Raw genomic sequence first — 114,489 nt, forward strand, 5'->3', positions numbered from 1 at the left:
GGGACGTGGTGGAGCCGCTGGACCAAGTCTGTACTAGGTGAGCGATGGGGTGACGCAGGAAGGTAGTCCAGCCCGGGCGGTGGTTGTCCCGGGGTAAGGGTGTAGGGCGTTGTGTAGGCAAATCCGCACAACACGTAGCCTGAGACCTGATGCCGAGCCGATTGTGGTGAAGTGGATGATCCTATGCTGTCGAGAAAAGCCTCTAGCGAGTTTCATGGCGGCCCGTACCCCAAACCGACTCAGGTGGTCAGGTAGAGAATACCGAGGCGTTCGGGTGAACTATGGTTAAGGAACTCGGCAAAATGCCCCCGTAACTTCGGGAGAAGGGGGGCCATTCCTGGTGACGGTACTTGCTGCCAGAGCTGGGGGTGGCCGCAGAGACCAGCGAGAAGCGACTGTTTACTAAAAACACAGGTCCGTGCGAAGCCGTAAGGCGATGTATACGGACTGACGCCTGCCCGGTGCTGGAACGTTAAGGGGACCGGTTAGCTCTGATTCGTCGGGGCGAAGCTGAGAACTTAAGCGCCAGTAAACGGCGGTGGTAACTATAACCATCCTAAGGTAGCGAAATTCCTTGTCGGGTAAGTTCCGACCTGCACGAATGGCGTAACGACTTCTCGACTGTCTCAACCATAGGCCCGGTGAAATTGCATTACGAGTAAAGATGCTCGTTTCGCGCAGCAGGACGGAAAGACCCCGGGACCTTTACTATAGCTTGATATTGGTGTTCGGTTCGGCTTGTGTAGGATAGGTGGGAGACTTTGAAGCCGTGACGCCAGTCATGGTGGAGTCGTCGTTGAAATACCACTCTGGTCGTGCTGGATGTCTAACCTGGGTCCGTGATCCGGATCAGGGACAGTGTCTGGTGGGTAGTTTAACTGGGGCGGTTGCCTCCTAAAGAGTAACGGAGGCGCCCAAAGGTTCCCTCAGCCTGGTTGGCAATCAGGTGTTGAGTGTAAGTGCACAAGGGAGCTTGACTGTGAGACTGACGGGTCGAGCAGGGACGAAAGTCGGGACTAGTGATCCGGCGGTGGCTTGTGGAAGCGCCGTCGCTCAACGGATAAAAGGTACCCCGGGGATAACAGGCTGATCTTCCCCAAGAGTCCATATCGACGGGATGGTTTGGCACCTCGATGTCGGCTCGTCGCATCCTGGGGCTGGAGTAGGTCCCAAGGGTTGGGCTGTTCGCCCATTAAAGCGGTACGCGAGCTGGGTTTAGAACGTCGTGAGACAGTTCGGTCCCTATCCGCTGTGCGCGTAGGAGTGTTGAGAAGGGCTGTCCCTAGTACGAGAGGACCGGGACGGACGAACCTCTGGTGTGCCAGTTGTCCTGCCAAGGGCATGGCTGGTTGGCTACGTTCGGGAGGGATAACCGCTGAAAGCATCTAAGCGGGAAGCCTGCTTCGAGATGAGCACTCCCACCTCCTTGAGAGGGTAAGGCTCCCAGTAGACGACTGGGTTGATAGGCCGGATATGGAAGCCCTGTGAGGGGTGGAGTTGACCGGTACTAATAGGCCGAGGGCTTGTCCTCAGTTGCTCGCGTCCACTGTGTTGTTCTGAAACAACGACCCCCATACCTGGTCACGGTGTGGGTGCGGTTGACAGTTTCATAGTGTTTCGGTGGTCATAGCGTGAGGGAAACGCCCGGTTACATTCCGAACCCGGAAGCTAAGCCTCACAGCGCCGATGGTACTGCAGGGGGGACCCTGTGGGAGAGTAGGACGCCGCCGAACAATCATTGTGAAGAACCCCCGTCGGGAAACCGACGGGGGTTCTTTGCGTTGTGCATGAATTACCGCGGAGAAGAACTGTGCCGAGAACTCAGCCCTGCGGCTGCGGTTGGGCGGTGCCCCAGCTGGGGCGGCTCTCCCCGTGGCCCTGGGGGTCGGTGAGCCGGGTGACGGTCGAGCCGTCGGCGCGCATCGTGTACAGCTCGGAGGCTCCGCCGGCGGGGGCCTGGTCGAAGGCGATCGCGGTGCCGTCGGGTGAATAGGAGGCGGCTCCGTAGGTGACGTCGGACGGGCCGGGGGTGAGCGCCTCGACCGCCGTGCCGTCGGGGTGGACGGTGTAGATGCCGCCGCCGGGGGCGTTGTCGGGGCCGGCCGGGTAGGTGGTGAAGACGATCCGGCTGCCGTCGGGGGACCAGTCGGCGCGTTCGCCGGCCCGCAGTTCCCACGGGGTGAGTCGGCGCAGGCCGGTGCCGTCGGCGTTGACGATGTAGAGGGAACGGCCGTTGGCGGGCTGGCCGGTGGCGCTGGTCCGGTAGGAGAAGACGAGCTGTTTGCCGTCGGGGGACCAGGAGGGGTCGGTGACGGCGCCGGAGTACGGGGTGTCGTTGGTGAGGAAGGTGAGCCGCTGGGCACTGGTGCCGTCGGGGGCGATGACGAAGAGGTCGCTGTACTGGATCTGTTCCGAGCCCGGATCGGAGCGGCCCCAGCTGCGGGTGAAGGCGATCAGTTTGCCGTCGGGGGACCAGGCGGGCGCGGTCTCCGTCTCGTTGACGCAGTCCGGGGCGCCGGCCTCGCAGAGCGGGCCGAGCTGACGGGCGTTCCGGCCGTCGGAGCCGGTGGTCCAGATGCGGCCGGGGGAGTCGCCGCCGGTGCGGTCGAAGGCGAGCGCGGTGCCGTCGGGGGACCAGCTGGGGTGGTCGTCCCGGGTCAGGTCGGCGGGCTGGGTCAGTTGCTGCCGGGTCCGGCCGTCGGCCGTGACGGCGAAGATCGCGCTGGTGAGGCGGTCCTGGTCGAGGAAGGCCCGGCCGGCGATGAGGCCGTTGTGGGCCGGCGGGGCGGTCGGGGCGGCCGCGGCCGCGTCGACGACGGCGGCGGTGCCGTTGGCGACGGCCGCTTCGACGGTGGGGGTCGGGCTGGGCGACTCGGCGCGGATCTCGCTGAGCGGGATCTCGCCGGGCTGGGCGCCGCAGCCGGTGAGCAGGGCCCCGGCGAGCAGGAGGCCCGCACCGGCATGAGGGCGGGTGCGGGCCTTGGCGGGGGTGGTTCGTGAGAGCCGTTTGCGCGTCATCCGCGTGTCATCTCCGTCTCCGATCCGCCCGGCGAGTCCGGACGTGATGCCCCCCGAAGGAGCTGTCACTTTGTCAGATCGGGGGGTGCGGAGCGGGGCGACACGCGACGGTCCGCGTCCGCCCGGCGGCGGAGAGTCGCCCGTTCGCGCGGAAGTACGGCGGCTCGGCCGAACGGTGACGCGGCGGGACGGTGACGCGGGGTCAGCCGCGGGCGGCCCGGCGTTCGGCCTTGGCGAGGGCCTCCGCCTCGTCCTCGGCCTCGGCCACCTCCAGGGTGGGCGCGGTGCCGCCGAGGTGGACGGGCAGCCACCAGTTGTCCTCGGGGCCGGAGGGCTTGCCGGGGTACTCGCGCTGGGCGCGGTCGAGCATCTCGGTCATCGCGGCGCGCAGGCGCCGGGTGACCATGACGGGCTTGTCCTCCGGCGTCAGCACGATCGGCTCGCCGATCATGATGGTGACCGGGACGTGCCGCTTGGTGAGCGTCTTCGGGCGGCCCTTGGTCCACAGCTGCTGGGTGCCCCAGAGGATCACCGGGAGCAGCGGGGCGCCGGAGTCGGCGGCCATCCGGGCGGCGCCGGTCTTGAACTTCTTCAGCATGAAGGAGCGGCTGATGGTGGCCTCGGGGAAGACGCCGACGACCTCGCCGGCCCGGAGGGCGCGGACGGCTGCCTCGTAGGCGGGCTGGCCGTCGGTCCGGTCGACCGGGATGTGCTTCATGCCGCGCATCAGGGGCCCGGAGACGCCGTGCTTGAACACGTCGTCCTTGGCCATGAAGCGGGTCTTGCGCTTGCCGCCGCGGTAGGCGCCCAGGCCCGCGAAGAGGAAGTCGAGGTAGCTGATGTGGTTGCTCACGAGCACCGCGCCGCCCTCGGCGGGGATGTTTTCGGCGCCGACGATCTTGATGCGCACGTCGAGTGCGCGGAAGACGGTCAGTGCGGCGCCGATCACCGGCGGGTAGACGAGCTCTGCCACGGTCAGTCCTGACTTCGACGGGCCTGGCGGCCCGGTACGGCGGGGCCCCGGGGCGGTGCGTGGGGGCCGACCGGGAGCACGGCACACCGCGGCGGCCACGGGCGATACACGGAGATGATCCCCCGAAGGAGTGCCTGCTGTCACCTGAGGGGTGCTGCCTGGCGGAATGTGAAGGTGTGACGTACGTGATGGGCCCGGCCGGGAACTTTTCCGCTCCGGCCGGGCCCCGCTCCGGGGCGGTGGCGCGGCGCGGTCAGGCGGTGAGGTCCACCCGGCCCTGTGCGCGGCGGACCAGCAGGTACATCTCGCAGCCCAGGCAGTAGCCGAAGGCGGCGTTCAGGAAGGCGGCGGCCAGCGCGAACCCGGTGGCGAGCAGGCCGAGCCAGGCGGCGCCGGTGAGGAAGCCGAGCACGCCGACGAGGGCGAAGACCAGGCCGACAGCCTGGGCGAACCGGGGCGGGCGTTCGTCCTCGGTCTCGGCCGGCGGCGCCAGGCGGGGCCGGACCAGCGTGCGGTAGAGCCATCCGTAGGGGGAGCGGCGCAGCCCGCCGAGGGCTCCGAGGGCGAAGACGAGGGCCTGGGCGGCGAGCAGGGCTCCGCTGCCGGTGAGCAGGACGGCTATCAGGACGACGGTGGTGAGCGCGGCGGCGAAGCGCGGGCCGCGGGGATCGATCTGCACGGGGACTCCGGGAGGGGACGGCGGTGGGCTGACGGCTGGGGAGCGTCAGCGACAGCGCGAGGCCGTGGCCCGGCACAGGTCGACCACCCGGCGGGCGGTCAGCAGCGGCTGTGCGGGGCGGTCGGAGTCCACCCGGTGATCGTACGCGGGCCTCGGGCCGGTGGTCGACCGTTTTGCCGGGGCCGTTCCCGGAGCCCCGGGGGCCTGCCGCAGACTGGGGGCATGACCGGGTTGGTGGTGTGCGTTGTCGTGCTCGCGCTGGCGAGTGCGTTCGGGCTGCTGCGGGCCAAGCGCGACGGGAGGCTGAGGGTGCGGGCGAAGGACGGGGCGGTGGGGCTGTCGGCGGCCGAGCTGGGGGTGCCGCTCGGCGAGCGGGCGACCCTGGTGCAGTTCTCCACGGCTTTCTGCCAGCCCTGCCGGGCCACCCGCCGGGTGCTCGCGGAGGTGGCCGGGATGGTCGACGGGGTGGCGCACGTGGAGCTGGACGCCGAGGAGCGGCTGGAGCTGGTCCGGCGGCTGGACATCCTGCGGACGCCGACGGTGCTGGTGCTGGACGCGGGTGGCCGGGTGGTCCGCCGGGCGGCCGGGCAGCCGAGGCGGGCGGATGTGATCGCGGCGCTGGGCGAGGCGGTCTGAGCGGTCCGGCGCCCCGGCGCGGAACGGCGCGTTCCGCGGTCGCGGTGGGTCCCGAGGGGGAAGGAGCGCCCCCGCGGGGTGGAGCAGGGGCCGGGCTGGGGCAGGATGGCCCTGACGGCAGTGCGTCCGTCCCGCGGTCCACCTGGGCCGACGGCCTGCTCGGGGCTGCCGGGAGGGCCCGAGGGACGTTCGGTCGGGACCGCGCGGCGTAAGCTACTGGCGAGTAGTGACCGTCGTACTACTGGCGAGTATGCTGCCAGGAAGTTCCGGACCGGCACGGGAGCACGCTGCCGGGAGCAGGTGCGTACCGTGTTCCGCGCCCGCTTGCACAGCCGCAGCCGCCGGACGAGACCAGTACAGGAGACAGGCCGTGAGCTTGAGGATCGTTGTCTGTGTGAAGTACGTGCCGGACGCGACGGGTGACCGTCGTTTCGCGGACGACCACACCACCGACCGGGAGGGCGTGGACGGCCTTCTGTCGGAGCTGGACGAGTACGGGGTGGAGCAGGCGCTGCGGATCGCGGAGGCGAACGAGGGTGCCGAGGTGACCGTGCTGACGGTGGGTCCGGACGACGCGAAGGACGCGCTGCGCAAGGCGTTGTCGATGGGTGCGGACAGGGCCGTGCACGTCAATGACGAGGACATCCACGGTTCCGATGTGATCGGGACGTCGGCGGTGCTGGCGAAGGCGCTGGAGCGGACCGGGTTCGACCTGGTGATCGGTGGTATGGCGTCGACGGACGGCACGATGGGTGTGCTGCCGGCGCTGCTGGCGGAGCGGCTGGGTGTGCCGCAGGTGACGCTGCTGTCGGAGGTGTCGGTCGAGGGCGGTGCGGTGAAGGGCCGTCGGGACGGCGACTCGGCGACGGAGCTGGTGGAGGCGGCGCTGCCGGCGGTGGTGTCGGTGACGGACCAGTCGGGCGAGGCGCGCTACCCGTCGTTCAAGGGGATCATGGCGGCGAAGAAGAAGCCGGTGGAGTCCCTGGACCTGGACGACCTGGGCATCGAGGCCGGTGAGGTCGGTCTGGCGGGCTCGTGGACGGCGGTGGAGTCGGTGACGGCGCGTCCGGCGCGCACCGCGGGCACGGTCGTCAAGGACGAGGGCGAGGGCGGCAAGGCGCTCGCGGGCTTCCTCGCCGACCAGAAGTTCATCTAGTCCCACCCGTTCGCGCATCCAACGATCGATCAGGAGCAATGAATCATGGCTGAGATCCTGGTTCTCGTGGACCACGCCGACGGCGTGGTCCGCAAGCCGGCCCTGGAGCTGCTGACCCTGGCCCGCCGCATCGGCGAGCCGTCGGCGGTCGTCCTCGGCGCCGGCGACAAGGCGGCCGAGCTGGCCGCCAAGGCCGCCGAGTACGGCGCCGCCAAGGTGTACGTCGCCGACGGCGCCGAGTTCGCCGACCAGCTGGTCGTCCCGAAGGTGGACGCGCTGGCCCAGATCGCCAAGGCCGCCGACGCGGCCGCGGTGCTGGTCACCTCCTCCGGCGAGGGCAAGGAGGTCGCCGCCCGCGTCGCCCTGCGGATCGGCTCCGGCCTCATCACCGACGCCGTCGACCTGGAGGCCGGCGACAACGGCCCGGTCGCCACCCAGTCGGTGTTCGCCGCCTCCTTCCAGGTGAAGTCCACGGTGACGCACGGCGCCCCGGTCATCACCGTCAAGCCGAACGCCGTCGCTCCGGAGGCCGCCCCGGCCGCGGGCGCGGTGGAGGACGTCACCGTCGCGTTCACCGGCAACGCCGCCAAGGTCGTCTCGCGCACCCCGCGCGTGTCCTCCGGCCGCCCGGAGCTGACCGAGGCCGCGATCGTGGTCTCCGGCGGCCGCGGCGTCGGTGCCGCCGAGGGCTTCGGCGTGGTCGAGGAGCTCGCCGACGCCCTGGGCGCGGCCGTCGGTGCCTCGCGCGCCGCCGTCGACGCCGGCTGGTACCCGCACAGCAGCCAGGTCGGCCAGACCGGCAAGCAGGTCTCCCCGCAGCTCTACATCGCGGCGGGCATCTCCGGCGCGATCCAGCACCGGGCCGGCATGCAGACCTCGAAGACCATCGTGGCCGTCAACAAGGACCCCGAGGCCCCGATCTTCGAGCTCGTCGACTACGGCGTGGTCGGCGACCTGTTCGAGGTCCTGCCGCAGCTCACCGGCGAGGTGAAGGCCCGCAAGGCCTGACACCCGATCCGGTTCCGCCCTGACGGCGGGTGACGGCGCGGGGGCGCGCCCGGGAACTCCCGGGGGCGCCCCCGCGCCGTCGTTCGCCCTGGCCCGCGGGTGACGGGCCCGGGCCCGTAGAGTCGGTCGGCGGCGCCGGTCGCGGATCCCCGCGGGCTCCGTGGGACCCGCGAACCCCGCGGGTCCTGCGGACCCTGTGTGCACTCCGTGGCCCGGCGCTCAGCGGACCGTGGGCATCCGGCCCACCGTGGACAGGGGCGAGGGCAGACGCATGACACTCTTGACGGCGCTTCAAGGCGGTTCCGGCGACTCCGCCGACGCACTGCGGATCTCCGACGGGCCGGGGCTCTCCCGCGAGCGGCTGCTCGGCGCGGCCACGGCCGTCGCCGACCGGGTGGCCGGCGCCCCCGCCCTCGCGGTGCTCGCCCGGTCCACCGCCGAGACGGTGGTCGCGGTCGTCGGCGGCCTGCTCGCCGGGGTCCCGGTCGTCCCGCTGCCGCCCGACTCCGGGCCCAAGGAGCGCGCGCACATCCTGCGCGACTCCGGTGCCGCCCTGCTGGCGCACGCCGTCGGCGACGCCCTGCCGGAGGACGCCGGCGTCGCCGGGCTGCCGGTCGACCTGCGCGAGCGCTCCGCCACCACGTACGCCGAGCCGGACCCGTCGGCGACCGCCTTCGTGCTCTACACCTCCGGCACCACCGGCCCGCCCAAGGGGGCGGTGATCGACCGCGCCGCCGTCGCCGCCGACCTCGACGCGCTCGCCGACGCCTGGCAGTGGACCGCCGAGGACACCCTGGTGCACGGCCTGCCGCTGTTCCACGTGCACGGGCTGGTGCTGGGCGTGCTCGGCGCGCTGCGGACCGGCAGCCGGCTGGTGCACACCGGCCGGCCGACCCCCGCCGGGTACGCGGCCGCGGGCGGCAGCCTCTACTTCGGGGTGCCGACCGTCTGGTCCCGGCTGGCGGCGGACCAGGAGGCGGCCGCCCGGCTCGCCTCCGCCCGGCTGCTGGTCTCCGGCAGCGCTCCGCTGCCCGTCCCGGTGTTCGAACGGCTCGCCGCGCTGACCGGCCACGCCCCGATCGAGCGCTACGGCATGACCGAGTCGCTGATCACCGTCTCCACCCGCGCCGACGGGGAGCGCCGTCCGGGCAGCGTGGGCCTGCCGGTGGCCGGGGTGCGCACCCGGCTGGTCGGCGAGGACGGCGGGCCCGTCCCGCACGACGGCGAGAGCGTCGGCGAACTCCAGGTCGCCGGGCCCACCCTGTTCCGGGGGTACCTCAACCGGCCGGACGCCGACGCCGAGGCGTGGACCGCCGACGGCTGGTTCCGGACCGGGGACGTCGCGGTGATCGGCGCCGACGGCTTCCACCGGATCGTGGGGCGGGCCTCCGTCGACCTGATCAAGAGCGGCGGGTACCGGATCGGCGCCGGTGAGGTGGAGGCGGCCCTGCGCGACCACCCGGCGGTGGCCGACGCCGCCGTGGTCGGCGCGCCGGACGCCGACCTCGGCCAGGCGATCGTGGCGTACGTCGTGCCGGACGGTCCCGTGACGGGTGAACAGCTGACGGACTTCGTGGCGTCGCGGCTCTCGGTCCACAAGCGGCCGCGGCGGGTGGTGCTGGTGTCCGAACTCCCCAGGAACGCCCTGGGGAAGGTGCTGAAGAAGCAGCTGCTGGAGAACTCGGCACACGGGTGACGGGCGGTCACCCGGCGCCGGGTCGGGTGACGGTCGCTCACCTTCCGTGAGCCTTCCTTTGGCGCACTCCACTGCGCGCCGTGACCGGACGCGTGCCTACCGTGACAAGCGGCGCGGACCGGGGCCCCAGGGTCCCGCGCACCGCGTCCAGCGATTGGCGACCAGCGTTCGGCGCGACCGAGGCGATCGGCGCGACCGGCGCGATCAGTGAAGGAAGACAGCAGCATGACGACCGTCAACACCGGCGCACCGGGTGCCGCCGACGACGCGACCGGGCAGCCCACTGCCACCACCTCCCCCCGGCCGGCGCGTGGCGCCCGCCCCTCCCGGGCCGCGCGGGTCCGCCGGGGGATAGGCATGGTGGCCGTGATCGCTGCCGGTGCCGGCGTGATCGGCCTCGGCACCGGTGTGGGGACGGCGGCGGCCGAGCCGGCGCCGGCCCACGCCGGGTGGGACGGTTCGCGGTACTGGTTCAAGAACAGTGCGGGCCAGTGGCGCTGGACGACCCACTACGACGTCTACCTGGCGCGGACCGGCGGCTCGGCCCCGAGCACCGCCGCGGCCGCCCCGGCGTCGCCGACGGCCGTCCCGTCGGGGGGCATCACCCAGGGGTGGGACGGTTCGCGGTACTGGTTCAAGAACAGCGCGGGCCAATGGCGCTGGACGACCCACTACGACATCTACCTCGCGCGGACCGGGGACACGTCCTCGGCCCCGAGTTCCGGATCCTCGGCCGACGCGGCGGCTCCGGCGGCCCCGGCGGCGGACGGTGACGTCGAGGCGGCGGTGCAGTTCGCGCTGGCGCAGCTGGGCAAGCCGTTCCGGACGGCCGGCAACGGTCCGGACGGCTACGACTGCTCGGGTCTCGTCCAGCAGTCCTTCCGGCGCGGCGACATCGAGCTGCCCCGGGTCGCCAACGACCAGTACGCGGCCACCACGCCGGTGACGGCCTCCCAGCTGCGGCGCGGGGACCTGCTGTTCTGGTCGGACGACGGCTCCGCGCGGGGCATCCACCACGTGGCGATCTACCTGGGCAACAACCAGTACGTGGAGGCCGCCCGGCCCGGGACGCTGATCCGGATCTCGGGGATCAGCAGCGGCTACTACCCGACCCACATGGGGCGGCCCTGACGCCTGCTCGGTCGGCCCGGACCGGCGCCCGGACCGCGGTGGTCCGGGCGCCGGTCTGTGGGTGCGGGCCGGTGGCGCCGGTCCGTGGGCGCTTCGGGAGCGGGTGGTCAGGAGGGCCGGGCGGCCGGGTGGGTGAGGTCGGTCGGGCCGGTGAGGTCGGCCGGGCGGGGGAGGGCGCCGCGGGCGCCCAGGGCGGTGACGGCGAAGGCGCCGGCCGCGACGGCGGTGGCGGCGGCCTCGCGGAGGGACGCGCCCTGGGCCAGCCGGGCGGCGAGCGCACCGCAGAACACGTCGCCGGCGCCGGTGCTGTCGACGACGGCGACCTCGGGGGCGGGGAGGCGGTGGAGCGCGCCGCCCGTCGCGACCAGGGCGCCCGCCGCGCCGAGGGTGACCACCGCGCCGTCGCCGAGCGCCGCCAGCGCGGTGGCCGTCGTGGCGGTGCCGTCCGGGCTGTCGTCGGTGGTCCCGGTGGAGTCGGCGGTCCCGGTGGAGTCGGCGGACCGGCCGGTGAGCTGGGCGGCCTCGACGGCGTTGGCGACCAGGAGCGGGCGGCGCAGACCCGGGCCGGACCAGTCCGGGAGGACGCCCGCGGGCGCCGCGTTGTGGATCCAGCGCGGCCCGGCGGGCAGCGCGGAGGCCGTCGCGCGGATGCACTCCTCGGGCACCTCACCACTGGTCAGGACGGTGTCGGCGGAGGTCAGGGCGAGTTCGGCGAGGGCCCGGGCGACCTCGGCGCCGGTCAGCCGGGCATTGGCGCCGGGGACGACCACGATGCTGTTCTCCCCGGCCGGGTCGACCAGGACGACGGCCAGCCCGGTGGGCGCGTCCGGGTCGGTGCGCACGGCGTCGGTCGCCACTCCGGCCGCCCGGAGGTCGGCCAGTGCGGCCCGGCCCTCGGCGTCGGCGCCGACCCGGGCCACCAGGCGGGTCGGCGCGCCCATGGCGGCCGCCGCCACGGCCTGGTTGGCGCCCTTGCCGCCGAAGCCCTGGGTGGAGCCGGCCGCGAGCACGGTCTCCCCGGGGGCGGGGAGCACGGGGCAGCGCAGGATGCGGTCGATGTTCACGGAGCCGATGGCCACGACGCGGCCGGGGGTGCTGGGTGCGGTCATCGTTCCTCTCTAGGCGTTCGGCCGCCGATGGGCAAGCACGGGCCCGGCCCGGCGGCGCGCGTTCGGGGTGGCGTGCAGGGCTCCCGTGCGGTGGGGTGTACGGCTCCCGCGCCGCAGGGTGTACGGACGGTGGGGCGTGCGAGGTGCGGAGGGGGCGCGCGCCCTGGGGTCGGACTCCGGTGTCCAAGGGTGCGCGCTCCGGCGCGGCGGGGGTTGTACCGGCCCTGTGGTAAGCCCTCTGACCTGGGCACATGCCGCTGTCAAACGGAACCGGGAACCGCCATGAGCCGGGCAGACGTGGAGGTATGGGGAACGGCGCGGCGCGGGTACCACCTCGGGTGGCGCTGGTTCGGCTGACGGGGGCGCCGCCCGGTGCGAACGGCACCGGGGGAGGTCGAGAAACAGGGGACGTTAGTGATCGTCTGGGTCAATGGCACGTTCGGGGCGGGCAAGACGAGCGCCTGTCGCGAGTTGGTGGAGCTGCTGCCCGGCAGCATGCTGTTCGATCCCGAGCTGGTCGGCTTCGGGCTGCGGGCGATGCTGCCGGCGGACCGGATGGCGGCGGTGTCGGACTTCCAGGAGCTGCCGGCCTGGCGGCGGCTCGTCCCCGAGACGGCGGCGGCGCTGCTCGGCGAGGTGCCCGGGCCGCTGGTGGTCCCGATGACGCTGCTGCGGGAGGACTACCGGGACGAGATATTCGGTTCACTGGCCTCCCACGGCATCGCGGTGCACCACCTCGTCCTGGACCCTGAAGAAACGATCCTGCGTGCGCGCATTGCGCAGCGGGAGGAGGTGCCCGACGACCCCGCGCGCAGCGAACGGATCCGGCAGTGGTGCCTGGAGCACGTGCCCCGCTACCTCGCCGCCCGCCGCTGGCTGCGCCGGGACGCCCGGCTCGTCGACACCTCCGGACTCACCCCGGGCGAGACCGCCGCCAGACTCGCCCAACTGGTGGGCGACGGGTCGGCCCGCTGTCCGATCGTGCAGAGCCCCGACCCCACCGGGGACACCGTGGCCGCCGCCGTCCTGTTCTTCGACGAGCAGGACCGGGTGCTGCTGGTCGACCCGGTCTACAAGCCGGACTGGGAGTTCCCCGGCGGGGTGGTCGAACGCGGCGAGGCACCGACCGACGCCGCGCTGCGGGAGACCGCCGAGGAACTCGGCCTGCGGCTGGACCCGGCCGCGCTGCGGCTGCTCGCCGTCGACTGGGAGCCGCGCACCGGCCCGCGCCGGGGCGGGCTGCGCCTGGTCTACGACGGCGGCCTGCTGGACGCGACCGCCCGGCAGGGACTGCTGCTCCAGCAGGACGAGCTGCGGAGCTGGCGCTTCGTCAGCCTGGAGGAGGCGTCCGGGCTGCTGCCGCCCGGGCGGTACCGGCGGCTCGCGGCGGCGCTGGACGCCCGCCGCTGCGGGGAGCTGCGCTACCTGGAGGCCGGGCGGCGGGCGGGGGTGGGGCTGGCGTCGACGGCGGACGCGGCCTGAGCGGACCTGCCGATCGGGTTCGGGTTCGGAACCCGGGTTCGGAACCCGGGGTCGGGGCCCGGGGCCGGAGCCCGGGGTCGGGCGGCCGGCGGTCGGGGCGGTGGAGCGGTCGGTCCGGCGTCCTCGGCCGGGCCGGCCGTTCCGGCGTTCCGGGAGTAGTGGGCGGTGAGGGGCCGGGCGGGCCGTGCGGGGCGGGTGCGGCGGCCGTGGCCGGGGGCGGCAGGATGGGGCCATGCCGTTCACCCTGAGCCACCCGGCCGCCGTCCTGCCCCTGCTGCGCCTGGCGGGGGAGCGCGGGCCGCTGGTCGCGTCCGCGCTGGTCGCCGGCTCGATGGCGCCGGACGTGCCGTTCTTCGCGGAGTCGCTGCTGCCCGGGGTCTACCGGTTCGGCGGCGCGACCCACCGCTGGTGGGGGGTGCCGACGGTGGACGTGGCGCTCGCGGCCGGGCTGGTGGCGGGCTGGCACGGGTTGGTGCGCGGGCCGCTGGTCGCGCTGCTGCCGCCGCCGTGGTCCGGCGCGGCCGAGGCGCTGACGGTGCGCCGGGCCGGTCGGGGGCGGCCGTCCGGGGCGGACCTCGCCTGGTTCGCGGCCTCGGCGGCGGTCGGCGCGGCGAGCCACGTCGGCTGGGACGCCTTCACCCACCACGACCGGGCCGGGGTCCGGCTGTTCCCGGTGCTGGGGCGGCCGGTCGCGGGCGGGCCGCAGCTGTGCGAGGTGCTGCAGTACGGCACCTCGGCGCCCGCGCTGGCCGCTGTGGCGGGGTACGCGGTGCGGGCGGCCCGGGCGGTGGAGCCGGTCCGGCCGGCCGTCGAACTGTCCGGCCGGGCCCGGCAGGCGGGCGCGGCGGTACTGGGCGCGGCCACCGCGGCGGGGGTGGTGCACCGGCTCGTTCCGCTGCGGCGCGGGCTGGTGGGGGAGCTGTGCTTCGGCGCCGGGGCCGGGCTCGCGGTCGGCGCGGTCGGGTGGGCGCTGGCCCGGGGCGCGGTGACGGGGGCCCGGGGTGGTACGGACCGGGCGGCCGGTGCGGCCGGGGTACGGGCGGCGCGGGGGTGGCGGCCGACGGCGCACAGGTGGAACGGGGTGGTGCGGGGAGTGTGAGCGGGGCGCGGCGACCCCGGGACGCGCGGGCGTGCGGCAGCGCGGAGCAGGCGTGCGGGGAGGACCTGCCGGGTGCGACCCGGGACCGTGCCGCGTACCGCTGAGGTGGCGCGGGCCGCGCCGTCGTGGTGGACGGCGCGGCCCGCGCGGCCGGGGGCGGACCTCAGCCAGATCTGAGTCGGACCTGAGTCGGACCTGAGTCGGACCTGAGTCGGACCTGACCCGGACCTGACCCGGACCTGCGTCAGACCGAACGCAGCTCGGCGTAGCGGCGCAGGAAGAGCGCCTCGGTGAGGGCCATCCGCTCCAGCTCCAGCGGGTCGACGCTCTCGTTGACCGCGTGGATCTGGGTGGTCGGCTCCTCGACGCCGATCAGCACGATCTCGGCCTCCGGGTAGAGCGTGCGCAGCGTGTTGCAGAGCGGGATCGAGCCGCCCTCGCCGGAGGCGACCATCGGGGTGCCGAAGGCCTCGGCCATCGCCTCGCCCATCGCCTCGTAGGCCGGACCGGAGGTGTCGGCGAGGAACGGGGAGCCGTTGCCCTGGCGCTCGACGGTGACCTGCGCGCCGAACGGCACCTGGGCCTCCAGGTGGGCGACCAGGGCCTCCTGGGCGGCGCCGGTGTCGGTGCCCGGCGGGACGCGCAGGCTGACCGAGGCCTTGGCGAAGGACTGGACGGAGGAGGTGGCGCCGACCACCGGCGGGGCGTCGATGCCGAGGACGGTGACCGAGGGGCGGGCCCACAGCCGGTCGGCGACGGTGCCGGTGCCGGTGAGCGCGACCCCGTCCAGCACCTTGGCGTCGGCGCGGAACTGCTCGTCCGGGTACTGCACGCCGGTCCAGGTCTGATCGGTGGTCAGGCCGGCCACGGCGACGTCGCCGTGCTCGTCGTGCAGCGAGGCGAGCACCTTGACCAGGGCCTGGAGGGCGTCCGGCGCGGCGCCGCCGAACGCGCCGGAGTGCAGGTTGCCCGCGAGGGTGCGGACCGACACGTCGACCACGGTCATGCCGCGCAGCGAGGCGGTGACGGTGGGCAGGCCGGCGGCGAAGTTGCCGGTGTCGCCGATCACGATGGCGTCGGCGGTGAGCAGCTCGGGGTGGGCCTCGGCGTACCGCTCCAGGCCGCCGGTGCCCTGCTCCTCCGATCCCTCGACGATGATCTTCAGCCCGACCGGGTAACCGCCGTCCGCCCGGCGCAGCGCCCGAAGGGCCGTCAGGTGCATCAGGATGTTGCCCTTGCAGTCGGCGGCGCCGCGTCCGTACCAGCGGCCGTCGCGCTCGGTCAGCTCGAAGGCGGGGCTCAGCCACTCGTCCTCGGCCAGGGGCGGCTGGACGTCGTAGTGCGAGTAGAGCAGGACGGTCGGGGCGCCGGCCGGGCCGGGCAGCTCGGCGTAGACGGACTGGGTGCCGTCGGGGGTGTCGAGCAGCCGGACACCGGTCAGGCCCTCGGCGGCGAAGGCCTCGGCGACCCAGTGGGCGGCCTTCTCGCACTCGTCGACCGGGAACTGACGCGGATCGGCGACCGAGCGGAAGGCGACCAGTTCGGCGAGGTCGGTGCGGGCGCGGTCCATCAGGGACCGGACGGCGTCGGCCAGGGGCTGCTGCGGCATCGGGTGTGCTCCGGGTAGGGGTGGTCCGTCCGGGGGGTGCTTCGGGCGAACGGCGTTGACGTGGGGTAACGCCGATCATAGGCGGACACGAACGGACGGCCCCGGGGGGAGCGGTGTCAGGAACCGTCCGCGCGGCCGGTGCGGGCCGGTGCGGGTCCGTCCGGGCCGGTGCGACCGTGATTCGTTCGCGCGTTCGGTGCGGTGCGGCCGACGTCGGCGGGGACGGACGCATAGGATTGTTGCCCGTGACTGACTCCGGAAGCCCCGATTCTCGTAGCCCGATCGACGCCGAGGCCGCCGGGCCGGACCGGCCGGACCCGTTGGAGCCGTTGGACCCGTTGGACGGCGTCTGGGACGTCGTCGTGGTCGGTGCCGGACCGGCCGGTTCCTCCGCCGCGCACGCCGCCGCCGCCCAGGGGCGGCGCGTGCTGCTGCTCGACAAGGCCGAGCACCCCCGGTACAAGACCTGCGGCGGCGGCATCATCGGCCCGTCCCGGGACAGCCTGCCGCCGGACTTCAAGCTGCCGCTCCAGGACCGGGTGCACGCCGTCACCTTCGCGTACGGCGGCCGGTTCACCCGCACCCGGCGTTCCAAGCGGATGCTGTTCGGCCTGGTCAACCGGGACGAGTTCGACCTGCGCCTGGTGCAGGCGGCCAAGCAGGCGGGCGCGGTGCTGGTCACCGGAGTGACCGTCACCGGGGTCGAGCAGCGCGGCGGCGAGCACCGTACGGCGCTGGTCACGGCCGCCGACGGGCGCAGCTTCGAGGCCCGTGCGGTGGTCGGCGCGGACGGCAGCGCGAGCCGGATCGGCCGGCACGTGGGCGTCTCCTTCGACCAGATCGACCTCGGCCTGGAGGCGGAGATCCCCGTCCCGGCCGAGGTGGCCGCGGCCTGGGCCGGCCGGATCCACCTCGACTGGGGCCCGCTGCCCGGCAGTTACGGCTGGGTGTTCCCGAAGACCGAGTCCGGCAGCCTGACCGTCGGGGTGATCTCGGCCCGCGGCGACGGCGAGCGGACCAAGCAGTACCTGGCCGACTACATCCAGCAGCTGGGCCTCGCGGGGTTCCGGCCGAGCGTGGAGTCCGGGCACCTGACCCGCTGCCGGGCCGAGGACTCGCCGCTGTCGCGCGGCCGGGTGCTGGTGGCCGGGGACGCGGCCGGGCTGCTGGAGCCGTGGACCCGGGAGGGCATCTCGTACGCGCTGCGCTCGGGCCGGCTGGCCGGGGAGTGGGCGGTCAAGGTCGCCGAGTCGGCGACGGCGGCGGAGGTGCGCCGGGAGGCGCTGAACTACGCCTTCGCGATCAAGGCCGGTCTCGGGGTGGAGATGCGGGCCGGCAAGCAGATGCTGACGGCCTTCGAGCGCCGGCCGTACCTGTTCCACGCGGCGGTCTGCCTGATCGACCCGGCCTGGCGGGCCTTCGCCCGCACCACCCAGGGGCACACCACCTTCGCCCAGGTGATCCGCCAGTACCGCTCGGCCCGCCGCCTCGCGGCCCTGGCCTCGCGCTGACGTGACGCCGGGTCCGGCGGGTGGGTACCCGCCGGACCCGGCGTGTGCTGACTCGACGTGCTGTTGAGCCCGTGCGCCCGGACCCGGCGTGCGCCGGGCCGATGTGCCGGGGGTGCTACTTGAGGCCGTTGTCGATCGCCGTGATCAGGGTGCCGCCGGGGGTGTCGCCGGTCATTTCCCAGATCATCGCGCCGAGCAGGCCCTTCGATTTCAGGTAGGCCGTCTTCTTGCCGATCGACCAGGCGTCGTCGAAGGTCCACCACTGGCCGCCGGCGCCGGTGTAGCCGTAGGTCGCGACCGACTGTTCGTCGTGGTAGACGGCGAGGTTGGGGAAGGTGGTGATCAGGCTGTTGTACCCGCGGGTGCCGGCCTCCTCGGCGAACTGGCCGGGGGCGGCGCCGGTCGCGCTCTGCCACTCGCCCTTGACGCCGCCGTCGGCGACGCCCTGCCAGCCCCGGCCGTAGAACGCCAGGCCGATGGTGAGCTTGCGCGGGTTGACCCCGGCGTCGAGGTAGGGCTTGACCGCCGTGTCGACGCTGAAGTGGTTGGTGTACGGGTCCTGGGCGTCCGGGTAGAGGTTGCCCTGGTGGCCGGTGCGGTTGGGCTCCCAGGAGTTGTCGCTGCCCGCGCCGTGGAAGTCGTAACCCTGGACGTTGGCGATGTCGAGGTAGTTGAAGATCTTCGAGAGGTCCCAGCCCTGGTTGATCTTCACCGGGTCGGCCGGGGTGAAGGCGGTCAGCAGCTTGTGCGAGCCGCCGAGGGCGTCCAGCTGCTTGCGGAACTCGGCCAGCAGCAGGGTCAGGTTGGTCTTGTCGTTGGCGCTGTAGTGGTTGCCGGCGTGGCCGTCGGGCGAGCCGGGCCACTCCCAGTCGAGGTCGATGCCGTCGAAGATGCCGGCCGCGACGCCGTCGCCGCCCGCGCCGTTGTAGACCGGCAGGTTGCCCTTGATCCACACGTCGAGGCAGGACTTGACGAGCTTCTGCCGGGAGGCGTCGGTGGCCGCCGCGTCGGAGAAGTACTTGGAGTACGTCCAGCCGCCCAGCGAGACGACGATCTTCAGGTTCGGGTACTTCGCCTTCAGCTTCTTCAACTGGTTGAAGTTGCCGCGCAGTTTGCCCCAGCCGTCGTCCGCCACGCCGTCGATCGACTGGGCGGCGCTCATCGGGCGGGCGTAGTCGGCGTCGGCGTCGCCCGCGCCGGTGCCCTGGTCCGGGTCCTGCGGATCGGCGGTGGTGCCCTTGGTGACGCCCGCCATGCAGGTCAGGTTGACCGGGTCGATGTTCTCGAAGGCGTAGTTGATGACGTCGAGCTTGGCCGCGCTGCCCGAGGTGTCGAGGTTCTTGACGAAGTACTGGCGGCCGTAGATGCCCCACTGGGTGAAGTAGCCGACCCGGGCGTACTTCCCGGCGCCGACCAGGTCGGAGGTGGTGACCTTCAGCGGCGCCGAGGCGGGCGAGGCGTTGTCCGCGCCGTCCCTGGCCTTGACGGTGAAGGTGTAGGAGGTGGACGGGGAGAGGCTGCCGACGGTGGTGGTCAGGGTGGAGCCGGTGACCGAGCGGACCAGGGCGCCGTCCTGGTAGACGTCGTACGCGGCGACCTTCAGGTTGTCGGTGGCGGCGTTCCAGGCGAGCGTCACGTCGCTCGAACCCACCGCGGTGGTGCGGAGGTTGGTGGGCGCGGTGGGCGGCGTCGGGTCGGTCGCCGGGTCGAAGGTGGAGGCGGTGACCGGCGCGCTCGCCGGGCCGAGGTTGCCGCGGGTGTCCTTGGCGCGGACGGTCAGCGTGTAGCTGGTCGCCGGGGTGAGGTTGCCGACCACGGCGTCGGTGGTGGTGCTGCCGCCGACCACGGTGCTGCCGTTCAGTACGTCGTAGGAGGCCACCGGGAAGTCGCCGCCGGTCGCGGCGGGCCACTTCAGCGCGAGGCTGTGCGCGGTGGAGTCGGTCACCGCGGGGGTGCCGGGTGCGGAGGGCAGGACGTCCGAACTGCCGTCGCACTTGTCGCCGTTGATCCGGCAGCCGGTGGGCGTGCCGACCGGGCCGTTGGCGACGAACCAGAAGCTGTACGGCTCGGTGGTCTTCCCCGCGGGGACGTTGGCGTTGTAGAACGCGGCGACGGCGGTGACGTGGCGGCCGCTGACCGTCGCGGTGCCGTTGTAGCTGTTCTGGATCGTGACGCCGGCCGGGAGGTCGAACTCCAGGGTCCAGCCGTTGACGGCGGTGGTGTTGTCGTTCCTGACGATGTAGGTGCCCTTCCACCAGGAGCCGTTGTTCTCGGTGGTGAAGGCGGCGGTGAGCTTGCCGGCCGCGTTGGCCGGGGTGGCCAGTGCGGTGATCGCGGCCAGCGGGAGGAGCAGGACGGAGAGCAGCGCGATCAGCCGGTGGCGGCCTCTGCGCGTGCGGGATCGAACGGACATGGTTCTCCCTGCGACTGTGGGGGTTGGACAGGGTGACGCCGAACCGAACGGGGTGGTGCCGGGGTGGTGCGGGGGGTGGTGCCGGGGTGGTGCGGGGTTCGTGACATGCCCACCGCCGTGGGGAGACGGGGGCATGGGCACTGTAGGAGGTACAGACCAATGCGTCAACAGGTCTGTACCACTGGTGAGTTGATCGAATGCGGCGGACCGGGGCCGTCAGCCGCGGCGCGGGTGGCCGGACAGCTCGTCGCCGAGCGGGCTGCGGCTGTACAGCACCGAACGGCCGTGCCGCGCCCGGTTCACCAGCCCGGTCCGGTGCAGCACCGCCAGGTGCTGGCTGACCGCGGCCGGCGTCACCCCCAGCCGGTAGGCGAGGTCGGTGGTGCTGGCCGGCTCGGCCAGCAGCGCCAGCAGCCGGGTCTTCGGCGCGCCGAGCAGCTGCTCCAGTGCGCGCGGGGTCGTCGGCGACGCCGGGGCGGTCATCCCCGCCTGCCCCCGGGCCGGGTAACTGATCTGCGGTGCCCGGTCGTTGCTGATCATCGTGATCGCGCCCCGGGCGAAGAAGGTCGGCACCAGGACCAGCCCGCGCCCGTCCACCGTGATCTCCCCGTCCCACTGCTTCCAACGGCGGTCGACCGACAGCAGCCCGTCCGACCAGCGCAGCCGGTGGTCCAGGTCGGCGAACAGCGCGGCCGCGCCCTGCTGCGCCAGCACCCGGGAGCGGTAGACCAGGTCCGCCTCCAGCACCGCCCGGGCCTGCGGCCACCAGCCCGGCGCGAGGCAGCACTCCCAGTACTCCTCCAGGGCGTCGGCGATCCGCGCCAGCAGCCGGGCCGGGTCGGCCAGGCCCGCCGCGAGCAGCGGGGGCAGCGACCGGTGGTGGGGCAGGAAGGTCTGCTCCAGCTCGGGCCGCAACCGCTCGGGCGGCAGCGCCCGGACGGCGGCCAGCTCGGTGCGGAAGTCCGGCCACGGGGTGGCCGGGCGGGGCGTCAGGAAGTCCGGGATCCAGCGGTGCACGGAGACCAGCGAGAGCAGCAGCGCGGAGTCCAGCCGCTGGAAGGCGGGGCGCAGCCGCTCGAAGGCGGCGGACTGGAGGGGGAAGTACCCGGGGTGGGTCCACATCCGTAGGCTGAGCGCGGCCTCCTGGACGGGGGAGCAGGCGAACCAGGTGGTGGCGAGGTCGGCCAGGCCGAGCTTGAACCGGTGCACGCGACCGCCCGCCCCCTCTTCCCGTCCGCCCGCCGCGCGTCCCCGCGGCCGGTCCGTGCCGCCGGTGCGCTGCTGGTTTAAGCCCGAGCCTAAATGATTACTGCCGAGCGGCGACGCCGGGGTGTGATCGTGACCATGACCACCCCACCGGCGGCGACCGCCGCGCCGAGCTCCGATCTGCCCACCTCCGGGGCGTCACGCCTGCTGCACCCCGATCCGACGGTGCGCCGGCTCGCCCGGATCACCCTGCTCAACACGGTCGGCAGCGGCCTCTCGCTCTCCGTCGGCGTGCTGTTCTTCACCCGCTTCCTCGGCCTGAGCGCCGGTCGGCTCGGTTTCGCGCTCACCGCCGCAGGGCTCTGCGGGGTGCTCGCCAGCGTCCCCGCCGGGCGTGCGGCCGACCGCTGGGGGGCCAGGCCGGTCCTGGTCGCGCTGGTCGCCCTCACCGGCCTCGGCACCGCCGGGTACACCCTGGTGGACGGCTACCCGGCGTTCGTCGCGCTCGCCTGCCTGGTCGCCGCGGCCGACCGGGGCTCGGCCGCCGTCCGCAACGCCCTGTACGCGGAGGTGCTGCCCGCGGACAAGCGGGTGGCGGGCCGGGCCTACCTGCGGGTGGTGACCAACGTCGGGCTCTGCCTCGGCACCGGGGTCGGCGCGATCGCGCTCCAGGTGGACTCGCGGGCCGGCTATCTGACGGCGATCCTGGCGGACGCGGTCTCGTACCTGGCCGTCGCGGTGATGTTCCAGCGGCTGCGGGTGCCGGGGTGGTCGGGTGCGGCGTCCGCCGAGGGTGCCGACAAGGCCGTGGCGGAGGCCGTAGAGCGGGGCCCGGCCGGGGCGAGGGAGCGCAATCCGGCGCTGCGGGACGGGCCGTTCCTGGTGGTGACCGCGCTCGGCTCGGTGCTCGCCCTGCAGTTCGCGATGCTGGAGGTCGGGGTGCCGCTGTGGATCGTCCAGCAGACCGACGCGCCCCGGATCACCGTGGCCGGCACCCTGATCGTCAACACCGTGCTGGTGATCGCGCTCCAGGTCCCCGCCACCCGGGGCACCGAGCACCCGGTCGCCGCCGCCCGGGCCTGCGGGCGCGCCGGGCTGGTCCTGGCCGCCTCCTGCCTGGTCCTCGGCCTCGCCCACGGCATACCCGCCGCGCTCGCCGCGCCGGTGGTCCTGGCCGGCGTGGCCCTCCAGGCGGTCGGCGAGGTCCTGAGCCAGGCCGGCACCTGGGCGCTCAGCTACGACCTGGCCGGCGAGCGCGCGCACGGCGCCTACCAGGGGGTCTTCAACGCGGGCATGTCCGCCGCGCTGATGATCGGCCCGGCCGTCGTCTCGACCGCGGTCATCGGCCACGGCCTGCTGGGCTGGGCCGTGCTCGGCGCACTGCTCGCCGGCGCCGGCCTCGCGATGGGCCCCGCCGTCCGGTGGGCCCGGCGGCGGGGCGAGGTTCCGGCCTGACGCGCCGGGGCCGGGGCGGGCGGCCCGCCGGCTACTCCGGGAGCACCGCGAAGGCCTCGATCTCGATCAGCACCTCCGGCAGGAACAGCGCCGCCACCTGCATCGCCGAACTGGCGGGCAGCGGCAGGTCGCCGAACGCCTCGTTCCGCGCCTCGCGGACGGCCGGCATGTCCGCGATGTCGGTCAGGAAGTACGTCAGCTTCACGACGTGCGAGAAGTCCGCGCCCGCCGCGGCCAGGCAGCGTCGCAGGTTCTCGAAGATCTGGCGAGCCTGCGCCGCCGGGTCGCCCTCGCCGACCAGCCGCCGCTCCTCGTCGAACGCGACCTGCCCCGAGATCGCGACCAGCCGCCCGGTCGCCGTGACCACCTGGGTGTACCCGGTCCCGGGAGCGACCCCGGGCGGCTCGGTGATGTGGGTGGGGCCGCTGCTGGTGGGCTGTGATTCCGTGGTCATGCGCCCATCGTGGCCGACAGCCGATCACCGCACCACGGAATTCCGAGGACGGCCACGGAGCGTCTGGACGGTCCGGCTCCGACCTGGACACTTCCCGCGTGGAGGGTGGGCATGTCAGAGTCGTCCGGGCGCCGCCGTCCACCCGTGGTGGCGGCCCCGTTCCGACCCACCCTCAGCCGGAAAGCAGGACCGCACCGATGAGCAGTGAAGCGCCCTTCGTCCGTGTCGCCACCGAGGACGCCGTCACCACGCTGACCCTCGACTCGCCGCACAACCGCAACGCGCTGTCCCGCCGGCTGATGGCCGAGCTGACCGCCGGGCTGGCCGGGGCGGCCGCCGATCCGGAGGTGCGGGCGGTGGTGCTGACGCACGCGGGCAAGGTGTTCTGCGCCGGGGCGGACCTCTCGGAGGCGACCGGGGCGGACCCGACGGTCGGGCCGCGCGGGCTGGTCGACCTCCAGCGGGCGATCGTGGACTGCGCCAAGCCGGTGATCGCCGTCATCGACGGGCACGTCCGGGCCGGCGGGCTGGGGCTGGTGGGAGCGGCCGATCTGGCGATCGCCGGCCCGGCCGCCACCTTCGCGTTCACCGAGGTCAGGCTCGGTCTCGCGCCGGCCGTGATCTCGCTGCCGCTGCGCCCCAAGCTGGACCCGCGCGCGGCCTCCCGGTACTACCTGACCGGCGAGGTGTTCGACGCCGCCGAGGCCGCCCGGATCGGTCTGATCACCCGGGCGGCCGACGCGCCGGAGGCGGCCGAGGTCGCGCTCAAGGAGCTGCTGGACGCCCTGCGGCTGGGTTCGCCGCAGGGCCTCGCGCACTCCAAGCGGCTCGCCAACGCCGAGGTGGTGCGCTCCTTCGAGCGGGACGCCGACGAGCTGGTCGAGCTGTCGGCGCGGCTGTTCGGCTCGGAGGAGGCCCAGGAGGGCATGCGGTCGTTCCTGGAGAAGCGGCCCGCCCGCTGGGTGCGGTAGGGCCGGACCTCGGACCCGCGACCGGGCTCAGCCGATCGTGGCGGTCTCGCGCCAGAGGGCGAGCAGTGCCTCGTCGCCGGAGTGCTCCACCCGACCGGTCCCGGCGGGCAGCCGGTTCCAGAGCAGCAGGTAGAGGTCCCGGGCCGGGCCGGTGAGGGTCAGGTCGGCCGGGGCCTCGGTGAGCTCGACGGACAGCGGTTCCTCGCTGACCGTCGCCAGCCAGCGGCCGGGCCCGTCGGTCGTGCTGATCTGGACGGTGCGCGGCCGCTCGCTTCGGAGCGTGGAGCGGCCGCGGGACAGGAAGCCGCGCAGCAGTTCGTCGATGCCGTCGAGCGCGAGCTCCGGCGCGGTCGCGGGGCCCTCGGCGCCGGTGGCCGCGTCGGCGTCGATCCGGTGCACGGCCGTCTCGTGCGCCTGTCGGCGGGCCCAGAACGCGAGCGGGCCCGTGGCCGTCGGCAGGAAGGTCCAGCAGTCCAGGTCGGCCGGGGCGGCGAGGAGGGTGTCGACCAGCGCGCCGTGGCCCGCGCGGAACCAGTCGACCAGGACGGCGTCGTCCGGCGTCTCCGCCCAGATCGCCTGCTGGCTCGCCTCGTCCATCGGCGTCGGCCGACCGTCCCGGAGGTGGGTGGTGGCCCAGCGGTGCACATGGCCGGTGTGCAGGACGAGGTCCCGCAGCCGCCACTCCGGGCAGGTCGGGACGGGGGCGTCGAGCTCGGTGCGGGCGGCGGCGTCGGCGAGCAGACCGCCCTCGTGGCGCAGGGCGTCGATGTGTGCGGTGATCTCCATGATCGGGATTCTGGCAGCATCGGCGGTATTCGGACACGCGTTCCCATGGATGGGTGGCGAAAATGTCGCACGGGCGTGTCGACGCGGCCCGTGTGACCTTGGCCGCCTCCGCGCCGGGCGGACCGTACGGACCGGTAACGTGAGCGCATGTCGATCACGCGTTCCCTGTTCAGCGCCGCCAGGGCCGGCGGTCGGCGCGCTGCGGGGCGGCTCGTCCACCGGGGCTGGCAGTGGGTGCAGCGGGCCGGCGCGGTCTCCAGCGAGAACCCCGGGCCGTACCGGTTCGGCGAGCTCGGCGCGGGGACGAAGCTGAGCTTCCCGCTCGGCGCGGTCTTCAACGAGCAGTGGATCACCATCGGGCCGTTCTCGATCATCGGCGAACGGGTGACCATCAGCGCGGGCTTCCTCCCCGGCCTGGACCTCGGGCCCGAGCCGATCGTGCGGATCGGCGGCGGCTGCGTGATCGGCCGCGACAGCCACATCGTCGGCCACCAGTCGATCGTGCTGGGCGACGACGTGTGGACCGGCCCCGGCGTCTACATATCCGACCAGGCGCACGAGTACCGGGAGACGGACCTCCCGATCGGCAAGCAGTGGCCGCGCAACGAGCCGGTGGAGATCGGCTCCGGCAGTTGGATCGGCACCGGGGCGGTGATCCTCCCCGGTGCCCGGCTGGGCCGCAACGTGGTCGTCGCGGCCGGCTCGGTGGTGCGCGGCGAGGTGCCGGACCACACGGTCGTGGCGGGCGCGCCGGCCAAGGCGGTCCGCCGCTGGACGCAGGAGGAGGGCTGGCAGCCGCCGTTCCGCAACGAGCCGCCGAGGCCGCTGCCGGACGACCTGACCGCCGCGCAGCTGCGCGCGCTGGCGGGCTGGGACCTGCGGCTGCCGGGCGAGTCCGAGGTCTGAGGCCGGGCGGCCGGGAGCCGAGCGGCAGGCCCTAATTCGGTTGCCGCCGCTCCGCGGGGTCGGATAGGAAGCTCGCATGCTTCGAGGAGAGAAGATCGGGCTGCGGGCCCGGCACGAGGACGACATCCCGGTCCTGCTGACCGAGCTCCACGACGACGTGGCCAACTCCTCGCGGGCCGAGAGCGCGCCGTGGCGCCCGATCCCGCCCGGCTCGAAGGAGTCCCGGGTCTCGCTGGACCGCACGGACGACGCGGTCGTGCCGTTCTCCGTGGTGGAGCTCGACAGCGGCGCGCTCCTCGGCAGCGCGAGCCTGTGGGGCATCGACAACCACAACCGCACCGCGCACCTCGGCCTCGGGCTGCGCCCCTCCGCCCGGGGGCGGGGCCACGGCAGCGAGGTGGTCGCGGTGCTGTGCCACTACGGCTTCGTCGTGCGCGGCCTGCGGCGGCTGCAGGTCGAGACCCTCGCGGACAACGCCGCGATGCTCCGCGCCGCCGAGGGCAACGGCTTCGTCCGGGAGGGCGTGCTGCGCTCCTCCGCCTGGGTGATGGGCGAGTTCCTGGACGAGGTGCTGCTCGGCCTGCTGGCGCAGGACTGGAAGGCCCGGGGCTGAGGAACGGCCCGGGGTCAAGGGGCGGCCCGGGGCCGAGGAACGGTGCGCGGCTAGGGAACGGTCGGGGTGCCCGGGGTGTGCCCCGCGGCGGCGCGTTCGGCGTCGCGGGCGGCCAGGGCGGCCGTGATCCGGGGCAGGTCGGCGGGCCGGGTGGGGTCCAGGTCGGTCCGGACGGCGATCCGGCGGAGCCGGTAGTCCACGGTGTTGGGGTGCAGGTGGAGCACCTGGGCCGTGTGGCGTCTGCTGAGGCCGCCGGCGAGGTGCACCCGCAGGGTGGTGAGCAGTTCGCTCGCCTCGTCCAGCGGCGCGAGCAGTGCGGCGAGCCGTGACCGGGCCCGGCTGGGCCGGCTGAGCTGGTACTCGACCAGCAGGTCGTCCAGCCGGTGCAGTCCGGGCGGCCGTCCGACCGCCAGGGCGACCTCCAGGACCTCCGCCGCGAGCGCGGACGCCGCCGGGACCTCGGCGGGCACCGAGGCCGACCCGCCCGCCCGGACGGTGACGCCGGCCGCGCGGGCGACGCGTCGCAGGGTCTCGGCCAGCCGCTCCCAGACCTGTTCGGGCACGGCCTCCGGGTCGTGCTCCAGCGGGACCAGCACCACGCCGCCGGCGGCGGTGAGCGCGGACAGCGCCGACTGCCGGGTGGCGTGGTCGAGTTCGGTGCGCAGCCGGCGCAGCTTGCGGTGCCCCGCCACCGCCCGGTCGACGTCGGGGGAGCGCTCGTCGGGGTGCTCGGCGACGGCGAGGCGCAGCACCGCGTAGGCGGGCGGCAGGCCGATCCCGGCCCGGGCGGCCGCCGACTCGGCCCCGGCGGGCGCGCCGTCCAGCAGCGCGGCGACCAGGGCGCCCCGGGCGGCCCGCCGTTCGTCGGCGTCGCCGCGGCCCTCCGCCAGGTATCCGGCGCAGGTCGCGGCGGCGGCCCGGCGCAGGTGGTCGAGCATCAGCCGGTTGAGCAGCAGCAGGGCGGCGGCGTCACCGTGGTCGGCGTTCCGGGTGATCAGCTCCCAGCAGACCTCCATGCCGAGGTGGTGGGCGAACAGGACGGCGTCCAGCGGCACGCCCTCCTCGGCGCGCCGGGCGGCGGCCTCCCGGACGGCGGCGAACTCGCCCTCGGGGGCGGGCAGTCCGGTGCGGACGGCGTGGGCGAGGGCGCGGATCCGGCGTGCGGCGACCGGGACCAGTTCGCCGGTGGCCAGTTCGCGGGGGAAGCGGCGGTAGGCCGGCACCCGGTCCAGCAGTGCGGCGACCACGGCCTCGGCCAACTCCGGTACGGCGCTCAGCAGACGCTGGTCGGCGGCGGTGCCGCCGATCACCGGGATCCGCCAACCGGCGGCGGTGGGGGGTGAACTGTGACCGGTCACAGAGAACTCCGTCGAGGTCTGGAAGCCGCCCGAGACCCAGGTCGGAGGGGCGACCGCAGGATGGAGGCACTCGGGTTACCTGTTGGTAACAAACTTCCGCTCCGGAGGCAACCGTTGAGAACCCCACTTCTCCGCTCCGCCGCAAGGCTGGTGCGCCGCAGGCTCCTTGGGGCCACTGGTGCGGCGCTCCTGGCCGGCGCGCTGCTCGTCGGCACCCCCGCCGGCGCGGCCCGGGCGGCGGACGCGACCCCCACCGCGCCCGCCGCCGCTGTCGCCGCCCCGGCTGCCGCAGGTGAACTCCCGCCCGACGGCGACACGGTGGCCTCGCCGCCCGGCGCCAACGACTGGACCTGCCGACCGACCGCCGCCCACCCGAACCCGGTGGTCCTGGTGCACGGCACCTTCGCCAACCGGTACGAGAACTGGCTGGTGCTCTCGCCGCTGCTGAAGAGCCTGGGCTACTGCGTCTTCGCCCTGGACTACGGCACGGTCCCGGGCATCACCTCCTCCGGCAGCGGACTGCTGCTGCCGATCGGCGGTCTCGCCCCGGTCGCCGACTCGGCGGCCCAACTCGGGCGATTCGTCGACCTGGTGCGCGGCGCGACCGGCGCGGCCGAGGTCGACCTCGTCGGCCACTCGCAGGGCGGCATGCTGCCGAACTACTACCTGAAGTTCCTCGGCGGCGCGGCCAAGGTCGGCAAGCTGGTCGCCCTCGCGCCGTCCAACCACGGGACGACGCTGGACGGCATCACCAACCTCGCCCCGTACTTCCCGCGCGTCGCCGAACTGATCTACACGGCCTGCGCGGCCTGCCGGGACCAGGCGGTCGGCTCCGACTTCAACCGGCGGATGGCCTCCCGGCCGGACACCGTCCCCGGTGTGCGCTACACCGTGATCTCCACGGTCTACGACGAGGTCGTCACGCCGTACCGGAGCCAGTTCCTGGACGGCGCGGGCGGCGCCGGCGCGGCGGCCGTGGACAACGAGGTGGTCCAGGCGCACTGTCCGCTGTCGCTCGCCGAGCACGTGGCCGTCGCCTTCGCGCCGACCGCGCTGCACCTGGTCACCAACGCGCTCGACCCGGCCCACGCCACCCCGGTGCTCTGCGGCTGAGGCCGCCACCACCGGGGCCGCTCAAGGCCGTTGCCGCCGCGCGGGAAGTCGGACGGGCCGACCTCCCGCGCGGCGGTCCGGTGTGCCGGGTGTCGGTGGGGGCGGGGATACTGCCGTGGACCGAGGACAGGAGAGTGGCGTGGGTTTCGTCGACGAGGTGCCGGTGCCGGCGTCGGAGGACTGGGCGGACTGGCTCGTGTACGCGCGGGCGCTGAGCGGGGCCGGTGATCCGCGGGGGGAGGCGATCCGGCTGGAGCACCGGGGAGTGCCGGCCGACGACCCGGAACTCGCGGCGCTGTACCGGCGGGTGGAGCGGGAGTCCGGGCTGGACGGCCTCCGGGCGGACGGGTCGTGGCAACTCGGCTGGTCCCGGGGCTTCCTCGACACCGCGGTGTTCCGGCTGACCGAGGAGAACGGCCCGACGGGCGAGGCCGGCCCGGCGGAGGGGACCGGTTCGGCAGGGGAGACCGGCCCGCGCCGCCGGGCGCTGGTGCTCCGGCTCCTGGCGGAGCTGCCGCACGGCGGCACCCACGACCCGGACGACCCCGAGCAGTGGGAGGCTGTCCTGGTCGACGTGCTGCTGCGCCACCCCGCCGCCGGGCGGCTGCGCAGGCTGGAGCTGCACCTGACGGACCACCACCACTCCGCCGGACGCGCCGCCGCGGCGCTCGCCGCCCGGCAGCGGCCCCGGCTCGCGGAGCTGTACCTCGGTCACCACTACGACACGCTCTTCGAGCTCCACCGGACCTCGGCGGGCCGCCCGTTGGAGGTCGAGCGGTACCTGCACGACCCGGTGGTCCCGCACGGAACGGGCCGGGCGCTGTGGCCCGCGCTGCCCGCCCTGCGCACTCTGGAGCTCGAAGGCGCGTTCCTGTTCGACGACGTCGTGCACGAGGAGTTGACGCACCTGCGGACCAGGGGCGCGGTCTTCTCGGACGGTTCCCTGTTCGGGACGTCCACGCCGGGCCTGGTCACCCTGGAGGTGGAGATCGACCACGACGTGCACGGCACCGTCGGCAGCAACCTCCAACTGGAGGAGCTCGCCCCCGCCGGGTACCCCCGGCTGCGGCACCTCGACCTGGGCGCGGCGGTCTTCGAGCCTGAGGAGGACGGTGACCTCGTCCTCCTCGCCGGGAGCCCGCTGCTGCCCCAGCTGGAGAGCCTGACCGTCCGCGAGCTGGTGATCGAGGACACGGGTGCGGAGCCGGGCCCGTTGGAGGTCCTGGCCGGGCTGGCGCCCCGGTTCGCCCACCTCGAACTGCGAGTGGAGGGCGACATCGAGGTCGAGGGGGCCGACGAGCGGGAGCTGGAGCGCGTGCTCGCCGCTCTCGGTCGGGAGCCGGGCGCCCCCTAGACGGCGCGCAGGGTGAGCACGGCGGTGGTGCCGGTGGGGTGGAGGGCGTGGGTGGCGGGGGCGGTGAGAAGGGCGGCGTCGTAGCGGGCGAGGGCGGTGGTGGCGTCGAGGGCCGCGGTGCCGGACAGGCAGACCAGCAGCACGCTGGTGCCCTCGGCGACCACCAGTGTCCGGGGCTCCGTCACGAGGGCCAGGTCGGCGGTGGCGCGGCCGCGCCGGGTCATCACGTTGAAGTCGACCAGCGGGCCGCCGAGCAGCCGGCAGTCGGTGGCCGCGTCGCCGGAGAAGGCGAACGGGCGGAACGGCGCGTCGACGACGTGCTCGGTGCCGTCCACGGTCAGGGCCATCCCCGGGCCCTCGACCAGGGTGATCACCCGGTCCACCCCGGCGAAGGCGGAGAACGGTCCGGCCGACCCGACGTCGGCGAGGCTGACCCGCCACGCGAAGTCGTCCAGCCCCGAACCCGCCGGGTACCCGGCGACCTCCCTGGTCACCCCGCCGCCGTTGCGCCAGGCGGTGGCGGGGCGTTCGGCGGCGCGGAGGAGCTGGACCGGTCCGGTGCTGTTCGTCATGGCGCGATCCTCGCACGGGCCCGGAGACGCGGGGGAGCCTTCCGGCGGGCCCCGCGGTCGGCAGGGCTCAGCGCCGCCGGACGGCCAGCGGGAGCAGGGCGGCGGCGGTGGCGGCGACCGCGACCGTGGTGAGGGCGAGCGGCAGGCTGGTCGCGTCGGCCAGGAAGCCGATCACCGGCGGGCCGATCAGCATGCCGCCGTAGCCGAGGGTGGAGGCGAGGGCGACGCCCCGGGGACCGCCGACGGCGCCGGCCTGGGCGATGGCGAGCGGGAAGAGGTTGGCCAGGCCGAGGCCGACCAGCACGAACCCGGCCAGGGCGAGTGGGACCAGCGGCGCGAGCGCGGCCAGCAGCATCCCGGCCGCCGCGGTGAACCCGCCGAGCAGCATCACCCGGTGCTGGCCGAGCCGTACGGACAGCCAGGTGCCGCCGATCCGCCCGGTGGTCATGGCGAGGGCGTAGGCCACGTAACCGGCGGCGGCCGCCTGCGCCCCGGCCCGGACGTCGTCCGTCAGGTGCACGGTGGTCCAGTCGGCTATCGCGCCCTCGCCGTACGCGGTGCAGAACGCGGTGAGGCCGAGCAGCAGGACCAGCACGCGGCCCGCACCGGCGGTCCCGCCGCGCGCGGAGGAGGAGGAAGAGGAGGCGGCGGAGGCGGTGCCCACCGGTCGCGCCGCGGGGCTGCGGAGCAGGGCGGCACCCGCGAGCGCGGTGACCACGAGGCCGAGCAGTCCGGCGGCCGCGAGCCACTGGGCGGCCGTCAGGGTGCCGGCGAGCAGGCCGCCCGCACCGGCGCCGAGCAGGCCGCCGAGGCTGTACCCGGCGTGGAAGCTGGGCATGACGGGGCGGCCGAGCTCGCTGACGATCTCGACGGCGGCGCTGTTCATGGCGACGTTCGCCCCGCCGTACCCGGCGCCGAAGAGCAGCAGGACGCCGCCGAGCGCGGGCACCGAGTGGGTGTGCGCGGGCAGCGGGACGGCGACCGCGAGCAGGGCGAGCGAGGCGACGGTGATCGGCCGGGAGCCGTAGCGCAGGCAGAGCCGGCTCACGACCGGCATGGTGGCCACGGCGCCCGCCGACACGCAGAGCAGGGCGAGGCCGAGCGCCCCGTGCGAGGCGCTGACCTGGTTGCGGATGTCGGGGATCCGGACGACCCAGGCGGCGAAGAGCAGGCCGTCGACGGCGAAGAAGGCGGTCAGGGCGAGCCGGGCGGCGCCCCAGGTGGAGAGGGCGGACGCGGGGACGGTGCGGGATCGGGCGGAGATGCTGCGAGACTGGGGGGAGGGCCGGTCGGCGGGGGCATGGGGACGAATTTTGTTTCGGAGCGGCACAAAGTAAGAATAGGGACGTGCAGCTCTCACCTTCAAGTCCGAAGCCCGGGACCGGGGCCGAACTCGACGCGCAGCGCGACGCCCACCGCCGCGCGGCCCCCGACCGCGGCCGGACGCTGCTCGGTCCGGCGCTCCAGCTGATCCACACCGGCCAGACCCCGACCCGCTCGGCGCTCACCCGCGCGCTCGACGTCACCCGGGCCACCGCCGGCGCCGTCACCGCCGAACTGGAGGCGCTCGGGCTGATCACGGTCGACTCCCGCCCGGCCGGCGGCGGCCGGGGCCGGCCCTCGCACCGGCTCGCCATCGACCCCGCGGGCCCCGTGGTGGTCGCCGGACAGATCCACGCCGACGGCCTGAGCGTCACCCTGGCCGGCCTCGGCGGGCTGCTCGACCCGCCGGTCCACCTGCCGCTGCCCGCCGCCACCGACCCGGTGCGGATGCTGCGCGCGGTGGCCCAGGCGGGTGCCGAACTCGCCCGCGCCACCGACCGCCGCTGCCTCGGCGCGGCGCTCGCGCTGCCCAACCCGGTCACCGAACCGGACGGCACGGCACTGGCCGCGCTGCACTTCGCCTGGCCCAGCGGCACCCCCGTGGCGGACCTGTACGACGTCGAGGTGGGGCGCGCCGAGCACGGTCCGGGGGCGTTCGACCCGCTGCCCACCTCGATCGCCAACGATGCCAACCTGGCCGCCCTGGCCGAGTACCGGCACGGCGCCGGACGCGGCGCCCGGCACCTGCTGCTGGTCACCTCCGGCCATCGCGGGGTCGGCGGCGCGCTGGTCATCGACGGGCGGCTGCACACCGGCAGCGCCGGGCTCGCCCTGGAGGTCGGCCATCTGACCGTCGATCCGCAGGGCCGCCCCTGCCCGTGCGGCAACCGGGGCTGCCTCAACTCCGAGACCGATCCGGACGCGCTGTTCGCCGCCGCCGGTCTGACGCCGGACCCGGACCGGCCGCTGCTGGACCAGGCCGGTGAGGTCTGCCGGGCCGCCGCCGTCGACGAGCGGGCCCGGGCGGCCGTGGAGCACGTCATCGACCGGCTCGGGCTCGGGCTCGCCGGGGTCGTCAACATCCTCAACCCGGACCGGGTGGTGCTCAGCGGGCTGCACCGCGACCTCCTGGACGCCGCGCCGGACCGGCTGCGGGCGGTGGTGGCCGACCGCAGCCTGTGGGGGCGCAGCGGCCGGGTGCCGATCGTCGGTGCGGAGCTGGCGCACAGCGCGTTGGCCGGGGCGGCGGAACTCGGCTGGCGCCCGTACCTGGCCGATCCGCAGTCGGTGCAGGTGGGGTAGCGGGTCCTTCGGATCCCGACCGGCGGCCCTCGGGGGCCGTCGGTCCCGGCGGTCGATAAGCGGAGCCTGGGGCTTCGCATAATGTCACTTATCGTGACACTCGTACACTCGTAGTGAGCGCATCGGAGGGGGGCTTCGAAGAACTCGCAGAATCGCAGAACTCGCACGAGGAGAGTGGCAGGCCATGGGCACCGAACCGACCGTCGACGTCGACCGTACCGACGCGGAGTACCGGAGCTGGCTCAAGGAGGCGGTCCGCAAGGTCCACGCGGACGCGAACCGCTCGGCCGACACCCACCTGCTGCGCTTCCCGCTGCCCGCCGAGTGGGGCATCGACCTCTACCTCAAGGACGAGTCCACCCACCCCACCGGCTCGCTCAAGCACCGGCTGGCGCGCTCGCTCTTCCTCTACGGGCTCTGCAACGGCTGGATCCGCCCCGGCAAGCCGGTGATCGAGGCGTCCAGCGGCTCCACCGCCGTCTCCGAGGCGTACTTCGCCCAGCTCGTCGGAGTGCCGTTCATCGCGGTGATGGCCAAGTCCACCAGCCAGGCCAAGATCGACCTGATCGAGTTCCACGGCGGCGAGTGCCACCTGGTGGACCGGCCCGACGAGGTGTACGAGGCCTCGGCCAAGCTCGCCGAGGAGACCGGCGGCCACTACATGGACCAGTTCACCTACGCCGAGCGAGCCACCGACTGGCGCGGCAACAACAACATCGCCGAGTCGGTCTTCGCCCAGCTGCGCCTGGAGCCGCACCCCGAGCCGGCCTGGATCGTGGCCACCGCCGGCACCGGCGGCACCTCGGCGACCATCGCCCGCTACGTCCACTACATGCAGTACGACACCCGGATCTGCGTCGCGGACCCGGAGAACTCCTGTTTCTTCGACGGCTGGGTGCGGGAGGACCCGGACGCGGTGTGCGACCGGGGTTCGCGGATCGAGGGGATCGGCCGGCCCCGGATGGAGCCGAGCTTCGTCCCCGGGGCGATCGACCGGATGATGAAGGTCCCGGACGCCGCCTCGATCGCCGCCGTCCGGGTGCTGGACGGGGTGCTCGGCCGGAAGGCGGGCGCGTCCACCGGGACGGGGCTGTGGAGCGCGCTGCGGATCGTCGCCGAGATGCGGGCGGCGGGGGAGCGCGGCAGCGTGGTCACCCTGCTCTGCGACCCGGGCGACCGCTACCTCGACAAGTACTACGCGGACGAGTGGCTGGCGGGGGAGCGCATCGACATCGCGCCCTACCGGGCCGGGCTGGAGGCCTTCCTGGCCGGCGGAGCCTGGACGGGCTGACGGGCTGACGGGCTGACGGGCTGACGGGCTGACGGGCTGACCGGCTGACCGCCGGCGCCCGGCCCCACCACCCCGTCGAGCTACGGCACTCGGGGCGCCGGCAGGTCGGTGGGGACGAGCAGCTGGAGGTCCTCGGTGGACGGGTCGTCGAGCTGGGCCACCCGCATGGCGTGCCGCTCCACCATGGTCTCGAAGACCTGGCGGGCGGTCCGGCCGTTGCCGAAGGTCGGGCCGCGCTCGATGCCGGCGAAGTGCTCCAGCAGCGCCAGCGCGGTGGTGTCGGCCAGCGCGTACTCGTGCTCGGCGCACTGGGCGCGGGCGATCTCCAGCAGCTCCTCGGCCGTGTAGTCGGGGAAGGTGACGGTCCGGGAGAAGCGGGAGGAGACACCGGGGTTGGCGGACAGGAACCGCTCCATCTCGGTGGTGTAACCGGCCACGATGACCACCACCTCGTCCCGGTGGTCCTCCATCAGCTTCACCAGGGTGTCGATCGCCTCCCGGCCGAAGTCGCGGGCGCCGTCCTCGGGCGCGAGCGCGTACGCCTCGTCGATGAAGAGCACACCGCCGCGGGCCCGGTCGAAGGCGGCGGCGGTGCGGATCGCGGTGGAGCCGATGTGCTCGCCGACCAGGTCCACCCGGGCCACCTCGACCAGGTGCCCGCGCTGGAGCACCCCGAGCGAGGCGAGGATCTCGCCGTAGAGCCGGGCCACCGTGGTCTTGCCGGTGCCGGGGGCGCCGGTGAAGACCAGGTGGCGGCGGAGCGAGGGGGCCTTGAGACCGGCCTGCCGGCGCCGCCGGCCGACCGAGATGAGGTCGATCAGGGTCCGGACCTCCTGCTTGACGGTGGCCAGGCCGACCAGTCCGTCGAGTTCGGCCAGCGCCTCGTCGGCGGGCCGGCAGTCCGGGATCGGCCCGATCACCGCGGGCGCGGCGGAGGCCAAGGAGCCCGTGGAGGCGGCGAGTTGGGCGCGCGGGCCGGGGATCTCGGTGGTCGGCGGCGGCAGTGCCGCCACATCGTCCGAGGTGCAGCCCTCCACCACCGGGCCGGGCTCGGAGAACTCGAAGCCGGCCCGCTCGTTCTGCTCGGCCCGGCACCGCGTCAGCACCGTGCGGCAGCCGTCGATGATGTGGAAGCCGAAGCCCTTGCCGTGCGAGACCCGGCAGTCCTCGAAGGTGCCCCGGCCCTGGGCGGAGACATAGACGCCGGCGTCCGATCCGGCCCGGACGGTGCAGTCCCGGAACACCGGGTCGGCGCCCTTGGTGACGATCACCCCGGTCGCCACGTCGGAGATCTCGCACTTGGTCAGCAGACCGCCGCTGCCGTGGTCGCGGAACCACAGCCCGGTGCCCGCCTCCTGCACCCGGCAGCCGCTGAGCGTCACCGTGGCTCCGCCGCTGACCGACACCGCGGAGCTGCGGATCCGGCTGAACGAGCAGCCCTCGGCGACGGCGGCGGAGTCGCGGTCCAGCACGAACAGGGCGTCCGGCAGGTCGTGCAGGGCGCAGTCGGTGAGGGTGAGCCGGGCGCCGTCGCTGACCCACAGCGCCGGGTACTCGCCGTTCGAGCCGTGGATCTCGCAGGACTCGGCGCTGGCCTCGGTGCCCTGGTCCCAGACCGAGAGCGCGCCGCGCCCGAAGTCCCGCACGGTGGAGTTGGCGAGGCTGAGCCGGGCCCGGCCGCGCAGGTCGGCCGCGTTCTCGGGCAGGTCGTGCACCCGGCAGCCGGTCAGGACGAGTTCGGCCTCGCTGTCGAGGGTGAGGCCGTTGCCGGTGACCCGGTGGATGTCGCAGTCGACCAGCCGGCCGCCGGCCCGGTCCTCGGCCTGCACGCCGCTGCCGCGGATCTCGTAGATCTCGCAGCCGGTCAACTCGGCGGCGCTGCCCGGGTCGGAGATCAGGACGCCCGCGCCGGTCGCGTGGTGCACCCGGCAGCGCTCCAGTGCGGCGGTCGCGCCGCCGAGCACGGCGAGCCCGGCCTGACCGGCGGAGGACACCTCGCAGTCCTCGAACGCCGCCGCGGTGCCGGGACCGCGCAACCGCAGTCCGAGCCCGTCCGGGTTGGCCACCGTGCAGCCCCTGAGGGTCGGCCGCGCGCCGTCGACGATCTCGAACCCGGCGGCGGAGCGGGTCTCGACCCGGCAGCCGGTGAAGGAGGGGGCCGCGTCCGGGCCGGACACCAGCACGGCGGGGGAGGAGCGGTCGCTGCCCTCGATCACCAGGTCCCGGACGGTGGCCGAGGCCGTCACGGTGAGCGGGACGCCGCCGGGAGGGTCGATCCGGACGGTGCCGGGGCCCTGGGCGGGGACGATCGTGACCGCCTTGTCCACGACCACGTTCTCCCGGAAGGTGCCCGACCGCACGGTCACCGTGTCGCCGGGTTCGGCGGCCGCCAGGGCCTCGGTGAGCGTGTCGTACTCGCCGGCGCGGCGCCGCCAGCGGGATGCGCTGTCCTGGGTGACCCGGACCCTGTGCTCAGCCATGACGGTTTGTTGTCCCCACCTTCATCGAGCCGGCGATCTGCGGACCGGACGCACGCGGGCGCCGTTCGCCCGGACGCGGCGCACGGGGTGCGCGGGTCGTCCGCCCACCGTAGCGCGCCCGCACGGGTGCTCCCGCCGTTCCGTACCGCTCGGTGGCGGGCGGGGCCGGGCGCCGTCGCGGGTTCACCACATGCTTCAACGAGTGCGCACAGTTCCGGTTCCGGGACGCGGGTGCGGAACCGGTCTGGGGCCGGTGGGGCGCGGGTGGGGTGAAGCGGGGGAGCAGCGGTTGCGGGGCCGGCCGGGAGCCCCGGATGCGGCGGCCGCGCGCGGGTTCCGGCGCGTGGGCGCCCGCCCCGTGCGCCGGGAGCGCGCGGTGGCGGCCGCCCACCGGGGCCGGGCGGTCAGACCAGTCGGTCGGACGGCCACTCCATGCCGTCCTCCAGGACCTCGACCTCGTCGCCGAGCCGCAGCGTGCCCAGCACCTCGCCCTCGACACCGGCCGGCCGCTCCGGCACGAGGTTCTGCCCGAACGCGGCCTTCTTCAGCAGCCGGTGGTGCCGGGCCAGGGTGCGCAGCGGCTCCGGGCCGCGCCGCTCGCCGCTCTCCTGGTCGGTGGTGGTGACCACGCAGCGCCCGCACGGCTTGACCACGCGGAAGGTCAGTCCGCCGATCCGGATCCGGCGCCAGCCGTCCTCGGCCCAGGCTTCGCTGCCGGAGACCACCACATTGGGGCGGAAGCGCTCCATCGGCAGGGTCTCGTGGCCCTCCGGATGCTCCTCGGCGATCAGGGCGTTGAGCTCGGCCAGCGAGGCGGTGGTGGCGAGCAGCAGCGGGAAGCCGTCGGCCATCGAGACGGTGTCGCCCGGCGAGGAGAAGTTCGGGTCGACGGGCCGGGCGCGCGGGTCGTCCAGGTGCACCAGCCGGTAGTCGCCGAGGTGCTCGGCGATCCACAGCTGGGCCTCCTTCTCGGCCTCCGCGGCGTGGAAGCGGGTGCCCCAGACCTCGACGTCGGCGAGCTGGTCGCCGAGCGCGACCGAGGGGGCGGGGATCTCGGCGCGGGAGCCGCCGGGCGTGGTGAGGACGAGGGCGCCGGTGGCGGTCAGCTCGGCGCGGACCTGGCCGAGGGCGGGGTTCTCGCGCTGGCTGACGAAGCGGCCGGTGGCGTCGGCGAGCATCCAGCGGCGGTCGCCGGCCAGGCCCCACGGTTCGACGCGGGCGCTACCGGGGCTCAGGCGGTACATGGACTTGACGGGGTAGACGTGGAGTCCGGTGAGCTGCATGCCTCCATCCTGCCAGCCCCGTCCGGACCGGCCGCGGGTGAGTCCCGCGTCGCCCGCGGACCTCGCCCGGAGTCGCCGGACCCGTGCCCGGAGTCGGGACCGGACCCGCCCCGGAGTCCGTGCGCGGACCCGCGGCCGGAAGGCGTCGGGGGCGGTCCCGCCGCAGACTGCCCCGACACGCTGCCCGAACGCGCACGGACCGCCCGGAACGCCGCGTGGGGCGGCGTTCCGGGCGGTCCGTGGATGACCCGTTCTCCGTACGCCCGGCGTCGTTCGGTGCGCGCCGGGTGGTGCTCAGGTGGTGCGGGTCCGGGCCGGGTGGGGGTCCGGTCCGGGGTGGTGTCAGTAGCCCTGGGCCTGCGGCTGGTAGCCCTGCTGGTACTGGCCGTGCTCGCCGTACGGGCCGGGCCGCTGCGGCTGCATCGGGCGGACCGGGGCGACCGGAGTGACGGCCGGACGCAGCTGGGCACCGCCGAAGGACTGGTCGGCCGAGCCGCCGAAGCCGCCCTGGTTGCCGCCCTGGCCGCCGAAGCCCTGCGGTCCGCCGAACGACTGCTGGCCGCCGAAGGACTGCGGACCGCCCTGGGGCTGGCCGGCCGCGCCGTGCTGACCGGCCGGCTGCGCGCCGAAGGTCTGCTGTCCGCCGTTGCCGCCGACGAAGGTGTTCTGGCCGCCGAAGCTCTGGCCGCCGGAGGGCTGGTACCCGCCGGTGGAGGCCTGGGTGAAGCCCTGGGACGGGGCCTGCGGGCGCTGGCCCGGCAGGTAGGGCTGCGGAGCGCCGTACCCGGGGACCGCCGGCTGGGGCGCGGCGGCGTACGCGGGGGCGGGCTGCGCCGGGATGTACGTGGTGGCCGGACCGGAGGGGGCGCTGCTCGGGCCGGGGCCCAGGGCGAGGCGGGCCGGCGGCAGGGCGGGGAGGTTGCCACCGGGACTGTCGTACCCGGAGCCGTACCGGTTCTCGTAGGACTGGGCGGGGAGGCCCGATCCGTAACCGGTCGACATGGCCGGCGGCAGGGCGGCCGGCACGTTGATGGGCGCGATCTGCGGGACACCGCGCTCTGCGACGAGGCTGTCGTAGATGGGCGTGCCGGAGGAGAAGGACGGAGAGGGGTAGCCGACTCCGTCGTAGGAGCGGGGCGAGGTCATGGGGCATACGGTAAGCCCACAACGAGCCTACTGAGGAGACTGGGAGGCGGAGCAGTTCGAGTGTTTACACAAGCTTCGCTCGAACAAAGGTTTCGAAAGTAGTAAGAACGGACAAATTGGCGATGACTTCAGGCCACCCGTTGCCCGCTCCGGGGGCTCGAACGGGGCCCGGACGCGGCCGCCGAAGCCCCGTGCGGTGACGGGGCGGTGGACGGTTCGGGGACTGTCGAAGAAACTTCTGCGGGCAGGGCGTGTACCGGCGCATTCGAGCCCCCGCCGACGGCGCGGCGGGGGCTCGTGAATGTTTCGGGGATAAAGTCCCCATCAGAGCTTTCGCGGGGTTTGTCCGGGCCGCGGAGGGCCCGCGGAGGGCCCGGCGGCGGCCGGATCCGACCGGTCGGATCCGCTGAACGCCGCTGGAACGCCCCCGACTTGCCGTCGGCCCGGTCCCGACCTGCCGTCGGACGGCTCCCGGCCCGCCGTCGAGCCGCCTTCGGCCCGTCGTCCGGTGGCCACCGAACGGCCACCGGACCGTGGTCCGGGTCCGCTCAGTGCACCGGGGCCGGCCGGGGAGTGCCGCCGTTCTGGGCGGGGAAGCCCGGCAGGCCGGCCACCTCGGAGGTGCAGAACGAGCAGCGCACCGCCGCGACCGGGATCCTGCTCAGGCACTCCGGGCAGTCCGCCTTGGCGACCGGCGCCGGCTTGTCGCCGTCGAGGCGCGCCTGGAGCTTGCCGACCGGCACCACCACGATGAAGTAGATCACCGCGGCGACCAGCAGGAAGCTGATCAGCGCGTTGATGAAGACGCCGTACGGGAACCGGGTGCCGGCCACCTCGAAGGTCTTCAGGGTGAAGTCGCCGACCGCGCCGGTCGCGACCCCGATCAGCGGGGTGAGGAAGGCCGTCACGAACCCGGTGACCACGGCCGTGAAGGCCGCGCCGATCACGATGCCGACCGCGAGGTCGACGACGTTTCCACGCAGCAGGAAGCTGCGGAATCCCTTGAGCACCGGGAACTCCAAATCCGTACGGGGAGAGGTGGGACGGGACCACGGGCCCCGGCCGGACATCCTGCCGACCGGGGGTGCCCCCGGTCCAACCGCGTTCACCCGATCCGCGTAACGGCGACCCGGCCCGGCGCGGTCGGATCAGGCGGAGCGCAGACGCTCCGCGTACGGCTGGATCCGGACCACCGCCTCGGCGATCCGGCGGACCGTCGGCGCGTCCATCTGGGACCACAGCGGCACGGTCAGCACCGAGTCGGCGAGCCGGTCGGTGAGCGGCAGGGTCTCGGCCTGGCCGAGGTGGGCGTAGGCCCGCTGGCGCTGCACCGGCGGGTGGAAGTAGCGCCGCGAGTCGATCCCCTCCGCCCGCAGGGCGTCGGCGAGTTGCCGCGAGTCGAGGCCGAACGCCTCGGCGTCCAGGATGAGCGTGAGGTCCTTGAAGGTGGAGGTGTCGCCCTCCTCCGGCAGGGCCAGCCGCAGCCCCGGCAGGCCGGCCGTGACCGCCGCGAACTCGGCCACCAGCGCGCCCCGGTGGACCACCCGTTCGGGCAGTCCGGCCAGCCAGTTGAGGCCGACGGCGGCGTGCAGCTCGCTCATCCGGGCGTTCAGGCCGGGGAACAGCGTGTCGTAGTCGCCCGGGTTGCCGTAGTCGCGGGCGGTGCGCAGCCGCCGGGCGAGCGCGGCGTCCCGGGTGGCGACCAGGCCGCCCTCACCGGCCACCGCGACCTTGGTGGGGCTCATCGAGAACACCTCGGCGTAGCCGAAGTTGCCGATCGGCACGCCCTTGCGGCGGCTGCCGAAGCCGTGCGCGGAGTCGTACACCAGCGGCACCCCGGCGGCGTCGGCGACCTCCTGGAGGCGCTCGACCTGGCAGGGCGTGCCGTAGACGTGGGTGGCCATGAGCGCGGCCGGGCGGTCGGCGGCCGCCAGCCTGGCGGCGGCGTCCTCCGGGTCGAGGGTGATGTCCCGCTCGCGGGCCTCGGCGAACACCGGGGTGCCGCCGGCCCAGTGGGCGGCGTGCGCGGTGGCGGAGAAGGTGAATCCGGGCATCACCACCGCCCGTCCGCCGTCCACCTCGGCGGCCTGGAGCACCAGCATCAGTCCGGTCGTGCAGTTGGAGACCGCCACCACGTGCGGCACCTCCAGCAGCGCGGCGGCGGCCTCCTCCAGTTCGGCGACGGTGCGGCCGTTGGTGAGCTGTCCGCTGTCGAGCACGGTGCCGAGCCGCTCCAGCAGCGCGGCGCGGTCGGGCACCTGGACCCGGGTGAGCGGCAGCCCGTCGGGGAAGGCGGGAGTGCCGCCGAGGGCGGCGGGCAGGGCAAGGGTGTCGGTGGTCATGGCGCGGTCGATCCCCCCTGGGACGTTGACGGTGACGGTGACACGATGGACGACGGTGGAGCGGTGGACGGTGGTGAACCGTTGGACGGCGGTGGGGCGGTGGACCGGACGGTCGGTGCCGCCGCTGCCGCCGCCGCCACGGGTGGGGCCGGGAGCCCCGGTGGCTCGGGTGTCCGCCGGGCGCCCCACTGCCCGGGCGAGACCCGCCAGACCGGTGGCGGCCGGCGGGCCGAGGTGCGGCCCCGGCCCGCGGTGGTGGCCGGGACGACCAGCAGCACCAGGGCGAGCGGCAGCACCTGGACCCGTTCGCGGGACAGGATGCCCATGTTGTTGATGGTCGAGAAGGCCCAGCAGAACAGCAGCGTGTAGACGGCGGCGAAGGCCACGTACGAGCGCTGCACGAACAGCCGGGGCAGCCGGGACAGCCGTGGCCAGGCCCGGACGAACATCACCAGCAGCGCGAAGCACTCCACCGACTGGATCAGGTTCTGGATGTTGGACGCCTCGAACGGGAACGGCCGGAACAGCACGCTGATCACCGCGACCGGCAGCCCCGCCGGATTGAGGCTGAACTTGGGCGCGGCGTCCTCGGGCGCGGTCGCGTTGATCATCGAATTGCCCTGGCTGGTGCGTCTGGAGGTCTCCGAGAGCACCTGGTTGACGGCGTCGCCGCCGGTCCCGTCGGTGCCGAAGAAGGTCGAGACCTGTTGGAGCATCAGCACCGCCATCGCGCCCAGCACCACGGCGGTCAGGATGGTGCGCAGCGGCCCCAGCGCGCTGACCTGCTGCGGACGGCGGCGCAGCACGTACGCGACCATCAGCCCGGCCCCGGCCAGCGCGGTGACGTGCGGGCGGACCATCGCGGTGCCCACCGAGCCCAGCACGATGCAGACGAAGGCGCCGAACCGCCGGTCCAGCAGCCGCGCGGTGCCGTAGGTGGTGAGGCCCAGACAGAACATCATCCAGGCGTCCTTGCCGATGCTGGACGGCCAGAACAGCAGCGAGGGCAGGAAGAAGACCAGCTTGGCGTACTTGCGGGTGTCCGCCTCCGGGAAGGCGATCTGCAGCGCCCGCCAGAACAGCAGCAGGCCCCAGAAGCCCAGCCAGGAGAAGACCAGGAAGCCGCCGATCAGCGAGGGGCCGGTGATCGCGTACACGATGCCGGTGACGATGATGACGAAACCGGTGCCGGCGACCTTCATGCCCAGGTCGTAGTGGACGCCGCCGAGCAGGTCGGCCTGGTCCAGGTAGGCGGCGAGCTCGGTGCCCTTCTGGTGGTACATCTTGGCGTCGGCCGCGCCCCCGTACAGCACGAAGGCCATCAGGTAGCGGGGGAAGGCGCAGAGCAGTTTGGCGGTCATCGCCAGCAGCAGCAGCCGGAAGACGTCCCGTTCGGGATTGGCGGCCGCGATCCGGGCCAGCAGCGGGGTGCCGATCGCCATCAGCGCCGGGAGGATCAGCAGCGCGCCCCAGGTGTCGTACGAGGTGTGCACCGAGGCGAGCACGAAGAGCGTGACGTAGCCGGTGACCAGGGTGGCGGCGAGGGCGGACGGCCAGGGGACGCGCCGGAGCACCGCCGACGCGGCGCCCGTGGCGGCGGTGCCCGTGGCGGCGGTACCCGGTCCCCCGGGCGCCGCCGCCATCAGAACACCTCCAGGTCGCCGAGGCTGAACCGCCAGTCGGCCAGGGTGAGCGGGGTGGCGCCGCCCGGGCTGCGGGCGGCGAGGGTCATCCCGGTGCGCGGGGCCCGCAGGTAGCCGGCCCGCAGCGCGGCGTCGGCGGCCTCGGTACCGGGGGAGAGGTGGGTGGCGACGTGGTCGCAGCCGGACTCCCGGGCGGCGGCGCGCAGCAGCCGGACGGCGCTGTCCCGGTCGCCGGGGCGGACCACCAGGTCGGCGAGGGTGAACTCGGCCAGCGGGCCGCGCCGTCGGGGCCGGCCGACGGCCAGACCGGTCAGCTCCTCGCCGCGGTGCACGGTGAGCACCCGGTAGTCCAGGCCGGGGGCCTCGCCGTACCGCCAGCGCAGGAACTCCGGGGTGCGGTGGACGGCCAGCCGGCGGTCGGCGGCGTCGGCGGCGGCGCGTTCGCGCAGCAGTTCGGCCAGCGCTCCGTGGGTGCCGGTCACCGCCGGATCGGCCAACCAGTCCCGGGCGGTGGGCAGTCGGCAGTCCGGGGGGCCGGTCGGCCCGGCGGCCGGACGGCGGGCGAGGGCGGCCCGCGCACCCCGGGCGAAGGCGGCCGGGCGGACGGCGCGGACCGCGATCGGCACCCGGCCCAGCTCCTGCCAGCCCATCTTCCGGTAGCCGGGCAGGCTGTTGCCGTTGGGTGTGTTGAACACCAGCTCGGTGTCCCCGGCGACCTCGTCGAGCAGGTCCAGGGTGAGCCGGCGGAAGATGCCGCGGCCCTGGAAGTCGGGGTGGGTGGCGGTGTCCACGGGCCGGACGGCGTCGACCGTGCGGCCGTCCGCGCCGCCCGTCCGCCACTGCCAGCGCAGGAAGAGGCGGACCCCGGCCAGCCGGCCGTCGGCGGTCTCGGCGACCAGCCCGGGGCTGGCGCCGAAGGGATTGTGGAGGTGCTTCCAGGCGAAGAACTCGGCGGTGCGGGTGCCGGTGGGTCCACCCGCCAGTGAGGCGGTGAGCAGGTCGAGCACGGCGGGGAGGTCGGGCTCGGCCGGCGGGCGGAAGGTCAGCTCGGCGGGGGCGGGCAGGGCGCTCACGTCCGGACTCGCTCTCCCATCGGTGGTCGGGGGGTCAACGGGGAAACGTCGGTGCTCCGGAGTACTCCGGGCGCGGGTGGTCCGCTCAGTGCCGCAGGACCCGGGCGTACACCGCCTCGACGGCGCGCTGGGCGCCCGCCACGTCGAAGCGCTCGGAGCGCTCCCGGGCGGCGGTCGCGAGCCGGGTCCGCAGGTCGGGTTCCTCGGCCAGCCGGGCGAACGCGTCGGCCAGCGCGGACGGGTCGCCGGGCGGGACGAGGTAGCCCTGCTCGCCGTCGTCCAGTACCTCGGGCATGCCGCCGACCCGGGTGACCACCGAGGGCAGTCCACTGGTCATCGCCTCCATCAGGGCGACCGGCAGGCCCTCCTGGCGGGAGCTCAGGGTGAACACGTCCAGCGCGGGCAGCAGTTGCGGCACGTCCGAGCGCGACCCGGTCATCAGGACGGCGTCGGCGATGCCCAGTTCGGCGGCCCGGGCGCGCAGTTGCCCCTCCAGCGGTCCCGTGCCGATCAGCACCAGCCGGGCCCGGGGGTGGCGGCGCAGCAGGTCCGCGTGGGCGGCGAGCAGGGTCGCCTGGTCCTTCTTCGGGGTCAGGTTGCCGACCGTGCCGACGACGAACGCCTCGTCCGGCAGGCCGAGTTCGGCGCGGGCGGCGGCCCGGGCGGCCGGTCCCCCGGACGCTCCGGCCAGGTCGGGGCCGTGGTGCACCACGGTGACCCACTCGCCGGGGCGGCGCCGGCCGGGCGGGACGGTCCGGGCGACGGCGTGCGAGACGGCGATCACCGCGTCGTTGCGCCGGTAGGTGAGCGCGTTGGCCCAGCGGGTGGCCGGGCGGTAGCGCTCCCAGACGTTGTGCTCGGTGTGCACCAGGCGCGGCCCCCGGCCGGTCAGTGTGGGCGCGAGCAGCCGGGCGGCGGCGGCCGGCACCGGCATGTGGGTGTGCACCAGGTGGTACCGGCGCTGGGCGAGCAGCCGGCGCAGCCGCAGCGGCCAGCGCGGATCGGCCCGGCCCGGGGTGCCGGGGACACCGCCCAGGCAGTGCACGGCCACCCCGGCCTCGGTGAGCGCCGGGGCGAGCGCGTCCTTCCACGGCAGGACGTAGGCGACCTCGATCCGGTAGCGCGAACGGTCCGCGTGGCGGGCGCAGTTGAGCAGCAGTTGCTCGGCGCCGCCGCGGCCGAGGCCCTTGGCGAGCCACAGCACCCGGACGGGGGCGTCCGCCGGCCCGGGGCCCGGGGCCTGTTCCGGCACCCGCTCCGGCACCTGCTCCGCCGCCCGCGGGGAATCGTCCAGCGGCCCGCTCATCGCTCCTCCGCCTCGCGCAGCAGGGCCGGCTCGCCCTGGCCGCCGCCGGGCCCGTGGCCGTTGGCGCTGTTCGGACCGGTGCCGTTCGGACCGGTGCTGCCGGGGCCGGTGCTGCCGGGGCCCGCGCTGTTCTGACCGGCGCCGTCCGGGCCCTCGCCGTTCGCCCCGGCCGAGCGCCGCGCCCAGCTGGGAGTGGTCCGTCCGCCGCCGCGCTCCCCGGGCGGTTCGGCGGCCCGCTCCGGCCCGGGGGCGGACGCCCGCTCCGTCGTCGGCCCGGACTGGCGCGGCAGGGCCGCCTGCTGCGGCTGCTGCTGCCCGCCCCGCCCGGCCGGTCCGGACGCCCCGGCGACGCCCGCGGGCCCGCGCCGCCGCCGCCCGGAGCGGCCGTAGGTGCCGAGCAGGGCCACACCCGCCACCGGCACCCCGGTCCGGGAGAGCAACTCGGCCACCCGGTCGGCCTGTTCTGGGGTGACATTGCCGCTGCGCACGGTGACCAGCACCGCGTCCGCGTGCTGCACCAGGTCGTAGGCGTCGTTGGCGTGCAGCAGCGGGGAGGTGTCGATCAGCACGACGTCGGCGTGCGGCCGGACCCGCCGCAGCACATCGCCGGCCCGCAGCACCAGGGCGGCCGGGTACGCGGTGGTGTTGCCGCCGGTGATCAGCGAGACCCCGGCGACATTGGTCGGCCGGATCAGCTCGTCCAGCTCGTCGAGCCGCTCACCGCTGAGCAGTTCGGCCATCCCGGGCCCGTCGCCCACGCCGAGGTGGGTGTGCAGCTGCGGGTGGCGGAAGTCGCAGTCCAGGACGAGGACGCCGCGGCCGGTCTCGGCGAGCGCGGCGGCCAGGTTGGCGATGGTGATGGTCCGGCCGTCGCGGCTGCCGCCGGAGGCGACCAGCACCACCGGCGCCGGCTCGGTGAGCGGACGCGGGGCGGCCCGCTTCGGGTCCCGGTCGTCCCCGCCGACCGGCCGGGCCAGCGTGTCCGGGCCGGTCAGCAGCAGGGTGGAGCGCAGCGAGCGGTAGGCCTCGGCGGCCGGGTCGGACGGCCGGGCGCGCACCAGCGGTTCGCGCACCCGCCGCTGCCGGCGGGACAGGAGCGGCACCTCGCCGATCACCGGCAGGTTGAAGGCCTCCTCGACCGCGTTGCGGCTGCGCAGCCGGGTGTCCATCCGACTGAGCATCAGCGCCGCGACCACACCGAGCGCGAGGCCGAGGAACACCGCCAGGCCCAGCCGCACGCTGCGGCTGGGGGAGGAGAGCAGGTTGCTGGTGCCCTGGCGGGCGTCGATGCTGCCCCACTGCTGGATGGCGTCGGTCTGGGCGCTGTTGGCCAGCTTGCTGATCGTGGTGAGGGTGGTGGTCAGCGCGGTGTTGGCGGCGGTCAGCTTGGGCTGGAGCTTGGGCTGGTCGGCCGGGGAGGAGCGGTTGTACTGGGCCTGGATGTCGTTCAGCTGCTGCTGCTGGGCGTCCGCCTGGGCCTGCAGCTTCTTGATCGTCTCCGCGGCGCTGCGGGCCGACTCGTCGCTGTAGCCCTTGATGATCGCGGCCGAGTAGGCGGTGGCCAGGTCGGAGCAGGACTGCCCGGTGGGGCCGGTGGTGGCGATGGTCAGCATCTGGGGGCTGTCGGCGGTGACGGTCCGGCGGGCGAGCACCTCGGAGGCGTCGCCGATGCCGAGCTGTTTCGCGGCGGCCGCCGCGACGTCCGCGCCCTGGGCGTAGGAGAGCACCTGGTCGGCCCGGACGGTGTCGCGGCGGCGGCGACCGGGGTGATCGCGACCTTGCACTTCCATTTGGCGTTGTCCACCGTGTCACCGGTCGGGGTCAGCAGCCAGCCGACGACGAGCGCGGCGAGCGTGCAGCCGACGAGCAGGCGCCAGTAGCGCCGCAGGACGGTGAAGTGGTTTGCCGGTTCCACCGGTTGGATCCCCTCGCGTTCGTGGTGCGGTGGTGCTGTCAGCGCCCGTCGCCCCCCTGTCCGGGAGCGCGGCGGGTCCGGGTAGCGCTGGTCGGGTCACGCCCCGGGGCGTGACCGGCACACCCTCGCGGGCACGGTGGAATCCCTCGGCTGATGTCGCAACCCGCCCCCCTGACGACTCGCGGACAACGTCCTGAACGACGTACTCCCCACGGCGCGGACCGGCCCGGTGGTGCATCGCGTGCGCCGCACGCGGACCGCCGCCCCCGCCGGATCCCCTTGCGATGCTTCCCGAGCCCCGACGTGCGGCGCAACCGCTTTGGCGATACTGGTCCGGGAGATCGTGCGCACCGGCCGCCGACCCGCCCGGATCCGGACAGAACGGGCCGTCGGCGGTGCGCCCCACGCCGCTCGGCCGGGGGCGCGCCGCCGAGGGGCCCGGGCGGGCTCAGACCGTCCGCAGCCGCAGCGAGCGCTCGTAGAACTCCACCATCTGCGCCGAGACCTGGTGCAGCGTGAACGAGGTCAGGAACCGGGCCCGCGCGGACTTCGCCCGCACCCGGGCCGAGGCCCGGTCCTCCAGGGTGTCGGTGAGCGCCGCCGCCAGCGCGGCCGGGTGCTCCGCCGGCACCAGCCGGGCGTAGTCCTCGGAGCCGACGGTCTCCCGCAGGGCCGGCACATCGGCGGCCACCAGCGGCACCCCGACGCCCATCGCCTCCATCGCCGCGCTGCCGAGCCCCTCCCAGCGGGACGGCACCGCGAACGCGTCCGAGGCCGCCATCAGGTCGAACACGTCGTCGCGCGGCCCGAGGAACCGCACCCCGCGGGTCGCCGCGGCCAGCGCCCGCAGCCGCTCGCTCTCGGTGCCCTCGCTTCCGGCCAGCAGCAGTACCGCCTCCGGCTCCGCCCGCAGCACCTCCGGCCAGGCCTCCAGCAGGACGTCCAGGCCCTTCTGGTACTGCTGCCGGGCCGCGGCCAGCACCACCGGCACGTCCTGCGGCAGCTCCAGCGCCGTGCGGACGGAGGCCCGCCGGTCCGGCGTCACCGAGCCGAGCAGCTCCGGGTCGCGCCCGCGCGGCACCACGTCGATCCGCTGCGAGGGCACCCGCAGCCGCCGGGCCATCGCCCCGGCCACGTACCTGGTCAGGGCGTGGAAGCGCCGGGTGCCCTGCGCGGTGGTGGCGTCCACCGCCTGCGCGGCCCGCACCTTCCACGGGCTCAGCCCGCGCGCGTTGCGGTGCTCCGGTCCGTACGCCGCGTTGACCAGGCTGGTCACCACCGGGGTGCGGGCCGCCAGGGCGGCCGCCCGGCCCAGTACGTCGGACTCGTAGAGCGTGGTGTGCACGAGGTCGGGCCGCCGCTCGCGGACCAGCCGGTGCAGCGCGGCGACGGTGCTGCCCCGGGTGGGCCGGCCGACCCCGAACACATCGGCCCCGGCCGAGGTGAGCTCGGGCTGGAAGCCGCCCGGCGAGTCCTTGAGGTACGCGACGTCGAGCTTCACCCCCGCCCGTACCAGCTGGGGGGTCATCGCCACCAGGCCCTGCTCGGCCCCGCCGACCCGGCTCACGCTGTCGATCACATAGAGCACATGCACAGGCCAACCCCCGCCCTCCTGGGCGCCCCCGGTCTCCCGTGCCGGGAAAGCGCCCTGACTGCCGCTCAGCATCGCAGGTCGCGGACGGCGCCCGCCAGCGGTTCGGTCAGACCGGCGCCGGGGCGGGGCGGGCCGCCGGCCGGGCGCCCCGCCCCGGACGCCGGCGAACGGTCAGGGGGCGGTCGACAGCGCGGAACGGGGCGCGCACACCACCGGCGGGGCGTACGACGGCTCCCGAGCGGCGCCCTTGCGGAGGCCGCACGCCGACCAACGGACCACCGCCGGGTTGCGCGAAGGGGTCGTCCCTGACGGGAGGCTGTGCCAAGGTCGTTGCCATGCCCGAAGCGACACCGGTCAGGACGGCCGGAACCCGCCCCCGCATCCTTCACCTCATCACCGATCCACGCCGTCGCGGCGCCCAGAACCTCGCCCGCGACCTGCACCGCGAACTCCGCCGCCGGGGCCAGGCCTCCGCCCTGCGCGCCCTCGCCCCGCACCCCGACGCCCACCCGGACGCCCCCGACACCCGCGCCACCGCCGTACTCGGCCCCGGCCGGCTCCACCCGCGCACCCTCAGTGCCCTGCGCACCGCCGCCCGCACCGCCGACCTGGTGGTCGCCCACGGCTCCTCCACCCTCCCGGCCTGCGCCCTCGCCCTGGCCGGGACCCGCACCCCGTTCGTCTACGTCTCCATCGGCGACCCCCGGCACTGGACCGCGGGACCGGTCCGCCGACTGCGCACCGGCGCCCTGCTGCACCGCGCCGCCGCCGTCACCGCCCTCGCCGACGAGGCCGGGGAACTGCTCGCCGAACGCTTCCGGCTGCCCGCCGGCCGGGTCCGCACCATCCCCAACGCCCGCGCCGCCGACCGCTATCCGCCGGCCGCCGACGAGGCCGACCGCCGCGCCGCCCGGCAGGCGCTCGGCCTGCCCTCGGACGGCCTGCTGGTCGCCTGGCTCGGCGCGATCGCCCCCGAGAAGCGCCTGGACCTCGCCCTCGACGCCCTCGACCGGCTGCCGGACGTCCGCCTCGCGGTCGCCGGCGACGGCCCGCAACGCTCCGCCCTGGAGCGACATCCGGCCGCCGCCCGGGCCCACTTCCTGGGCACCCTCGCCGACCCGGCCCCGCTCTACCGGGCCGCCGACGCCGTGCTGCTCAGCAGCGACAGCGAGGGTGTGCCCGGTGTGCTGATCGAGGCGGCGCTGGCCGGCCTGCCGGCCGTGGCCACCGACGTCGGCTGGGTCGGCTCGGTGGTCCGGGACGGCGTCACCGGCGCGCTGGTCGCCCCCGGCGACCCGCCGGCCCTCGCCGAGGCGCTGGCCAAGGTGCTGGCCGGCGACCGGGCCGGACTCGGTGCCGCGGCCCGGGCGCACGCGCTCGCCCACAACGAGCTCGACGTGGTGGCCGGCGCCTGGCAGCGGCTGTTCGGCGAGGTCTGCGGACACGGCGGCGGCGCGGCCTGGCCCGCCGGACCCGGGGCGGAGGCGGACCCGGTCGGTGCGGCGAAGGACGGCCCGGACGGCGGTCGCGGCTGACGCGTCCCGGTGCGCCGGGCCGGGTGCGCCGATCGGGCGAATCCCGGCCCGACGCACCGGGACGACCTGGCCGATGACGTTCCGTCACCGCCACACTGCCCCGTGTGAAGTCGATCCTTCGAACCACCCTGCTGCTCGCCGTCGCCGCCGGGATCGCCGCATCCCCCGTCCAGGCCGGCGCCGTCACCCACCAGCCGCCCCGTGAGGGCGCCCAGTACGTCCGCCTCGACCAGCCGCAGCCGGTGCGCGAGAGCGCCCGCACCGAGGCGATCGAGTTCTTCTGGTACGACTGCGGTCACTCCCAGCAGCTCGAACAGCCGCTCCAGGCCTGGACCGAGCGGCACCGCGCCGACGTCGACCTGCGCCGGGTCCCGGCCATCTGGCAGGGCAGCCGCGAGGAGACCGCCCAGCGCGGCCACGCCCGCCTCTACTACACGCTGGAGCGGCTGGGCCTGGTCGAGCGCCTGCAGGCCGCCGCCTTCCGCGCGGTCCACAGCAGCGAGCAGGACGTCACCACCGAGGACACCGCCACCGACTGGGCGCTGCGCCAGGGCGTCGACCAGCAGGCGTTCCGCGAGGCCTACCGCTCCGAGGACACCCTGCGGGCCGTCGACGAGGCCGCCGCGCTGTTCGTCCGCTACGGCATCAACGAGCTGCCGACCGTGGTGGTGCAGGGCGAGTACCGCACCTCGCCGACCAACGCCGGCGGCGTCGAGGCGATGCCCGAGGTGATGGACCACCTGGTCGCCCAGGACCAGCAGCGCCACCCGCGCGCCCACAAGCTGTACTGACCTCGCCCCACCCCTCCCGACCTCCGACGGGCGGGCCGGTCGCACCGCGACCGGTCCGCCCCTTTTCGGTCGTCGGCCGGGGCGGGGCCGATCACCTTCACCGAACCGACCCCCGGCGGCCACACTCTGTGCCAGAGTGGGGCCGGGCCGCACCGCGACGGCGTCAACAGCCGTTGTGACGGGCCCACTTCTCGATACCGCCGGTACCGGAGAGGGCAGGTGTCCGTGGGGGGACAACGCGCGCAGCTCGTCGACGAGCGCGACAGCCAGACAACGCAGGCCCCGGGGCGACGCCCGTCGGCCGCCGACGGGCCGCCGCCCGAGCTGATCTTCAAACGGGGGCTCCGCCCGGCCCAGGTGGCCCGTGAGCTGTGGGGTGCCCGCGAACTCGTCCGCGCGCTCGCCGAACGGGACCTGCGCGCCCGCTACAAGCAGGCGGTGCTCGGTTTCGCCTGGGCGGTGCTCACCCCGCTCGCGCTGTGCGCCATCTTCACCCTGGTCTTCCGCCGGGCCGTGCACGTCGAGACCGAGGGCGCCGCGTACCCGCTGTTCGCCTATGTCGGCCTGATCGTCTGGCAGTTCTTCAGCAACACCATGAACCAGGGTGCGCTGAGCCTCGCCAACAACCTCAGCCTGCTGAACAAGGTGTACTGCCCGCGCGAGGTGTTCCCGCTCGCCACCATGCTGGTCGCCACCGTCGACATGCTGATCGGCACCGCGGTGCTCGGCCTGCTGTTCCTGGTGTTCTGGACCGCCCCCGCGGTGACCTTCCTCTGGGTGGTGCCGCTGCTGGGCATCCAGTTCGCCTTCACCTACGGCATCGCCCTGGTGCTCTCGGTCGCCGTGGTGTACCTGCGCGACGTCCGCCACCTGCTGCCGATCATCACCCAGATGGGAGTGTTCGCCACCCCCGTCGCCTATCCGCTGGCCCAGATCCCGGAGCGCCTCCAGGAGCTGTACGTCGGCGTCAACCCGCTCGGCGCCGTGATCGAGGGCTACCGCAACGCCCTGCTCTACGGGCAGGCGCCGGACGCCGCGCTCACCACGATCGCCGCGGTCTCCTCGGTGGTGTTCCTGGTCGGCGGCTACCTGCTGTTCAAGAAGCTGGAGACGGGGATCGCCGATGTCGCCTAGCCAGACCCTCCCGCTCGGGACCATCCGCACCGACCAGGTGTGGAAGCGCTTCAAGGCCGACCAGCAGCGGATGCTGCTGCGCGACAAGGTCGACTCGCTGGCCCGCCGGCTGCGCGGCGAGAAGGGCGAGGACTGGCGCTGGGCGCTGCGCGACATCTCGATGCACATCGAGCCGGGCGAGTCGGTCGGTCTGATCGGCTCCAACGGCTCCGGCAAGTCCACCCTGCTGAAGATGCTGACCCGGGTGATGTACCCGTACGGCGGGGTGATCGACGTGCGCGGCCGGATCGGCGCGCTGATCGAGATCCGGGCCGGCATCCACCCGGACCTGACCGGCCGGGAGAACATCTACCTGTTCGGCGCGCTGCTCGGCCTGCGCCGGCGCGAGGTGGCCACCCGCTTCGACGACATCGTGGAGTTCGCCCGGCTCGGCGGTGCCATCGACCGGCAGGTGAAGTTCTACTCCTCGGGCATGCAGATGCGCCTCGGCTTCGCCGTCGCCGCCTACCTGGAGCCGCACGTGCTGCTGGTGGACGAGGTGCTGGCGGTCGGCGACGCGGTGTTCCAGCAGCGCTGCCTGGACCGGATGCGCGAGGTCGCCGAGCAGGGCACCACCATCGTCTTCGTCTCGCACGACCTGCCCGCGGTGGAGTCCATCTGCCGGCGCGGCATCTGGCTGGAGCAGGGCTCGATCCGGGTGGACGCCGGGATCAAGGACGCGATGGCCGGCTACCGCGACTCGATCGAGGCGCAGTCCGAGGCCGGCGGGCGCACCGGCGAGCCGATCCAGCTGCTCAAGCACGAGGTGCGCGGCGAGGACCGGGACAGCCTGACCACCGACGAGCCGATGACCGTCGAGCTCACCCTGGGCGGCGAGTACCGGGGCGACGCGACCCTGCACCTGGGCGTCAGCGAGGGCACCTCCAGCCCGATCTTCCAGATCAGCCACGAGATCCGGCTCACCGGCGGGGACCGCCAGGTCGCCTGCGTGGTCCCCCGGCTGCCGCTGCCGCGCGGCCGGTACACGCTCTGGGCCGGCGTCTACAGCATCGGCAGGACCGACGGCGGCACGCTGATGAGCTGGCACTCGGTGGGCCAGTTCGACGTGTTCGGGCCGATGCTGGACTCCCCGCCGCGGGCCGTCGTGCTGGCCGCGCCGGTGTTCGTCCCGCACCACTGGGAGGAGTGAGGCGTGAGATCGGTCCGGGTGCTCGTCCATCTCAACAACCTGGCCCTGGGCGGCGCCCAGTTGAACGCCGTCGACATCGCCCGCACCCTGCGCGACCGGGGTCACGACCCGGTGCTGTTCGCCCAAGGGGTGGACGGCCCGGCCCCGTTGGTCGAGGTCGCGGCCGGCCACGGCCTGGACGTGGTGGTGGCGGGCGGCCCCGACACCCCGCACTCCGAGGTCCGGCGCCGGCTGGGCCGGCTGGCCGCCGAGCACGGCAGCCAGCTGCTGCACGCCTGGGAGGTCCGAGCGGCCCGCAACTCCTACTTCGGGCCCGGCCGTTACGGCCGGATCCCGGTGGTGACCACCTTCTACGGGATCCGGATGCTGCGCGGACTGCCCCGGCACCAGCCGCTGGTGCTGGGCCTCGGGGCGCTGCTGGGCGACGGCCGGGCCTTCGGCCACCGGGACGTCAGCCTGATCGAACCGCCGGTGAACACCGCCACGGACGCCCCCGGCCTGGTCGACGGCACCGCGTTCCGTCGTCAGCACGGCATCGGGGACGACGAGTTGCTGCTGGCCATCGTGACCCGGCTGGTCCCCGCGCTGGAGAAGGACGCCGGTGCGGAGCTCACCGTGGACGCCGTCCGGCACCTGGACGACCCCCGGGTCCGGCTGGTGATCGTCGGCACCGGTCCCAGTCTGGAGTCGCTGCGGGCCCGCGCGGCCGCCGTCAACGAGGCCCTCGGCCGCCCCGCGGTGCTGGTCCCGGGGCAGCTCGCCGATCCGCGCCCCGCCTACCAGGGCGCCGACGTCGTCCTCGGCATGGGCGGCTCCGCGCTGCGCGGACTCGCCTTCGGCAAGCCGGTGGTGGTGCACGGCGCGGCCGGGTACGCCGCGGTGCACGAGCCGGGGCCGCTGGTCGAACCGCACGCCTCGCGCTGCATGTACGGCTTCGGGGACGGCTCGCGCGCGCCCGAGGCGCTGGCCGCCCAGTTGCGGGGACTGCTCGACGATCCGGCGCGCCGGGCCGAACTGGGCGCCTGGGGGCGGGAATGGGTGGTCGGCCGGTTCTCGCTGGAGAGCGTCACCGGCGCCTTCGAGGAGCTCTACGCCCGGGTGCTCGCCCGGCCGGGCCGCGCGGTCGGCTGGCTGAAGGACCTGGAGCAGATGACCAGGTACGAGTTCACCAAACCGACCGCGCTGCGGCTGCTGGGGCGGTGACGCCGGCGCCGCCCCTGATCGATGCTGCCCCTCGACGCTGCCCTTGATCGACGCTGTCCTTGATCAGCTCTTCCTCTAACCGTTGCTCGGGTGTTTAATGGTTAGCATGAGCGAGCTGACGATCCCGCACATCCACCACCGCCACGTCGACGTCGACGGCCTGCGCCTCTTCTACCGGGAGACCGGGCCGGCCGACGCCCCCGTGCTCCTGCTGCTGCACGGATTCCCGTCCGCCTCCCACCAGTTCCGGCGGCTCTTCGACGCGCTCGGCACCCGCTACCGGCTGATCGCCCCCGACTACCCCGGCTTCGGCCACAGCGACAGCCCCGCACCCGAGGACTTCCGCTACCGCTTCGACACCCTGGCCGACGTCGTCGAGGGCTTCTGCCTCGCCCTCGGCCTCGACCGCTTCGCCCTCTACGTCTTCGACTTCGGCGCCCCCGTCGGCCTGCGGCTCGCCACCCGCCACCCCGAGTGGATCACCGGCCTGATCGTCCAGAACGGCAACGCCTACGAGGAGGGACTCTCCGCGCAGGCAAGGGAGTTCATCGCCAACCGCCCCGGCGTCGAGGGCGCCGCCGAACGCGCCCGCGCCATCCTGGTCGAAGAGATCACCCGGGCCCAGTACGAGGGCGGCACCGGCGACCCCTCACTGGTCGCCCCCGACGGCTGGACCCTCGACCAGCACCACCTCGACCGGCCCGGCCGCAAGGACGTCCAGGTCGAACTCGCCCTCGACTACCACAGCAACGTCGAGCTCTACCCCGTCTGGCAGGAGTGGCTGCGCACCCACCGGCCGCCGGCCCTGGTGGTCTGGGGCCGCAACGACCCGTTCTTCACCGAGCCCGGTGCCCGCGCCTACCTCCGCGACCTGCCCGAGGCCGAACTCCACGTGTTCGACACCGGGCACTTCGCGCTGGAGGAGAAGCTGCCCGAGATCGCCCCGCTGATCGACGACTTCCTCGCCCGCACCCAGAAGTAGCGGAGCGGCCTTCGTCAGTCCCGGCGCAGCACCAGGGTGACGAAGCCCAGCGTCCCCCGGTAGCCGTGCAGCCACTCGGCGCGGTGCAGGTCGGCCGCCGCCCGGGCGTCCGCCGCGTCCGGGTGCCCCGGGTGGTCCAGCGCCCACGCGGCCAGCGAGCCCGTCCAGGAGAACTCGTAGTCGTCCCACTCCGCCGGGCTGCTGACATGGCCGAACACCGGCGTCCACCCGGCCGCCACCACCCGGTCGACGGTGGTGGCCAGGTCCGCGTACTCCTCGCGCGCGGCGCCCAGTCCGCCCAGCGCCGCCGACGAGGGCTCGCGCTCCCAGAAGCCCTCGCCCACCAGCACCCGGCCGCCCGGCGCCAGGTGCTCCCGGGCGGCGGCCAGCGTCGGCAGCAGTCCGCCGAAGGCGTGCGTCGCGCCGACGTTCAGGACCAGCCCGAAGGGCTCGCGGTCGGTGAACTCCCGGGCGTCGAGGTGGTGCAGCCCCAACCGCCGCTGCACCCCCGCCGCCTCCGCGGCCTCCCGGGCCCGGGTCAGCGCGCCCGCGTCCAGGTCCACCCCGACCGCCCGGCGGCGCGGCCGCGCCGCCAGTGCCCGCAGCAGCCAGCCGCCCTGCCCGCAGCCGAGGTCGAGGACCCGCCCCTCCGGCTCCGGGCCGAGCGCCCGCTCCAGCAGCGTCGCCACGGCCTCGTCGGAGAGCGGCGCGGCGATCGGGTGATGGGCGTGGGCGAGCCGGGAGATCGTCTGACGGTCCATTCGAACAGTGTGGCCCACCCGGTCCCCGCCCGTCCGCTCTTCGGCAGTTCGCCGTTCGGCCGTGCACCCGTTACCTGTCCGCCCGTTGCCCGTCCGCTATTTGTACGTCCGTTGCCCGTCCGCCCGCTACTTGTACGTCCGGCCCTTCCAGGCGGCACCCCGGCCGCGCCAGTGCTGCACCGCCGAGTCGACCGTCATCAGCAGGTACAGCGCCGCCGTGAACGGCAGCAGCAACGCGGCCGCCGCCGGCTGCCGGTAGTAGCGGAGCATCGGGACGAAGGTGCCCGTCATCAGCGCCCAGGCCGCCCCGCCCGCCACCGCCACCGGCCAGGCGCCCGCCGCCACCCCCGTCAGAACCGCCACCGGCGGCACCAGGTACACCAGCGTCAGCCCCAGCACCGTCCCCAGCAGCAGCACCGGCGAATGCCGCAGCTGGGCGTACGCGCTGCGCGACACCATCCGCCACAGCTGCGCCAGCCGCGGGTACGGGCGCACGCTGTCCACCTGCTCGGCCAGGCCCAGCCAGATCCGGCCCCCGGTGGCCTTCACGGCCCGGGCGAGGGACACGTCGTCGATGACCGCGCCCCGGATCGCCGCCACCCCGCCGGCCCGCTCCAGCGCATCCCGCCGCACCAGCGAGCAGCCGCCGGCCGCCGCCGCCGTCCGGGAACCGGGCCGGTTGCTCCACCGGAACGGGTAGAGCTGGGCGAAGAAGTACACGAAGGCCGGCACGATCAGCCGCTCCCACCCCGTCTCCACCCGCAGCCGGGCCATCTGCGACACCAGGTCCAGCCGGTTCGCCTCCGCCGCCGCGACCAGCTCGGCCAGCGAGTCCGGCCCGTGGGCGATGTCCGCGTCCGTCAGCAGCAGGTACTCCGCGTCCGCCCCCGCCAGCTCCACCCCGTGCCGCACCGCCCACAGCTTGCCCGTCCACCCCGGCGGCAGCGGGGGAGGGGAGGCCACCGTCAGCTCCAGGCCCCCCGGGGCGGCGAGCGAACGCGCCAGCGCGCCGGTGCCGTCCGTGCTGTGGTCGTCCACCAGCACCACCCGGGCCCGCCCCGGGTACTTCTGCGCCAGCAGGCTCGGCAGGGAGAGCGGCAGCACCTCCGCCTCGTCCCGGGCCGGCACCACCACCGCCACCTGCGGCCACCGCTCGGGCGGACGGCGCGGCGGCAGACGGACATCGGTACGCCAGAACAACCCGTGGCAGCCCGCCAGCCAGAGCCAGACCAGCAGGGAGAGCACAGCGATCCACAGCAGGACGGTCACCCGGGCAGTCTGCCGCACCGAGGGCCCGTGGCGGGTCATCGACTAAAGTCTTGAAGCGTGAAGATCGCACTGATGGACTCGGGAATCGGCCTGCTGGCCGCCGCCGGCGTACTCCGGACCAGGCGCCCGGACGTCGATCTGGTGCTCTCCTCCAACCCCGCCTCGATGCCCTGGGGCCCCCGGACGCCCGAGGAGATCACCGAACTCGCCCTCGGCTGCGCCCGCGCCGCGGCGGCGCACGAACCGGACGCGCTGATCATCGCCTGCAACACCGCCTCCGTGCACGCGCTCGCCGCCCTCCGGGCCGAACTGGAGCCCGCGCTCCCGGTCATCGCCACCGTCCCGGCGATCAAGCCGGCCGCCGCGCTCGGCGGCCCGGTCGCCATCTGGGCCACTCCCGCCACCACGGGCAGCGCGTACCAGCGCGGACTGATCCGCGACTTCGCCGGAACCGCCGCCGTCACCGAGGTGGCCTGCCCCGGCCTCGCCGACGCCGTGGACCACGGCGACCAGGACGCGATCGACGCCGCCATCGCCGACGCCGCCGCCCGGACCCCGGCCGGAACGGCGGCCCTCGTCCTCGGCTGCACGCACTACGAACTGGTCGCCGAACGCATCCGCGCCGCCGTCGCACCGACCGCCCTGCCCACGCTCACCCTGCACGGCTCGGCCGAACCGGTCGTCGCCCAGGCCCTCCGCCGCGTCGCCGACCCCAGCCGCCGCGGCACCGGCACCCTCACCGTCCTCCACGCCGGCACCCCGACCACCCTCCCCACCGTCGCCCTGGCCTACCCCGGCACCGCCCTGCTCGGAGCCGCCCCGCTGGCAGCCCCGGCCGCCTGAGGGCCCGGCCTGCCGACCGGCCCGGACGCCCTCGGGACCGCCCTGGTCTATCCCGGCACCGCCCTCCTGGGAGCCACCCCCCTGGCTGCCCCGGCCTGCCGGCCGGCCCGGACGCCCTCGGGACCGCTCCCCGGATCGTCGGGCGTCTTGGAAGCCCTCACGGCTGCCCCCGCACCGTCCGGCGGCTCGGCGCCGTCGCCCTGCCTGCACCTTGACGGCCCCGCTCGCGACCGGGGCGCCCTGGCATCGAAGGTCAGGCCGCCCCGGGACTGGCTGACACGCGCCCCCGGTGGCTCGGGGCCGTCGCCTCGGTTGTGCCTGGGCGGCCCGGGACGGCTTACCGATGGCTCCCGGATCGCCCGGCACACACCCCCAACGGCTTGAGCTCGCTCGCCCGGCTCCTCCCCGGATTGCCCGCCTTGTCGCCCTGCGGCTCGGGGTCGGCCGCTCGATTGTTCTTCGGATTGCCCACTGCTTCTCGGCCCGGTCGGCCTGGACGCTCTCCTGACGGTTCCCCGGACCGCCGCCTCAGCTGCCGGAGCCGGCCCGCCGACGGTGGGCGCGGCCGCGCCCACCGTCGGCGGGCCGCACCGCCGTAGCCCGAGGTGCCGCACCTGGAGCCGCCCCGATCGCCAGCCCGCCCGTACCCACCGCGCCCCGCCCGGCTCGCGCCCCCATGGTGGGTCGGCGCCCGCGCGGGCCGTGGCGGATGCCTGGTCCTCCGTCGGGCGGGGCGGGGGCGTGCGCAGGAAGTCGGCCTGCTCGACTTCCTGCGCACGCGGTGGTGGTCGACGGGTCTCGCTTCTGTGCCGTGGGCTGCCCGCGATCGTCACCGGTGGACGGAGAGAGGTGCTTCGAGCCGCCCCGCCCGGCTCGCGCCCCCATGATGGGTCGGCGCCCGCGGGGGGCGTAGCGGATGCCTGGTCCTCCGTCGGGCGGGACGGGGGCGTGCGCAGGAAGTCGGCTGGCGCGACTTCCTGCGCACGCGACTCTTCGCGCGTGTGCGGTGGGTCTGGCCGCAGGAAGACGGAGACCAGCCGCTTCGAGCCTCCCCGTTCGCCGCGTCCGCCGGCCGCGTCCGCCGGGTGGTCTCTCTTACGCCGCCACGGCCATCCGTCGGGCGCGGGAAGTCGGCCGCCTCGACTTCCCGCGCGTCCGGATCCGGCGGGGCGGCCGGCCCCGACGCTGGCGCGGGTGCGGATCCGTCGCCGGGTGCCTCCGGAGCGGGAAGTCGGTGGGTCCGACTTCCCGCGCGCGGGGTGGTCGGTGGGCGGGACCGTCACACGGCTGCCCGGAGGCCGTCGCTCGGCCGGGGGCTCGGGTCCCGGCACAGGAAGTCGGTGGGCCGGACTTCCCACCCATGTGCTGCCCAGGTGAATGTGTCCGTGTTTGAGCCGCCGGCGGATGCGGAGGTCGGCCGGTCCGACGTCCCGTGCACGTGGCGGTTGCCGTGGGAGCCGTCGGGCGGCTGCCCGCAAGCGATTGCTCGGCCCGGCGCTCGGGTGCTCGGCACAGGAAGTCGGCGGCTCCTACTTCCCGTGTGCGCACCCACCCGGCCGTGACCCCCGGGACCGGCGCGGGAAGTCGGCCGGGCCGACTTCCCGCGCGGGTCAGGCGGCCTGGCCGCGCCAGCGGCGGTAGGCGGGTTCGAGGCCGGACAGGATGGTGTCGAAGCGGCGGGTGCTGGTGGTCGAGTCGACCTGGAGCCGGCTGATCTGGAGCGGGTGGGAGGGGAGCCGGGGGCCGAGGCGGTGGTCGGAGAGGAAGCCGAGCCGGTAGCCCAGCTCCTGGAGCACGCCCTCGGCCCGGACGTCGTGGCCGCCGTCCGGGTAGGCGAAGGCGACGGGGGGCTCGCCGAGCCAGCGGGTGAGGGCCTCGTGGGCGCCGGTGATCTCGGCCCGGACGGTGGCGTCGTCGCAGCGGCCGAGGCACGGGTGCCCCTGGGTGTGGTTGCCGATGGCGACGCCGCCCTCGCGGAGCGCCAGCAGGTCGGCCGGGGTGAGCTGCTCCTGGCCGGGCGGGCGCCGGTCCGCGCTCACCCGCAGCTCCTGGAGGCTGCGCCGGCGGTCCGGGTCGGGCATCGCCTTGAGCCGGCGGAGCAGCTGCGAGGGGTGGCCGCAGTCGAGCGAACGGGCCCGCCCGCCGTTCCGGGCGAGGAAGTCGGCCTCGTGCCACCAGAACGGCCGCTCCGTCCCGATCAGCTCGGAGATGACGAAGGCGGCGGCCGGGATGCCGCGTTCGATCAGCGCGGGCAGCGCGTGCGTCAGGACGCTCCGGTCGGCGTCGTCGAAGGTCACCAGCACACTGCGGGCGGGCAGCGGACGTCGTTCGGCGACGGCTTCCTGCACGGCTGCGAGCGAAACGGGTGTCGCGAGTCTTCGCAGCCGGTCGAGCTGCGCGCCGAACGATCGGGGGTCGGTGACCCCGTGGTAGGCGAGCACGGCGAGCCGCTGCGCCGCCCGGGCCCGGAACAGCGGCTGGACGGGCACGAACCGCAGCCACTCGCCCCGCGCGTCGGCCGGGCTGCCGGCAGGAGCGCCGACGGGACCCACGGCGGGACCGACGCCCTGGCCCTCGGCGCGCCCGGGCTTGCGCCGCCCGGGCGCGGCCGGGGGCGTCGCCGCCGGTGCGGGCGCCAGGGCCCGGGCGGGCCGGGAGCAGGCGCGGGCGGCCGGGACGGACCGGGGGGCGGCAGAGGCCTGCCGGCTCCGGCCGCCGGGCTGGGTGGCGACCGGCTGCCCGTCGGTCGGCACCGCAGTGGCGGGGGACGCGGCCGCCGGTCGCGCGGGGCCGGGCGCGGGCGGCGGGGCGGCGGTCGGTGGCGGCCGCAGGTCCGACAGGGCGGTCACCACGGCCCTGTTGAACGCGGTGAGGCCGGAGGTCGTCGTCGTGGAACGGGACTGCGGCACGGTTCCCCCTCGGTCGCCGATGCGGCGTGGCGGTACCGCCGGAGGACAGAGCCCGGCCTCCGACTCCAGGGCACGGCGGCTCCGCCCCCTGGGTATCTCCGGTCCACGGCGGGGACTCCCAACCCGCACCGCGGACGGCTCCTGGATCGCTCAATGTAATGGAGACAGCTACGCCCCGTTGATGGTTGTACCGGACCGGCAAGGTTTTTTCGCAGCGCGGGAACAATCCCGGGACGACGCCGGAACGAACTCGGGACGACACCCGATCGGGCGCCGGATCGGAGGCCGGACCGGGCGCCCGGACGGACACCCGGCGCGCGCCGGGGCGCACCGGGGGAGCGCGTGCGCGGCCCCGGCCGGCGGGCGTCGACGGTGACCCGGTGTGGCCGAAAGGTCACGCCCTGCGGGCTGCTCCGGCGGCGGCCCCGAGGTACCTTGGGCTCATGGCAGACGCGGAACGTGATCACCGCCACCCGCACGGCGCGACCCGGACGGCGCGGTTCTGGCACGGTGGTGCCCTGGTCACCCACCAGGTGCCGCTGGCACTGGTCGGTCTGGCCTGCCTCGCGCTGGGCATCGTGGTCGCGGTCGTGGTTCCGGACAGTGACGGACCGGCCTGGGCGATGGCGGTCGCGGGCTGCCTCGCCGCCGGGGTGCTGCTGCTCGGCCGGATCGGCGTCGCGGTGTTCCGCCGGCACCGCCGCGCGGCGGCCTGAACCGACCGTCCGAGAACGCCCCGGCGCACCGGCCCGGCCTCCCGGAGCAGCTGCCCGGGCCTCGCGGCCCGCGGTTTTGTCGAATTCCGCCGTAACCGCCCGCGCACCGAACTCCCGATCGGATCCGTCCGGTCGGATCGGCCGGTTTTCGGCCCAACTGCCAACTCCTTCTCGCTTCTTTCACAATTCCGGGGCACCAGCCCCACAGTTCCCCCTACTGTGATGTCGGTCCGGGGCGCCAACTGCGCCGGATGCGAGGCCACTTGCCGGCGCCGGGGAGGGTGCCGCAGAGGGGGGAGCAATGAGCGGCACCGCCGTGCCCGGAACAGCCCCGGTCGCCGGGGGGATCCGGGCCCAGGTGAAGCGCCAGCTGGCGCGCCGGGTCGGGAGCAGTCCCGGCGAGGGCGCCACCGTGCTGATCTACCACCGGGTCGGTGGCGGGAGCCCGGACGAGCTGGACGTCTCCACCGCCGACTTCGCCGCCCAGGCCGACCTGCTCGCCGCCCTGCCGCCCGGTCGGGTGGTCTCCCTGGACGAGGCCACCGACCGGATCGAGTCCGGCCGCCGCACCCCGGGCGTCGTCCTCACCTTCGACGACGGCTTCGCGGACGTGTTCGAGAACGCCTGGCCGCTGCTGCGCGAGCGCCGGCTGCCGTTCACCGTCTACCTGGCCAGCGGCCACGTCGGCGGCGAGATGCGCTGGGAGGGATCGACCGCCAAGGCCGCCGGCGCCCCCGCGCTCAGCTGGGAGCAGCTGCGCGAGATGACCGCCTCCGGCCTGTGCACGGTCGCCAACCACACCCGCACCCACGCCCGCCCCGAGCTGCTGACCACCGCCGAGCTGGACGCCTGCAACGACGAGGTCGAGGAGCACCTGGGCGTCCGCCCCAGCCACTACGCCTACACCTGGGGCGTCCCGGTCCCGCACATGGAGCCCGCGCTGCGCGCCCGCTTCCGGACCGCCGCCACCGGCGAGGTCGGCCGCAACACCCCCGGGGTCGACCCGGTACGGCTGCGCCGGGTGCCGGTCCGCCGGACCGATCCGATCGACTTCTTCCGCGCCAAGCTGCACGGCCGGCTGATCCCCGAGCGCGCCTACGCCAGGATCGTCGCCACCGCGAAGGCGGTGGGCGCCCGTGCCTGAGGACCGGATACCCCCGCGTCTGCGTGGCCCCGGCGGCCGCCCGCTGCGGGTCGCCCACCTCACCACCGTCGACATGAGCCTCCAACTGCTCCTCGCCACCGAGCTCAAGGTGGACCTGGAGGCCGGCTTCGAGACGTACGGGATCAGCGCCCCGGGCCCGTACGTTCCCGACCTGGCGGCGATCGGGGTGCGGCACGAGCCGCTGCACGCGCTGACCCGGGCCTGGGAGCCGAGGGCCGACGCCGCCGCGGCCCGCGAACTCCTGGCCGTGCTCCGCCGGATCCGTCCGGACGTGCTGCACACCCACAACCCGAAGACCGGTGTGCTCGGCCGGGTCCTGGGCCGGCTCGCCGGCGTCCCGGTGGTGGTCAACACCTGCCACGGGCTGTGGGCGCAGGCGCACGACCCGCTCGCCAAGCGCGCCTTCGTGCTCGGGGCGGAGGCCCTCGCCGCCCGCTTCTCGCACGCCGAGCTGTACCAGAACGGCGAGGACCGCCGGACCCTGGCCCGCGCCGTCCCGGCCCGCCGCTCCCGGGTGGTCGGCAACGGCGTGGACCTCACCCGCTTCGCCACCGATCCCGGCGAACGCTCCCGTGCCCGGGCCCGGCTGCGCGCCGAGCTGGGCCTCGGGCCGGACGAGCTGCTGGTCGGCGGGGTCGGCCGCCGGGTCGCCGAGAAGGGCATCGGGGAGTTCGCCGAGGCCGCCCGCGCCCTGGCCGGCAAGGCCAGGTTCGTCTGGATCGGCCCCGACGACCCGGACAAGCCGGACGCCCACGGCGCCGAGTCCGGGGTCGCCTTCCTCGGTCCGCGCGCCGACATGCCCGCCGTCTACGCCGCGCTGGACGTCTTCGTCCTCCCCTCCTACCGGGAGGGGTTCTCCCGTTCCGCCATGGAGGCCGCCGCCGGCGGCCTGCCGATGGTGCTCAGCGACATCCGGGGCTGCCGCGAGATCGGCACCCACGACGAGCACCTGCTCCTCGCCCCGCCCGGGGACGCCCGGGCCCTCACCAGTGCGCTGGACCGGCTCCTCACCGAGCCCGGCCTGCGCGAACGCCTCGGCGCGGCGGCCCGCCGCCGGGCCGGGGCGGCGTTCGACCAACGGGCGGTCGCCGCCGTCTCGCTGGCCACCTACGCGGCCGTCGCCCGCGTGAAGGGGCTGCCCTGGACGGTCGGCTGAGCCCGCCGACGACCACACCACCGCATCAGGGGAAGGACCGTCATGAAGCGAGGGGGGGACCTCGCGATCACCGTCCTGACCGGGATCGTCGCGATTCCGCTGGGTCTGGTGATCGCTCTGCTGATCCGCTGCACCATGGGCGGACCGGTGCTCTTCCGGCAGACCCGGACGGGGCTGCGGGGCAAGGAGTTCGAGATCCTCAAGTTCCGCACCATGCGGGACAAACGTTTCCCGGAGGAGCCGGACGCTCCCCGGATCACCCGGCTCGGGGACCTGCTCCGCCGGACCAGCCTGGACGAACTGCCGCAGCTGTGGAACGTCGCGCGCGGCGAGATGGGAGTGATCGGGCCCCGGCCCACGCTGCCCGAGCAGGTCGTCCACTACTCCCGCCGCCAGCGCGGCCGGCTCGACGTGCGGCCCGGCCTCACCGGCTGGGCCCAGGTCCAGGGCCGCAACTCCATCACCTGGCCGGAGCGGATCGAGCTCGACCTCTGGTACGTCGGGAACCGCTCGCTCGGCCTCGACCTGCGGATCCTGCTGCTGACCGTCAAGGTGCTGCTGAACCCGGCCGGGATCACCGCCGCGGGCGGGGTCAACCCGGGCTTCCCGGCGCCGACCGAGCCCGCGGAGACCGCCGAGCCCGCCACCGTCACCGCGGTCGCGGCCCCGGAGGTCGCGGCCCCCGCGGCCCCGGTCGCCGAGCCGGTTCCGGCCGTGATCGGCCTGCCCCGGCAGGCCACCGGGCCGAGGACGGTCCCGCCGCTCCGCGCCCGGCCGTCGCGCCCGGCACCGGTCGGCGCCGCCGTCGAGGAGGCGTCCTGACCATCGGACCCGGCAGGATGATCCCCATGCCCTCCGCCACCGACCCGCCCGCACTCTGGATCGCCGGCGCCGGCGGCGTCGGCCGCGAGGCGCTGGACACCGCGCTCGCGGCCGGCGTCCCGGTCGCGGGGTTCCTCGACGACCGTCAGCACGGCGCCACCGTCCGGGGCCTGCCCGTCCGCAGGCCCGCGGACCTCGGACCCGGCGCCCGCTACCTGGTCGGCATCGCCGACCCGGCCGTCCGGCAGCGGCTGTCCGCCCTGCTGGACGGCCTGGGGGCGGAGCCGTTCACCCTGGTCCACCCCCGGGCGCTGATCGCCCCGGACACCCGGCTCGGCCCGGGCTGCCTGGTGATGGGCGGCGCGTACGTGTCCAGCAGCGTGCGGCTCGGCGCGCACAGCCAGGTCCACTACAACGCGACGGTCGGCCACGACACGGTGTTCGGCGAGCGGGTGACGGTCTACCCGGGCGGCAACGTCTCCGGCGCGGTCCTGCTGGCCGACGGTGCCACCGTGGGCTCCAACGCCGTGGTGCTCCAGGGCCGCAAGGTCGGCGCCGGGGCCTTCGTCGGCGCGGCCGCGGTGGTGACCAGGGACGTGGCCCCCGGCGAGGTGGTGGTCGGTTCCCCGGCCCGCCCGCTCCGCCGGGCCTGAGCGCTCCGCCGGGCCCCCGGCGGCCCGTTCGGCGCCCGCCGCTCCGCCGGGCCCCGCCCGTTCCGCGGGCGCCGAACGGGCGGGCCCGGCCCCCCGATAGGCTTCGGGACATGGCGATTCCGAAGTTCCTGGCCGATCTCCGCGCGGTGGTCGGCCCCCGCAAGCTCTGGCTCAGCGCCGCCGCCGCGGTCGTCCTGGACGAGGAGGGCCGGGTGCTGCTCGTCCAGCGCGCCGACGACGGCAACTGGGCGCCCCCGGGCGGCATCCTCGACCCGGGCGAGCAGCCGGCCGACGGAGCGGTCCGGGAGTGCCTGGAGGAGACCGGGATCGCCACCGTGGCCGAACGGCTCGTCGCGCTCACCGTCTCGCCGGACATCACCTACCCCAACGGCGATGTGACGCAGTACCTGGAGGTCGTCTTCCGCTGCCGTCCGCTGGGCGGGGAGATCGAGGCGGACGAGGACGAGACCCTCGCGGTCGGCTGGTACCCGCTGGACGCGCTGCCGCCGATGGGCGAGCGCGAACTCGGCTGGATCCGGCGCGCGGTGTCCGGCCCGGCCGAGACGGCCTTCCAGTGGGACGGCGCGCAGCGCTTCTGAGCGCCTAGAGGGTGCGGAACCAGGCCGCCGTCCGCTCCAGGCCCTCGCGCAGCGGGACCGGGCGGACGTCGGGGAACAGCTCGCGCAGCCGCGCGTTGTCGGCCTGCGAGTCCCGGACGTCGCCCGGCCGGGGCTCGGTGTGCGCGACCTCGACGGGGTGGCCGAGCACCGACTCCAGCTCGCCGACCAGTTCCAGCAGCGAGGTGCGGGTGCCGAAGGCGAGGTTCACCGGGTCCGGGCTCACGACCCGGCGCAGCACCGCGTCGGTGATCACCTGGGTGACGGTGCCGACGAAGGTGAAGTCCCGGCTCTGCCCGCCGTCCCCGTGCACGGTCAGCGGCCGCCCGGCGAGGGCGGCGTCCAGGAAGGCCGGGACGACCGCCGCGTAGGCGTGCCCCGCGGGCTGCAGCGGGCCGAACACGTTGAAGAACCGCAGCGGCAGCACGCCCAGCCCGTAGCAGTGGTGGTAGGCCGCCAGATAGGCCTCGGTGGCGAGCTTGCTGACCGCGTACGGGCTCATCGGCGCGGTGCGCATGGTCTCGCGCTTGGGCAGCTCCCGGTTGGCGCCGTAGACCGAGGACGAGGACGCGGCGGCCACGTAGAGGCCCCCGGCGCGGCGGGCGGCCTCCAGGACCTCCAGGGTGCCGGTGGCGTTGGCGTGGTGACTGGCCAGCGGATCGGCCACCGAGCGCGGCACGGAGGGCAGCGCGGCGAGGTGGACCACCGCGTCGGCGCCGGTGAAGGCCTCGTCCAGCAGCTCCGGGTCGAGGATCGTGCCCTCGTGGAGCACGGCCCCGGTGCCCTCCAGGTTGGCCTTCTGCCCGGTGGAGAGGTTGTCCACGACCCGGACCTGGTCCACCTCGGGCCGGGCCAGCAGGGCCCGGACCAGGTTGGCCCCGATGAATCCGGCTCCGCCGGTGACGACCACACGCATGGCTGAGGTTCCCCCCTCGCGACGACCCGGCCCGCTCGGCCGGCCCCGCGCCGATGGTAGCCGCGCGGTCACCCGCCGTGTGCCGGAACGCCCGAGAACGGTCGGAGGAGGCCGGAAGCGGCCGCCGGGGGCCGCCCGGGGCCGTCGGCGGCCCCGCCCCGTCGGCGCCCCGGCCCGGTCAGCCCTTGGGCTGGCGGTACGCCTCCTCGGCGGCGTCCAGCACCGCCGAGAGGTCGCCGCCGGCCGTGGCGGTGGCCACCGCGGCCACCGCGCCCTCGACGAACGGGGCGTTGGCGAACCGCACCGGGAACGGCAGACCGTGCTCGTCGGCCTCGGCGAGCAGTGCCCGGACGGTGGTCACCGCGCCGCCGAGGTCGGCCAGGACGACCACGCCGTGCCCCTGGTCGACCCGGCGGGTGGCGGCGGCGACGAGCACCGCGCTGATGCCGGGGCCGGCGACGAGGTCCCCGCCGGTGCCGGCCACCGGGGCGGGGGCGCCGTCGGCGGTCAGTCCGAGTGCCAGGGCGCGGACGGCGTTGGCGAGTTCCTGGCTGTGCGAGACCAGGACGACCCCGACCCGGCCGTGCACGGGCGGCCGGCCGGGGGTGGGCCGGGGCAGCGGGGTGGGTGCGGGCGGGGTGCGGGGCGCCGGCGGGTGCGCCGAGGCGGCCTCGGAGATGGGGATGACATCGGCGCGGGTGCCGTCCCGGCGGCTCATCGGTTGCTCCTCGGGGCGTTCGGTCGGGGGCTCCCCACACTCTGGCAGTTCGCCAGCCGCGCGCGAGCGCGGGACACGCGCCCCCCTCCACGACACGCGCCCCCGAGGGGTGCGCCGGGGCGCGGGGCGTCGTCGGTGATCCGCCCTCCGCCACCGGTGGAGACCTGGTGATCCCGCTGACCGGGGTCGCGGCGGTGACTAGGCTGGGCGCGTTCAGGCCGTCGGGAGGAGAGCAGCAGTGGCAGCCAACAGCGGGACCGGGGTGGAGGCGACCGAGGCGGTGGAGCCGGCCGCGAGCGGGAAGCCGAAGGTGGACTTCACCGGGGCGACCTGGCTCTTCAGCAGCCAGGGCGTCGGGGACGTCCAGATCGCCTTCGTGGACGGGTACATCGGCATGCGGGACGGCCGTCAGGAGGACGGCCCGATCCTGGTGTTCACGCCGGGGGAGTGGCGGGCCTTCGTGCTGGGCGCGCGGGACGGCGAGTTCGACCTCGGCTGACCGGATCCGGGGCCGGGGCCCCTCGCGGGGCGCCGGTCCGGGCGGCCGAGGCGGCACCCGGCTCGGCGGTCAGATACCCCTCGGGGGTGTCCGAGGGACGGTCGTACGCCCCCGAAGGTCTCCGGTGGTCATCATTCCGATCACATTTGAACGTGCCCCGTCATAATTTCTGTTGACTGCTGGACAAACGCAGCTCAGAGTATGAGCACAGGCAGACGCCGTGCCCACCGCCCCCACGCGGCCAGACACGGCGCCTGCTGTGCGACCCGGCAGCGCTGCCGAGCCTCCTCCCAGTCATCCCTCTGCGCACCGGGGGTGCGTCGGCCGGTCCCGGCCCACAAGGGGCCGGCAGTCGCCGGGAGGATGGCGCCGGTCCCCGAGAGCGACTCAGGGGCGGCACCGTGCTCGGGACCCGCACGCCCCCACGCGGCGGCGTCCCGAGCAGGTCTGCGGGAGCGACGGGCCGGGGCCCCGCAGGCCTTGCCTGTGAAACATGGAACTGTTGGCTTGTGTACTGTGCGGCGCGACGGCGGAGCTGGGTGCTCGGCACGACGGTGTGCACAGTGAGGGAAACGCGTGTAGGGCCGCGTTGCGACAGGCCGTCCCCCCGGAGGGTGAAACCCAGAACGGCTGCCGTGCTGAACCGAACGTAGCCCGGACGGTTGCTCAGAGTCAACATTGGTCTCTGAGCGTGGATCTCCGTCCGGCGCCCCACCCACCCCGCGAGCGCGGTGTGGCGGGCACGTACGATGTTCCCATGTCTTTTCTCCGCCGTCGCTCCGGTCAGCCCACCGGCCCGGACTTCGACGTGCTCGCCATGGACCCGGGCGACTGGCCCGGTGACTTCGGTGCAGCCATGATGACCGGCCCGGACGGCGCCTGCCAGGGGATTTTCCTGCGCTACGACCTGTTCGGCGGCAGAGGCCCGGCGATGTTCATCGGCAACCTCCCCGAGGGCTCGCCGGCCCGCGAGACCGGCGACAGCGTGCCTTTCGAGGTGCGTCAGTTGCTGGCGGCCCTGGAGAACGAGGAACCGGTCGACTTCGTCTCGGCGGAGGACTTCCCCGTCATGCTCGGGGACGATCTGCTGATCGTGAAGAAGGTCAAGGTCAGCGAGGGCCGGGTCTTCTGTGCCCAGTTCGGCCGGAGTGACGGCGTGCAGGTCACCATCGCCTCCTGGGACCGGCCGATTTCGGACGATCTCTACCAGTTGCTCAAGCCGCTGCCCGCGGACATGTTCCAGCAGGGCTGAACAAGCCGGGGCGACGGCCCGGAGGGCGGCGTTCCGTTTCCCGTTCGGCCACCCTCCGGGGCGTCCGTCGGGCCGTCGGCCACGCGTGCAGCCACGCGTACGGGCATGTGGCCGACCCGGATGTTCACCCAGATGTTCATCGGGACGCCGGCCGCGAGGTCCGCGGTGGCGCCCGCCGGGGCGACCGTCGCGATTTCCGCCCCGACCTGGGCCGCTCCGCCCCGTCCGGGCCCCGGACGCTGCTTGACGGCTTCGATCACGGCTTCGTAAAGTCGCGAACATGCCGTGCCCTCTCCCGCTGCTGACCCGTCGCAGCTACCTCGACCTGCGGCGCACCGCCAGCGCGGCGTGTCCGGGTCACTGAGGGGGATTCGTCCCCGAGGCAGCGGGTGTCCGGCCGAGCGGCCGGCGCCGATCCGGGGGCGGCCCCTGTGCCGGGCCCCGGATCCCGGGGTGGGCATCGAGCCGGAGTCCCGGGCCGCCACCAGGTACCGCGCGCCCGTCCCGGCGTGCCGCCCGCCATTCCCCGCACCAGTCGACGGGGGTGCCGGCGCCGACAGTGGAACGGCCGAGCCCCCGACGACAGCGGAGGCGTGGCCGCGTCGACCGTCGGCACCGGGCCCGAGCCCCGTCGGCGGGTACGGACCCCGAGCCCACGCTGCCGCCCCGGAGGCCCCAGCCCCATGAGTACCGTCGCTGCCGACCAGTCGCCCGCCGCCCCGTCCCCCGGCCCCGCTCCCTCCGCCGTCGAGGCCGCCCTCGCCGGACTGCCCCGGGTCGTCGACCTGCTGGCCGCCCGGGCCGAGGAGCACGACCGCGACGCGACCTTCCCCTACCAGGGCATAGAGGCGGTGCACGAGGCCGGACTGCTGACCCTGACCGTCGGCGCCCGCTACGGCGGTCCCGGCGGCACCCTCGCCGACACCGTCCAGGTGCTGGCCCAACTCGGGCGCGGGGACGCCTCGGTGGCCGTGGTCACCGCCTTCACCCTGCTCCAGCACGCCGAGCAGGCCAGGACGTCGGGCTGGCCGACGGCCGGCTACCGGCGGCTGCTCACCGAGTCCCGGCGCGGTCCGGCCCTGGTCAACACCCTGCGGGCGGAGCCCGGGAGCCGCGAGGGCGAGCCGCCGGCCACGGTGGCGAGACGGGACGGCGAGGCCTGGCTGCTGACGGGCCGCAAGACGTACTGCACCGGCGCCGAGGCGCTCGCCTGGATGGCGGTGACCGCCCGGACCGACGAGCCGGTGCCCCGGACCGGCACCTTCCTGGTGCGCGGCGAGAGCGAGGGCCTGGAGGTCGATCCGACCTGGGACCAGCTCGGCCTGCGGGCCAGTGCCAGCCACGACGTGGTGCTCGACGAGGTGCGGGTGCCGGCCGAACTGGCCCTCGGCCTGAACCCGCCCGGCGGCTCCGGAAAGGGAGCGGCCGCTTCCGCCGCCGCTGCCGTCCCGGCGGCCGAACTGGCCCGGGCCTGGCACGATCTGGCGCTCTCCGCGGTGGCCGTCGGGGTGGCCCGCTCGGCCCAGGACTGGCTGGTCCGCTTCCTGCACCAGCGAACTCCGGCCAATCTGACCGAACCGCTCGGCAGCCTGCCCCGCTACCGCAGCGCGCTGGGCGAGATCGAGGCCCAGCTGATCGGTGCCGAGGAACTCGTCCACGGTCTGGCCGCGCGGGTGGACCGGGCCGAGCCGGAGGCGGTGGCCCGGACGGGGCCGGCGCACCTGCTGGCCACCCGGGCGGCGACGGCCGCCGTCCAGCAGGCCGTCTCGCTCACCGGGAACCCGGGGCTGAGCCGGCGTCACCCGCTGGAGCGGTACCTGCGGGACGTGCTCAGCAGCCGGGTCCATCTGGCCCCGGACGAGGCCGTCCTGGAGGCCGCCGGTCGGGCCGCCCTGGAGCGCGGCGCGCGGCACTGACCGGCGGGCCGGGGCGCCGTCCGGAGGAGCGCCGGACGGCGGCGGGCCGGGCGGGCCTCACCGTGTCCCGACGGCGGCCCGGACGGCCCGGCGGGCCAGCGCGGCGTCGTCGTAGAGCCGGCGGATCATGATCCGCTGCTCCTCGCCGGCGCCCGGCACGTCGTAGAGCCGGATCTCCCGCATCAGCACCAGCACCAGGTTCACCAGGAACGCGTCCCGGGCCATCGTGCCGCCGCTCTGGGCGAGTTGGCTGATCTGCCGACGGGCCGCGGTGTCGCCGGAGAGGACGCTCCAGAGCACCGCGAGGTCGTAGCCGGGCAGGTACCAGCCGGCCTGCTCCCAGTCGACCAGCACCGGTCCGGACGGCGCCAGCAGCATGTTGCTGAGCAGCGCGTCGCCGTGGCAGAGCTGGAGCGGACCGTGGCCGAGCCCGTGCAGCAGACCGCGCAGGTCGCCGGCGTCCCGGTCGGTGAGCTGGCCCACCGAGTGGTAGCGGGCGATCTCCAACTGGTAGTCCAGCCGCGGCTGGAAGACGTCGGTCGGCGGGCGCCACAGGTTGAGCGTGCGGACGGCGGTGAGCAGCGCGCGCACCTCGCCGGGCGTCGGGGCGTTGACCGGGTGGCGCTCCCGGGCGGCCGGCCGCCCGGGGACGCGCTCCATGACCAGCACGCAGCGGTCGTGGTCGGCGGCCACCAGCCGGGGCAGCCGCACCGGCGGACGGTGCCGCACGAAGGCCCGGTAGACCGCGACCTCGTGGTGGAAGTCGGCGACCAGCTGTTCGAAGTACTCGCTCCGGACGGCCTGCGGGGCGAGGCACTTGGCCACCACCGGCGCCCGGCCGATGGTGCCCGCCACCAGGATGTGGCGGCTCCCCTCGCGCAGCACCTGGCGCGGGGTGAAGGCGGGGCATATCCGCGCGACCCCGGCGAGCGCGGCCCGGACGGCCGGGGTCTGGAGCGCGGAGGGGTCGATCCGCTCCTGCGTCATGGGCTGGCCCGGGCGGGTCGGCGGCCGCAGCAGCCGGCCGTCGCCGGGGCGGACGGCGGGGATCCGGGCGCCGGGCAGGCGGGGGCCGGCGGTCTCGGCCGGGCGCAGTCCCAGCGCGGTCCGGGCGGCCTGGCCCCGCGCGTCCCCGGGCCGGCCGTCGGCGGCGCGCGGGGCGGCGGGCCGGGACGGCGGCGGGACCTGCTTCGGGCCGGGACGGCCGACGGCTGCGGTGGGGGGGCGCAGCGCGGTGCGGGTCGTGGTCGGCGTCGGGGAGGTCGCTGAGGAGTACATGGGGTGAGGGTGGTCCCTTCCTGTCCGTCTGCGGGTGCGGCCCCGCAGGGGGTTGCGGGGAGGGCCGGTGCCGCGTGCTTCCTGGCGTGACGGCGGCCCTGGCTCGATCGGTCGGGTGGTGCACGGGCGCCGGGCACGGACGCCGGGGCCGGAGCCCCGTGCTGCGGCGGTGGACCGGCCGTCCGCACCCTGGGGAATGCGGTCGGCCGGTACTGCCGCGGCCGTGCCCGGCGCTCCCGCGCCACCCGGCCGCGCCACCCCCTCGGGTGAGGACCGGGGGTGCCCCGTGACCCGTGCGGGGGAACCCCGTACCGGCCTGGGACACCGCCCGACCCGGGGGTCGAGGTGGCGCACCTCTACATCACACCCGGATGCCGGTGGTTGGTAATGTGGCGGACCCTGGCGAAGCCTGGCGAATGCTCGCCCGGCACATGACGGAGCCTCTAGCCTCGAACCAGCCGAGGAACCTGGGGGCTTCACGTGAGCAGGGGACCCAACACCCGACTCGCCGATCTGTTCGTCCTGACCGGATGGTCGAAGGGCGAGCTCGCACGGCTGGTCAACAGGCGCGGTGCCGCGATGGGACAGCAGCAGCTGTCCACCGACACCTCGCGGGTGCGGCGGTGGATCGAGCAGGGGGAGATCCCGCGCGATCCGGTGCCGAGGGTACTGGCAGCCGTGTTCACGGAGCGGCTCGGCCGTGTCGTCACCACTGAGGACCTCGGTCTGGAACGACACCGGCCCACCAGGACCGGAGCGGCGCAGTCCGCCACCTCGTCACCATGGGAGCCGGATCGAACGGCCGCGGTCCTCACCGAGTTCACGGGAATGGACCTCATGCTGAACCGACGTGGATTGGTGGGCGCGGGTGCCGCGCTCACGGCGGGGGCGGTCGTCGCCGACTCGCTGAAGGGCTGGCTGGGAGGGGCCGAGGTCGCCTACGCGGCCTCGGCGCCCGGCCCGCGTCCGGTGCTCGCCCAGGGCGGTGCCCGCCCGGTGGTGGACCTGTACGACCCGGGCCCGGTCGGGCTCGACGAGGTGGAGGCGCTGGAGCGCTCGGTGCACGTGTTCCGGGCCTGGGACGCGGCCCGCGGCGGCGGCCTGCAGCGCAAGGCGGTGGTCGGCCAGCTCAACGAGGTGGGCGGCCTGCTGACGCACCGGCACAGTCCGGCCGTGACCCAGCGGTTGTGGCTGGTCGCGGCCAACCTGGCGGTGCTGGCGGGCTGGATGTCGCACGACGTGGGCCTGGAGCCGACCGCCCAGAAGTACTTCATGCTGGCGGCGGACTCGGCCAGGGAGGCCGGCGACCGGCCCCGGGCCGGGGAGGCGATCTCCCGGGCGGCGCGCCAGATGGTGCACCTGGGGCGGGCGGACGAGGCGATCGGCCTGATGGCGGCGGCCAAGGCGAGCGGGGGCCGGATGCTGCCGAGGACGCGCGCCATGCTGAACACCGTGGAGGCCTGGGCGCACGCCTCGATCGGGCAGTCGCAGGCGACCTGGCGGCTGCTGGGCGAGGCGGAGGAGCTCTTCACCGAGGACCCGGACGGTCCGCCGCCGTCCTGGATGCAGGTCTTCGACGAGGCGGAGCTGCGCGGGATGCAGGCGCTGGTGCTGCGGACGCTCGCCGAGCACGACCTGGCGGCCGCCGAGCAGGCCCGTCGGCACGCCGAGCGGGTGATCCGGCTGCGGGAGGGGACGGGGCAGCTGCGGTCGGCGCTGTTCGACCGGATCACGCTGGCCTCGGTGCACTGGCTCACCGGGGAGCCCGACGCGGCGGACACCCAGTGCAAGCTGGTGCTGAACCTGATCGGCCAGAACTCCTCGCACCGCACCTGGGACCGGTTGCGGGAGATGTACCGGCTGACCGCGCGCTACCGGGGGGTGTCGGTGGTGGACGAGCTGCGGGAGCAGCTGGGGCGGGAGCTGCGGGCGGCGGACGCGAAGAAGCGGCCCGCGCGGGCTTGACCGGGCCCGGCGGCGGCCGGGTGCCCGGGGCGGGAAGGACCGGTGGCGCGTGCCGGTGCTGTGCGGCCCGGTGCTGTGCGCGCCGGTGCTGTGCGGACCGGTGGGTCAGGAGGGGTTCGCGGGGCGCAGCAGCATGCGCAGTGCGGTGACGGTGCCGTCGAGGCCCAGTACGGGTTCGCCGGTGCACTCGATCATGCCGAGCCCGCCGTCGGGCCGCCGGACCTGGAGGGTGCCGAAGGCGTACCGGCCGTGCACCAGCGCGTCGGTCATCATCCGGCGCAGCTGCGGCCGGTCCGCCTCGCTCAGGCGGTCGGGCAGCCGGTCGAGGCTGAGCGGTCCGTGTCCGGGGTCGCAGCCGAGCAGCCGGTAGGCCTCGGCGGACCAGCGGACGTCGTCGGTGAGGAGGTCCCACTCGGCGGAGCCGATGACGGCCGCGCCGGTCGAGGTACGGATGGCGCTGTCCACTCTTTCGCCCACCGGCCCCTCGCCGTCCGTCGCGCCCTCGTTCGGGGGCGCGACGGGTGGGCCGGTCGTGGGCGACTTCTGCATGGTGAGTCCAGTGGTCCGTTCGTGGAGAGCGGCCGGTGCGTGGTGGCATCGACTGTCGCACAGCGGTCTCACCCTTGTGGGCGATTTGGACAGATCGCCGTCAAAGTTCCCCCGGCATATGCCAGTGCGCACAAAGGGCCGGTCGCCCTGTGTGCGACGGGCTGCCCGAGGCGGTAACCTTCGGTGATTCCGGCGCCCGGGCGCCCACCGCAGTACCCACCACAGACCCCGGCGACGGAAATCCCGTTGCCACTACGACCGCCGCAACGGATGCTGACCTCATGTTCGAGCCAGTGATAGCACCCAGTGCCAGCCTCCTCGGCCTCCTGCAGCGAGGTCGCGGTGACGGGCAGCTCCATGCGCTGGCCGCCGACCGCACCGAGGCCATCGCCGCGCTGGAGGAGTGCGTCACCAGGGACCCGCGGGCCGACTGGCAGGTCGAGAACCGTTCCCTTTACTACGCGCGCCTCTACATGGAGCTGGAGGCGCCGCTCGACGGGATCGAGGACCACCTCCACTCACCGGAGGACCTCCTCGACGAGGACGAGGCCCGCACCGGCCTCGCGCTCTCCGTCCTGGGCCACCTCGCCGCGTACGGCCGGCGGGACGCGCTGCTCATGCTCCGCGAGTACGCCGCCACCGGCACCAGCTGGGCCTGGGCGCTGGACGAGCTCGCGCTGCGCGACGACGACCGGGGCCTGCTGCTGCTCGGGACGGCGGTACTGGACCGCTTCGCCCCGGGCCCCGAGGGCGACGCCGAGCTGCGCGAGACCGTCCGCAGCGCGTACGAGCCCAGGCCCTGGCGGCTCTGGGCCGCCTACCACCCGAGAGTCGCGGCCGCCAGTGAGCAGGCCCCCTTCGACGTGTGGCAGCGCCAGCTGAACCGCAGCGGTGTGACCCCGGGCTGGTCCACCACCGATGTCCTGGCCTGGGCCGACCAGGGCGAGCTCGGCAGTCTCGGTGCCGCGGCCTTCGCCGGCGGCCCGGTGCGTTCCGGCGCCTCGCACGACGGCGGCCCCGGTCCGGACGCGGTGGACCGCCGCGCCGCCGCCGCCGCCCGCTGCCTGGCCGCCGTGGTCCGGCCGGAGGACCGGCCCGAGGTACTGGAGGCGGCCCGCACCGGCCTGCCCGGTGCCCGCCGGGCGGCGCTGCGCCACCTCGTCGACCGGCAGGATCCGGCCGCGGCCGGGCTGATCGAGGCCGCCGCGGCGGAGGTCGACGACCGGCTGGTCCGGTTCGCCCTGGAACTGCTCGGGCGGATGCGCGGTCCGGAGGCGCTGGCCCACGCCCGCCGCTGGGCCGATCCGGCCACCGGGGGCGCCGACAGCGCCCTCGGCGAGGCCGCCGTCCGGCTGCTGGCCGACGCGGGCGAGCCCACCGACGCCCCGCTGGTGGTGGGCGGGCTGCGCCGCTGGGTCCTGCTGCACGGGGTGTCCGGCGCCGACGCCGGGCTGGGGACGCTGGTCGACGGCGCGGGGCGGCTGACCGCCACCGAGGCCGTCCCGGTCCTGCGCCACATCTACGGTGAAGCCGTCTCCTCGGAGCTGCGCGGCCGCGCCGCCCGGGCGCTCGCCGCCACCGATGTGCACTTCCCGGAGGGGCCGGCCGTCGAGTGCCTCTGGGACTGCGAGGAGTCCACCCGGGAGCTCGCCGCGAGGCACGTCGCCACCACCGGCGACGCCCGCGTGCTGGAGCGCCTGCGCCGCCTCGCCGCCGATCCGGCCGAGGAGGCCGAGGTCCACGCCGCCGTCCGCGGCCGGCTCACCTCGGCCCGCGAGCGGAGCCGGTAGGCGACCGAGCCGCAGAACGACGGAGCGGGCCGGTCCACCAGGGGTGGACCGGCCCGCTCCGTCGTTCCCGGGGTCCGGGTGATTGGAATGGAACCCGGTTCTACTTCGCGACCACGCCGGCGTCCGGCGCCAGGGTGCCCACGGACACCAGGACGATGATCAGGATGCCGAGCGCGATCCGGTAGATCACGAACGGCATGAAGCTGTTGTTCGAGATGTACTTCAGGAACCAGGCGATCGCCGCGTATCCGACCACGAAGGCGATCCCGGTGGCCAGGATGGTCGGCCCCCAGGCCGGTGCCGGGCCCTCGCCGATCTTGAACAGCTCCAGCAGGCCGGAGGCCAGCACGGCCGGGATCGCCAGCAGGAACGAGTACCGGGCCGCCGCCTCGCGGCTGTAGCCGAGCAGCAGACCGGCGCTGATCGTGCCGCCGGAGCGGGAGACGCCGGGGATCAGGGCGAGCGCCTGGGCCATGCCGTACGTCGCCGCGTGCGGCAGGGTCAGCTCGGAGATCGGCTTGGCGTGCCGGACCGCCCGGGTGCGGTCGGCGATCGCGAGCACCACACCGAACAGGATCAGCGTGCTGCCGATGATCCGCAGATCGCGCAGGTCCTGCTCGATGGTGTCCTGGAACAGCTTGCCCAGGATGCCGATCGGCAGCGTGCCCATGATCACGAACCAGCCCATCCGGGCGTCCTGGTGCGAGCGCAGCGCGGGCCGGAACAGCGAGAGCGTCCAGGTCTTGATGATCGCGGCGATGTCGCGGCGGAAGTAGATCAGCACGGCGGTCTCGGTGCCGAGCTGCGTCACCGCGGTGAACGCCGCTCCCGGGTCCTGCCAGCCGAACAGGGCGGGGAAGACCCGGAGGTGGGCGCTGGAGGAGATCGGGAGGAACTCGGTGAGCCCCTGGATCAGGCCTAGGACGGCCCCGTGGAACCAGTCGATCACCGGACACCCGCCCGGGGTATCCGTCGGTCGATGCGCATGAAGCGTTCCTTGTTGGTCGGTGCGGGAACGGCCCTGCGAACCGGTCGGCGCGGTCCAGCGGCGCGGTCCGATGGCAGGCGAACGACCGGTCCCGCCCGGCGCTCGGGCCGCGCGCGGGCCCGGCGTCCGCCTGATGCTACGCCGTTCAGGTGACAGCTTTTCGCCCGCCCCACCTCCGGCGCACCGGCCGTCGCCCCGTTCCTCCCCGCTTCCTCCCCTTTCGCCCGGGTGCGGCCCGGTCGCTGCCCGGCCGCCGCCGAGCCGCCGCCCGGGTACGGCTCAGCCGGCCGTCGGTCGGGCCCGCACCCAGGTCCGGTCCGCGGTCAGATAGGTGTCGACCGTCAGCCCGGCCTCGGCGAGCGACCGTTCGAACTCGGGCCGGTCCATCGGGCGGGACGGGAAGGTCTGGGTCCACCGGGCGTCCGGGAACTCGTACACCACGTGGACCCGGTTCACCCCGTCGCCGATGGGTGTCACCGAGTCCACCCTGACCAGGCCGTTCTCCCCGAGCGCCCGCTCGCGCGGGACGTTCGTCTGCCAGTCCTCGCCCTCGCGCTGGACGAGCACGCAGCCGTCCGGGGCGACGTGCCGGCGGCAGGTCTCCAGCAGGCCCCGGCGGACGGCGAGGCTGCCGGCGTGTACCAGGAAGGAAGCGAGCAGGACGACGTCGAAGCGTTCGCCGAGGTCCAGCCGTTCGATCGGGGAGAGCGCCGTGCGGGCCCCGCGGATCCGCTCCAGCATCGGCGCGGACTCGTCCACCGCCGTCACCCGGAAGCCCTGCTCCACCAGCGGGTGGGTCATCCGGCCGACACCGCAGCCGAGTTCCAGCAGGCTCGCGCCGGGCGGCACGGCGCCGGCGATCACCTCGACCTCGTCGCGGACCGGCAGTCGTTCGTACATCTCGACCGCGCATCCGTCCGGGGTGATCGCCCCGGGGCCGGTGCCGTCGTATCCCTCGCGTCGTTCGTCGGTCATGCGAACCATCCGAGCACGGGCGGCGCGCGGTGGGAAGAAGGCGGGTCGAACGAGGCTTGGCAGATACCCCCCGGGGGTATACAGTCATCGACGAGCCGGGCAGCACGGCGAAGGAACGAGTACCTGGAGGACGACATGGCGCACCCCGCCCAGCACGAGCGGCAGCACAGCGGTCACGACCACCACGAGCAGCACGGGCAGCACGGGCACGGTGCGGGCCACGAGCGGCACGAGGAGCATGGGCAGCACATGGACCACGAACAGCATCAACATCACGCGGAGCACACGCACCACGCACACCACGGGCACGGCGGCGGGGGCGTGACCTGGGCGGCCGCCGCGCAGGCGACCCTGCACTGCCTCACCGGCTGCGCCATCGGCGAGATCCTCGGCATGGTGCTCGGCACCGCCTTCGGCCTGCACAACGGCGGCACCGTGGTGCTCTCGGTCCTGCTTGCCTTCGTCTTCGGCTACGCGCTGACCATGCGCGGCGTGCTCAAGGCGGGTCTGGACGTCCGCACCGCGGTGAAGGTCGCGCTGGCCGCCGACACCGTCTCGATCATCGTCATGGAGATCATCGACAACACCGTGATGGTGACCGTGCCCGGTGCCATGGACGCCGGTCTCGGCGACGTCCTGTTCTGGCTCGCACTGGCCGGTTCGCTGGTCCTGGCCTTCGTTCTGACCGTCCCGGTCAACCGGTGGATGATCGGCAAGGGGCGCGGCCACGCCGTGGTCCACGCCTACCACCAGCACTGATCGCTCCGCCGGTACCGACCGGTCCACCGGCGCTGCCCGCCGCACCGGACGCCGCGGCCCGCGCCGACCCCTCCGTAGGGGGTCGGCGCGGGCCGCGGCGTTTTCGTGTGCCCGGAGGCCGGGCCCCGTTCAGGCCGGGCGGTCGAGCTCCGCGAGGGTCGTGCGCAGCCAGTCCCGCTCGGCGGCGGTGGTCGCGCGGGCGATCAGCAGGATCCCCCGGCGGAACGGGTCGGTGGTCTCCTCGGCGCCGATCGGCCGGTCCCCGTCGTAGAAGAAGCTGGCCGGTTCGTCGAGGAAGGCGAGGCGCCGCCGGAGCACGGCCGCCTGCGCGGCGGGCTCGCCGTCGAGGTGGCGGAGGAAGGCGAGCACGGTGAACCAGCGGTTCTCGTCGCTGACGTCCAGCTCGTCCGGGGTGCGCAGCCGGTCCAGCAGGGTGGACCGGCCGGCGTCGGTGAGCCGCAGGGTGTGCCGGGGGGCGGCCGCCGCGCCGGGTTCGGTCGAGCGGACGAGGAGTCCGTCGGTCTCCAGGCGCTTGATCGCCGGGTAGAGCGTGCCGTCGCTGATCGGCCGCACGTGACCGGTGAGCGCGGCGAGGTGGCGGCGCAGTTCGTAGCCGTGCAGGGGCCGGTCGTGGAGGAACCCGAGGATCGCGAGCTTCAGCATGGGCCCACTCTGCCAGATCCACCGAGATATATCGGTATTGCTGTACCTCGACTCCGAGGTATGGTCGCTCCGCCGCCCCGGGAGGACCCGGAAGGCGGCGGCCCCGGGAGCGACTGCCGGAGCCCTTCGTCGACAGCAGAAGGAGTACGACCGTGCGCGATGCCACCGTCACCCCGAACGGCGACCGGATCCGTTGGGTGGAGGTCCCCGGCAAGGAGCCCGTCCGCCTCTACCTGCACGGCCTCGGCTCCAGTTCGCCCGTCTACTACGCCGCGGCCGCCGCGCACCCGCTGCTCACCGGCCACCGCGCGCTGCTGCTCGACCTGCTCGGCTTCGGGATCAGCGACCGGCCCACCGACTTCTCGTACACCCTGGAGGCGCACGCCGACGCCGTCGCGGCGGCCGTCCGGACGGCGGGGGCGGAGCGGGTCGAGGTGATCGGCCACAGCCTGGGCGGCGCGGTGGCGATCCTGCTCGCCCACCGGCACCCCGGGCTGGTCGACCGGCTGGTCCTGGTCGACTCGGTCCTCGACCCGGTCGCCCCGGCCCGGACCCCGGGCGGCAGCGGGCTCGCCAGTTTCACCGAGGAGGAGTACCTGGCCGGCGGTCGGCAGCAGGTGGAGCGGTGGGTCGGCCCGTTCTGGTGGGCCACCATGCGGCTCGCCGGGCCCGAGGCGCTGCACCGCACCGCCGTCCACCGCTGCCGGGGGACGGTGCCGACCCTGCGCGAGCAGCTGCGGGGCCTGGACGTGCCGCGCACCTTCCTCTATCCCGAGGCCGACGGCGAGCCGGCCGGGGCGGAGCCGCTCCGGGAGTCGGGGGTGGCGCTGGTGGCGGTGCCGGACTGCGGGCACAACATCATGATCGACAATCCGGACGGCTTCGCCGAGGTCACCGCGGCCGCCCTGGCGTAGCGTCGTCCTGCCCGTCCTGCCCGTCCTGCCCGTCCTGCCCGTCCTGCCTGTCCTGCCCGTCCGCCGTCCGCCGTCCGCCGTCCGCCGTCGGCGCGTGGGCCCGTCTGTCCGCCGCCCGACTTCCGCGAGGAGTGTTCCCGTCGTGCCGATCCAGGTCCCCGAGGCGCTGGTCGCCTCCCTCGTCGAGTGCCACGGCACCGACGGCCGCGTCTGGGCCGAGGGGCTGCCCGCGCTCGCGGCGGCCGCGGCGGACCGCTGGGGGCTGCGCCCCGACGGCCCGCCCGCGCACGGTGCGGTCGCGCTGGTCCTGCCCGTCCGGCGGGCCGACGGCTCCCGCGCCGTGCTCAAACTCCAGCGCGTGGACGAGGAGACGGCGGGCGAGCCGCTCGCCCTGCGGGCCTGGGGCGGCCGGGGCGCCGTCCGGCTGCTCGACCACGACCCGGCGACCGGGTCGATGCTGCTGGAGCGTCTCGACCCGGCCCGCTCCCTGCTCGCCCTCCCCGACGACCGGGCCGCCACCCTCGTCCTCGCCGACCTGCTGGCGGAGCTGACGGGCCATCGGGCCCCGCCCGGGCTGAGGACCTTGGCCGAGGTCGCGGACGGCCTGCTGGCGGAGGTCCCGGCCGCGCGCGAGCGGCTGGCGGGGGAGGACGACCGCCGACTGCTGGCGGATCTGGCGGCCGCCCTCCGCGAGGTCCGGCCCGAGCCGGGCGACCGCCTGCTGCACTGGGACCTGCACTACGGCAATGTGCTCGCCCCGACGGCCCCCGGTCCCCGGGCGCCCTGGCTCGCCATCGATCCCAAGCCGCTGGCCGGCGACCCCGGCTTCGAGCTCCTCCCGGCCCTGGGGAACCGCTGGTCCGACCTCGCCGCCACCGGCGACCTCCCGCGCGCCCTGCGCCTGCGCTTCGACCTGCTGACCGACCGCCTCGCGCTGGACCGCCCCCGTGCCGTCCGCTGGACCCTCGCCCGCGTCCTGCAGAACGTCCTCTGGGACCTCGCGGACGGCGGGTCGGTGATCGACGGGACGCAGCGGACGATCGCCGAGGCACTGTCGGGTCGCGAGGACGGCTCGCGGATCACCCGGCCAGGACGGTGAAACGCAGCGGGGTGCCCGGGCGGGACTGCGCGGCGGCCGCGAGGTCGGCGGCGGGCACCACGCCGACGACGGGGTAGCCGCCGGTGGTCGGGTGGTCGGCCAGGAAGACCACCGGGAGCCCGTCCGGCGGGACCTGTACGGCGCCCAGCACCATGCCCTCGCTGGGGAGTTCGCCGACCCGGGCGCGGACCAGCGGCGGGCCCTCGGTGCGCAGTGCGATCCGGTTGGCGGCCGGGGAGACCCGGTAGGTGTCGCGGGCGAGCCGGGCGAGGGCGTCCGGGGTGAACCAGTCCGCCCGGGGGCCGAGCCGCAGTCGCAGCACCAGCTCCCGCGGGGGAGCGGGCAGCGGGACCAGTTCCGGCGTCGCCCGGTGGGGCGGCCGGGGGCCGACCGGCAGGCGGTCGCCGGCGGACAGCGGGGCCGGGCCGAGCCCGGAGAGCAGGTCGGCCGAGCGGCTGCCGAGCACCGGCGGGACGGCGATCCCGCCGGCCACGGCCAGGTACGCGCGCACCCCGGCGGTCGCGGCGCCGACGTCGAGCACCGCGCCCGCGGGCACCGGGACCGGCGCGCCCCAGGCGGCGGGCCGGCCGTCCACCCGGACCGGGCAGGGGGCCCCGGTCACGGCGACCAGCAGCGGCCGCAGGGCCCGCACGGCGACTCCGCCCAGGGTGGTCTCCAGGGCGGCGGACCCGGGTCCGTTCCCGAGCAGGCGGTTGGCCGCCCGCAGTGCCGGTTCGTCCACCGCCCCGGCCCTCGGCACCCCGAGGTGCGCGACGCCGCGCCGTCCCAGGTCCTGCACCGTGGTGAGCGGTCCCGGCCGCAGCACGACCAGCCCGTCCGCCACCCCGTCCGTCCCGGTCGCCCCGCGCACCGCCGCCGTCCCGGCCGTCATCGGGCGCCTGCCCGGACCGGGGTGAAGCGGACCCTGGTGCCCGGGGCGAGGAGCGCGGCCGGGGTGCGGCCGGTGTCCCAGAGGGGGAGGGCGGTGCGGCCCAGCAGCTGCCAGCCGCCGGGGGAGGAGCGCGGGTAGACGCCGGTGTAGGGCCCGGCCAGGGCGACCGAACCGGCCGGGACGGCGCTGCGCGGGGTGGCCCGGCGCGGCACCTCGTACCGCGCCGGCAGACCGGTGAGGTAGCCGAAGCCGGGGGCGAAGCCGCAGAACGCCACCACGTACTCGGGCGCGATGTGGATCCGGACGGCCTCCTCGGGCCGGACGCCCCACAGCGCGGCCACCTCGGCGAGGTCGGCGCCGTCGTAGACGGTGGGCACCTCGATCAGCGGACCGACGGCGGTGGCCGCCCGGTCCGGACGGGCGGTGCGCAGCAGTCGGGCGAGCGCGGGGACGTCGGCCACGCCGTCCAGCAGCACGGTGTGCGCGGCGGGCACGATCTCCTCCACCGGCGGCAGCTCGCCGGCCGACTGCCGTTCGCGCAGCCAGCCGTACAGGGCGGTGACCTCGGCGGCGCCGGGCAGCTCGACCAGCAGCGCGCGCTCCCCGACGGGGCGCAGCACCGGACCGGGGCCGCCGGCGGCCGGGTCGTGAGCGCCGCCCGACGTCACGCGAAGGCCTCCACCCGGACCCCCGCCGAGGCGAGTGCCCCCCGGATCCGCCAGGCGAGCTGGGCCGCCCCGGGGGTGTCGCCGTGGACGCAGAGCGAGCGCGCCTCGACGGCGATCCGTTCGCCGCCGATCGCGTCCACGGCGCCGTCGCGGGCGATGCCGACCGCGCGGGTGATGACCGTCCCGGGGTCGTGCACCACGGCGTCCGGTTCGCGGCGCGGGACGAGGGTGCCGGCCCAGGTGTAGGCGCGGTCGGCGAACGCCTCGGTGACCACCGGCAGTCCGACGTCCCCGGCGACCGCCAGCAGCCGGGAGCCGGGCAGGCCCAGGACCGGCAGCGGCCCGTCGCAGACCGCCCCGGCCCGCAGGATCCCGGCGACGACGGCCTCGGCCTGCTCGGAGTCGGCGACCACCCGGTTGTAGAGGGCGCCGTGCGGCTTGACGTAGGAGACCCGGGAGCCGGCGGCGCGGGCGAAGACCTGGAGGGCGCCGATCTGGTAGGCGATCTCGTCGGCGAGCTCCTCCGGCGGCACGTCCATGGCCCGGCGGCCGAAGCCGGCGAGGTCCCGGTAGGAGACCTGGGCGCCGATCCTGACGCCGCGTTCGGCGGCCAGTGAGCAGACCCGGCGCATGGTGGACGGGTCTCCGGCGTGGAAGCCGCAGGCGACATTGGCGCTGGTGACGACCGAGAGCAGGGCCTCGTCGTCGGTCAGCGTCCAGCGTCCGAACCCCTCGCCGAGGTCCGCATTGAGATCGATCACCGCTTCGGTCACGCCCGTCCGCCTCCCAGCAGCTGTTGAGGCAGATGGTAGGGCCTGCGCCCGATCGTCCCGCCCCCGGTGACGGTCGGTCGGCCCTCCGGCAGCGGTCGGCCCGCCCCGGGTGACGGTCAGCCCGCCGCCGGGGCCGTTCCGTGTGCGGGCCCGGTCGGGTCGGTCGACCGCGGACCTTCGGGGAGCCGGGCCACCCGCGCGGCCGCCTCGGCCCGTTCGACCAGCGGCCGCAGTGCCCGCAGCACCAGCAGCAGCGGGACGACGCCGACCACTCCGAACGACATGTCGATGAAGCGCCAGTACAGCGGGATGCCCCGGAGCGGCCCGCAGATCAGCGCGAGCGGGAGGATCCCGGCGCAGGCCAGCACGGCCCAGCGGATCACCCAGACATTGCGCACCGGGTCCTTGAGCGGCCCCACGAACGCCGCCGCGATCACCAGGTGGGCGAAGGCGAGCCAGTCGGTGCCGTAGGCGAGGAAGGGGTAGCGGTCGTTGGTCTCGGCGATGCCGTCCCGGACCCGGACGATCCACTCCAGAAGGGCGGGGAAGCGCTCGGTCACCGGGGCGCCGGGGCCGGCGGCCAGGTCGGCGAGCCAGCGGGTCTCGCTCTCCAGCGGGAAGGCGGTCAGCCCGCTCAGGACCAGGCAGACCACGAATGCCCAGAGCAGGCGCCGGACCCTTCGCAGGGCCGTCCGGTCGTTGTCGGTCGCGTCGTTCATCTGCGTCCACCCCATGCCGAGGAGAGGCAGGTCGGGCTGCTCCCGCCTGCACGGGAGTGACTCTAGACCTCGCAATTGAACATGTTCAACTTGCTCGGGCGGAGGTGCCCCGGGGGTGCCGCGGAGGCGTCCCGAAGGCGGCCGGACGCACTCGGGCCCGGTGCCCGTGGCGGGTACCGGGCCCGAGTGGACGCTCGGGAGGGGCCGGGGTCAGGGCGTGTAGGTGAAGCCCGTCGGCGTCGCGGCGGAGCCGCCCGGGGTGACCAGGGTGACCGGGACGGTGCCCGAGCCGGCCGGGGCGGTGACCACGCACGCGGTGTCGGTGCAGCTGCCGCTCGCCGGGGTGTTCCCGAACAGCGCGAAGCCGTTGGTCAGACCGGTGCCGGTGATCGTCACCGCGGTGCCGCCGGCGGCCGGGCCGGTGCTCGGCGCGAGCGCGGTGACGGCGGGCGCGGCCGGGGTCACCGGCGCCTGGAGCCCGCTGCCCAGCAGGTAGCGGGAGACGTTGTCGGACGGGTCGACGTCGTCCTTGTTGGCCGCCGTGACGGTGATCACCCCGGACGGCCGGGTGCCGTGCGAGCTGACCTGGACCTTCATGAAGTCGCTGCGCCCGGGCGCCCGGGTGCCGGTGAACACGGCCTCCAGGCGGCGGCCGTCGGGGGAGACGGTCTGGGTGAAGGTGTAGTCGTACGGGGTGGAGTACATCAGCGCGCCGGTGGTGGTGAGGCCGGGCGGCAGGTCGACGGTCAGCCGGGTCACCCCGGTGACGTCGGTGGTGCCGGTGGACTTCCAGGTCACGCCGAAGTTGGTGTTGTCGACCGGGAAGATCGGGTAGTTGCCGGCCTGCGTCACGGTGACGTTCGGGCCGCTCACGGTGGCCGCGACGGCGGTGGGCGCGGCGGTGGCGACGGTGGCGGCGGCGACGGTGAGTGTGGTCACGGCCAGTGCGGCGGCGAGGCCGCCTCGAACCAGTCTGGTGATCATACGAAGCATCATGGCCGAGCCCGGGGATCATCGGGAGGCTTTTCTCGAAAGCGAGTTCTAACCGCGGGTGGCCCGGAGGGGCCCCGCCCGCGGGCCTGTCCGGAAGGTCCGTTTCGGTCGATGTCGGGGCCTGCCTCTACTCTTGTCCACCGTGACCGTCATCGCCGACCAGCCCACCGAGCACGGCCCCCGGCCGCCCGCCGGGCCCGCCGTCGCCGCCGCGCGGCCCGCGCCCGGCCCCGCCGCCGACGAGGGCCTGGCGCGCCGGCTCAAGGCGCTGGCCTGCACCGCGCCCCTGCACGACCTGGACAACCGCAAGGTGATGCTGGCCGGCGAGTACGGCGGCTACGCGATGGCCGAGGTCGGGCTCGCCGCGATCGACCTCGTCACCCTCAACATGGACTTCGACACCGGCGCCGACCGCGAGATAGTGCTGGCCCGGCTGCTGCCCCGGGTCGCCGCCCAGGCACCCGGCCGCCCCGTCGCCGAGCACCAGCGGGTCGGCCGCTGGGTGCTGGAGTCCCTGATCAACGTCGGCAGCGTCGACCGGGGCTTCCGCGCCGTCTACGGCACCTTCGGCGCCGACGGCGAGTACGTCCGCCGCGACTACGACTTCAAGCTGATCGAGGAGGTCCCGGGCCCCGACGGCGGCGTCTACCTGCGCACCACCGACGAGGCGGTCAACGTCCTGGTCGGCGCGCTGGACACCGACGTCACCTCCGCCCAGATCGCCGCCGAGGTCAAGCTGGAGGTGCTGATCCGGCGCGGCCGGCTGGCCGACGCCCAGCTCGCCGCCGAGCAGGCCCGCTACCGCACCGTCCAGTACGCCGAGACGCTGCGCCGCGCCCTGGAGGCCACCCGCCGCAACGTCCGCGCCGTCGACTGGATGCAGGCGATCCCGGACCTCATCGACGAGGCGCTCGACCACATCGCCGACCGCTACCGGCACGAGAACGCGATTCTCACCAACATCCGCAAGGCCCGCGACGAGGCCGAGGACCCGGAGCACAAGCGCCGCGCCGCCGAGCTGGTCGACATCGTCAAGGACTGCATCCGCCGCCACACCCAGTTGCAGACCAGGCTGCTGGAGGCGGGCCCGCTGTTCCGCGCCGAGCAGGACCGGCAGGCCTTCGCCACCCCCGGCGCCCGCAGCGGCATCGACCTCTACGGCCAGCTGCTCGCCCCGGTGCTCCGGCTGCCGATAGCGCAGGCCGTCCGGCCCACCGGCGCGTTCTTCGCCCGGGGCACCGGCCTGCGCACCCCCGTCTCGGTGCGCGTCGCGGACCTCGTCGACCTGCTGCTCACCCCGCCCGTCGAGCGCGAGCACCTCGGGGCCGAGCTGCCCGACCCGGACCTCGTCGCCACCCCGGACGACAGCCGGTTCTCCGAGGCCCAGCTGGAGGCCGCGCTCGTCCTGCTCGACCTGCCCGCCGACGCGCCCCGCCGGCTCTCCGGACTGCTCGCCGAGGCCCGTCGGCAGGACCCGGAGCTCCCGTACCTGGTCGCCCTGCTGGCCGTGCACGCGGCCAGCCCGCCGGTCGGCACCGCCTACCGGCAGGGCGAGGAGCGGCTGCTCTTCGCGGTCGACGACGGCACCCCGCTGCACGACCCGGAGTTCGGCGGCGCCGACCTCGTCGTCGGCAGCGCCCTGCTCGACGCGGTCGGGATGGCCGCCGACCGCAAGGACGCCGGCTGACCGCCGGCCCGGGCCGAGGCCGCCCCGTACCGCCGGCCGTACTGCCGCCCGTGAAGCACCCGCCCGTGAAGCACCCGCTCGTGAACACCCGCAACGCCCCCGAGGAGCACCGCCCGTGACGACCCACCACGACACGTCCTGGGCGCCCGAGACCGAACCGGCCGCCCCCGCGCCGATCACCCCGGCCGACGTCGCGGACGCCGCCCGCCTGGTCTCCTTCGGCCTCCAGGCCAAGCTGCTCCCCGCCCGCGACACCGAGTACGCCGAACTCGTCCGCCGCCACCGCGAGGACCCGCCGTTCGCCCGCCTCGCCGACGCCGTCGCCACCGGCATGGGCCTGGTCGTCCTGGAGGTCTCCCCGCGCGCCGGCATGGCCGTCGCCGCCGCCGAGGACTCCCTCTTCGCCGTCCGGATGGGCGACTACTCGCGCCGCGCCGCCTCCGAGTCCACCGACCGCTTCCTCCACGGCCTGGCCCACCTGGCCGTCGCCGCGATGGCCTTCCCCCGCCCCGAGGACCTCTCCGACGACGGCTACCTCGGCCGGATCACCGTCAACGGCGTCGACGCCTTCGTCCGCCAGGCCTGCCGCCGCCTGGAGGAGCAGGCCGCCGCCGACGGCGACAACACCGACCCGCAGAGCGACGCCCCCGGCCTGGAGGCCGCCTGGCGGGTCTGGGCCCGGCGCACCGCCACCGGCGCCACCAAGGACGCCCGCCGGCTCTCCGGCTCGACCATCGGCATCGTCGCCAAGGCCGTACTGTTCCTGGTCGACTCGGGCTTCCTGCAGAAGGTCTCCGACGACGCCGGCGGCACCTACCGCACCACCGCCCGCTACCAGCTCCAGGTCCGCGACCTGGCCGGCGGCGCCGCCATGGCCGAACTGCTGGACCTCGGCATCGTGCCGGTGTCCGACGGCAGCGCCTCCCTGCTGCCCCCGGACACCGGGGACGACCTGGTCGCCGACGCCGGACTGCCGTTCCACTCGCTCTAGTCCCGACACCCCGGCCCAGCCCCAGCTTTCAGCCCCCAGCCCTCTGCCCCGGCCCCCACCGGACCGCCCCAGCCGACCCATCCACCCGCCTCCTGGAGAACCGCCGCACATGTACGAGCTCAACCGGGTCCGCCTCTACTCGATCGGACCGGCCGGCGCCCGCTACGCCGACACGGTGCTCGACCTGCGCGGCGTCGGCGAGCCCGTCGCCGACCCGGCGCCCCAGCAGATCGGCCTGTTCGGCGAGGAGCCCGACGGCCCGGTCCGCCGCCCCGCCCCGGCCGGCGTGCTCTTCCTGGAGAACGGCGGCGGCAAGTCCGTCCTGCTCAAGCTGATCTTCTCGGTCATGCTCCCCGGCCACCGCAACACCCTCGGCGGCGCCAGCTCCGGCGTGCTCCGCAAGTTCCTGCTCGCCGACGACTGCGGCCACGTCGCCCTGGAGTGGCAGCACACCGTCACCGGTGAGCCGATCGTGGTCGGCAAGGTCAGCGAGTGGCGCGGCCGCCAGGTCTCCTCCGACCCGCGCAAGTTCGCCGAGACCTGGTACTCCTTCCGCCCCGGTCCCGGCCTCACCCTCGACTCCCTCCCGGTCGCCGAGCGGATCAGCCTCGCCGGGGACCAGAAGGCCCGGGGCCGCCGCCGCACCATGAAGGGCTTCCGCGACGCCCTCACCGAGGCCGGCAAGGCCCACCCGCACCTCGACCTGGTCTTCGAGGACGGCCACGACCGCTGGACCGAGCACCTCGGCGAACTCGGCCTCGACCCCGAGCTCTTCCGCTACCAGCGCGAGATGAACGCCGACGAGGGCGAGGCGGCCGGCCTGTTCGCGGTCAAGCAGGACAAGGACTTCACCGACCTGCTGCTGCGCGCCGTCACCGACACCCGGGACACCGACGGCCTCGCCGACCTCGTCCACGGCTTCGCCGCCAAGCTCGGCCTGCGCTCCGAGCTCACCGCCGAACGCGACTTCACCGCCGGCTCGCTGGACCTCCTGGAGCGCATCAGCGAGGCCACCGCCGCCCGCGAGAACGTCCGCGAGTCCCACCGCACCGCCGAACGCCGCACCCGCCGGCTCGCCCACGCCCTCGCCTCGCGCGCCGCCGCCGAACGCGACCGGGCCGAGGACCTCGCGATCGAGGTCGCCGCCGCCGCGGGCGCCGTCACCGCCGCCGAGACCGACCGCACCCGGCACACCCTGATCGCCGCCGAACTCACCCACCGGCACGCCACCCTGGCCCTCGCCGCCGCCACCGCGGAGGCCGCCGGGCTGCGCCGCGAACTCACCGAGGCCCGCACCCTGCACTCCGCCTGGCAGGCCGCCGAGGCCGTGCTGCGGCACCGCGCCGCCGCCGACCGGGTGACCAGGGTCGCCGCCGCGATCCGCGAGGCCGAGCTGGACGCCGCCCCCGCGCTCGCCGCCCGCGCCCGCGCCGCCACCGCGCTGGCCCGCGCCCTGGAAGCCGCCGCCGGGGCCGCCGAGGACCGCGCCGACACCGAGGAGCAGCGCGCCGCCGAACTCCAGGCCGACGGCAGCCGGGCCCAGACCGACGCCACCGAGGCCGCCACCGCCGCCCAGAAGGCCCGCAGCGAGGCCGAGCACCTGCGCCAGCGCCTCGCCGAGGTCGAGCAGGAGACCGCCGCCGCCGTCGAGGCCGGCTTCATCGACTCCGACGGCGACGTCGACCCGGCCAGGGCCGCCCTGCACGCCGCCGACGTCGAGAAGGCCGCCGGCGCCGCCCTGGCCCAGGCCCGCACCGCCGCCGAGAACGCCGCCGCCCGGCTGCGCGAGGCCGCCGCCGCGACCGGCCGCGCCGAACTCGCCGCCGCCCGCGCCACCGACGCCCGCAAGGCCGCCGGCCAGTCCCTCGCCACCGAGCAGCGCACCGCCGCCCTGCTCGCCACCGAGCCCCGGCTCGCCGACCTGCTCTCCCTGACGCCGACACCTACTGATTGGAGCGAGGACGGGTCAGACGCCGAGGAGGACGCCGGCTTCCTCACCCCCGCCGTCCTCGACCGCAACGCCGAGTACCTGCGCGAACTCCTCGACGAGTCCATCGCGACCGCCGAACGCACCCTGTTCGACCTGCGCACCGCCGCCGCCGACGACTCCCGGATCCTCGCCGCGCTCGGCGACGGCGGCCTGCTGCCGCCCGGGCCGGACGTGCTCGCCACCGTCGAGTACCTCGCCGAGCACGGCATCCCCGCCCTGCCCGGCTGGCGCTACCTGGCCCAGTCCGTCGACCCGGCCGACCACGAGGCGATCCTCGCCGCCCGCCCCGAACTCGTCGACGGCGTCGTCGTCACCGACCCGAGCTCGCTGGAGCGGGCCCGCGAGGCGCTCGGCTCCGCCGCCCTGCTGCCCCGCTCCACCGTCGCCGTCGGCGCCGCCGCCTCGCTGATCGCCCCGATCACCGACGAGCCGGCCTTCTTCCTCGTCCCGCCGAACCCGGCCATGCACGACGAGTCCGCCGCCGACGACGAGCGCCGCGAACTGCGCGCCCGCGCCACCGCCCGCGAGGAGCACATCCGCGAACTCGCCGCCCGCCTCGGCGGCGACCGCGCGCTCGCGGCCCGGCTCGCCTCCTGGCACGCCAGCTGCCCGCCCGGCACCCTCGCCGAACGCGCCGCTGCCGCCGAGACCGCCCGCGAGCACGCCGAGCAGGCCGCCGCCGCCCTCGCCACCCTGCGCGCCGACCACGACGAGGCCGAGGCCGACCACGCCGCCGCGGCCGCCGCCCACGAGGAGCACCGGGAGGGCGCCCAGCGCGCCCGCCGCCGCGCCGACGCCCTCTCCGGCCTCGCCTTCCGGCTGCGCGAGCGCGCCAACTGGAGCCGCCGCCGACGCGAACTCGCCGAGGACACCGCCGAGTGCGACCGCCGCCGCACGCTCTGCGACGAGCGCGCCCGCACCTGCGACGAGGACCGCCGGGCCGCCCAGCGCGCCGCCGACGACGCCCGCCGCACCGCCCGCACCCTGCGCGCCGAGCGGGCCGAGATCGCCGCCGCCGAGCAGTCCGAGGAGCCCGCCGACACCGCCCCCGCCGCGCTGCCCGCACTGCGCGAGGCCTACCGCGCCGCCTCCCAGCTCTACGAGAAGGTCGGCGTCGGCGCCGACCTGCGCGCCGAGCAGGCCCGCGCCGAGGGCGACGAGGCCGCCGCCGCGATCGAACTCGACCGCCTCACCAACAAGGTCCGCACCCGCGCCGAGGAACTGCTCGGCAGCCCGGACGGCGCCGACGGCCCGGCCCGTCAGGCCGCCGCCGCCCGCGCCGAGGAACTCGTCGCCACCATCGAGACCCGGGCCGCCTCGGCCAGCGAGCAGCTCGGCCGGCTCCGCGGCGACGCCGAGCGCTCCGCCCCCGCCGACGGCGAGGCGCACACCGAGCTGCCCGAGGAGCTCGTCCCCACCGACCCCGAGCACGCCCAGACGCTGCTGCGCACGGCCACCGGCCGGCTCGCCGAACGCCGCGAGGCCGTCGACACCGCCCGCACCGCGGCCGCCGACCTCCAGCGCACCTTCGACGCCGCCCAGTCCGCGGCCGCCGACTTCGACGAGCACGCCGGGCAGCTCCGGGACGGCCTGCGCGAGCAGGAGGAGGACGGCCCGGCCGTCGAGCCGTACCTCGGCCCGCTCGCCGACGCCCGCACCGCCGCCGCCGAGGCCCGCCGCGCCCTGCGCACCGCCGCCGGCGAGCTGTCCGCCGCCGAACTCGCCGTCCGCGACGCCTCGGACGCGCTGGTCCGGCACGCCAACGCGGCCCGCTACGAGGCCGTCCGCACCCCGGCCCGGCAGCAGATCCGCGAACTGCCCGCCTCCGCGCTGCCCGACCACGCCGCCAACTGGGCGGTGGCCTTCGCCCCCCGGCTGCGGGTGCTGACCGACGAACTCACCCAGCTGGAGCGCAACCGGGGCTCGATCGTCGACCGGCTGCGCGGACTGGTGGAGTCCTCGCTGACCACCCTGCGCGCCGCCCAGCGGCTCTCCCGCCTCCCCGAGGGCCTGGGGGAGTGGTCCGGCCAGGAGTTCCTCCGGATCCGCTTCGAGGACCCGGACCACGCGACCCTGGTCGAGCGCCTCGGCGAGGTCATCGACGAGGCCACCCGCGCCGCCGTCCGCAAGAACAGCGACCTGCGCCGGGACGGCATGTCGCTGCTGCTGCGCGGGGTGGCCGCCGCGATGGGCCCCAAGGGCGTCTCGGTGGAGATCCTCAAGCCGGACGCGGTGCTGCGCGCCGAGCGGGTCGGCGTCGGCCAGATGTCCGACGTGTTCTCCGGCGGACAGCTGCTCACCGCCGCCATCGCGCTCTACTGCACGATGGCCGCGCTGCGCGCCAACGACCGGGGCCAGTCGCAGCTGCGGCACGCGGGCACCCTGTTCCTGGACAACCCGATCGGCCGGGCCAACGCCACCTACCTGCTGGAGCTCCAGCGCGCGGTGGCCGACGCCCTCGGCGTCCAGCTGATCTACACCACCGGCCTGTTCGACACCACGGCGCTGGCCGAGTTCCCGCTGGTGATCCGGCTGCGCAACGACGCCGACCTGCGGGCCGGCCTCAAGTACATCTCGGTGGAGGAGCACCTGCGGCCGGGCCTCCCGGCCCCGCAGGACCCGGACGGCCCGGCCGTCCACGGCGAGATCACCGCCACCCGGATGTTCAAGCGCCCGGCGGAGGTTCCCGCCACGTCCTGATCGGCCTACGGTGGACCGCATGCTGACGATCGTTCACTTCAGTGACATCCATCTGGGCCAGGACCACCACGGCGACGCGGGGGAGCGGGCCCGCCGGCGGGCCGAGCGGGTGATGGCGTACGTGGACGCCCTGCCCGGCCCGGTGGACGCCGTGCTGGTCACCGGCGACCTCGCCGACAACGGACTGCCGGCCGAGTACCGGGAGGTCGCCAAGGCGCTGACCTCCCGGTACCCGGTGCTGCTCTGCCCCGGCAACCACGACGTCCGCGAGCCCTACCGCGAGGTGCTGCTCGGCGAGGAGCCGTCCGGCGGCCCGGTGAACCGGCTGCACGCGCTGCCCGGTGCCGACGTGCTGATGCTCGACTCCTCGATCCCCGGCCGGCACGACGGCCTGCTCGACGAGGAGACCCTCGGCTGGCTGGACCGCACACTGGCCGAGGGCCCGGCGGACCGTCCGGCGCTGGTCGCCTTCCACCACCCGCCGGTCACCCTGCACCTGCCGTACGTGGACCCGATCCGGCAGTTCGGCGAGGAGCGGCTGGCCGAGGTGCTGGGTCGTCACCCCCGGGTGCGGGCACTGCTCTGCGGCCACGCGCACACCGCGGCGGCCACCGTCTTCGCCGGGCTGCCGCTGCTGGTCGCGCCGGGCGTGGTCTCCACCGTGCCGCTGCCCTGCGAGGGCCTGGCGGAGATCGTCTTCGAGCAGCCGCCGGTGATCGCCTTCCATCTGCTGGACGACGACGGCCGACTGACCACCCACTACCGGGTGGTCGCCCCCGCCTGACGCGGCCCGGGGCCGCCCGGGTAGGGCGGCGGCGTCCCCGGGCGCTGCGGCGGCTGTGCGTACGGCGGCTGTGCGTACGGTGGCTGGACGTACGGCGGCCGGGCGAGGGGTGGCTGTGCGTGCGGCGGCTGCGGGTAGGGCGGCTGGGCCTGCGGCGGCTCCGCGTACGGCGGTCGGGCCTGCGGCGGTGGCTGCGGTGCCCGGGGGCGCGGCTGGGCCTGGGGTTGGGGCTGGGCCTGCGGCGGCGTCCGGTACTGCGGCTGCGGCGGGCCGGCCGGAGTGCGGCCGTCCCCCATCGGCGAGGCGGAGTTCGGCGCGCGCACCCGCTGCGCGGCGACCTGGCGGGAGATCAGGATCTCCAGCAGGCACCACATCGTGCCGAACACCCCGAGCCCCATCGCCATCAGCGCCGGTGTCATCAGCCAGCTGTCGGCGTACGAGGACAGCACCGCCAGCACGATGCCGACCAGGGTTAACGCCAGACAGAGCACCGCGCGGACGACGGCGGTCCGCACCTCGTCGGGAAGTCGGCGGCGACGGCGGGCGGTTGGCATCGGGCGACCCCCAGGCACGGAGCGGCGGCGGACGAGCGGCGGACGGTACGGCGGGCCACGAGCGGGGCGCGCGCCGCGAACACGCCCCCGCGCTCCACTCTGCCCAGTCGTACCCGGACTATGCGCACGAATCCCCCGAACTGCTGCCAAATCGTATGATCCGGCTCGGACCGTACCGAACGGCTTCCCGAATCCCCGGCGCGCTCAGCCGAGTTGCTGGTTCAGCTCGGTCAGCGCGCCCTCGACGATGGTCCGCATCGCCCGCTCGGCCCGTTCGGCGTCCCCCGCGCAGACCGCCTCGGCGACCTCGCGGTGCAGCCGGATCGCGTACGGCTCCGGCTGATGGGGCATCAGATGGTACTCGGTCCGGCCGGTCAGCACCGCACCGACGGTGTCCCCGAGATGGGCGAACATCTCGTTGCGCGAGGCCTGCAGCACGGTGGAGTGGAACTCGATGTCGTGCCGGAGGAAGGTGGCGAGGTCGGCGGCGCGCGCCGTCATGGTCAACTCGACCGCCAGCGCGCTGAGTCGGCGCCGCTCGTCGTCGGTGGCGTGCCGCGCGGCGAGCGCCGCCGCGGCCGGTTCCACGGCCAGTCGCAGCGAGCCGAGCGAACGCAGCTGCGCGGAGCGGTCGGCACCGGCCAGCCGCCAGCGGATCACCAGCGGATCGAAGACGTCCCAGTCCGACCGGGGCTGCACGGTGATGCCGACCCGCCGGCGGGAGGCCACCAGCCGCATCCCCTCCAGGATCCGGACCGCCTCGCGGACCACCGTCCGGGAGACGCCGAACCGCTCCTCCAGCTCCTCGGCGCGCAGCACGCTGCCTTCGGGGAGCTCCCCGGACGCGATGGCCGGCCCCAGTTCCGCGAGCAGTCGGCCGGGCAGCCCCTGGATCTCCATCCGGCCAGCCTAGTCGTCGCGGCCCGCCCCCACCTCCGTGCCCCCGGCCCGGCCGCCTCCACCCGTCCGGCAAAAGTATGACGATTTGGTTTCCGGCACTTGAATACGTCATACCTTTGAGGCGATAGTGGCGGCCAGGCAACGAAGGAGCACCACCTCATGGCTCTCAGCGTCGAGAACCAGGACACCCCCAGCGCGCCCCCCACCGTCGTGGTGATGGGCGTCTCCGGTGTCGGCAAGACCACCCTGGCCCGCCTGCTGGCCGAACGCCTCGGCCTCCCCTTCGCCGAGGCGGACGACTTCCACCCGCCCGCCAACATCGCCAAGATGTCGGCCGGGATCCCGCTGGACGACGACGACCGCGCGCCCTGGCTGCGCGCCGTCGGCGCCTGGCTGGGGGAGCGCGCCGAGGCGGGCACCGGTGGCGTCGTCACCTGCTCGGCGCTGAAGCACGGCTACCGCGACATCCTGCGCGCGGCCTGCCCGGACGCCTGGTTCCTGCACCTCAGCGGCCGGACCGGACTGGTCGAGGACCGGCTCGCCCGGCGCACCGACCACTTCATGCCGCCGTCCCTGCTCGGCTCGCAGTACGCCGCCCTGGAACCCCTCGGTCCGGACGAGCGCGGCGCCGTGCTGGACATCGGGCCGAGCCCCGAAGAACTCGTCGAGAAGGCCGCCGCCCTGCTGCGGCCCGTCAATGGAGACCTCGCGTGACCCCCACCCTCACCGTGCTCGCGGCCGCCCCACCGGTCCTCCCGCACACCGACAGCGACGGCCGGCTGCTGGTCGCCGTGCTGCTCGCCATCGGCGCCATCGTGCTGCTGATCACGAAGCTCAAGCTGCACCCCTTCCTCGCCCTGACCCTCGGCTCCGGGCTGCTGGCCGCCGTCGCGGGCGCGCCGTTCGACAAGCTGCTCAGCAGCTTCTCCACCGGCTTCGGCGCCACCGTGGCGGGCGTCGGCCTGCTGATCGGCCTGGGCGCGATGCTGGGCAAGCTGCTCGCCGACTCGGGCGGGGCGAACATCATCGCGGACACCGTGCTGTCCCGGTCCCGGACGAAGGCGCTGCCCTGGGCGATGGCGCTGATCGCGGCCGTGCTCGGCCTGCCGCTGTTCTTCGAGGTCGGCGTGGTGCTGCTGGTCCCGATCGTGCTGCTGGTGGCCCGGCGCGGCAACGTCCCGCTGATCCGGATCGGCATCCCGGCGCTGGCCGGCCTCTCCGTGCTGCACGGCCTGGTGCCCCCGCACCCCGGCCCGCTGGTCGCGGTCGACGCGCTCAAGGCCGACCTCGGCGTCACCCTGGCGCTCGGCCTGCTGATCGCCGTCCCGACGCTGATCGTCGCCGGTCCGCTGTTCGCCCGGGTGGCCGAGCGCTGGGTCGGCCCGCTGGAGATACCGGAGAGCGACACCCCGGTCGAGCCCGCGAAGCGCGAGCACACCCCCTCCTTCGGCGCCGTGCTGGCGACCATCCTGCTGCCGGTGGTGCTGATGCTCGGCAAGGCGCTGGCGGACGTCGTGATCGACGACCCGAAGGCGCTGCCGCAGCGGGTGCTCGACTTCGTCGGCTCCCCGTTGATCGCGCTGCTCGCCGCGACCCTGCTCGGGATGCTGACGCTGGGCCGGGCGGCCGGGTTCGACAAGGCCCGGATCTCGGAGACCGTCGGCTCCTCGCTCGGCCCGATCGCTGGCATCGTCTTCATCGTCGGCGCGGGCGGCGGCTTCAAGCAGACCCTGATCGACGTGGGCGTGGGCACCGCGGTCAGCGACTGGTCGTCGAAGTGGCACATCCCGGCGCTGCTGCTGGGCTGGTTGATCGCGGTGCTGATTCGGCTCGCCACCGGTTCGGCGACGGTCGCCACCATCACCGCGGCCGGCATCGTCGCGCCGTTGGCGGCGGACATGTCGTCCACCCACGCGGCCCTGCTGGTGCTCGCGATCGGCGCCGGCTCGCTGTTCCTGTCGCACGTCAACGACGCCGGCTTCTGGCTGGTGAAGGAGTACTTCGGGATGAGCGTCGGCCAGACCCTGAAGTCCTGGTCGGTGATGGAGACGGTGATCTCGGTGGTCGCGATCGCCCTGATCATGCCGCTCAGCCTGATCGTCTAGCCGGGTCCGAGGACACGGAAAGGGCGGGCGCTCCCGAGGGAGCGCCCGCCCTTTCGTCGTCACACCCCGGCCGACGGGGTCACGGCACGGCCGGCGGCAGCGTGCCGCCGGGGGTCGCCGGCGCCCAGGTCGGCGGCGCGGCGGCCTCCTGAGGATCGGTCTCGCGCAACAGGACCCGCCAGCCGTCCGCGCCCCCGTTGCCGTCGAGGCGCAGTTTCAGCTGCTTGACCTGCCGGCTGCGCTCGAAGTAGAGCACCACCGACTGCCGGACCGAACCCTCGCCGTGGAACTCGGCGGTCACCGGGCCCTGGGCCCCCTGCTGGAAGCTCCGGACCCAGTTCGCCGCCGTGGTGCCGGCCTCGGCGGCCGACCCGTCGGAGGTGGCCAGCGCCGCCAGCCCGTCGCGCGAGCCGTCGGCGAGCCGCCACACCACCTGCTGGGTCAGCCGCAGGCTGCCGGTGGACGGGTACCCGACCACCCGCAGCGGCTCGTGGGCCGCGTAGTCGTCGGCGTAGCGCAGCTCGTCGTCGCCGGAGAGCCACCAGGCGGTGGTCCCCGAGGCGAGGACGGCCGCGGCCAGCGCCGCCGCGGTCGGTGCCGCCCACCGGCGGGCCATCAGGAGCTGCCCAGCGGGCGGACGATCCAGAACCGCTCGACCGGCGTGCCGAAGCGGCGCTGGCGGGCCAGGGCGTCGTACAGCGTGGTCTGGTCGGTCAGACCGTGCTGGCGCAGTTCCATCTTCCGTCCGTAGCTGACCACGACGGCTGCGTGGTTGATCCCCCGGTCGGTGTACCACTTGAAGAACACCAGGTCGCCGGGCTTGGCGGAGTGCACACTCATGATCGACTGGGTGTAGCGGTAGCCGGTCAGGTGGTTGTAGAGGTTCTGCGCCGCGGACCAGGTGTAGCTCTTGAAGGGCTTCCAGAACAGGTAGCCCTTGTCCCACCAGGCGTAGTCCCGCGTGCGGTTGCCCTGGCGCAGTCCCATCCCGCCACCGTAGTACAGCGCCTTGGAGACGAAGTTGGTGCAGTCCTGGTCGTACTCGCGGTGGACCCGGATGTTGCGCCGGGCCCAGTCCGCGGTGCCGTTGCCGTAGACGGCGGCGTAGCTCGCGGTGGTCACGCCCGCCGGGGCGGCCGGCTCGGGCACCGGGAAGCCGTCCGCGCCGAGCGGGACGTCGCCGCTGGTGGGGGCGGGCGTCTGGTCCGCGCTGGTGACGTCGACCTGCGCCGCCGCGGCGGCGGAGGAGCCGAGCTTCTGCTCGGCGGAGTTGTCGTCGGACTCCGAGACGAGCTTCACGGTGCCGCCGTTGACGGCGAACTCGAAGCGGCGGTTGGTGATGTTCTCGGTCGGGGTGTCCACCCCGGCCTCGCGGATCTGGGTCACCTCCTTGACGGTCGCCCGGACCACGACCTTGGCCGGGTTCTGCTGGTCGACCACGACGTCGGTCAGCGTCGACCCGGCCGCCACGTAGGCCTGGCCCTGGGTGGCGAGGCCCTCGCGGCTGCCGACGACCGCGTCCTCCTGGGTGGCCAGCAGGTCCACGAAGACCGTGCCGTGCGCGGCTTCCGCGGCGGCGTCGGGCACTGTCGCCCCGGTCGTGATGCGCACCTTGTTGCGGGCGTTCAGGTACTCCTGCACGAAGCCGCGGTAGAGGTCGCTGCCGCCGGCGGCGGGCTTGCCCTTGGTGTAGCCGGAGGCGGTCGCGGGGCTGGCACCGAACGAGTTGTTCGTCGTCACGACGAGCCGGTAGCCGCGGGTGTTGTCCAGGCCGGCCGCCACCGCGCGGGTCTCGGCGGTGGTGAACTGCTGGACGACGGCGCCCGTGTCCTGCGCCTCGACCTTGACGGTGTAGTAGAGGTCCTCGCTGGAACCGTGGTCCACCGGGCTGTTCCAGCCGCCCACCAGGCCGGCGTCACCGATGCCGACCGTGAGCTGCTGGGGCGCGGCGGGCGCGGTCGGCGCGAGGTAGTCGACCTTCAGCCGGGGCCGCTTGGCCGGGTCCGTGGCGCCGGCCGAGTGGTAGGCCGCGGCGGCCGCGCCGACGGCCGGGCGCAGGGCGATGCCGAAGGGCTGGCCCCGGTCGGCCCAGGACTGCAGCACCGACGCCAGGTCGAGGTCGGCGAGGGTGGTCGCCGCCGCGTAGCTCTCGACGCCGGACGCCGTCACCAGCTGGGCGCCGGTCTGGCCGGGAGCCCACTCGCTGCCGAGCTGGAACACGTCGGTGGCGGTCGCCGGGCAGTCCGCGGCGCAGTCCGAGCGGGTGAGTTCCAGCTTGGCCGCCGTGATCCGGGCGCTCTTGGGGAGCGCGGTCAGGTCGGGCTTGAGCCAGCTGGACCAGGAGGTGCCGTCGAAGGTGCCCACCCGCAGGGTGGCCGGGTCGGCGGCCGGGCAGGCGCCGGTGTCGCAGCCGGTGCCGGCCGTGGCGACCGAGGCCGAGACGACCAGTGCGTCACCCACGTTCAGGACGACCGGGACGGGCGGGGCCGGGGGAGCCTGGACGCGAACGGCCAGGTCCTGGTCGGCCGTCCAGGCGGAACAGCCCACCGGGGTGCAGGCCCGGGCGGCCCAGCGGTAGTTGCCGCCGTCGGCCAGCGCGCCCTCGGGCACCTGGACGGTGGCGCGGGCGCCGCTCTCGGTGGAGGCCGGCGGAAGGGTGGTCGGCAGCGGGGTGCCGTCCGCGTTCTTGAGGACGAACTCGGTCTTGACCCGGGCCTGGTTGGGACTCGTCGCCAGGGCGGAGAGCAGCGGGGTCAGGGTCTCCTGGGCACCGGTCTGCAGCGCGGCCGGCACGTCCGGCAGCGGGCTGACGCTGAAGGTCACCCAGGGGGACCAGCTGAGGTTGTAGTGCAGTCCGTCGTAGGGCGAGCTGCGGAACCGGTAGGTGTGCCCGTACTCCAGCAGCCCGGCCGGGACGGTGACCTCGGAGGGGGTGCCGCTGGGCACGTAGCCGGAGACGTTGACGGCGCCCACCTGGGCCCCGGAGATGGCGTCGACCAGCTGGAAGGTGCCGGTGACCTTGTCGCCGTCGGGGTCGACGAAGGTGTCGCGGAGCACCGGGGTGGTGGTGTCGACCCGCCAGGTGCCGGTGCCGTCCTGGAGGAACGGCGGGCCGGCCTGCTGCTTGGTGCCGGTGCGCGGGCGGTAGTTGTAGTTCACCGTCAGCTTGGGCACGTTGCTGGAGGCGTTGGCGGAGTTCACCTCCTTCCAGTACTTGGTGGAGACCTCGTCGGGCGCGCGCAGGCCCAGGCCGGAGGTGCTGTTCTTGGCCGAGGCCCAGGTCTGCACGAGGTCGGTGACGTTGGCGTTGATCCAGCCGTCGCCGCCGCAGGCGTCGCGGCCCTTGGTCTCGGTGGAGCTGCCCTTCTTGGCCTTCCAGGCCGGCTGGGCGGTCCAGCGGGAGGCGGTGGACGCCAGTCCGGTGTCCCAGACCTCCCAGGTGTACGGCTGGCAGTCGCTGTTGCCGGAGTGGAAGTTGTACAGCGACAGGGTCGCGCTGGAGACCAGGGCGTCGGCGATGCCGGCGGTGTTCCAGTTGATGAAGGCGCGGGCCTCGCGGGAGCTGCCGTCGGCGTTCTTGGTGCCGGAGTTGCCCCAGTAGATCTCGGTGTCGGCCGACCAGTCGACCGTCTCGCCCTTCTGCACCCGGGTGTCGAAGGCGTTGCCGAGACCGGCGGTGGCCGGGTCGACGGTCACCGGGTAGACGGTGGCCGGGTCGGCGAGGAAGGCCGCGTCCGGGGTGAAGACCAGGTCGACGGTGTCGCCGCGCTGGACGACCTCCAGGCCGACCCGGGCCGACCGGGGGTGCTCGCTGGAGCCGGGCGTCGTGGTGGCGTCCCACATCACCGGGGCGGGCAGCACGGCGCGCTTCTGGCCGTTCTTCCGGTCGGTGAACAGCACGCTGCCGTCCGGCTGCGCCTCGGCCCTGGTGCCCTTGGCGCGCAGCGGCATGGTGTAGGTGTAGCCGCCGGTCGCCGGGCGCTGCTTGAGCAGCACGAACTGCTCGAAGCCGGTGCGGGTGGCCTCGACCACGAGGTCGCCGGCGCCGTCGCCGATGGCGTCCCGGTAGGTGGCCCGGGTGCCGTCGAGCTGGGGCTTCGGCAGGCCGCCGCGCCACTCCAGGGCGAGCTGGTCGTCACCGGAGCCGAGCGAGACGAGGGTGCGGGCCGCGTCGGTGCCGGCCGCCTCCGTGCCGGCCGGCGCCGCCTGGAGGGCCTTGGACTCGGCGAGCGACCGGGGGCGCTTGCCGCCCGCGCCGGCCAGCTTGAGGCCGTTGGGGTGGGCGGCGGGTGCCACCGAGCCGTCGGCGGCCGTCTTCAGGGTGAGGTCGACGTCGGCCCACTTGCCGTCGCGCAGGAAGCGCACCGGACCGGCCGACATCTCGGTGGTGAGGGTGCCGTCGGGGTTGGCCCAGGTGGTGGAGGTCTCGTCGCGCTCGGAGACGGCCTCGACCCGCTGGCCGGTCTTCTGCGCGACGGCCCGGGCGGTGCCGATGCTCAGTCCGGGGTCGAGCGCGGCGGCCGTGGGGGGCTTGCCGGAGGAGGGCTTGGCCGGTGGCTTGGCCGCGAACGCGACCGGGGACCCGGCGCCGAGCACCAGGGCCAGGGCCAGCGCGGCGGCCGGTGGACCGCTCAGGGTCCTTCTTGAGACGTGCATGGGGGCTCCTTGACTCGCCCTTGAACATGGGCGATGCGCGGAGCATAGGAAAGATCAAAAGCCAAGATGATCATGACAAAGAGGGCAAAGCGGCCCAATTTCTGAGAATTTCCTGAGAATGGTGATCCGATCGAGACACGCCGTACGTCATGGACAACGACGTCGCCGCCGACAACGACGTCGTCGAGAACGACGCAGGGCGGGCACCCCCGCTCCGGGGTGCCCGCCCTGCTGACCGGGTGACCGTGCCGGTCACCCGCTCCGTGCTACGTGGTCCTGCGGCTACTTGGTCCCGCGCTTCGCCAGGAAGGCCTCGACCTCGGCCCGGATCTCCGGGGTGTCCAGACCGCGGACGGTCATCGTGGTCCGGCGGCGCAGCACGTCGTCGGCGGTGTAGGCCCACTCGTTGGCGGCCGCGTAGGCGACCTGCGCCCAGACGTCCGGGCCGTCCTCGTGGATCGGCCGGCCCAGCTCCGGGTTCTCGTCGATCATCCGGGCGATGTCGAAGGACAGCGTGCCGTAGTGGCTGGCCAGGTGCTTGGCGACCAGCGGCTCCATCCGCGAGCCCGGGTCCCGGTCGATCAGCAGGCGGTGCGCGACGGCGTTCGGCGCGCCGACGCCCGGCAGCGGGACGGTCGGGGCGATCGGGGACATGTCCTCGCCGAGGGAGGTGCCGGGCACGTGGGCCAGCTTCTCCAGCACGGTGCGGCCGATGTGGCGGTAGGTGGTCCACTTGCCGCCGGCGACCGACAGCATGCCGCCCTTGCCCTCGGTGACGACCGTCTCGCGCTTGGCGGCGGCGGTGTCGCCCGGGCCGCCGGGCAGCACCCGCAGGCCGGCGAACTTGTAGGTGATCAGGTCGCGGTCGATGTGCTCGTCACGGATCGCGTGCGCGGCCTCGCCGAGGATCTGGTCGACGTCCGCCTCGGTGGCCCGGACGTCCTGCGGGTCGCCGGTGAACTCCTCGTCGGTGGTGCCGAGCAGGACGTGGTCCTCCCACGGGATGGCGAAGGAGACGCGGTACTTGTCGATCGGGATGGTCAGCGCGGCGCGCCACGGCGAGCGACGCTTGACCACCACGTGGGCGCCCTTGGACAGCCGGATCGACGGCGCGGCCCCGGTGTCCTCCATCCGGCGCAGGTGGTCCACCCAGGGACCGGTGGCGTTCAGCACCAGGCGGGCGTCGACGCCGAACTCGGTGCCGTCCAGGCGGTCCTTGAGCTCGGCACCGGTGACCCGGCCGCCGGTGAAGCGCAGGCCGGTGACCTCGGCGTGGTTGAGCACCACGGCGCCGGCCTCGACCGCGGCGCGCACGGTCATCACGGCGACGCGCGAGTCGTTCATCTGGTGGTCGCCGTAGACGGCCACCGAGCGCAGGCCCTCGGTGCGCAGCGCGGGCACCTGCTGGGCGGCGTGCGCGGCGGTGGAGACCCGGCCCATGCCGTCGCGGAAGGCGGACAGCGCCGAGTAGAGGAAGACGCCGGCGCCGAGCTTGGGCGCGCTGTGCGGGCCGCCCTTGTAGACCGGGACGAAGAAGGTCAGCGGGTTGACCAGGTGCGGGGCCACGTCGGTGGAGAGCACCCGGCGCTCCTTGTGGTTCTCCGCGACCAGCTTGACCGCGCCGGTCTGCAGGTAGCGCAGACCGCCGTGGACGAGCTTGGAGGAGGCACTGGAGGTGGCACCGGCGAAGTCGCCGGCGTCGACCATGGCGACCTTCAGGCCGGCCTGGGACGCGGTCCAGGCGACAGCGGTGCCGAGGATGCCGCCCCCGATCACCAGCAGGTCGTAGGTGGCCTTGCCGAGCAGCTCGCGGGTCTCGGCGCGGGAGGCGGTGCGGCCGGCGGTGCGCTCGGCGCCCAGGGTCGGGATGGTTGCCATGGTGTGTGTACGGCGCGCGGGTCGGGCGGCGCCGTTACTCCTCTCGGTGTGCGTACGGCCTCTGTGCGGAGAGACCGGGTCGGCCCGGTGCGACGGGCCGGTGAAACGGGAGCGGGCCGGCCGGGGCACGGGGCCCCGACCGGCTTCGCGATCAGTTGTTCTCTTCCTCCTCCACCCAGCCCATGGTGCGCTCGACGGCCTTGAGCCACTTCTTGTACTCGCGGTCCCGGGTGGCCTCGTCCATGCGGGGCGTCCACTCGGCGGCGCGGTGCCAGTTGGCCCGCAGGGTGTCGAGGTCGTTCCAGAAGCCGACCGCCAGGCCCGCCGCGTAGGCGGCGCCGAGGGCGGTGGTCTCGGCCACGTACGGGCGCTCGACCGGGGCGTCCAGGACGTCGGCGATGTTCTGCATGAGCAGGTTGTTGCTGGTCATGCCGCCGTCGACCTTGAGGGCGGTGAGCTCGACCCCGGAGTCCTTCTGCATGGCGTCGACGACCTCGCGGGTCTGCCAGGCGGTGGCCTCCAGGACGGCCCGGGCCAGGTGGCCCTTGGTGACGTACCGGGTGAGTCCGGCGATCACACCGCGGGCGTCGGAGCGCCAGTACGGGGCGAACAGGCCGGAGAAGGCCGGGACGAAGTAGGCGCCGCCGTTGTCCTCGACCGTGTTGGCGAGGGTCTCGATCTCGGCGGCGGTGGAGATGATGCCGAGCTGGTCGCGCAGCCACTGGACCAGCGAGCCGGTGACGGCGATCGAGCCTTCCAGGGCGTACACCGGGGCCTGGTCGCCGATCCGGTAGCCGACCGTGGTCAGCAGGCCGTGGTACGAGTTGACGATCTTCTCGCCGGTGTTGAGCAGCAGGAAGGTGCCGGTCCCGTAGGTGGACTTGGCCTCGCCCTCGTTGAAGCAGGTCTGGCCGAACAGCGCGGCCTGCTGGTCGCCGAGCGCGGCGGCGACCGGGACGCCCGCCAGGTCGCCGACGGCCTCGCCGTAGATCTCGGCGGAGGAGCGGATCTCCGGCAGGACGGCCATCGGCACGCCCATCGACTCGGCGATCTCCTCGTCCCAGGCCAGGCTCTTGAGGTTCATCAGCATGGTGCGGCTGGCGTTGGTCACGTCGGTCACGTGCTTGCCGCCGTCGACGCCACCGGTGAGGTTCCAGATGACCCAGGTGTCCATGGTGCCGAAGAGGATGTCGCCGGCCTCGGCGCGCTCGCGCAGGCCCTCGACGTTGTCCAGCAGCCAGCGGATCTTCGGGCCGGCGAAGTAGCTGGCCAGCGGGAGGCCGGTCTCGCGGCGGAAGCGGTCCTGGCCGACGTTGCGGCCCAGCTCGCGGCAGAGCGCCTCGGTGCGGGTGTCCTGCCACACCAGCGCGTTGTGCACCGGCTCGCCGGTGTGCCTGTCCCACAGGACGGTGGTCTCGCGCTGGTTGGTGATACCGATCGCGCGGATGTCGTCCTTGGTCAGGCCGGCCTTCTCCAGCGCGCCGCGGACCACCGACTGCACCCGGGTCCAGATCTCGGCGGCGTCGTGCTCGACGTAGCCGGGCTGGGGGAAGATCTGCCGGTGCTCCTGCTGGTCGACGGAGACGATCCGGCCGTCGGCGCCGAAGATGATGCAGCGGCTGGAGGTGGTGCCCTGGTCGATCGCGGCGATGTAGTTGCCAGTGGAGGTCATGAGGGTCCTCGGCTCAAGAGGTTGGCGGGGGGGCGGTGGGCCTGACTCTCAGGTCAGTCCCCGTGCTCGGGTGGGGTGGAAACCCGGGGGATCAGAACGCGACGTGGTACAGGCCGCCGGCCAGCAGGCCGCCGATGACCGGACCGGCCACCGGGATCCAGGCGTAGGACCAGTCGGAGCCGCCCTTGTTGGGGATCGGGAGCAGCGAGTGGACGATGCGCGGACCCAGGTCGCGGACCGGGTTGATGGCGTAGCCGGTCGGGCCGCCGAGCGAGAGGCCGATGCCGACCACGGTGAAGGCGACGATCAGGATGCCGGTGCCGGAGAGGCCGAGGCCCTTGGTGAGGCCCTGGGTGAGGATGGCCAGGCAGAGCACGAAGGTGCCGATGATCTCGGTGAGCAGGTTCTGGACCGGGTTCCGGATCTCGGGGCCGGTCGAGAAGATGCCGAGGGTGGGCTCCTGGTTGGCCTGGAACTGGCCGAGGTAGGTGAGCCACACGAAGACGGCGCCGATCATCGCGCCGAGCAGCTGGGAGCCGAGGTAGACCGGAACCTTGCTCCAGTCGCCGCTGTCGACGGCGAGGGCCAGGGTGACGGCCGGGTTCAGGTGGGCGCCGGACTTCGGAGCCGACATGTAGGCGGCGATCATCACCGCGAAGCCCCAGCCGAAGGTGATCGCCAGCCAGCCGGCGTTCAGGGCCTTCGACTTCTTGAGCGTCACGGCGGCACAGACGCCACCGCCGAGAAGTATCAGGGCGGCGGTGCCGAGGGTTTCGCCGACGAAGATGTCGCCGTTGGAGAACGCGGACACAAAGACTCCCTTGTCCATATGGCCCGGAGGTGCGGGTGGGGGCAGGGGCCGGGCGGATCGCTGGGCGGGTGAGCGCTCTGTGGGATGGATTCGCACGGCCATCGTTCGACAATGTCGACCGTCATGCGGAAGCTTCCTCCCCGGGTCGCCCTCTCGTCAAGGCCGGGTTACGCAGCTGTGACCCTTCGCTCGCCGCGCTACCCGTAGTCACCGAACGGATCGTCGCAATTTTGGACAAAACGGTAAGGCGCGAACGGGCATTTCGCCCGTCCGCGCCTCAGCGTGAACGTTTTCCGTGTTGTCGCCGGCCTGCGGCCGAGCCGTCGGGAGTGGTCGGAAGCGGTACGAACCGGGTGGCCCGGCGCGGTCAGAACCGCCCGGCGCCCAGGTCCCGGGAGATCGCCCTGGCCGCGCTGCGCACCGAGGCGACCAGCGAGGGCTTCACGAAGCCGTCCTCGCAGACCCGCTCGACCGCGCCGCTGATGCAGACCGCGCCCACCGGATTGCGGCGCCGGTCCTGGATCAGCCCGCCGATCGAGGCCACGCCCTCCCAGGTCTCCTCCACCGCGTCGGCCCAGCCGCGCTCCCGGGTCAGCGCCGCCTCGGCGTCCACGTCCGCGGCCTCGGTCAGCGTCCGCGCGGTGTACGACTCGAACGGGCCCTCGCCCAGCTCGCCGCGCGCCACCGGGTCGTAGGCCAGCAGCACCTTGCCCAGCGCGGTCGAGTGCAGCGGCTGCATCGAGCCGACCTCCAGCACCTGCCGGGTGTCGTCCGGCCGGAAGACATGGTGCACGATCAGCACCCCGCGCTGGTGCAGCACGCCCAGGTAGACGGTCTCCCCGGACGCCCTGGCCAGGTCGTCCGCCCAGACCAGGGCCCGGGCGCGCAGCTCGTGCACGTCCAGGTAGCTCTGGCCCAGCCGCAGCAGTTCGGCACCCAGCTGGTACTTGCCGCTCTCCGGGTCCTGCTCGACGAAACCCTCCTGCTGGAGGGTGCGCAGGATCCCGTGGGCGGTGCCCTTCGCCAGGCCCAGCGCCGTCGCGACCTCCGACAAACCCAGGCGGCGCTCGCCGCCGGCCAGCAGACGCATGATCGCGGCGGCCCGGGAGAGCGACTGGATCGGGCCGGGCATTGGTACCTCCGCGCGGACAGGCGGTCGACATTGTCGACCGCAGTGGTAACGGCACGAGTCTGCCAGGCCGTCGCCGTTCCGTGCACCTTCCCCCTCGGTAACCTGCGTCGGCCGGCCCGGTCGTGCGCCCGCGCACCGCCTCCCGTCCGGTCCCGCTTGCCTAGCCGCGGGTGACCCGCTCCCCGGTCGCGGCGGCCACCCCGGCGGCCACCGCCCGGATTCCGTCCGGTCCGACCCGGCAGCAGCCGCCCACCAGCCGCGCCCCGTCCGCCAGCCAGCCCGCCACCCTCGCCCGGCCGTCGGCCCGCGGAGCCCCGGCCGCCCCGAAGGTCGGCTCCCCGCACCACGCCCCGGCCGCCGCGTCCCAGCCCTCGCCGCTGTTGGGATAGACCACCACGGGCTTCCCCGACACCCGCGCCGCGAGCGCCACCGCCCGGTCCGCCTCCTCCGGCGCGCAGCAGTTCACCCCGACCGCCACCACCTCGTCCGCCCCGGCCGCCAGCGCGAACGCCTCCGCCAGCGGCTGCCCGGCCCGGGTCCGCCCGTCCGCCGCCGCGAACGACAGCCAGACCGGCACCCCCAGCCCGCGCACCGCCCGCAGCAGCACCTTCGCCTCGTCGACGTCCGGCACCGTCTCCAGCGCCAGCACGTCGGGGCCGGCCGCCGCCAGCACCTCCAGCCGGGGCCGGTGGAACGCCTCCAGCTCGGCCGGCGTCAGCCCGTACCGGCCCCGGTACTCCGAGCCGTCCGCCAGCACCGCGCCGTACGGGCCCACCGAGGCCGCCACCCACCGGCGCGGCCCGGGCAGCCCGCGGGCCGCCTCCCGGGCCAGCTCCACGCTGCCGGCCATCAGCCGGGCGGCCGCCGCCCGGCCCACCCCGCGCCGGGCGAAGCCCGCGAAGCTCGCCTGGTAGCTCGCGGTGATCGCCACCCGCGCGCCCGCCTCGAAGTACGCCCGGTGCGCCGCCACGACCGCCTCCGGGGCGTCCGCCAGCAGCCGGGCCGACCACAGCGCGTCCGTCAGGTCGAACCCGGCCGAGGCCAGCCGTTCGGACAGCCCGCCGTCCAGGACCAGCGGCCCGGCCGCCAGCGCGGCCGCGAAGTCCGGTGGGGGAGGGGCGGCGGCTCCGACGGCCCGGTCCATCACGTCCTCCTCGGGGCGGGCGGCGTCCCGGCTGGTCCGGAGGACGCCCTGGTCACAGGGTAGGAGCGGGCGGCCGGGGCCGGGGTGGAAAACCATTTGCCGCAGAGTCAAGCGGTCGCTACGTTGTGCTCAGACCGAGAAGGACGGCCGCCCGTCACCGCGGGCCCGGCGGGGGAGAGGAGCGCACGGCGTGGACACCACCGAGCAGGAGTGGCTCGCCGCCTACGACCCGCGCGCCTTCACCCCGGTCGCCGTCACCGTGGACGTGGTCGCCCTGACTTTGCGCCAGGGCCGGCTCCACGTCCTGCTCGTCGAGCGCGCCCTCCCGCCCTACCAGGGGCGCTGGGCCCTGCCCGGCGGCTTCCTGCGGGCCGGCGAGGAGAGCCTCGACGACGCCGCCGCCCGCGAGCTCGCGGAGGAGACCGGCCTGCCCGGCACGGTCGGCGCCGAGGCCGCCCTCAGCCGGATCCACCTCGAACAGCTCGGCAGCTACGGCGTACCCGACCGCGACCCGCGGATGCACGTGATCTCCGTCGCCTACCTCGCCTTCGCCCCCGACCTGCCCGACCCGCGGGCCGGCAGCGACGCGGCCCACGCCGCCTGGCACCCCGTCACCGACCTCGACCTCCGGCCCGTCGGCCGGCCCGAGTCCGCCGGTGCTCCCGCCGACACCCACGGGGGTGGCGTCGGCGGGAGCACCGGCCCCACCGAACCGGAGCGGCCCGGCGATCCGGCCGAGCCCCCGGCCGCCGGGGCACCCACCCCGATCGAGCTCGCCTTCGACCACGCCCGGATCCTCGCCGACGGCCTCGACCGCGCCCGCGCCAAGATCGAGTACAGCCCGCTGGCCACCGCCTTCCTCCAGCACGACTTCACCATTCCGGAGCTGCGCGCCGTCTACGAGGCCGTCTGGGACGAGAAGCTCCACCCGGGCAACTTCCACCGCAAGGTGCTCTCCGTCCCCGGCTTCGTCGAGGGCACCGGCACCACCACCGAGCGCGGCGGCGCCCGCGGCGGCCCCCGGGCCCGCACCTACCACGCCGGCGACGCCCGACTGCTCCACCCCGCCCTCCTCCGCCCCGCCCAGGGCGAGCAGCCCCAGGAGCCCCCGGAGGAGCCGCTCCAGGCACCCTCCCCGGGCCCGATCACCTGACCACCACCCCGCTCCCGGCCGCCCGCACTACCATCCGGCCATGACGACTCAAGAGGCCGGCACCGTGCGCCAGCAGCCCAACTCCCACTGCCACTTCTGCGGATCCCCCTACCCGCCCGGCACCGACGGCTGGCCCCGGACGTGCTCCGCCTGCACCGAGATCAGCTACCGCAACCCGCTGCCGGTCGTCGTCACCCTGCTCCCCGTCACCCGGGGCGACAGCGCCCCCGGCCTCGTGGTCATCCGCCGCACCATCGAGCCCGGCTACGGCGAACTCGCTCTCCCCGGCGGCTACATCGACTACGGCGAGAGCTGGCAGCAGGCCTGCGTGCGCGAGCTGCGCGAGGAGACCGGCATCCTCGCCGAGCACACCGACATCACCCTGGTCGCCACCGACTCCGACACCCGCGGCGGCTTCCTCTGCCTCTTCGGCCTCCTCCCCGCCCGCCCGCTCGCCGACCTCCCGCCCTCCGTCCCCACCGACGAGACCGACGGCTGGCAGCTCTCCACCCCCGAGACCCCGCTCGCCTTCCCCTTCCACACCCGTGTCTCCCGCTCCTGGTTCAACGGCGAATTCACCCGCCCCTGACCAGCGGCGGCCGCGCCGGGCAGACCCTGGCGCCCCGGCCGCTCACATGGCAGGGTCTGCACCGACAGCCCCCAACCGGACGCGGGCCCTGCCACAAGCGACCCCGTCCGCCCTCATCACCGGCCGGGAGACCACCACCGTGAGCACCCCACCCCAGGACCAGCCGCTCTGGCGCCCGAACCCCGAGCGTGCCGCCGGCACCGGGATCGTGGCCTTCCAGGCCTGGGCCGCCCAGCACCACGGCGCCCCGGCCGCCCCGCTCGCACCCACCGCCTCGGACGCCGAGGCCGCCGCCCGCTACGCCGCCCTGCACGCCTGGTCGGTCGAGGACCTCGACCGCTTCTGGACCGCCGTCACCCAGTGGTTCGACGTCCGCTTCACCCAGGCCCCCGAGGCCGTCCTCGCCGACCCCGCGATGCCCGGCGCCCGCTGGTTCCCCGGCGCCCGCCTCAACTACGCCGAGCACGCCCTGCGCGCCGGCGAGCAGGCCGAGAACGCCGACCGCCCCGCCGTCCTCCACCTCGACGAGACCACCGACGAGCCGCTCGTCCTCACCTGGGCCGAACTCCGCCGACAGGTCGGCTCCCTCGCCGCCGCCCTGCGCGCCCGCGGCGTCCGCCCCGGCGACCGCGTCGGCGCCTACCTGCCCAACATCCCGCAGGCCGCCGTCGCCCTCCTCGCCACCGCCGCCGTCGGCGCCGTCTGGACCAGCTGCGCCCCCGACTTCGGCGCCCGCAGCGTCCTCGACCGCCTCCAGCAGATCGAGCCGGTCGTCCTCTTCGCCGTCGACGGCTACCACTACGGCGGCAAGGACCACGACCGGACCGAGGTCGTCGCCGAACTCCGCCGCGAACTCCCCACCCTGCACACGGTCGTGCACGTCCCCCTGCTCGGCGCCCCCGCCCCCGAGGGCGCCCTGGCCTGGGACGACCTCACCGCCGAGGACACCGAGCCGGTCTTCGAGGCCGTCCCCTTCGACCACCCGCTCTGGGTCCTCTACTCCTCCGGCACCACCGGCCTGCCCAAGGCCATCGTCCAGAGCCAGGGCGGCATCCTGGTCGAGCACCTCAAGCAGGCCGGCCTCCACCTCGACCTCGGCCCCGAGGACCGCTTCCTCTGGTACACGTCCACCGGCTGGATGATGTGGAACTTCCTCCTCGCCGGCCTCCTCGTCGGATCCACCGTCGTCACCTACGACGGCAGCCCGGGCCACCCCGACACCGGCGCCTTCTGGTCCGTGGCCGCGCGCACCCGCGCCACCGTGCTCGGCACCTCCGCCGCCTACGTCATCGCCAGCCGCAAGGCCGACCTCCACCCCGGCCGGGACCTCGACCTCTCCGCCGTCCGCTGCCTCGGCACCACCGGCTCCCCGCTGCCGCCCGACGGCTTCCGCTGGATCTACGAGGAGGTCAAGTCGGACGTCTGGCTCGCCTCCGTCAGCGGCGGCACCGACGTCTGCTCCTGCTTCGTGGGCGGCGTCCCCACCCTCCCGGTCCACCTCGGCGAGATCCAGGCCCCCAGCCTCGGCGCCGCCGTCGAGTCCTGGGACGTCAACGGCCGCCCGCTCACCGACGAGGTCGGCGAACTCGTCGTCACCAAGCCCATCCCGTCCATGCCCACCGGCTTCTGGAACGACCCCGAGGGCACCCGGTACCACGACAGCTACTTCGACGTGTACCCCGGCGTCTGGCGCCACGGCGACTGGATCACCGCCACCTCCCGCGGCACCGTCGTCATCCACGGCCGCTCCGACTCCACCCTCAACCGCCAGGGCGTCCGGATGGGCTCCTCGGACATCTACGAGGTCGTCGAGCGCCTCCCCGAGATCGCCGAATCCCTGGTCATCGGCCTGGAGGAGCCCGAGGGCGGCTACTGGATGCCGCTCTTCGTCGTCCTGACCCCCGGCGCCGAGCTCGACCAGGACCTCATCGGCCGCATCCGCACCTCGCTGCGCACCGAGCTCTCCCCGCGCCACGTCCCCGACGAGGTCATCGCCGTCCGCGGCCTGCCGCACACCCTCACCGGCAAGCGGATCGAGGTCCCGGTCAAGCGCCTGCTCTCCGGTACCCCGCTCGACCAGGCCGTCAACCCCGGCTCCGTCGACAACCTCGACCACCTGCGCTGGTTCGAACAGCTCCGCCAGGAGCGCGAGCGCGCCGCCGGCACCGAGTGACCGACCCCCCGACACGCCGAAGGGGCCCGCTCCACCACCTGGTGGAGCGGGCCCCTTCGTTCTGCTCTGCCGTTGTGCTCGGTCGCGGTGTCCCGCGACCGCTACTCGCCCGACAGCACCTGCTGGGCCGCGGCCCGCGCCTCCTCGGCACTGTCCGCCGCCCGCGCCGCCTCGGCGGCCCGGCGGCACTGCGCCAACGTGTACTTGCCCAGCGCCGTCCGCACGTAGGGGATCGACGCCGCGCCCATCGACAGGCTGGTGACGCCGAGACCGGTCAGCACCACGGCCAGCAGCGGGTCGGCGGCCGCCTCGCCGCAGACGCCGCAGCTCTTGCCCTCGGCCTGCGCGGCCTCGGCGGCGAACGCGATCAGGTCCAGCAGCGCCGGCTGCCACGGGTCCTGCAGCCGCGCCAGCGCACCGACCTGGCGGTCCGCGGCGAAGGCGTACTGGGCCAGGTCGTTGGTCCCCAGGGAGAGGAACTCGACCTCCTGGA

General features: G+C 74.7%; 94 protein-coding genes and 2 rRNA genes (2 of these 96 cut by a window edge). 48 read left to right on the top strand and 48 right to left on the bottom strand.

All coding sequences use genetic code 11. The features are described 5' to 3' along the window. A 23S ribosomal RNA gene (locus tag ACW14Y_RS33280) occupies positions 1–1,531 on the top strand (it extends 1,592 nt beyond the left edge of the window). Positions 1,532–1,616: 85 nt separating this feature from the next. Next, positions 1,617–1,733: ribosomal RNA gene (gene rrf, locus ACW14Y_RS33285) — 5S ribosomal RNA — on the top strand. Between the two features lie 88 nt (positions 1,734–1,821). Here the strand turns inward: rrf and ACW14Y_RS33290 are convergent. The 3 genes from ACW14Y_RS33290 to ACW14Y_RS33300 all read right to left on the bottom strand — a co-directional run bounded on the left by ACW14Y_RS33290 (position 1,822) and on the right by ACW14Y_RS33300 (position 4,670). Further along, positions 1,822–3,018 (bottom strand): hypothetical protein, encoded by a 1,197-nt coding sequence (locus ACW14Y_RS33290; RefSeq protein ID WP_456984563.1) that lies wholly within the window; start codon positions 3,016–3,018, stop codon positions 1,822–1,824. Between the two features lie 202 nt (positions 3,019–3,220). Then, entirely contained in the window at positions 3,221–3,991 is a 771-nt protein-coding gene (locus ACW14Y_RS33295) for a lysophospholipid acyltransferase family protein (protein ID WP_030398661.1), read from the bottom strand. A 253-nt stretch (positions 3,992–4,244) separates the two neighbouring features. Continuing rightward, a complete protein-coding gene (locus tag ACW14Y_RS33300) occupies positions 4,245–4,670 on the bottom strand; it encodes a DUF4395 domain-containing protein (protein WP_380444384.1) in 426 nt (141 codons plus the stop codon). Positions 4,671–4,892: 222 nt separating this feature from the next. On the opposite strand from ACW14Y_RS33300, the gene ACW14Y_RS33305 reads away from it, so the two are divergent. From ACW14Y_RS33305 to ACW14Y_RS33325, 5 genes are all read left to right on the top strand, one after another. Next, positions 4,893–5,306, top strand: coding sequence for a TlpA family protein disulfide reductase (locus tag ACW14Y_RS33305; RefSeq protein WP_328953793.1), 414 nt, complete (start codon positions 4,893–4,895; stop codon positions 5,304–5,306). Positions 5,307–5,676: 370 nt separating this feature from the next. After that, positions 5,677–6,462, top strand: a complete 786-nt coding sequence (locus tag ACW14Y_RS33310) for an electron transfer flavoprotein subunit beta/FixA family protein (RefSeq protein WP_456984566.1) — start codon at positions 5,677–5,679, stop codon at positions 6,460–6,462. Between the two features lie 45 nt (positions 6,463–6,507). Beyond that, positions 6,508–7,470, top strand: coding sequence for an electron transfer flavoprotein subunit alpha/FixB family protein (locus ACW14Y_RS33315; protein ID WP_402724907.1), 963 nt, complete (start codon positions 6,508–6,510; stop codon positions 7,468–7,470). Between the two features lie 271 nt (positions 7,471–7,741). After that, positions 7,742–9,166, top strand: a complete 1,425-nt coding sequence (locus ACW14Y_RS33320; RefSeq protein ID WP_456984567.1) for an acyl-CoA synthetase — start codon at positions 7,742–7,744, stop codon at positions 9,164–9,166. Between the two features lie 225 nt (positions 9,167–9,391). After that, positions 9,392–10,297 carry a C40 family peptidase gene (locus tag ACW14Y_RS33325; protein ID WP_456984569.1) on the top strand — a complete coding sequence of 302 codons (906 nt, stop codon included), beginning with the start codon at positions 9,392–9,394 and terminating at the stop codon, positions 10,295–10,297. A 107-nt stretch (positions 10,298–10,404) separates the two neighbouring features. Here the strand turns inward: ACW14Y_RS33325 and ACW14Y_RS33330 are convergent, their stop codons facing one another. Then, entirely contained in the window at positions 10,405–11,406 is a 1,002-nt protein-coding gene (locus ACW14Y_RS33330) for a PfkB family carbohydrate kinase (RefSeq protein WP_456984571.1), read from the bottom strand. A gap of 414 nt (positions 11,407–11,820) precedes the next feature. On the opposite strand from ACW14Y_RS33330, the gene ACW14Y_RS33335 reads away from it, so the two are divergent. Beyond that, positions 11,821–12,888, top strand: a complete 1,068-nt coding sequence (locus tag ACW14Y_RS33335) for an NUDIX hydrolase (protein WP_380390422.1) — start codon at positions 11,821–11,823, stop codon at positions 12,886–12,888. 232 nt (positions 12,889–13,120) lie between these two features. Further along, positions 13,121–13,987: a DUF4184 family protein gene (locus ACW14Y_RS33340; protein ID WP_456984573.1), complete on the top strand. Its 867-nt coding sequence runs from the start codon at positions 13,121–13,123 to the stop codon at positions 13,985–13,987. A gap of 244 nt (positions 13,988–14,231) precedes the next feature. Here ACW14Y_RS33340 and ACW14Y_RS33345 read toward each other — a convergent pair whose 3' ends face one another. Further along, positions 14,232–15,596, bottom strand: coding sequence for a dipeptidase (locus ACW14Y_RS33345; protein WP_380441938.1), 1,365 nt, complete (start codon positions 15,594–15,596; stop codon positions 14,232–14,234). A gap of 245 nt (positions 15,597–15,841) precedes the next feature. Between ACW14Y_RS33345 and ACW14Y_RS33350 the strand changes: the two genes are divergently transcribed. Next, positions 15,842–17,107 carry a geranylgeranyl reductase family protein gene (locus ACW14Y_RS33350; protein WP_380306309.1) on the top strand — a complete coding sequence of 422 codons (1,266 nt, stop codon included), beginning with the start codon at positions 15,842–15,844 and terminating at the stop codon, positions 17,105–17,107. A 115-nt stretch (positions 17,108–17,222) separates the two neighbouring features. Here the strand turns inward: ACW14Y_RS33350 and ACW14Y_RS33355 are convergent, their stop codons facing one another. Both ACW14Y_RS33355 and ACW14Y_RS33360 read right to left on the bottom strand, forming a co-directional pair. Next, positions 17,223–19,520 carry a glycosyl hydrolase family 18 protein gene (locus ACW14Y_RS33355; protein WP_456984576.1) on the bottom strand — a complete coding sequence of 766 codons (2,298 nt, stop codon included), beginning with the start codon at positions 19,518–19,520 and terminating at the stop codon, positions 17,223–17,225. A 216-nt stretch (positions 19,521–19,736) separates the two neighbouring features. Then, the gene (locus tag ACW14Y_RS33360) at positions 19,737–20,729 is read right to left on the bottom strand and encodes an ArsR/SmtB family transcription factor (protein ID WP_380390428.1); all 993 of its coding nucleotides are present in this window, start codon (positions 20,727–20,729) and stop codon (positions 19,737–19,739) included. Between the two features lie 135 nt (positions 20,730–20,864). Between ACW14Y_RS33360 and ACW14Y_RS33365 the strand changes: the two genes are divergently transcribed. Further along, complete coding sequence (locus ACW14Y_RS33365; protein WP_456984578.1) at positions 20,865–22,181, top strand: MFS transporter; 1,317 nt, start codon at positions 20,865–20,867, stop codon at positions 22,179–22,181. 31 nt (positions 22,182–22,212) lie between these two features. On the opposite strand, the gene ACW14Y_RS33370 is transcribed toward ACW14Y_RS33365, so the two are convergent. Continuing rightward, the gene (locus ACW14Y_RS33370) at positions 22,213–22,635 is read right to left on the bottom strand and encodes a RidA family protein (RefSeq protein WP_456984580.1); all 423 of its coding nucleotides are present in this window, start codon (positions 22,633–22,635) and stop codon (positions 22,213–22,215) included. 197 nt (positions 22,636–22,832) lie between these two features. Between ACW14Y_RS33370 and ACW14Y_RS33375 the strand changes: the two genes are divergently transcribed. Next, positions 22,833–23,606 (top strand): enoyl-CoA hydratase family protein, encoded by a 774-nt coding sequence (locus ACW14Y_RS33375; protein WP_266273279.1) that lies wholly within the window; start codon positions 22,833–22,835, stop codon positions 23,604–23,606. 27 nt (positions 23,607–23,633) lie between these two features. Here ACW14Y_RS33375 and ACW14Y_RS33380 read toward each other — a convergent pair whose 3' ends face one another. Next, a complete protein-coding gene (locus ACW14Y_RS33380) occupies positions 23,634–24,392 on the bottom strand; it encodes a maleylpyruvate isomerase family mycothiol-dependent enzyme (RefSeq protein ID WP_456984582.1) in 759 nt (252 codons plus the stop codon). Between the two features lie 147 nt (positions 24,393–24,539). On the opposite strand from ACW14Y_RS33380, the gene ACW14Y_RS33385 reads away from it, so the two are divergent. After that, positions 24,540–25,298, top strand: a complete 759-nt coding sequence (locus ACW14Y_RS33385; protein ID WP_380306323.1) for an acyltransferase — start codon at positions 24,540–24,542, stop codon at positions 25,296–25,298. A 76-nt stretch (positions 25,299–25,374) separates the two neighbouring features. Then, complete coding sequence (locus ACW14Y_RS33390; RefSeq protein ID WP_402724899.1) at positions 25,375–25,911, top strand: GNAT family N-acetyltransferase; 537 nt, start codon at positions 25,375–25,377, stop codon at positions 25,909–25,911. Positions 25,912–25,961: 50 nt separating this feature from the next. Here the strand turns inward: ACW14Y_RS33390 and ACW14Y_RS33395 are convergent, their stop codons facing one another. After that, positions 25,962–27,269 carry a PucR family transcriptional regulator gene (locus tag ACW14Y_RS33395; protein WP_456984585.1) on the bottom strand — a complete coding sequence of 436 codons (1,308 nt, stop codon included), beginning with the start codon at positions 27,267–27,269 and terminating at the stop codon, positions 25,962–25,964. A 114-nt stretch (positions 27,270–27,383) separates the two neighbouring features. On the opposite strand from ACW14Y_RS33395, the gene ACW14Y_RS33400 reads away from it, so the two are divergent. Together ACW14Y_RS33400 and ACW14Y_RS33405 are read left to right on the top strand one after the other, a co-directional pair. Next, entirely contained in the window at positions 27,384–28,382 is a 999-nt protein-coding gene (locus tag ACW14Y_RS33400) for an esterase/lipase family protein (RefSeq protein ID WP_456984587.1), read from the top strand. A gap of 139 nt (positions 28,383–28,521) precedes the next feature. Then, entirely contained in the window at positions 28,522–29,736 is a 1,215-nt protein-coding gene (locus ACW14Y_RS33405) for a hypothetical protein (RefSeq protein WP_456984589.1), read from the top strand. On the opposite strand, the gene ACW14Y_RS33410 is transcribed toward ACW14Y_RS33405, so the two are convergent. Together ACW14Y_RS33410 and ACW14Y_RS33415 are read right to left on the bottom strand one after the other, a co-directional pair. Then, the gene (locus ACW14Y_RS33410) at positions 29,733–30,308 is read right to left on the bottom strand and encodes a HutD/Ves family protein (protein ID WP_380306329.1); all 576 of its coding nucleotides are present in this window, start codon (positions 30,306–30,308) and stop codon (positions 29,733–29,735) included. The genes ACW14Y_RS33405 and ACW14Y_RS33410 overlap by 4 nt on opposite strands. A gap of 67 nt (positions 30,309–30,375) precedes the next feature. Next, on the bottom strand, positions 30,376–31,638 hold the full coding sequence (locus ACW14Y_RS33415) for an MFS transporter (protein ID WP_456984590.1): 1,263 nt from the start codon (positions 31,636–31,638) through the stop codon (positions 30,376–30,378). A 116-nt stretch (positions 31,639–31,754) separates the two neighbouring features. Here ACW14Y_RS33415 and ACW14Y_RS33420 point away from each other — a divergent pair, with 116 nt between their 5' ends. Then, on the top strand, positions 31,755–32,933 hold the full coding sequence (locus ACW14Y_RS33420; RefSeq protein WP_380390460.1) for an ROK family protein: 1,179 nt from the start codon (positions 31,755–31,757) through the stop codon (positions 32,931–32,933). A gap of 184 nt (positions 32,934–33,117) precedes the next feature. Next, positions 33,118–34,224, top strand: coding sequence for a PLP-dependent cysteine synthase family protein (locus ACW14Y_RS33425; protein WP_380306333.1), 1,107 nt, complete (start codon positions 33,118–33,120; stop codon positions 34,222–34,224). An 80-nt stretch (positions 34,225–34,304) separates the two neighbouring features. On the opposite strand, the gene ACW14Y_RS33430 is transcribed toward ACW14Y_RS33425, so the two are convergent. The 10 genes from ACW14Y_RS33430 to ACW14Y_RS33475 all read right to left on the bottom strand — a co-directional run bounded on the left by ACW14Y_RS33430 (position 34,305) and on the right by ACW14Y_RS33475 (position 48,991). Next, positions 34,305–36,704 (bottom strand): right-handed parallel beta-helix repeat-containing protein, encoded by a 2,400-nt coding sequence (locus ACW14Y_RS33430; protein WP_380306335.1) that lies wholly within the window; start codon positions 36,702–36,704, stop codon positions 34,305–34,307. 404 nt (positions 36,705–37,108) lie between these two features. Then, complete coding sequence (locus ACW14Y_RS33435) at positions 37,109–37,987, bottom strand: MOSC domain-containing protein (protein WP_380306337.1); 879 nt, start codon at positions 37,985–37,987, stop codon at positions 37,109–37,111. Positions 37,988–38,329: 342 nt separating this feature from the next. Then, the gene (locus ACW14Y_RS33440) at positions 38,330–39,133 is read right to left on the bottom strand and encodes a DUF6643 family protein (protein ID WP_380310866.1); all 804 of its coding nucleotides are present in this window, start codon (positions 39,131–39,133) and stop codon (positions 38,330–38,332) included. Between the two features lie 548 nt (positions 39,134–39,681). After that, complete coding sequence (mscL, locus tag ACW14Y_RS33445; RefSeq protein WP_266273267.1) at positions 39,682–40,143, bottom strand: large conductance mechanosensitive channel protein MscL; 462 nt, start codon at positions 40,141–40,143, stop codon at positions 39,682–39,684. Between the two features lie 138 nt (positions 40,144–40,281). Continuing rightward, positions 40,282–41,475, bottom strand: a complete 1,194-nt coding sequence (locus ACW14Y_RS33450; protein WP_380390450.1) for a DegT/DnrJ/EryC1/StrS family aminotransferase — start codon at positions 41,473–41,475, stop codon at positions 40,282–40,284. Then, complete coding sequence (locus ACW14Y_RS33455; RefSeq protein ID WP_456984593.1) at positions 41,472–43,118, bottom strand: hypothetical protein; 1,647 nt, start codon at positions 43,116–43,118, stop codon at positions 41,472–41,474. Before ACW14Y_RS33455 ends, ACW14Y_RS33450 begins: the two co-directional genes overlap by 4 nt. Beyond that, complete coding sequence (locus tag ACW14Y_RS33460) at positions 43,118–44,191, bottom strand: GNAT family N-acetyltransferase (RefSeq protein WP_456984594.1); 1,074 nt, start codon at positions 44,189–44,191, stop codon at positions 43,118–43,120. The genes ACW14Y_RS33455 and ACW14Y_RS33460 overlap by 1 nt, the downstream gene beginning before the upstream one ends. Positions 44,192–44,276: 85 nt before the next feature. Then, a complete protein-coding gene (locus ACW14Y_RS33465; RefSeq protein WP_380441918.1) occupies positions 44,277–45,497 on the bottom strand; it encodes a glycosyltransferase in 1,221 nt (406 codons plus the stop codon). Then, positions 45,494–47,287 (bottom strand): hypothetical protein, encoded by a 1,794-nt coding sequence (locus ACW14Y_RS33470; RefSeq protein ID WP_456984596.1) that lies wholly within the window; start codon positions 47,285–47,287, stop codon positions 45,494–45,496. Before ACW14Y_RS33470 ends, ACW14Y_RS33465 begins: the two co-directional genes overlap by 4 nt. Positions 47,288–47,860: 573 nt before the next feature. After that, positions 47,861–48,991: a glycosyltransferase family 4 protein gene (locus tag ACW14Y_RS33475; RefSeq protein WP_456984598.1), complete on the bottom strand. Its 1,131-nt coding sequence runs from the start codon at positions 48,989–48,991 to the stop codon at positions 47,861–47,863. Positions 48,992–49,341: 350 nt separating this feature from the next. On the opposite strand from ACW14Y_RS33475, the gene ACW14Y_RS33480 reads away from it, so the two are divergent. The 6 genes from ACW14Y_RS33480 to ACW14Y_RS33505 all read left to right on the top strand — a co-directional run bounded on the left by ACW14Y_RS33480 (position 49,342) and on the right by ACW14Y_RS33505 (position 55,840). Beyond that, a complete protein-coding gene (locus tag ACW14Y_RS33480; RefSeq protein WP_380443959.1) occupies positions 49,342–50,541 on the top strand; it encodes a glycosyltransferase family 4 protein in 1,200 nt (399 codons plus the stop codon). Positions 50,542–50,645: 104 nt separating this feature from the next. Beyond that, positions 50,646–51,332 carry a thiol:disulfide interchange protein DsbA/DsbL gene (locus ACW14Y_RS33485; RefSeq protein WP_380310881.1) on the top strand — a complete coding sequence of 229 codons (687 nt, stop codon included), beginning with the start codon at positions 50,646–50,648 and terminating at the stop codon, positions 51,330–51,332. A gap of 225 nt (positions 51,333–51,557) precedes the next feature. Beyond that, complete coding sequence (locus ACW14Y_RS33490) at positions 51,558–52,466, top strand: ABC transporter permease (RefSeq protein WP_340635076.1); 909 nt, start codon at positions 51,558–51,560, stop codon at positions 52,464–52,466. After that, entirely contained in the window at positions 52,456–53,655 is a 1,200-nt protein-coding gene (locus ACW14Y_RS33495) for an ABC transporter ATP-binding protein (protein WP_380311856.1), read from the top strand. Before ACW14Y_RS33490 ends, ACW14Y_RS33495 begins: the two co-directional genes overlap by 11 nt. Before the next feature lie 3 nt (positions 53,656–53,658). Continuing rightward, positions 53,659–54,858, top strand: a complete 1,200-nt coding sequence (locus ACW14Y_RS33500; RefSeq protein ID WP_380311853.1) for a glycosyltransferase family 4 protein — start codon at positions 53,659–53,661, stop codon at positions 54,856–54,858. 106 nt (positions 54,859–54,964) lie between these two features. Continuing rightward, on the top strand, positions 54,965–55,840 hold the full coding sequence (locus ACW14Y_RS33505; RefSeq protein ID WP_380311850.1) for an alpha/beta fold hydrolase: 876 nt from the start codon (positions 54,965–54,967) through the stop codon (positions 55,838–55,840). Between the two features lie 14 nt (positions 55,841–55,854). Here the strand turns inward: ACW14Y_RS33505 and ACW14Y_RS33510 are convergent, their stop codons facing one another. Then, positions 55,855–56,601, bottom strand: a complete 747-nt coding sequence (locus tag ACW14Y_RS33510; RefSeq protein WP_402724886.1) for an SAM-dependent methyltransferase — start codon at positions 56,599–56,601, stop codon at positions 55,855–55,857. 126 nt (positions 56,602–56,727) lie between these two features. After that, on the bottom strand, positions 56,728–57,909 hold the full coding sequence (locus ACW14Y_RS33515) for a glycosyltransferase (RefSeq protein ID WP_456984601.1): 1,182 nt from the start codon (positions 57,907–57,909) through the stop codon (positions 56,728–56,730). 18 nt (positions 57,910–57,927) lie between these two features. On the opposite strand from ACW14Y_RS33515, the gene ACW14Y_RS33520 reads away from it, so the two are divergent. Continuing rightward, positions 57,928–58,713 (top strand): glutamate racemase, encoded by a 786-nt coding sequence (locus ACW14Y_RS33520; RefSeq protein ID WP_380395017.1) that lies wholly within the window; start codon positions 57,928–57,930, stop codon positions 58,711–58,713. A 1,610-nt stretch (positions 58,714–60,323) separates the two neighbouring features. On the opposite strand, the gene ACW14Y_RS33525 is transcribed toward ACW14Y_RS33520, so the two are convergent. Continuing rightward, positions 60,324–61,622, bottom strand: coding sequence for a polysaccharide deacetylase family protein (locus ACW14Y_RS33525; RefSeq protein ID WP_456984603.1), 1,299 nt, complete (start codon positions 61,620–61,622; stop codon positions 60,324–60,326). A gap of 443 nt (positions 61,623–62,065) precedes the next feature. On the opposite strand from ACW14Y_RS33525, the gene ACW14Y_RS33530 reads away from it, so the two are divergent. From ACW14Y_RS33530 to ACW14Y_RS33555, 6 genes are all read left to right on the top strand, one after another. After that, positions 62,066–62,338: a hypothetical protein gene (locus ACW14Y_RS33530; protein ID WP_380312764.1), complete on the top strand. Its 273-nt coding sequence runs from the start codon at positions 62,066–62,068 to the stop codon at positions 62,336–62,338. 301 nt (positions 62,339–62,639) lie between these two features. Next, positions 62,640–63,482, top strand: coding sequence for a polysaccharide deacetylase family protein (locus tag ACW14Y_RS33535; RefSeq protein WP_380312762.1), 843 nt, complete (start codon positions 62,640–62,642; stop codon positions 63,480–63,482). Next, positions 63,475–64,659 (top strand): glycosyltransferase, encoded by a 1,185-nt coding sequence (locus ACW14Y_RS33540; RefSeq protein ID WP_402724884.1) that lies wholly within the window; start codon positions 63,475–63,477, stop codon positions 64,657–64,659. Before ACW14Y_RS33535 ends, ACW14Y_RS33540 begins: the two co-directional genes overlap by 8 nt. A gap of 42 nt (positions 64,660–64,701) precedes the next feature. Continuing rightward, positions 64,702–65,481 (top strand): sugar transferase, encoded by a 780-nt coding sequence (locus tag ACW14Y_RS33545; protein WP_380312756.1) that lies wholly within the window; start codon positions 64,702–64,704, stop codon positions 65,479–65,481. 26 nt (positions 65,482–65,507) lie between these two features. Beyond that, positions 65,508–66,134 carry a NeuD/PglB/VioB family sugar acetyltransferase gene (locus tag ACW14Y_RS33550; protein ID WP_380444250.1) on the top strand — a complete coding sequence of 209 codons (627 nt, stop codon included), beginning with the start codon at positions 65,508–65,510 and terminating at the stop codon, positions 66,132–66,134. Positions 66,135–66,244: 110 nt separating this feature from the next. Continuing rightward, positions 66,245–66,733, top strand: a complete 489-nt coding sequence (locus ACW14Y_RS33555; RefSeq protein WP_380310569.1) for an NUDIX hydrolase — start codon at positions 66,245–66,247, stop codon at positions 66,731–66,733. Positions 66,734–66,737: 4 nt separating this feature from the next. Here ACW14Y_RS33555 and ACW14Y_RS33560 read toward each other — a convergent pair whose 3' ends face one another. Next, complete coding sequence (locus tag ACW14Y_RS33560; protein WP_380389680.1) at positions 66,738–67,667, bottom strand: NAD-dependent epimerase/dehydratase family protein; 930 nt, start codon at positions 67,665–67,667, stop codon at positions 66,738–66,740. Positions 67,668–67,845: 178 nt separating this feature from the next. Next, positions 67,846–68,256 carry a PTS-dependent dihydroxyacetone kinase phosphotransferase subunit DhaM gene (locus tag ACW14Y_RS33565; RefSeq protein ID WP_380310585.1) on the bottom strand — a complete coding sequence of 137 codons (411 nt, stop codon included), beginning with the start codon at positions 68,254–68,256 and terminating at the stop codon, positions 67,846–67,848. A gap of 391 nt (positions 68,257–68,647) precedes the next feature. Here ACW14Y_RS33565 and ACW14Y_RS33570 point away from each other — a divergent pair, with 391 nt between their 5' ends. The 3 genes from ACW14Y_RS33570 to ACW14Y_RS33580 all read left to right on the top strand — a co-directional run bounded on the left by ACW14Y_RS33570 (position 68,648) and on the right by ACW14Y_RS33580 (position 72,052). Then, the gene (locus tag ACW14Y_RS33570; protein WP_380389721.1) at positions 68,648–68,884 is read left to right on the top strand and encodes a DUF397 domain-containing protein; all 237 of its coding nucleotides are present in this window, start codon (positions 68,648–68,650) and stop codon (positions 68,882–68,884) included. Between the two features lie 757 nt (positions 68,885–69,641). Then, entirely contained in the window at positions 69,642–70,136 is a 495-nt protein-coding gene (locus tag ACW14Y_RS33575; protein ID WP_030396879.1) for a hypothetical protein, read from the top strand. A 683-nt stretch (positions 70,137–70,819) separates the two neighbouring features. Then, the gene (locus ACW14Y_RS33580) at positions 70,820–72,052 is read left to right on the top strand and encodes an acyl-CoA dehydrogenase family protein (protein WP_380443981.1); all 1,233 of its coding nucleotides are present in this window, start codon (positions 70,820–70,822) and stop codon (positions 72,050–72,052) included. A gap of 57 nt (positions 72,053–72,109) precedes the next feature. Here the strand turns inward: ACW14Y_RS33580 and ACW14Y_RS33585 are convergent, their stop codons facing one another. Next, complete coding sequence (locus ACW14Y_RS33585; protein WP_380310575.1) at positions 72,110–73,330, bottom strand: aminoglycoside phosphotransferase family protein; 1,221 nt, start codon at positions 73,328–73,330, stop codon at positions 72,110–72,112. Between the two features lie 480 nt (positions 73,331–73,810). Between ACW14Y_RS33585 and ACW14Y_RS33590 the strand changes: the two genes are divergently transcribed. Then, positions 73,811–75,295, top strand: a complete 1,485-nt coding sequence (locus ACW14Y_RS33590; protein ID WP_380310577.1) for a DNA-binding protein NsdB — start codon at positions 73,811–73,813, stop codon at positions 75,293–75,295. A gap of 105 nt (positions 75,296–75,400) precedes the next feature. Here the strand turns inward: ACW14Y_RS33590 and ACW14Y_RS33595 are convergent, their stop codons facing one another. Further along, complete coding sequence (locus ACW14Y_RS33595; protein WP_380443979.1) at positions 75,401–75,844, bottom strand: hypothetical protein; 444 nt, start codon at positions 75,842–75,844, stop codon at positions 75,401–75,403. A gap of 281 nt (positions 75,845–76,125) precedes the next feature. On the opposite strand from ACW14Y_RS33595, the gene ACW14Y_RS33600 reads away from it, so the two are divergent. Then, the gene (locus ACW14Y_RS33600) at positions 76,126–77,634 is read left to right on the top strand and encodes a HEAT repeat domain-containing protein (RefSeq protein WP_380310581.1); all 1,509 of its coding nucleotides are present in this window, start codon (positions 76,126–76,128) and stop codon (positions 77,632–77,634) included. 100 nt (positions 77,635–77,734) lie between these two features. Here the strand turns inward: ACW14Y_RS33600 and ACW14Y_RS33605 are convergent, their stop codons facing one another. From ACW14Y_RS33605 to ACW14Y_RS33615, 3 genes are all read right to left on the bottom strand, one after another. After that, complete coding sequence (locus ACW14Y_RS33605; RefSeq protein ID WP_380310589.1) at positions 77,735–78,580, bottom strand: undecaprenyl-diphosphate phosphatase; 846 nt, start codon at positions 78,578–78,580, stop codon at positions 77,735–77,737. A 321-nt stretch (positions 78,581–78,901) separates the two neighbouring features. Then, the gene (locus tag ACW14Y_RS33610; RefSeq protein ID WP_380389688.1) at positions 78,902–79,597 is read right to left on the bottom strand and encodes a class I SAM-dependent methyltransferase; all 696 of its coding nucleotides are present in this window, start codon (positions 79,595–79,597) and stop codon (positions 78,902–78,904) included. 84 nt (positions 79,598–79,681) lie between these two features. Beyond that, positions 79,682–79,870 (bottom strand): hypothetical protein, encoded by a 189-nt coding sequence (locus ACW14Y_RS33615; protein ID WP_456988431.1) that lies wholly within the window; start codon positions 79,868–79,870, stop codon positions 79,682–79,684. Between ACW14Y_RS33615 and ACW14Y_RS33620 the strand changes: the two genes are divergently transcribed. Then, positions 79,847–80,356, top strand: a complete 510-nt coding sequence (locus ACW14Y_RS33620; protein WP_402724911.1) for a DUF4396 domain-containing protein — start codon at positions 79,847–79,849, stop codon at positions 80,354–80,356. The two genes, ACW14Y_RS33615 and ACW14Y_RS33620, sit on opposite strands and share 24 nt — an antisense overlap. Positions 80,357–80,485: 129 nt before the next feature. On the opposite strand, the gene ACW14Y_RS33625 is transcribed toward ACW14Y_RS33620, so the two are convergent. After that, entirely contained in the window at positions 80,486–81,019 is a 534-nt protein-coding gene (locus ACW14Y_RS33625) for a PadR family transcriptional regulator (protein ID WP_266314271.1), read from the bottom strand. A 152-nt stretch (positions 81,020–81,171) separates the two neighbouring features. Here ACW14Y_RS33625 and ACW14Y_RS33630 point away from each other — a divergent pair, with 152 nt between their 5' ends. Beyond that, entirely contained in the window at positions 81,172–81,933 is a 762-nt protein-coding gene (locus ACW14Y_RS33630; RefSeq protein ID WP_380443216.1) for an alpha/beta fold hydrolase, read from the top strand. Positions 81,934–82,075: 142 nt separating this feature from the next. After that, on the top strand, positions 82,076–83,032 hold the full coding sequence (locus ACW14Y_RS33635) for an aminoglycoside phosphotransferase family protein (protein WP_456984614.1): 957 nt from the start codon (positions 82,076–82,078) through the stop codon (positions 83,030–83,032). Here the strand turns inward: ACW14Y_RS33635 and ACW14Y_RS33640 are convergent. The 5 genes from ACW14Y_RS33640 to ACW14Y_RS33660 form a co-directional block, all read right to left on the bottom strand. Continuing rightward, a complete protein-coding gene (locus tag ACW14Y_RS33640; protein WP_380389694.1) occupies positions 83,013–83,924 on the bottom strand; it encodes a 5-oxoprolinase subunit C family protein in 912 nt (303 codons plus the stop codon). The genes ACW14Y_RS33635 and ACW14Y_RS33640 overlap by 20 nt on opposite strands. After that, on the bottom strand, positions 83,921–84,592 hold the full coding sequence (gene pxpB, locus ACW14Y_RS33645; RefSeq protein ID WP_456984616.1) for a 5-oxoprolinase subunit PxpB: 672 nt from the start codon (positions 84,590–84,592) through the stop codon (positions 83,921–83,923). The genes ACW14Y_RS33640 and pxpB overlap by 4 nt, the downstream gene beginning before the upstream one ends. Further along, positions 84,589–85,365 (bottom strand): LamB/YcsF family protein, encoded by a 777-nt coding sequence (locus ACW14Y_RS33650; RefSeq protein WP_340635101.1) that lies wholly within the window; start codon positions 85,363–85,365, stop codon positions 84,589–84,591. The genes pxpB and ACW14Y_RS33650 overlap by 4 nt, the downstream gene beginning before the upstream one ends. A 116-nt stretch (positions 85,366–85,481) precedes the next feature. Further along, positions 85,482–86,084, bottom strand: a complete 603-nt coding sequence (locus ACW14Y_RS33655) for a hypothetical protein (RefSeq protein ID WP_456984618.1) — start codon at positions 86,082–86,084, stop codon at positions 85,482–85,484. Positions 86,085–86,294: 210 nt separating this feature from the next. Then, positions 86,295–87,068, bottom strand: coding sequence for an IPT/TIG domain-containing protein (locus ACW14Y_RS33660; protein WP_380389702.1), 774 nt, complete (start codon positions 87,066–87,068; stop codon positions 86,295–86,297). A 160-nt stretch (positions 87,069–87,228) separates the two neighbouring features. Here ACW14Y_RS33660 and ACW14Y_RS33665 point away from each other — a divergent pair, with 160 nt between their 5' ends. The 4 genes from ACW14Y_RS33665 to ACW14Y_RS33680 all read left to right on the top strand — a co-directional run bounded on the left by ACW14Y_RS33665 (position 87,229) and on the right by ACW14Y_RS33680 (position 95,229). Continuing rightward, complete coding sequence (locus ACW14Y_RS33665; protein WP_380309251.1) at positions 87,229–88,764, top strand: hypothetical protein; 1,536 nt, start codon at positions 87,229–87,231, stop codon at positions 88,762–88,764. 115 nt (positions 88,765–88,879) lie between these two features. Then, positions 88,880–89,755, top strand: coding sequence for a hypothetical protein (locus tag ACW14Y_RS33670; protein WP_266273228.1), 876 nt, complete (start codon positions 88,880–88,882; stop codon positions 89,753–89,755). Between the two features lie 109 nt (positions 89,756–89,864). Further along, positions 89,865–94,445: a hypothetical protein gene (locus ACW14Y_RS33675; protein ID WP_380309240.1), complete on the top strand. Its 4,581-nt coding sequence runs from the start codon at positions 89,865–89,867 to the stop codon at positions 94,443–94,445. Between the two features lie 19 nt (positions 94,446–94,464). Then, positions 94,465–95,229 (top strand): metallophosphoesterase, encoded by a 765-nt coding sequence (locus tag ACW14Y_RS33680; RefSeq protein ID WP_380309242.1) that lies wholly within the window; start codon positions 94,465–94,467, stop codon positions 95,227–95,229. Here ACW14Y_RS33680 and ACW14Y_RS33685 read toward each other — a convergent pair. Beyond that, the gene (locus ACW14Y_RS33685) at positions 95,205–95,783 is read right to left on the bottom strand and encodes a hypothetical protein (RefSeq protein WP_380389706.1); all 579 of its coding nucleotides are present in this window, start codon (positions 95,781–95,783) and stop codon (positions 95,205–95,207) included. The genes ACW14Y_RS33680 and ACW14Y_RS33685 overlap by 25 nt on opposite strands. A gap of 204 nt (positions 95,784–95,987) precedes the next feature. Further along, on the bottom strand, positions 95,988–96,683 hold the full coding sequence (locus ACW14Y_RS33690) for a FadR/GntR family transcriptional regulator (protein WP_380309246.1): 696 nt from the start codon (positions 96,681–96,683) through the stop codon (positions 95,988–95,990). 159 nt (positions 96,684–96,842) lie between these two features. On the opposite strand from ACW14Y_RS33690, the gene ACW14Y_RS33695 reads away from it, so the two are divergent. Further along, entirely contained in the window at positions 96,843–97,397 is a 555-nt protein-coding gene (locus ACW14Y_RS33695) for a gluconokinase (protein WP_380309247.1), read from the top strand. Next, positions 97,394–98,788, top strand: coding sequence for a GntP family permease (locus ACW14Y_RS33700; RefSeq protein WP_380389708.1), 1,395 nt, complete (start codon positions 97,394–97,396; stop codon positions 98,786–98,788). The genes ACW14Y_RS33695 and ACW14Y_RS33700 overlap by 4 nt, the downstream gene beginning before the upstream one ends. A gap of 79 nt (positions 98,789–98,867) precedes the next feature. Here ACW14Y_RS33700 and ACW14Y_RS33705 read toward each other — a convergent pair whose 3' ends face one another. The 7 genes from ACW14Y_RS33705 to mmuM form a co-directional block, all read right to left on the bottom strand. After that, positions 98,868–99,404 (bottom strand): hypothetical protein, encoded by a 537-nt coding sequence (locus ACW14Y_RS33705; RefSeq protein WP_380443921.1) that lies wholly within the window; start codon positions 99,402–99,404, stop codon positions 98,868–98,870. Next, positions 99,404–103,444 carry a DNRLRE domain-containing protein gene (locus ACW14Y_RS33710; RefSeq protein ID WP_456984622.1) on the bottom strand — a complete coding sequence of 1,347 codons (4,041 nt, stop codon included), beginning with the start codon at positions 103,442–103,444 and terminating at the stop codon, positions 99,404–99,406. The genes ACW14Y_RS33705 and ACW14Y_RS33710 overlap by 1 nt, the downstream gene beginning before the upstream one ends. Positions 103,445–103,726: 282 nt before the next feature. Then, entirely contained in the window at positions 103,727–105,322 is a 1,596-nt protein-coding gene (locus ACW14Y_RS33715; protein ID WP_402724874.1) for a glycerol-3-phosphate dehydrogenase/oxidase, read from the bottom strand. Positions 105,323–105,473: 151 nt separating this feature from the next. Further along, on the bottom strand, positions 105,474–106,994 hold the full coding sequence (gene glpK, locus ACW14Y_RS33720) for a glycerol kinase GlpK (protein ID WP_380309491.1): 1,521 nt from the start codon (positions 106,992–106,994) through the stop codon (positions 105,474–105,476). A gap of 91 nt (positions 106,995–107,085) precedes the next feature. After that, the gene (locus ACW14Y_RS33725; protein ID WP_380309489.1) at positions 107,086–107,823 is read right to left on the bottom strand and encodes an MIP/aquaporin family protein; all 738 of its coding nucleotides are present in this window, start codon (positions 107,821–107,823) and stop codon (positions 107,086–107,088) included. Positions 107,824–108,172: 349 nt separating this feature from the next. Continuing rightward, positions 108,173–108,937: an IclR family transcriptional regulator gene (locus ACW14Y_RS33730; protein WP_380389714.1), complete on the bottom strand. Its 765-nt coding sequence runs from the start codon at positions 108,935–108,937 to the stop codon at positions 108,173–108,175. 160 nt (positions 108,938–109,097) lie between these two features. Beyond that, the gene (mmuM, locus tag ACW14Y_RS33735; protein ID WP_456988321.1) at positions 109,098–110,081 is read right to left on the bottom strand and encodes a homocysteine S-methyltransferase; all 984 of its coding nucleotides are present in this window, start codon (positions 110,079–110,081) and stop codon (positions 109,098–109,100) included. A gap of 190 nt (positions 110,082–110,271) precedes the next feature. On the opposite strand from mmuM, the gene ACW14Y_RS33740 reads away from it, so the two are divergent. Genes ACW14Y_RS33740 through ACW14Y_RS33750 form a run of 3 tightly spaced genes read left to right on the top strand, consistent with a single transcriptional unit; the run spans position 110,272 to position 113,996 of the window. Further along, the gene (locus tag ACW14Y_RS33740; RefSeq protein ID WP_402724873.1) at positions 110,272–111,234 is read left to right on the top strand and encodes an NUDIX hydrolase; all 963 of its coding nucleotides are present in this window, start codon (positions 110,272–110,274) and stop codon (positions 111,232–111,234) included. 40 nt (positions 111,235–111,274) lie between these two features. Continuing rightward, complete coding sequence (locus ACW14Y_RS33745; protein WP_380309481.1) at positions 111,275–111,823, top strand: NUDIX domain-containing protein; 549 nt, start codon at positions 111,275–111,277, stop codon at positions 111,821–111,823. Between the two features lie 46 nt (positions 111,824–111,869). Continuing rightward, complete coding sequence (locus ACW14Y_RS33750) at positions 111,870–113,996, top strand: acetoacetate--CoA ligase (protein WP_380309479.1); 2,127 nt, start codon at positions 111,870–111,872, stop codon at positions 113,994–113,996. Between the two features lie 101 nt (positions 113,997–114,097). Here the strand turns inward: ACW14Y_RS33750 and ptsP are convergent, their stop codons facing one another. Continuing rightward, positions 114,098–114,489, bottom strand: partial view of a phosphoenolpyruvate--protein phosphotransferase gene (ptsP, locus tag ACW14Y_RS33755; RefSeq protein WP_380389720.1) — the 3' portion only. 1,279 nt of this gene lie beyond the right edge of the window; 392 of the gene's 1,671 nt are visible here — the last part of the coding sequence; its start codon lies off the right edge, out of view; the stop codon is at positions 114,098–114,100.

Source organism: Kitasatospora sp. cg17-2, from assembly GCF_054031055.1.

Bases quoted from the DNA above. Each gene is read 5' to 3' on its own strand.
- ACW14Y_RS33375 (WP_266273279.1), top strand. From the start codon at position 22,833: ATGAGCAGTGAAGCGCCCTTCGTCCGTGTCGCCACCGAGGACGCCGTC.
- ACW14Y_RS33745 (WP_380309481.1), top strand. From the start codon at position 111,275: ATGACGACTCAAGAGGCCGGCACCGTGCGCCAGCAGCCCAACTCCCAC.
- ACW14Y_RS33380 (WP_456984582.1), bottom strand. From the start codon at position 24,392: ATGGAGATCACCGCACACATCGACGCCCTGCGCCACGAGGGCGGTCTG.
- ACW14Y_RS33690 (WP_380309246.1), bottom strand. From the start codon at position 96,683: ATGGAGATCCAGGGGCTGCCCGGCCGACTGCTCGCGGAACTGGGGCCG.
- ACW14Y_RS33545 (WP_380312756.1), top strand. From the start codon at position 64,702: ATGAAGCGAGGGGGGGACCTCGCGATCACCGTCCTGACCGGGATCGTC.
- ACW14Y_RS33390 (WP_402724899.1), top strand. From the start codon at position 25,375: ATGCTTCGAGGAGAGAAGATCGGGCTGCGGGCCCGGCACGAGGACGAC.
- ACW14Y_RS33325 (WP_456984569.1), top strand. From the start codon at position 9,392: ATGACGACCGTCAACACCGGCGCACCGGGTGCCGCCGACGACGCGACC.
- ACW14Y_RS33615 (WP_456988431.1), bottom strand. From the start codon at position 79,870: ATGTTGATGCTGTTCGTGGTCCATGTGCTGCCCATGCTCCTCGTGCCG.
- ACW14Y_RS33450 (WP_380390450.1), bottom strand. From the start codon at position 41,475: ATGACCACCGACACCCTTGCCCTGCCCGCCGCCCTCGGCGGCACTCCC.
- ACW14Y_RS33585 (WP_380310575.1), bottom strand. From the start codon at position 73,330: ATGTACTCCTCAGCGACCTCCCCGACGCCGACCACGACCCGCACCGCG.
- mmuM (WP_456988321.1), bottom strand. From the start codon at position 110,081: ATGGACCGGGCCGTCGGAGCCGCCGCCCCTCCCCCACCGGACTTCGCG.
- ACW14Y_RS33675 (WP_380309240.1), top strand. From the start codon at position 89,865: ATGTACGAGCTCAACCGGGTCCGCCTCTACTCGATCGGACCGGCCGGC.
- ACW14Y_RS33345 (WP_380441938.1), bottom strand. From the start codon at position 15,596: ATGCCGCAGCAGCCCCTGGCCGACGCCGTCCGGTCCCTGATGGACCGC.
- ACW14Y_RS33370 (WP_456984580.1), bottom strand. From the start codon at position 22,635: ATGACCACGGAATCACAGCCCACCAGCAGCGGCCCCACCCACATCACC.
- ACW14Y_RS33560 (WP_380389680.1), bottom strand. From the start codon at position 67,667: ATGCGTGTGGTCGTCACCGGCGGAGCCGGATTCATCGGGGCCAACCTG.
- ACW14Y_RS33715 (WP_402724874.1), bottom strand. From the start codon at position 105,322: ATGGCAACCATCCCGACCCTGGGCGCCGAGCGCACCGCCGGCCGCACC.
- ACW14Y_RS33705 (WP_380443921.1), bottom strand. From the start codon at position 99,404: ATGGCCCGCCGGTGGGCGGCACCGACCGCGGCGGCGCTGGCCGCGGCC.
- ACW14Y_RS33580 (WP_380443981.1), top strand. From the start codon at position 70,820: ATGAGTACCGTCGCTGCCGACCAGTCGCCCGCCGCCCCGTCCCCCGGC.
- ACW14Y_RS33425 (WP_380306333.1), top strand. From the start codon at position 33,118: ATGGGCACCGAACCGACCGTCGACGTCGACCGTACCGACGCGGAGTAC.
- ACW14Y_RS33480 (WP_380443959.1), top strand. From the start codon at position 49,342: ATGCCCGAAGCGACACCGGTCAGGACGGCCGGAACCCGCCCCCGCATC.
- ACW14Y_RS33660 (WP_380389702.1), bottom strand. From the start codon at position 87,068: ATGATCACCAGACTGGTTCGAGGCGGCCTCGCCGCCGCACTGGCCGTG.
- ACW14Y_RS33290 (WP_456984563.1), bottom strand. From the start codon at position 3,018: ATGACGCGCAAACGGCTCTCACGAACCACCCCCGCCAAGGCCCGCACC.
- ACW14Y_RS33410 (WP_380306329.1), bottom strand. From the start codon at position 30,308: ATGACGAACAGCACCGGACCGGTCCAGCTCCTCCGCGCCGCCGAACGC.
- ACW14Y_RS33550 (WP_380444250.1), top strand. From the start codon at position 65,508: ATGCCCTCCGCCACCGACCCGCCCGCACTCTGGATCGCCGGCGCCGGC.
- ACW14Y_RS33685 (WP_380389706.1), bottom strand. From the start codon at position 95,783: ATGCCAACCGCCCGCCGTCGCCGCCGACTTCCCGACGAGGTGCGGACC.
- ACW14Y_RS33330 (WP_456984571.1), bottom strand. From the start codon at position 11,406: ATGACCGCACCCAGCACCCCCGGCCGCGTCGTGGCCATCGGCTCCGTG.
- ACW14Y_RS33385 (WP_380306323.1), top strand. From the start codon at position 24,540: ATGTCGATCACGCGTTCCCTGTTCAGCGCCGCCAGGGCCGGCGGTCGG.
- ACW14Y_RS33595 (WP_380443979.1), bottom strand. From the start codon at position 75,844: ATGCAGAAGTCGCCCACGACCGGCCCACCCGTCGCGCCCCCGAACGAG.
- ACW14Y_RS33600 (WP_380310581.1), top strand. From the start codon at position 76,126: ATGTTCGAGCCAGTGATAGCACCCAGTGCCAGCCTCCTCGGCCTCCTG.
- ACW14Y_RS33640 (WP_380389694.1), bottom strand. From the start codon at position 83,924: ATGACGGCCGGGACGGCGGCGGTGCGCGGGGCGACCGGGACGGACGGG.
- ACW14Y_RS33355 (WP_456984576.1), bottom strand. From the start codon at position 19,520: ATGTCCGTTCGATCCCGCACGCGCAGAGGCCGCCACCGGCTGATCGCG.
- ACW14Y_RS33750 (WP_380309479.1), top strand. From the start codon at position 111,870: ATGGCAGGGTCTGCACCGACAGCCCCCAACCGGACGCGGGCCCTGCCA.
- ACW14Y_RS33455 (WP_456984593.1), bottom strand. From the start codon at position 43,118: ATGGCGGCGGCGCCCGGGGGACCGGGTACCGCCGCCACGGGCACCGCC.
- ACW14Y_RS33315 (WP_402724907.1), top strand. From the start codon at position 6,508: ATGGCTGAGATCCTGGTTCTCGTGGACCACGCCGACGGCGTGGTCCGC.
- ACW14Y_RS33495 (WP_380311856.1), top strand. From the start codon at position 52,456: ATGTCGCCTAGCCAGACCCTCCCGCTCGGGACCATCCGCACCGACCAG.
- ACW14Y_RS33340 (WP_456984573.1), top strand. From the start codon at position 13,121: ATGCCGTTCACCCTGAGCCACCCGGCCGCCGTCCTGCCCCTGCTGCGC.
- ACW14Y_RS33430 (WP_380306335.1), bottom strand. From the start codon at position 36,704: ATGGCTGAGCACAGGGTCCGGGTCACCCAGGACAGCGCATCCCGCTGG.
- ACW14Y_RS33530 (WP_380312764.1), top strand. From the start codon at position 62,066: ATGGCAGACGCGGAACGTGATCACCGCCACCCGCACGGCGCGACCCGG.
- ACW14Y_RS33515 (WP_456984601.1), bottom strand. From the start codon at position 57,909: ATGACCCGCCACGGGCCCTCGGTGCGGCAGACTGCCCGGGTGACCGTC.
- ACW14Y_RS33710 (WP_456984622.1), bottom strand. From the start codon at position 103,444: ATGCACGTCTCAAGAAGGACCCTGAGCGGTCCACCGGCCGCCGCGCTG.
- ACW14Y_RS33305 (WP_328953793.1), top strand. From the start codon at position 4,893: ATGACCGGGTTGGTGGTGTGCGTTGTCGTGCTCGCGCTGGCGAGTGCG.
- ACW14Y_RS33725 (WP_380309489.1), bottom strand. From the start codon at position 107,823: ATGGACAAGGGAGTCTTTGTGTCCGCGTTCTCCAACGGCGACATCTTC.
- ACW14Y_RS33435 (WP_380306337.1), bottom strand. From the start codon at position 37,987: ATGCAGCTCACCGGACTCCACGTCTACCCCGTCAAGTCCATGTACCGC.
- ACW14Y_RS33470 (WP_456984596.1), bottom strand. From the start codon at position 47,287: ATGGAAGTGCAAGGTCGCGATCACCCCGGTCGCCGCCGCCGCGACACC.
- ACW14Y_RS33535 (WP_380312762.1), top strand. From the start codon at position 62,640: ATGAGCGGCACCGCCGTGCCCGGAACAGCCCCGGTCGCCGGGGGGATC.
- ACW14Y_RS33610 (WP_380389688.1), bottom strand. From the start codon at position 79,597: ATGACCGACGAACGACGCGAGGGATACGACGGCACCGGCCCCGGGGCG.
- ACW14Y_RS33575 (WP_030396879.1), top strand. From the start codon at position 69,642: ATGTCTTTTCTCCGCCGTCGCTCCGGTCAGCCCACCGGCCCGGACTTC.
- ACW14Y_RS33695 (WP_380309247.1), top strand. From the start codon at position 96,843: ATGGCTCTCAGCGTCGAGAACCAGGACACCCCCAGCGCGCCCCCCACC.
- ACW14Y_RS33555 (WP_380310569.1), top strand. From the start codon at position 66,245: ATGGCGATTCCGAAGTTCCTGGCCGATCTCCGCGCGGTGGTCGGCCCC.
- ACW14Y_RS33680 (WP_380309242.1), top strand. From the start codon at position 94,465: ATGCTGACGATCGTTCACTTCAGTGACATCCATCTGGGCCAGGACCAC.
- ACW14Y_RS33655 (WP_456984618.1), bottom strand. From the start codon at position 86,084: ATGAACGACGCGACCGACAACGACCGGACGGCCCTGCGAAGGGTCCGG.
- glpK (WP_380309491.1), bottom strand. From the start codon at position 106,994: ATGACCTCCACTGGCAACTACATCGCCGCGATCGACCAGGGCACCACC.
- ACW14Y_RS33510 (WP_402724886.1), bottom strand. From the start codon at position 56,601: ATGGACCGTCAGACGATCTCCCGGCTCGCCCACGCCCATCACCCGATC.
- ACW14Y_RS33365 (WP_456984578.1), top strand. From the start codon at position 20,865: ATGACCACCCCACCGGCGGCGACCGCCGCGCCGAGCTCCGATCTGCCC.
- ACW14Y_RS33620 (WP_402724911.1), top strand. From the start codon at position 79,847: ATGGACCACGAACAGCATCAACATCACGCGGAGCACACGCACCACGCA.
- ACW14Y_RS33505 (WP_380311850.1), top strand. From the start codon at position 54,965: ATGAGCGAGCTGACGATCCCGCACATCCACCACCGCCACGTCGACGTC.
- ACW14Y_RS33440 (WP_380310866.1), bottom strand. From the start codon at position 39,133: ATGACCTCGCCCCGCTCCTACGACGGAGTCGGCTACCCCTCTCCGTCC.
- ACW14Y_RS33320 (WP_456984567.1), top strand. From the start codon at position 7,742: ATGACACTCTTGACGGCGCTTCAAGGCGGTTCCGGCGACTCCGCCGAC.
- ACW14Y_RS33465 (WP_380441918.1), bottom strand. From the start codon at position 45,497: ATGAGCGGGCCGCTGGACGATTCCCCGCGGGCGGCGGAGCAGGTGCCG.
- ACW14Y_RS33625 (WP_266314271.1), bottom strand. From the start codon at position 81,019: ATGCTGAAGCTCGCGATCCTCGGGTTCCTCCACGACCGGCCCCTGCAC.
- ACW14Y_RS33730 (WP_380389714.1), bottom strand. From the start codon at position 108,937: ATGCCCGGCCCGATCCAGTCGCTCTCCCGGGCCGCCGCGATCATGCGT.